Here is a 115,343-nt window from a genome sequence, read left to right as displayed (position 1 = left end):
ACCCTCATTTTCGAAGCGAAGATTTAGGAAATGGAAATTGGGGATGCTGATAGTTCTCTTGCAGCATACTAATCTGCTCGTGATCAAACAGCTTGTTATATTCTACTGTATTTATATAAGCATCGTAGACGGAAAAACCATACACAGAAGGTAAAAATATAAGCCAATGCATTTCAACTACACGAGCCGACTGTGTTAAGTCCCACATGAGTAAATAGTGGATTCCTTGGAGCAAATGAGATAAATAGGAAAGCGAAATCCAGGTTACAAGTATAAAAAAAGCATTGATAATCCGATGGGAGTAAAGCTGGCCTATTCCCGGCATTAACAGGGACCAGATCATCGCTAGCCATGGCGAGCGCTTATCTAGGTAATTAATTTCCATACCGGACATTTTAAAACAATCAATCGGGGCATTCTCCCTTTTAGCTAAAATAAATTGATGATTCAAATCCACGGAAGTTCGATAAGTGTCGTAGATCGCAAATAAATAAACAGGCGCATAGAGTGACATCCACCGAATATTCAGCACCTCATTGGCCTGATCGAATTGACCTGTGAAGGTGTATACGATCGCTTCGTTCAAATGCATCTGAGTATTAATCAACATTTCCCATCCAATGAGGGTAAAGCCGCGAAAGTACTTGGAGAGCAGTAAATGACCAAAGCCCGGAAAGGCTGCGGACCACCATGCAATAATAAGTGGATTGCGCAAATGCAATTGGGTAATCCCTAATAATCCGACAAAAGCAATTTGACGGCGTGGCTTCGTTCTCATGTGCAGCATCCTTAAGAATCAGTTTCCAATAATGCTATTATCTTCTTTCGAATGTAAGATATACATGTCGGATTTGACAACTGATTTTTAGTACTGTATAGTACTATTTATGAAAAAGCAAAAGAAATTAACCAACCGTGATCTAGTGATTCAAGTGGCAACGGACTTGTTCTTGACAAAAGGCTACTTAGCAACCAGCATGGACGAAATCGTTACCGTGAGCAAAGTGTCCAAAACGAATATTTATTATTATTTCAAAAGTAAAGAAGACCTGTTGGCCGCAATTCTCGAACAACTTATACACACCTATAACGATATGATTCAGAAGACTGTTTCACGTTCGGAATTAAGTGTGCAGGAGCGTTTCTCTGCTCTCTTACAAGTGCTGACAGGACTAGAATGGACTTCCTTAGGCGGATGCCCGTTTCTCACCCTGTACACACAGATGCCGCAAGATGCAGACGCTCTTAGAGAGAAAGTGAGCGTTTTTTTCCGGGACCAAATGCATACGGTGGAAGCACTGCTCGTCGAGGGTGTTCATAACAAGGAGTTTTCATCCACCCTGCCGACAAAAGCCACGGCTCAATTGATCGTCTCAACGATTGAAGGCGGGTTGTTCCTGCAGCATGCTAGCCAAGATCCAGCCATGCTCAATCAAACTCTTTCTACTTTAGCCTTGTTGCTAAAGTAATTTTTTTAATCATGATTAGTACTATTTAGTACTAATCAATAACGAGAGGCAGGCCATTTAGATGACACATATTTTCATCACAGGCGGTACAGGGTTCATAGGAACACAAACTTTAGAGCAGCTATCCCGTGAGGATTATACCGTTTCGGTGCTCGTTCGTTCCAAAGCTCGATGGGAGCAAATCCGCAAACAGCTGGACAGGTTCATTGGTAATGGTCAGAGGGAAACTAGCGCGGGAAATGAGCGAATATTCCCGGTGATAGGAGATTTAAGCTTGCCCGGCCTTGGATTAAGCGCTTCTGACATGGCGTCAGTGCTGACGGCAGATGTGATCATTCACGCGGGTGGACCGATGGATATTCGGATCGGGGAGTCCGAGGCCCGTGCGGTTTTCCTGCAAGCCGCTGAGGAAATGCTAAACTTGGCTTCGCAAATTCAAATGAGCAAAGGCTTGCAGCACTTCATCCATATTGTCGGCTTCAAAAGTCCTTTTACCGATGATAATTTCCACAATCCAGCACCTATCATCGCTAGTTTAGAACAGGAATCTCCTTACGAGGCCATGAAATTTCTAGCTGATTTGCGCATTCGCCAAGGAGCGAAACAGCTAAGTATTCCTCTGTCTGTCGTCCATCCAAGCGTTCTGATTGGCAGCTCAGAGCACGGGGATACCCCCCAAACCGGCGGGCTCGGTATTCTCGTACGTGCCACAGCGCGAAAGTTGATGAGTATCACACCCGGTGGTAACTCCCATTGGTTGCCCTTCTTTCATGTCAATCACGCCGCTGAATTCATTAGCGCTCTGGCGAAGGAATCAAATCCTGTTAGTCAAACCTACTACTTGTTGGATGAAAAGAAGCAAAGTCCCTCGATAACGGAGCTCGTGTCGGGCATAACCAAGGAACTTCGTGTCAGTAAACCATGGGGAGCCATCTCACCTAAATTGTTGTCGAAGGTTCTGGGGAGCCCGCTTGGACGGAAAATCGGAATTCCTAAGGAATCCCTCGATTTCATCGTGGATGTCAATCAGGCCTATCCCCTAACAGCCGCACAAGACATGCAGCAAAAGTACGGATTGGACCACGCGGTAAACGCCTCGATAATGCCGCACATCATCTCGGATCTCGACTTCCGTCTCGTTCATTCCAACCCTCAAGCAGAAGGATATATGCGGGGTAAAAGAGGGCCCTTAGCTACGCTGGAACGGGCGGGATCAGACAAAGGGAAGGCTCCGATCTTGTTCGTTCATGGCACTCTAAGCGGAGCTGACTGCTTGCTCCCGCTGGCTGAGCAATTCCCTGAGCATGCCGTCTGCCTGGTCGATCTCCCAGGCTTCGGCCGTTCGCCCTATCACCACGGTGCGGATGTGATAGAAGGGCATATCGAATCGCTTGTCCAGGCGATTCGGTCTTTCAAGGCCCCGGTTACGCTCGTGGGGCACTCGCTGGGCGGACTGCTCGCCGCCCACGCCTACGCTCGCGTACCGGAACAGATCCACAGGCTGCATCTGCTGCAGCCTGCTCTGCACAGCGCTGCGCGGAGATACCGCAGCGCGCGAATCAACGAAGCCGCGCTGCGCATGCTGCGCGCGGCCAGCTTGCGGAAGCAGCTGCTGGCGCAGAGCTGCTTCACGGACATAAGTGACATACCGCCCGCGTATGTCACTTATGTCCTGGCCGAGCTGCAGTCGCCGCGTGTGCGGAAGACGACTGCGGAGACCCTCTCTGCGCTGACGCGCGCAGAGAGCTTCACACTGCAGCCCAATGCGCGGCTGCTTCACCAAACATCGATCCTGTGGGGAACCCAGGATCGGCTGTACCAACTGCCGGAGCGCTTTCGCTCCGAGCGCATGGTGGAGATAGAGGCTGCGCACCACTTCCCTATCTCGCATCCTGCGCTGACCGCTCAGCTCCTTAGGCAGCAAGGTCTATAGCCTCTAGAACTCGATTCTCCCTGCCGCAGTACGGCATGGATGTCAATCGAGTTCTTTCTTTTTTCTTGTAGACATTTTCCAGTAGACATACACCCATCCCCTTCCCTTCGAATAAGGTAAAGAAAAAAGTAGGCTCGGAATTCATGCCTTTGCTTACGAAGAAAAGGAGGAATCCTTATGCAAATCCACGTTGTCCAGAAGGGACAGACGTTATATCGGATTGCCCAAACGTACGGAGTGTCGGTGGATACGATCGCAACAGCCAATGAGATGACCCCCAGCCAAACCCTGGTCATCGGACAGGCATTGGTTATTCCGATTGTTGGCTCGTACTACTGGGTACAGCCCGGTGAAGGGCTTTATTTGATTGCCAGAAAGCTAGGAATCGACCTGCATACCCTTGCCTCCGTCAATGGACTAACCATGTATCAATCCTTACCTGTTGGCTTTCGCCTCTATATTCCGCCAACTCCACGCAAACAGGCAGAAGTGAATGCCTATATAGAGCCACGCGGGACTGACGTATCACCCGTTCTCATTCAATCCGCCAAGGAAGCAGCCCCTCATCTGACGTACTTAGCTCCATTCAGCTTCCGTATTCAACGAGACGGCACCCTCCAAGCGCCGCAGTTGGACGATCTTAGCGGGATTGCCTCGCAAAATGGCGTTACCATGATGATGGTTGTGACCAATCTCGAACATGATCAATTCAGCGCTGAGCTCGGACATATCATCCTCACGGACGAAACCGTTCAGAATCATCTGCTTCAGAACATTAAACGCACAGCCAAACAATATGGATTCCGCGATATCCATTTCGACATCGAGCATCTGTTCCCTGATGACCGCGAAGCCTACAATCGCTTTCTTCGTAAAGCGGCGGCACAAATCCATCAAGAAGGTTATTTGATGTCTACGGCCCTTGCGCCAAAAACGAGCGCCGCTCAAGTCGGCGCCTGGTACTCTGCGCATGATTATAAAGCGCATGGCCAGATCGCCGATTTCGTCGTCATCATGACGTACGAGTGGGGCTACAGCGGCGGCCCCCCCATGGCCGTCTCCCCCATCGGTCCCGTGCGCAAGGTGCTAGAGTATGCCATCAGCGAGATGCCCGCTTCCAAAGTCATGATGGGCCAAAACTTGTACGGCTACGATTGGACGCTGCCCTATGTCCACGGCGGCCCCTTTGCGAAGGCCGTCTCTCCGCAAGCGGCTATTGATCTGGCCCGCAAGTATAATGCCCAGATCTTATACGATTACACGGCTCAAGCCCCGCACTTCAACTACTGGGATGATGCTGGCAAGGAGCATACCGTCTGGTTCGAGGACGCACGCTCCATTCAAGCGAAATTCCGCTTGTTGAAAGAGCTTGGCTTACGCGGGATTAGTTACTGGAAGCTTGGTCTTAAATTTCCGCAAAACTGGCTGCTCATTGAGGAAAATTTTAAAGTCGTGAAACGCACTTAACATTAGATGAGTTTACACGAGGGAACGTCGATCCGCTATTTATCGTTTGTACCTCCAGATTGTTCATTTTGGTCAATTTGTCGTGTGAGACATACCCTTGCAATCGACAGAAACAAAAAATGAGAAGGCAAGAACCTTGCCACCTCATTTTTTTGTTTTCTACCCCCCTTTACTTTTGGGACATCCCTTTCTAGCTTTCGTCTGCCTCCATAAATAATAACAACTTGCTGCAACCTTTGTTTGCTGCCTTCCGTCTAAGCTTAAGTAATTTTTACCAATTACATAGATTGGACTTATACTCATCTTTAATTCTTATGATCATCAATATGGAAAGGATGTGGAGCAAAAAATCACTGGAAAATGTGGAGCTTGAAATTATTATCCGCTAATGAATTCTGGTAAATTTTGTGACTACTATTCAAATACCCGACGTTTATTCCGATAATAAGCACGTTCCATAATTTTCATATACATAATCATTGAGGAACATAATCGGAGGGAATCAGAGCATGAAGTCCAGACAAAGCAAGTGGCTATCTTTGGTATTAATTTTAATTCTAGCTGCGCAATCTTTAGTGACAGGAACCGCCTTTGCAGCCGATGAGATTTCTAAACTCGTCCTGAATAAAAACGAACTTGCCTTGCAAGTCGGAGATACAGCCAATCTGACGGCAACCGCCATTTTTGTAAGCGGCTCTACGGAGAATGCGACCGTCAAAACCGATTGGAACTCAGGCTCGACCGATGTTGCCTCCGTCTATGCGGGTGTGGTAACAGCCAAAAAAGAAGGCAAGGCCGTGATTACTGCCACCTATATGGGTAAAACCGTAATCGTTAACGTCGATGTTAGCAAAAAAGTAAAATCGTTAACCAAAGATAAACAGTCTCTAGCTCTTCGCCTGAATGCGACTGATCAAGTTAAGATTACAGCTTTTTACGATGACGGCACTTCCGATGATGTAACGAGCAAGGCTGATTATACCGTTGATACCAGCTCCACTGTGACGGTAACGAATGGTCTAGTGAAGGGGCAGAATCCCGGCAGTGCGACGATTACAATTAAATACATGAATCAATCCCTCACATTGCCAGTCGATGTAGAAGTTGTAAGACGTATTGATGCTCAGAAATCAAGTGTATCTTTATTGTTAAACGGAACAGAGAAAATAAAACTGATGGCTACCTATCCAGACGGTACCATCGACGATGTATCCGACAAAGCGGTATGGACTACGGATAAAGCGAACGTTGCTGATGCGATTAAAGGTACTGTTACCGGTTACGGTGTCGGTACAGCTAACCTCACTGCGACGTACGGTACCAAGTCAACAACGATTAAAGTCGATGTGGATAGCACGGTTAAACTTTCCTTAGATAAACCCAATATCTTATTGAAGAAAAATGCGACAGAAAACCTAAAACTAGAAGCTACTTATGCCGACGGGACAACGGCTGATTTTACAGATCGCGCCGAATGGGCTTCGAGTGATGCAGATATCGTACAAGTAACCAAAGGTAAGCTGTCCGCCGTATCCATCGGTGAGGCAACGATTTATGCCAAATATGGCGATAAAGTGGTCACAGCTAACGTAGACGTTGAAGTTCCTCGCCGTTTAGTTGTAAGTTCCGACCTTCTCTCTTTACAAGCAGGTCAAGAGCAATCCCTTATTCTGACTGCTACTTATGCCGATGGCACAAACGGACCCGTCACGGATAGCGCTGTCTGGAGCGTGGATACGGATACGATTGCTTTTGTAAGCAAAGGAAAAGTAACCGCGTATAAATCCGGTGAAGCTACAGTAACTGCGGAATACGGCGGTAAAAAAACGACAACCAAAATCGAAGTCGATATCCCTACCATCATCAAACCAACTAAGAAAATCGTTAATTTACAAAAGGGCGGGTCTGATAAGGTTACGTTGACTGCTTATTTTAAAGACGGAAGAGAATTAGATGTCACCTCCAAAGCAGAATGGACGACCAGCTCCAAAGATATCGCCGAAGCTCGCAGCGGTGAAATCACAGGGATCTCTACCGGTACAGCAACGATTACAGGGAAATACGGTACACGCACAACTAGCATTCAAGTTTCGGTTGGCGTACTAAAAAGTTTGACGGTCAGTCAAGAAAAGCTTGTCATGAAAAAAGGCGATTCCGTTACTTTAACAGCAGAAGCTATTTATACCGATGATACAAAAAACAGCAACGCAGCCGCAGATGTCATCTGGACAAGCAGCAATGTCAAAGCAGCCACTGTTGACGGAGGTAAAGTAAAAGCTTTAGCCTCAGGAGAAGCGACCCTAACCGCGCAGCTGGATAGCAAGACAGTGACCATAACTGTCCAAGTCGATATGGCCAGTGATCTATCGGCGAATGTCGCCAATCTCGTTTTTGACATGAATGAAACAAGATCTATCGTTCTGACGGCTACAGATGCTAGCGGCGCAGCCCGTACTGTAACCAATGAGGCTGAGTGGAAATCAAGCAGCACCACCATCGCGACAGTATCCAAAGGTGTTGTAACACCAGTTTCCCGAGGCAAAGCAACCATAACGGCAACTTATGGCGGCAAAAGTGTCTCCATTCCGGTCGAAATCGGTGTGATTCAGACACTAGTCGCTGATAAATCTTTCATCGTCACCAAAAGCGGCGAACAAGTACAAGTGAAATTAACCGCTACTTTAGCGGATGGCACTACCAAAGATGTCACCTCAACGGCAACCTGGAAAGTCATGGCCTATAAGCTAGGAACCGTTACAGATGGGCTTTTCACAGCTACTGGTTCAGGTAAAACAACGATTACCGGGTCCTTCGGCGGCAAAATGGTCGCTATACCCGTGGAAATCGATTCACTGAAATATTTGAAAACTGATGTTGTCAAAATCGAGCTGCAAGAAGGCAAAACGGCTCAGATTGAGGCGTTGGCTACCTACACAGATGGGTCCGAAGAAGATGTAACCAAACCTGCCCTATGGACATCGTCGAACATCATGATTGCTGATGTGAAGGATGGTATCATCCGAGCAACCGGTAAAGGGTCTGCCAGAATTACGGTCACGTATTCCAACATGAGAACGACCGTACAAGTGACAGTCACGAAGTAATACCATTGAAACCGTTGTTTCCCAGATTGGGAACAGCGGTTTTTTCTTATTTTCAAAGAAAAAAGCATAAGTTCTTGTACTTAGGGGAATATATCCATACCTGTACTTACAGAGCACCTACAGAACCAATTCAACAAGTCTTGGAGGTATGGATCATGGTTTCCAGATTTATAAAGCTGGGTATGATTTCTTTTTTGTCAATCTCGGCTCTCCTTGGAGCACATCACTATCGTATGCATTCCCCTAGCCAGCAAATGATTTCGCAAGTCGATAGCAGGGAAGCCGCCAAGCAAGGCGCACCGACTTTTTTTGACACGAATCCTTTCGGCATGCCTGGCGCGGATGGCAATTTGCGAACAATGGGCAGTATGAGTAGTCATTCGGCTGCATATGGACTTACGCCGCCAACGTCGATGAAGGCTTTGAAGGTCCATACCCAGGCAGTAAGTGGAGCAAAAGACAAAGCTTCGCCTTGGTGGAACTACCTAGGACTGCTTGGTTTAATCGGACTGCTCGGACTCGGCAATCGATCCCGGACTTCTTAGTGTGAAATGTGTTAAAGAAGCCTTATTCCCGGTTAAGGGGAAGGCTTTTTTCTGTTTCGCCAAATTATTTACGGACATTTGTTTGCACTGTGGACATTTGTTTTAATTTACGTTAAACTAAAAGCAGTTATTCGTTTGAAAGGAGCTTTTCATGGATCGTGAACAGCAAATTTTAGCACTCATACGTCAAAATCCATTTATTTCACAAATTGAAATAGCCAGTGCCATTGGCATTTCCCGATCTGCTGTTGCCGGCTATATCGCTGCGTTGACCAAGAAAGGTACGATCCGAGGCCGCGCCTATGTCACCTCTGATGAGCAAACCATCATGTGTATCGGTGGTGCGAACCTCGACAGTAAAGCAGCCAGCAAGCAGGCCATTCGACTAGCTTCCTCGAATCCTGTCACGGTCACCGAGTCCTGCGGCGGTGTTGCGCGCAATATCGCGGATACACTTGCTGGTTTATCCTGCAGGACAGCACTCTTAACCGTTGTCGGAGACGATAAAGCTGGTCAATGGGTGCTTGAAGAAACACGAAAGCGCGGTGTCGACGTCAGCCAAACGATTGTCCTTCAGGGCGAGAACACGGGGACCTACACGGCGCTGCTCGATGCCACCGGCGAGATGTTTTTAGCTTTTGCCAACATGGAAATTTACGATAAATGCACACCCCAACTTCTGATGGACAAATGGTCCCATATTGCCGCTTCACAGCTCGTCATTGCCGATACGAATTTGCCTGTGGACACGCTCCAAGAATTAATTAAGCGCTGTAAAGAAGAAGGCATCACGTTATTCATCGACCCTGTCTCTTCCGAAAAAGCGAAAAAGCTCCCGAAGGAGCTTCATGGTGTTACAGCCATTTTCCCTAACCTTGAGGAAGCCTGTCAGCTTGCTGAGGCCTCGATAGAAATAATACATCAAGATTACAACAAGCTGGCTAAAGCTATTCGGGCACGGGGTGTGAAACACGTATTCATTACACTCGGCAGCGCGGGTGTGATGTATGTTGGCGAGGAAGGCGAGCAGCTTTTCCCTCCTATTCCTACCAACGTCGTGGAAGTAACCGGTGCAGGCGATGCTCTCGTCGCTGGTATCGCTTATGGTGTGATGCATCAACAAACCTATATGGACGCCTGCTCCTATGGTCTCGCTGCCGCACATATTACACTTCAAACTGATCAATCCGTAGCCAGTGAGCTAACTAAAGAACGACTGCAACAAACTATACAATCGATAACTAAAGGAGACTGATCCCTATTATGAACACATCCTACCTGACATTTACCGACGAAGTGAAAGATGCTCTCGCGAACAATAAGCCAATCGTAGCCTTGGAGACAACGATTATTTCCCACGGGATGCCTTACCCGCAGAACATTGAAATGGCTAAAAAAGTCGAACAAATCATCCGCGACAACGGCGCTGTCCCAGCAACGATTGGCATTATGGATGGTAAAATCAAGATCGGCTTGAACGAGCAGGAACTTGAGGCTTTCGCGACAACGGCTAACGTAGAAAAAGTTAGCCGCCGGGACTTCCCTTACATCCTGTCATCCGGCAAAATCGGCGCGACGACTGTAGCCGCAACGATGATCGGCGCGGCGCTTGCCGGCATCGAAGTGTTCGCTACCGGCGGTATCGGCGGTGTACACCGCGAAGGTGAAGTGACAATGGACGTCTCCGCCGACTTGACGGAGCTGGCTCAAACGAACGTCGCCGTCGTCTGCGCAGGCGTGAAGTCGATCCTCGATATTGGCCGTACGCTCGAGTATTTGGAAACCTATGGCGTACCCGTGGTTGGTTTCAAAACGAGCGAGTTCCCGTCCTTCTACGCCCGCGAAAGCGGCTACGGCGTTGACTTCCGCCTCGATGAGGCAGCCGAGGTTGCGGCTATGCTGCGCACCAAGTGGGAGCTAGGCCTTGCCGGCGGCGCCATCATCGCCAATCCGGTTCCCGCGGAATCCGCGATGAACCATCACGAGATCGAAGGCGTCATCCAGCAAGCGCTGGCTGAGGCCAAAGATCAAAACGTGACCGGCAAGAAGGTCACACCTTTCCTGCTAGCGCGCATCAAACAGCTGACCGAAGGCCGCAGCTTGGAGACGAACATCGCGCTCGTTTACCACAACGCGCAAACGGCCGCGCAGGTTGCGGTTGCCCTTAAGAACAAGTAGTCGAGTCCATCTGACCTCGACTTCTCAAAAAAACGAGCCCCAGAAGTTCTGGTGGCTCGTTTTTTAACGTTTAATGGCTAGCATTATGCCATATACAAAGGATTACTTACAGATGCAAGGAGCATTTCATGCACCTCAACAAAATACCGCCACACCTCTGCCCGATAAAAGCTTCGGCCTGCCAGTTCACCCAGTAACTCGAGCGAATGCTCCGTATAAATAACACATGAACGCTCGACACCTCGATTCGAGATGAGCTTCACCTCATCCCCTGCAAGCAGACCAGACACCACAAGTTTTGCATTTCCTTCACGTTCAGGCGCGCCCATAGGCACTACATCGCCCATATTATACTTCCCTGCGTTCAACTCCATGACCGGCCCCTCTGGCGAATAGCTTAGGAAAACGCGCCCTGTATCGATACCCTCCAGTATGCCGTCAACGGTTCGAGAAGATGCATACACCCAGGTTGTCGGCGAACTATGACTAACGTAGCCTCCAAACCGGTGCATATCGCTGCCGCCTACGGCGATGAGACGTTTGCCCATGCAAAGCTGCCCATGCCACCAGTCGAGCGTCTTACGGTTAGCTTCCCGCCAAGGCCCATTCCAAATTTCCACCCAATCATAATCAACCTGGAAATCCCATTCCCAGCCGCAATTCGGACAATGGGGATGGTTCAGCACGACACGTGCCCCGTTCGCTCTTGCTTCACGTATACGTTCCTGCACCTGCTCCGAGCTAGTCGCACGGAAATCTCCCACAGGCTTAACAACACCTAAGAAGTTCGCATGGCCGTGATTCGTCGTCAATTCCATTCCGGGGATTAGAACAACGCCCGTTTCATGCGGATAGGCAAGGTTTTGGCTGTACGTGTTATGATCCGTCATGGCTAGAAAATCGCAGCCCAGCTCTTCCATAATCCGCGCATTCTCGGATAAAGTCAGGGCTCCGTCACTGTGGACAGTATGCATATGAAGATCACCCTTCAGCCAACGACCTTCCTTGGGTGTGCAAGCAACCTTCACAGATACGGTGCATCCTGCCGATGGAATTCGGTACGTGCCTAGCAGCACACACCATTCCCCCTCCTCCAAATACCCAGGTACATATCCGGGAGTCGCCTTTTCAAGCTCCACATAAAACTCCGTTCGCGCGCCTCCGCTCCAGCCTCTTACTTGATCCGTATCCTTTACACCAAGATCAATGACGCAATCCCCTGGTCCATGGGCTTCCACTTCTATGCTAACGTGAATACGTTCCATGCCTGAGGCCACTTGAAAAGGAACCTCCAAATAACGATCGGCTTCCTCACTTGCAATGAAACGAGATATCGTCACGATGCTCATAGGCTCTCCCCCTATTCTTTCGTAGCACCGACCATAAGGCCTGTTACGAAATATTTTTGCACAAATGGATAAATAACTACCAATGGAATCAAAGCCAGCATCACACCGGCCATTCGAACATTAGGTGTCATAAACAAGTTGCTGCTGGTAGAGTCAGACTGAATGACGAGCGAGCGCAGCGCTACCTGCAAAGTAAACTTTTTCTGATCGGTGATATAGAGCAGTCCAGGCGTCAGTTGATTCCAACGGGAGACGAATTCGAACAAAGCTACGGTAGCCAATCCCGGTTTAGCGAGCGGCACATACATTGTGGAAAAAATGCGAAACTCACCGGCTCCGTCGATTTTAGCGGATTCCGCCATTTCGTACGAAACAGCTCCAAAGAAATTTCTCATTAACAAAATACTGAACCCTGACACCAAACTATATAAAATCAAAGCATTTACGGAATTCAATAAGCCCAGCTCTTTATTTACAACGTAAAGGGGGATCATCACGGCTTCATTCGGAACCATCATGGTTAGCAAAATAAAGCTAATGATCAGCTTGCGCCCAGGCAGCCCCTTGTGCAGCAGCACATACCCGGCCATTGCACATAGGAGCACGTGGATAAATGTACCCACCAACGTCACCAAAACATTCAAACCAAAAGGTCTCCACAGCTCAATGCGCTGCCACACCGTACGGTATCCTTCTAGGCTCGGTTCTGAAGGCCATAACCGAATACCGCCATGCATGGATGAGATATTAGAGGATATGGAGATGACAAAGGTGTTCCATATGGGCAGGATCATCGTCGCGACAAGCAGCAGCAGGAAGAGGCTGTTCACTAGATGAAAGGGCAAGTCCCTGCTGGTCAACGATTTATTCATAACACGATTTCACTCCTCGTCATAACGAATCAATTTGCGGGTTGCGAATACTAAGATCAGCGTTGCCAATACAACGAGAAAGCCGGCGGCTGAAGCGACGCCCATTTTGAACTCCAGAATTCCTTTTTGATACGTATACGTCATCAGGACATCCACTTTTCGAGCAATAACCGGATTACTTAGAATGATCATTTGGTCGAACATCCGGAGCATCCCGATCATGTTCAGCAAGGTCACAACCTTCATCGTCGGAATGAGCTGAGGCAAGGTTACATAGCGAATCTGCTGCCAGCGTCCAGCTCCGTCCATACGCGCGGCTTCATACAAAGAAGGGGAAATCGTCACGATTGATGCCAAATAAAGAATACAGGTGAAGCCCATTTCCTTCCAAGTGTTCGTTAAGACCATCAAAGCTTGGGCATAGTCGACTTCCGCAAAAAAATGAATCGGTTTCGCAGCACCCAGCAGCTTCAACAAATCATTAACAAATCCTCCATCCGGAGACAGCATGATGATCCAGATGCCTCCTACAACAACCCATGAGAATAAATGCGGCAAGTAAATAACCATTTGCGTCAGCTTCTTAAACCATGTTTTAAGCACTTCATTTAAAGAGAGAGCTGTAATAATCGGGGCAAAAAAACCTATAATTAACATCCCGATTCCAATCATTAAGGTATTCTCCAAAACGCGCCAGAATACCGGATCATTCCAAACCACAATGTAATTCTGAAGACCAACGAAAGGACGAGTTCCAATAATCCGAAAATTTTGCATGGAGATTTGCAAGCCCTTGATGAGCGGGTAATAAGAGAAAATTAAAAAATAAATAACAACGGGAATCATCATGAGATACATTACCCGATAACGTGCCCATGCGGTCACTAGACGTCCCCCCTTATCTATGAAAAGTAAAGCGGCGGCAAGGGAGTTAACCCCCGCCTCCGCTCTCTCGAACTAGTCAATCAGTTTAGCTGCTTTTAGCTCATCATTCATTTTTTTCACAGCGTCTGCTGCTGGCAATTTGCCCATCATCGCTTGGAAAGCGTAATTGGTTACGATTTTTTCAGCGCTCGGCCAGTCTTTCGTGGAGTTTTCAATCGTTGCATTATTGTCGAAAATAACTTGACGGCCTTCAATTGCACCTGGCAGCGTACCAATCGGATTCTTAAAGTTCGTGTTGTTCGGGAACGGAGCACCATGATCCATACCATGCTTAACTCCCTCATCCGTTAGCGTGTATTTCCCGTCTTTAACGGTGTAATCATCGCCTTCAATCCCTAATGTGCTAAGGATGTTACCCTTCTCGGAGTGCCAGAATTCTAAGAATTTCATAGCTGTATCGGCATGCTCGGCATTCACTGGAATTCCCCAAACACTTGGGTCGCCGCGGCGAAGCATGATTTTGCCATCTGGACCTACGGCCCCAGCGATCGCTTTGGCTTTAAAGTTAGGATCATCCGTTTTCTTCATATTATTGAACAAGCCTACCCATGCATCCCAGTACGTGACCATCCCAACGCGATTCGTCAAGAAGAGCTCTCTCATTTTAGCTGAATCGTTGGTCGCGAAGTTCGGGTCTAGAATCCCTTCCTTGTACAGCTTCGCAAACCACTCATAAATCGGAACCGCTGCTTCTGTTGCATAAGGAATCGAGCGCTTGCCACTAGCATCAATCACATATTTATATTTCACGCCTGCTGCGCTCATGAACCCTTGAATGTCGTATAACCCAGCCGTGGACAAGCCATAGGTGTCGTCCTTACCGTTACCGTCTGGATCTTTCTCCTTGAATGCCTTCAACACTTGGTAGAAATCCTCCAAGGTTTTCGGCTGCTGCAGCTTGAGCTTGTCCATCCAATCTTGACGAACGGTAGGCAGCGTGCCGCCTTCAGATTTATTAAATACACTGAAAATCTGACCGCCTTTATAAGTGATCATGTCCCATTCCTTGGTTGGAATTACTTTAGGATCGGATAAAATCTTGGAAGCTTTGATCTTATCGTTTAACGGCATCAGTGCGCCTTGATCAACAAGGACATCCATATTGCCTTTGCCCATATAGACGAGGTCATACTTTTCGCCAGCAGATATCGCTGCGTATAGTTTCTTATCATAATCGGCTGCTGGTTTCTCGATCGTAACCTTGATACCAGTCAATCGTTCTACTTCCTTCTCAAACAGGACATTCTCTTCAGGCGTCTTACCCCCTGCGACTCCACTTAGAATACGTAGAGTTTCTTGTTTAGCCGGCTTGGACGTTTCGCTACTAACGTTTGTTGCGGTTGTTTTATCAGTATTCGTACTGCACGCAGTGGCTAGTATACTTGTCGATAACACGACGGCTGCAATGATTCCTGCTTTTTTATTGAACATGGGTATGGCCTCCTATTTGTCTATCTATTTATGTGGTTTTATGAAGTTACTAATTCTCGCTCGGGCACATGATCCTCTATAAACTAAACTGGCAGGAATCAATATTCGTTTGGCAATGGCATTGGGCTGACGGCACTGTTCGATGAGCAGCTTGGCGGCTTCGCTTCCCAGTACTTCCCCGTTGAGCCTGACCCCGGTCAGAGGTGGCTTGAATTCAGGTGCGAAGATTGAATCATCGCTGAAAGCAAAGACAGAAAGGTCTTGCGGTATTTGCAAATTGAGCTCAGCAGCCGCTTGGTATACCCCTAGAGCGACTTTATCTGTATCCGTAATGATCGCTGTAATATGCGGATAAGCTGTTAATAGCTTCTTGGTCATCTGGTAACCGTAGACAGTGGACGTTAGACTGCTGTCTTTATACACAATGAGCCTTGCATCAACCGGCAGCTCGGCTTTATTGTAGGCTCTGTAGTAACCATGCTCGCGGTCTTGAGCAACCGTTCTTTCCTTCGGTGCATTGAGGAACGCGATATGATTGTGACCTAAATGCAAAAGGTACTCGGTAACGATTTGTCCCATCCCAATATTGTCGTTATCCACATAGGAGACACTGGATTCGAACTCCTCCTGTGGTCTTCCGATCACGACAAGCGGCACGCTGCGCTTTATTCGTTCGGAAATTCTCTCATCATTTGAGGCGGGATCCAGAAGAATATCGCCATCTACCGGATCTGTAGACAAATGCTCAACTTGACTGGAGAATTCGGTAGACAAGGTGTTTACCAGCAATCGATAGCCCTGGTTATAGCACTCTTTCAACACACCATTAATGAGGCCAAGATGGAACTGACTGAATTTCACTTGCTCACCAGCCATATTTAACCCGATGATATTCGTTTTCTTATTGGCTAAACTGCGAGCCCAGTAATTGGGTCTATAATTTAACTGTAAAGCTGCCTCCAGTACACGCTGCGACACTTCCTTGCTGATCGGCCTTTTTTTGCTAAACACGTTGGACACTGTACTCTTGGATACCCCAGCTACTTTTGCAACATCTTCTATGTTGGCCATATGAGCTCGCCTCACTTCTCCTTCATATTAAACCGGTTTTATCAACAGAGTTTTAAATAGAGTTTAATGATTTGTAAAGAAAACACGCATTTTCGATGATCGTTTTAATCAAAAACCAAGGATATTCAAGCATTTCCTTGTAGTTCATGACAACAAATCATGAAACCGGTTCGACGATTTGTTTACACAAAAAGAGAAAACCGCCAGGGAATATCCCCTGACGGTTCTTTTAGGTTCGACAAATCTTTATGTTTTACTCGCTTACCCATGTAGTCTTCTGCGCGAACGGCACCCGCTGCGCCTTAGGAGGAGCCATGTCTGGATAGCCGATGTAGATGAATCCGACCAGCTCCTCTTTTCCCGCAAGACCGAACACCTCACGCATCTTCGAATGATAGGTAGGTGCACCCGTCCGCCATATCGTTCCTAGGCCAAGTGCGTGCGCAGTAAGCAGCATATTTTGCACTGCTGCATGCGCGGCAGCATATTCCTCAATCTCCGGAACGACTTGCTTCTCTGAGGGTGTTACGGCCACAGCAATCACAACAGGAGCGCGGAACGCTTTCTTCTCCTGAGCGCTTTTCAGCTTGGATAACTCCTCCTCAGAAAGTGTTGGATCCGCTTCAGCAGCGGCAACCTCGGCGTAGCCTCGACCCAACAAACTTCTGCCTTCACCGGTCATGACCCAGAACCTCCACGGCTCTGTATGGCAATGGTTAGGCGCCCATGTGCCTGCTTCAAGGATTTCTTCGATTAGCGGTTTGTCGATCGCGTCCTGTTTGACCTTCCCAATACTGCGACGCTGGTGAATCGCTTCTTTTATATCCATGAATCCCACTCCTCTGCCTTTTACTATTTCTATCTCTATTCTTACACGACCCAAGCTCCCTCTGCAAACCTGCAGTGGAAGCATCGTCTTTGTAGCTATATGCTACCTCAGTGAGTCATGCTTTCACCGCAGTTTGTGGCAGTTCAATATCATGCAAATTCAGCTTTTTATCTGTCGGAAGGAAGGCTGCCAACAATCCGATTAACGGCAAAAAGGCACAGAGCTTAATAACAAAGGTAATACTTGTTGCGTCCGCCAGCGTCCCGAGCACAGCGGATCCGATCCCGCCCAAACCAAAGGCCAATCCAAAGAACAATCCCGATACCGTCCCCACTTTGCCAGGCAGCAGCTCTTGTGCATAAACGACAATAACGGAAAAGCCAGATAACAAAATAAACCCGATACACGCACAAAGGACACCTGCCCAGAACAAATTGGCATATGGCAGAAGCAGCGAGAACGGCGCAGTGCCTAGAATAGAGAACCAGATCATATTGCGTCTCCCAAAACGATCTGCCAAGGGTCCACCCATGAACGTACCTACAGCTCCGGCCGCAAGCAAGGTGAAGATGAAGAGCTGCGCTCTTTCGACCGAAAGATGATCATGTTCAATTAAATAAAAGGCGTAGAACCCAGTCATACTGGCCACATAAACAAACTTGGAAAACAATAGCATGATTAGAATAAATATCGCGTACGCCACCGTTTTACGAGGGAGTTTCTTTCGGACAACCCCGGTTTTATTGGATGTGGACGGGCGGCTTCCCGCCTTTCGATACCATTTGGCAACGAAAAATTGAACAACAATCCCCGCAGCAGCGACAAATGAAAACCAGATGATGCCGAATTGGCCAAACGGTACAAAGATAAGGGCTGTAAAGACAGGAGCCAAAGCCTGCCCGATGTTACCGCCTGTTTGGAAAATCGACTGCGCCAGTCCTCTGCGAGGCCCAGCAGCCAAATAAGCCACACGCGATGCTTCCGGATGAAGAACCGAGGAACCCAGACCAACTAGGATAACGGCTAAAATAACTTGCGCGAATGAAGACGCCACAGCCAAGACAATCACGCCTATAAGTGAGAAAAACACACCTGCGGGCAGCAGAAATGGCTTCGGTTTCGCGTCTGTGTACAGACCAATCAAGGGTTGAAACATTGAGGCCGTCACATTCAAAGTGAAGGCAATCCACCCGATTTGTGTAAAACTGAGCTGCAGTGAATTATGTAGAATCGGAAACACAGCAGGGATAACGGATTGAATTGCATCATTCAACAAATGAACTAAGCTTATTGAAAATAAAATAGCATAAACGGTACGATTATGAGCATTGTTTGAAACGGACATGTGATCTCAAACCCCTTTCATCATATCATCAGATGTTTAGAATTAGAGGAGAATAAAGCTACTCCTGGTTAAGATACTTTTTAAGCTGACTGACCGTATCGTCTAGATTTTGCTTAGTCCAGTACTCGGCAGCCGATACATCCTTGTCTTTAATCGCTTGATACATATTTTCGTGTTGGAGATTGTGGGGATCATGTGGACTCTCGACGCTCACTAATTTATAAGATGTTTCAAGGAGGACGGTTGAGAAAGTCCGGTATAGGTCGATAACCACGCTGTTCTTGCTCGCGATGGCAATGGACAGATGGAACCTCACATCAGAGTTCAGATAGGTGCTCGTATCACCTTTCTCCAGCGCTTCCGACCGTTGATCCAGTGCGCTTCGCATCTGCTCGAGATCATTTTCATCACGGCGCTCAGCGGCTAAACGGGCGATTTCGAGCTCGAGCATCCGCCTTACCTCATAAACCTCCAGAATCTCAGCTCTGCGAAGCCTATGGTCAAGCGGCTCCTGCATACCCCTGTTAGCTGTCAAAAAAGTGCCGAAGCCCTGCTTCTTTTCGAGCAGCCCCGCATGCACAAGCACCCTGACCGCTTCGCGGACCGTCGAACGTCCGACACCGAATTGCTGCATCAGCTCGGGTTCCGTCGGAATCTTGTCGCCTGGCTTCATTTCGCCTTCCGATATTTTCTTTTGCAATTGATTAACAACATCGTCAACCAATTTTGGCCGGTTTAGCGGCTGGAATGACATTTTGGAATTCATCAGATCATCTCCTGTTTGTTGAGTATAGCATAGGTGAGCTTGGACTTTCATCCTATTTTTTTACAATGTGTAAGTGCGATTAACATCTTGGCAGTGCCTACCTCCAAATTGACAGAAAAACCGGCTTAAGCTGTCCTTGAGCGAGCCTTTTGTAACATATTTGATGCGCAGAAGTTGCGCTTAAGCTTACGCATTTTTTGCTGCTTATCCTTGTAAACCGCGCGCTTTTGCTACGTCCAAGGTGAAAGTGTTACTTGTTTTCTCCATTCGCTTTGCTTTATCCATGCTAATGTTGTCCCTTCACTCTAACTCTCAACAACCGAACTCCCTTAGCACTCTCCTGTCGAGACTGCCAAGAATTTGACAATGACGTACTCTATCATGCAAGGTATAGTTATAGCAACAAAATATGAACGAAAGTTTGCTAGATTCAAAATAAAATAATTAACCCTTGGGAGGTACTATGAAATCCACGAAACTCACGATGATCGCGACGGCCGCTATGGCTTTCTCCTTATTTGCTTCAACTGCACTTTCTCTTCCAGCTTCCGCTGCAGCCAAAACAAGTGCTGATTTTACTGATTTGGCCGGTAGTGATGCCGCGCTAAAAGCTAAGATTGATGCGATGATTACAGCTGGTGTTTTTGAAGGCGTCTCGGACAGCACGTTTGGCATTACGCAAAATATGACTCGCGCTCAATTTGCCAAAGTAGCCACATTAATTTACAACATCACTGTTGATCCTACGGTTAAGGTGTCCAGTTTCTCGGATGTTCAGGCCAATGATGCAGCGAATGGATGGGCCATCCCTTATATTGAAGCAGCCAAAAAAGCAGGCCTCATAAACGGTGTTACGGACACCACTTTCCTTCCCGGTGATTCGGTAACGACAGCTCAGCTGGATACTGTCCTTCTTAAAGGTTTGGGCAAAAAGATTTCCATGACAGGCTCACCTTGGTACGCAGATGCTGTGAAACAAGCAACTGAACTTGGTATTCACCCTACTAGCAAATCCGGCGACCAACCTGCCAATCGCGCTGACCTTGTTCTAAGCTCTTATACAGCTCAGCAAGTTTTTGGGAACCAAACACTTATTTCGATTACAAAAACGCAAGCCTCATCTTCCGACAATAAAAAGGTTCAAGTTACCTTCAATAAAAAGGTAGATGCCAGCAAAGCAACAATCACTTTGAAAAATGGTTCAACCGTAGTCCCTACGACAGCAGAGTGGGCTAGCGATGGCCAATCAGTAACACTATCGACTACCCTTGCGCTCGCTGCAGGTGATTACACGGTTACGCTTGGCGGACTCGACGCTTCCACTGTCCAAACAACAACGGGCAGCTTTAGCGTTACAGCCTCTAGCACAGGGAACGTTTCGATCAACGGCACCTACACATTAGCTAGTGTGCTCGATAGCGGTCTAACAGATGCAGCTACTGGATTAAACGGTCTCGTTAACAAAGCAATAGCGGAAGATCCAACACAAAGTAAATTAGCTAAAGAAATTGAAATTAAAGTGACATCGGCTAGTGGAGATCCAATTGCTATTCCTGGGGTTGTTCAATCTGTGCATTCCTCTGATACTAGCATTGCTAAAGTAGGTCTAACCTCAGATCATCATGCCTACGTTCTAGGCAACAAGCCGGGAACAGCGGATATCAGTGTCATTGTCCAAATTGGAAATGGCGACGCAAAGCAATTACACGTTACTGTCACGGTTAAAAGCGACGCGATCACTGCCAAGGAAATAAAAGCAGGACAAACTTCCATTGATAAGACGGTAATGACGGTAACAGGGGGCGTTTATAGCTTCAATGCTTATTCGGCAATGGACCTTTCTATCACTGATAACTACGGTAATACGTATAAAAGTGCGGACGTTAAAGGCTATAATTTCGCACTAGGGACCCTTTTCATCACAAATGATATTAAGGGAAATGCCGGAACTGTAGGAACCGTAGCGGTTGACGCGGCTGGAAACGTTACTGTGACTGGTAATGTGACTTCCTTCGAATTAACTGCTGTAACTTCAACAGGTAAAAAAGCAACAAGCTTCGTGACGCTTAACCACTAGAACCCAAAAAGACCGTCAGGACTATAACAAGTCCTTGACGGTCTTTTACATTATAACTGGAACGCCAGCAATGCCTCTCGAACCTCGGCCGCCGTGTCCATCTCCAAAATCCTCTCAGCTAAAGCCACGCAATCGCTGTGGTTTAAATCCGTAATCACTTTCTTCACCTTGGAAAGCGATGAAGCTGCCATGCTCCATTCATGCAGACCTAAGCCGAGCAAAAGCGGCGCAGCAAGCGGATCTCCGGCCATGCTGCCGCACATGCCGGTCCATTTGCCTGCATCGTCAGAAGCATCGATGACCGTTTTGATCAGTCGAATGACGGCGGGATGGAAATAATCGTACAAATAAGCTACCTTCTCATTCATACGGTCGACGGCAACTGTGTACTGCACAAGGTCGTTCGTCCCGATGCTGAAGAAGTCTACTTCCTTGGCAAATCTGGAAGCGAGCAAAGCCGCCGATGGAATTTCAATCATAATCCCCAATTCGACAGAATCGGCATAAGGGATTCCTTCCTGGATTAGCTGTTCGCGAGCTTGTTCATAGATTTCTTTCGCCTGACGCCATTCTTCCATACCCGAAATCATCGGAAACATGATTTTCACATCGCCGTGAACGCCTGCTCGCAAAATCGCACGCAGCTGGGTAATAAGCAGCTCCTTGCGGTCCAGACAAAGCCGAATGGCTCTGTATCCAAGAAAAGGATTCATCTCCTTTGGCAAATCCAGATAAGGAAGCTCCTTGTCGCCGCCAATATCGAGCGTACGAATAACAACAGGACGTCCTTTCATTGCTTCTGCTACTTGCCGGTAAGCCTTGTACTGGGTTTCCTCGTCAGGCATCTGAGATTGCCCCATAAATAAAAACTCAGTACGGTACAGTCCGACCGCTTCAGCTCCTTGGCTGAGCAGGCTTACCGATTCTTCTACCGTACCGATATTAGCAGCCAGTTCCACACGGAAGCCGTCCTTCGTGACAGCATCCCGTTCTACATACGCCAGCAGTTCGGCCTTTTCGGCTTCATCACGCTGCATGAGAGCGTGGTAGGATTCTTTGGTTGGGGCCGACGGGTTTAAGATACAGTCTCCAGTCGAGCCATCAATAAGAAGCTCATCTCCGTGCTGAATCTGATCCATCCCATCCCCCAGCCCCAAGATCGCTGCGATCCCTAAAGAGTTAGCCAAAATAGCGGTGTGGGAAGTCTTACCGCCTATACGAGTAACAAACCCGAGCACTAAATTTTTGTCCAACTGAACGGTATCTGAAGGTGTCAGATCATCCGCTACGAGTATGACAGGCTCTCCGATATCGGAAAGCTGTGTTCCTTTGCGTTCACATAGCTGAGCGAACATCCTGTTGCCTACATCGCGGACATCTGCCGCGCGCTCGCGCATATATTCATTCTTCATGCTTTCAAACAGTGCAGCAACCTGCGTGACCACTTGATGAATCGCGCTTTCAGCAGTCCACTGCTCGCCCACGATTAATTTCTCCATGGGTGGGTAAAAGGTTGGATCTTGCAGAAAGCTGATCTGCCCTTTCAGAATCACAGCCTTTTCTTCCCCAAGCGTCTGCTGCGCCTTCTCAATCAGAACTTGCAGTTCAGCCTGGCAAGCAGATTTGGCTTCCCGAAGCCGTTCAACCTCGGTATCGACATCTTGCGTTTTCTTTTTCTCTACGTCCGTTAGTCGCACTGGTTCGTACACGAATGCTTTACCTGTGCGAATGCCGGCGGATACCCCAAGCCCTTGCAGTACTCTCTCCGTCATCATAATTCCTCCTATCCCTCAAGCTGCAATAGGCAGCTCTTATGCTTCTCCAAAGCCACTTTCCACCAATTCAGCCAAAGCATCCAGCGCCGCTTGTTCATCCGGTCCTTCTGTTGTCAGGGTAATGACCGAGCCCTTCTCCAACCCGAGCGTCATAAGACCGAGAATACTTTTCCCGTCTATGATCGAGACATTAGGTTCACTCTTATATTCTAGACTTACAGTTGATTGAAAAGATGCCGCTTTTTCCGTAAATAGTTGGGCAGGGCGAATATGAAAGCCGGAATCGTTCCGGATCGTAAGTTCTTTCGAAATCATGTTTTTGTTCTCCTCTTAAATGGTTTGTAAAATCGTTATCAATTGCTGCGCTTCGGTCACGTTCAACAAGCTTTCACGGAACTCCTCATTAATCAGCTTACGGGAGAGCGCGATCAGAATTTGCAGATGCTCATTGCCTGCGGCGGCCTCCGGTACAGCGATCATGAAGACGATACGCACTGGCTGGTCATCTAGCGATTTCCAATCCAAAGGCTGAGTCAACTTAGCAAAAGCAACGCCCGGCTTGCTGACTCCATTCGACTTTCCATGAGGAATAGCGACTCCAAAGCCTATTCCTGTCGAGCCGGTCTCTTCCCGCTTCAAAACCGCCTCCAGATAGGCTGCTTTATCCGAAATACAGCCAGCGGCTGCAAGTCCGTCGATCATGGATTGCATACATTCTTCTTTGCTTGCTGCTTCCAATGGGATCAAAATGCTTTGCTCATTCAGCAGTTCTTGAATATTCATATTGGTATCCTCCCTAAATATAAAGGGGGAAGAATTTCCCCCTGCATGATTAGCTTTAATTTGTGTAAAGATTTAGTCTTTTACAGGCTTCTTCAATATATTCAGCATGATAGCTGTAACAACCGTTCCTGCTACGATAGCTAAAGCATACAAGCCCAGATGGCCGACGGCATTCGGGATCGGCAGAACGAAAATCCCTCCATGCGGTGCGCGCAAAGTAGCGCCAAAAACCATGGATAAAGCGCCTGTTAAAGCGGAGCCGACCATGATCGATGGGATCACGCGGAAAGGATCGCCTGCAGCAAAAGGAATGGCACCTTCCGTAATAAATGAAATTCCCAGAACAGAAGCCGCTTTACCAGCATCCCGCTCTTCCTTCGTAAATTTCTTCGGAGCAAGGACCGTTGCCAGCCACAAACCCAGCGGAGGTGTCATACCCGCAGCCATAACCGCTGCCATCGGACCGTATACACTGCTGGCCAACAAACCTACCGCGAACGTGTACGCCGCTTTATTCACAGGGCCACCCATATCGAAGGCCATCATCGCTCCCAGCAGAAGACCGAGCAATACGGCATTCGTGGATCCGAGCGATTTGAGCCATACCGTCAAACCATCCATTACTGCTTTTACGGGTTCGCCAATCACATAAATCATTAAAAGTCCTGTAATTCCAGTAGCCAATAAAGGAATAATTAGAATAGGTTTCAAGCCTTCAAAATTCTTAGGCATCTTGATGTAATCTTTCAACAGCTTCGCGACATAACCCGCAAGAAATCCGGCAATGATTCCGCCAAGGAAGCCTGCGCCCATTTTAGAAGCGAGCATCCCGCCAACTAGCCCCGGCGCCAAGCCCGGCTTTTCCGCAATGGAGAAAGCGATGAATCCCGCCAAGATGGGTACCATCAAAGCAAAAGCGGCTCCGCCTCCGATGTCCATTAAAGCTGCGGCAAAAGTACCTTGTTCTTTAAAAGCCTCAATTCCGAAAATGAAAGAAAGTGCAATGAGTAATCCGCCAGCGACAACCAATGGAAGCATATTTGAAACGCCTGTCATCAAATGCTTGTAGGCTCCGGTACGTGAAGCACTGCGCTGAGATTTCGACTGCTCTACTTGCTTCAGATAATCATCGGCAGTGGCCGCTTCTTTGTTCAATGCTTCATCGAGAAGGCCAAACGGATTTTTGATCGCTTGCGCCACAGGGACCTTAACTACCGGCTTACCAGCAAACCGGGATTCTAACACATCCGTATCCGCAGCTACAATAATGGCATGAGCCTCGGCAATTTCTTGCTCGGTAAACTCATTTTCTACGCCGACAGCTCCTCTGGTTTCTACTTTAATTGGAATATCTCTTTCTCTAGCTGCTTTTGCTAAGGATTCAGCAGCCATGTACGTATGAGCAACACCGGTTGGACAAGCTGTAACTGCAAGAATCTTTTTCATAGACGCCCCCGCCTTTAATTCAAATTTGTTGTCTTTGGAATAGACCATATGTTCACACTGCCTAGTTTTTCTTCCACTTCAGCAAGCGTACAAACCTGTGTTCCCGACTTCAAAGCTGTCACAGTTCCTGCAGCTGAGCTCCACCTCGCAGCTTCCTCCAGCGACATGCCATGCAGCATGCAATAAATGAGCGCGGCTACCATAGAGTCTCCGGCCCCCACTGTACTTAAGGGAGTAATTGGAGCAGGTTTGGCGCGAATGGCCTCCGTCTCCGTTACGAGAATCGATCCCTCTCCACCTAAAGAAACCGCCACGTAAGCAATTCCTTTAGCGATTAATCTTCTCGCCGCATCGATAATCTCATGATCCGTCCGGAAGGACTCACCGAAGAACGACTCCAGCTCATGAATGTTCGGCTTGATGGCATAGGGAACAGCCTCAATACCATGGACAAAAGGCTCACCATCGGCATCCAATACGGTCCGAACACCTGCCTCATTCGCAATCTGAATCAGTGTCTTATAGAAATCACTCGATATTCCCTTTGGTAAACTGCCTCCCAGAACAACCAACGAAACATGATGTACATCGGTTCTGAAACGATCAAGGAATTGACTTAACACGTCATCGTCTACCGTGAATCCTGGCTCATTCAACTCCGTTGTTTCCCGGGTGTGTTCTACATACAGCTTCAGGTTCGTTCTCGTTTCACCCTTGGCTTGAACAAACCAATTCGGAATGCCTAGACTCGTAAGTGTATCCGTCAGCACATTCCCCTGGCGCCCTGCACACAAGCCCCAAGCCGTCGCATCAACGGAAAAATTTTTCAATACTTTGGCGACATTGATGCCCTTGCCTCCAGCATCCATTCGCCATTCTTTAATTCGGTTCAATCCGCCAAGAACAAAATCTTCTACCGTTACCGTTTTGTCCAAGGCCGGATTCAATGTAATCGTCAAGACAGGCTTCATGACTTCCTCCCACCCGTCTGTACGACGCTGACGGTAACCCCAGCCGTATCTAGCTCTTTCAGCGCATTGTCCGATATACCGTCATCCGTCAACAGCTGGTCAATCTCGGATAATGCCGCAACCTTAGCAAAAGATACTCTTCCGTATTTGCTGTGGTCCATGAGTAAAATCACTTGCTTGGTTGAACGGAAGAAAGCCCTTTTGGTCGAAGCCTCCAACATATTCGGCGTTGTCAATCCAATGACAGGATCCAGACCATTGATCGCCACGAAGGCTTTATCAACATGCACGGTTTCCAGCGCTTTCTCGGCTAACGGACCTACCATTGCCAGCGTTTCATGACGCAAGGTACCGCCTGTAAGAATCAAATCGATTCCTGTGTTGGCAGACAACTCTTGAGCTACCGCAACGGAATTGCTTACTACCGTAAGATTTTTGAATGTTTTTAATTCCTTAGCCAAATAATAAGTTGTCGTTCCCGAATCGAGCAGGATAGAATCGCCTTCCCGAACCATAGAAGCGGCTTCTTTGGCTATCAGTTCCTTTTGTAAACGATAGCGATCTTCTTTTTCCACAAAAGTAGGCTCTGAATTGTCACTGACAAAAGCTACAGCTCCTCCATGTGTACGGCGAAGCTTACCTTCTTCCTCAAGAATCTTCAGATCTCTTCGAACGGTTGATTCAGACACCTGAAAATGTTGCGCCAGTTCTTGAACGGACGCACGCTCTTTTACTTGAACATAATCGGCGATCTTCTGCTGACGTTCTTCCTCAAACAGCATCACGATCCCCCCTATTCCATTTCATAGATTTGCGCATATACGGTCATACATTTGATTGTTTAATCTCATTTATGATTATATGTGATCGATATTTATTTGTAAAGCGCTTTCCAGAGGTAATTTCTTTCATAATAGTCATATTTGATCACAACACAATAAGCTGCCGCGCATGAAAAACCCACCCTTAAAGCTTTAAGGGGTGGGTTTCTAGAAGCTTCTATGATGAGGTCACTTTCGCTTTTCTCCAAGTTCGGGCTGAAAACGTCCAATTCACGAAAAAAATGCCGATAAGGATGAGTGATCCCCCTACATACACGAACCATTCTATGACTTCACCAAGCAGCAGCCACCCTGATACAACCCCGAAGAACGGGGCGAGGAATAAGAAGGCGCTCGTTTTACCAGGATCCCCTTGTTTCAATAAGAAGAACCATGAAGCGAATTGCACGATGGAGGCCATGATTGCAAGCCATAAAAGAATCAACATGGCGGATACTCCTAGGATTAGCTTCGGAGTTTCCAAGGTCAGACTCATAATAAGGAGAAGGAGACCCCCGAACAGCATTTGGTAAGCGGTTAGGACCCACACATCGAAACTGGCACCCCATTTCTTAACGAGCAGTGTTGAGATAGCCCACGAAATAGCAGATCCCATCCCAAGCAGCGTACCTGTTTGCAACTGCAAGTGAACACCCAGCGTGATAAATACGCCAGCAAAGCCAATTATGACTCCAATCCATTGGGATATTCGGTATTTTGCGCCTAGAAACAGCGTTCCCAGCAAGATGACGAGTAGTGGATTGGTGAAAGTCAAAATCGACGATTCACCAGCAGTAATCGTGCGTAAGCTTAGAAAAATGCAGCCCATGACGCCAGCCGTTTGGAACAGTCCTACGCTCATGATTTTGCTCCAGTCTCGAAGATCACCTGGACGCAGCCTTTTTCTCACAAACAGAGCCATAACTAGTCCCGCCAGTGTAAAGCGACAACCTGCCAACAGAAGAGGTGAGAAATAGGCCAAACCCATTTTACCGACAGCGAAGGAAGATCCCATCAGTGTTGTTGTGACAACAACCATTAATCCAAATAAATAACGATTCATAATATCCTCCCATAGGCTGCATACACTTTCAGGATGCCTGTTGTATTCACACTCAAATTTCGTTTATTATCGAAGTATGACTGTAATACTAACCTTAGTATATATCGATTATAAACTGAATTAATTTCGTTCTGTATCGAAGTATGATTGTATGAAGCGGAGGCTAATAGGCATGTGTACTAATTCAAATATTGTGGAAGTGGCTTCACTGATAGGCGAACCATCACGCATCACGATTCTGCTGAATCTTCTCGGTGGCAAGTCGCTGCCGGCAAGCGAACTCGCTCGATTCGCGCGCATTACACCTCAGACAGCAAGCTCTCACCTATCGAAGATGGTGGAAGGCGGTCTGCTCGTCCATGAGTCGTATGGACGGCACAAGTACTACCGGCTGGCGAGCGCCGAGGTGGCCTATGCGCTGGAGGCGCTGCAAACCATCGCCTCCCCGAAGCCGATTCGCTCGCTGCGCGAATCAGATCAACTAAGGGCGCTGCGCTATGCGCGCACCTGCTATGATCATATAGCCGGCCAGATTGGCGTAGCCCTGACGGACCGGCTTCTTGAGTTAGGCCTGCTGCAGGAGGCAGGCAAGGATTTCATCCTCACCCCTGCGGGTAAGCAGCGACTGGAACGATTCGGCGTCGAGGTCGAGGAAGACCGCAAACGCAGGCGCCATTACGCGCGGCAATGCCTCGACTGGAGTGAGCGTCGCCATCATATCTCGGGTACGCTTGGCGCTGCGCTCACAAGCCGGCTGTTCGAACTTCGCTGGATTGAACGGCTGCACGAAAGTCGGGCTGTACGCGTCACCCCTGAGGGTTTGAAAGGACTTGCCGATGAATTCGGCGTTGTGCTGTGACTCCTGACGAATACATAAATTACTGGAACCACACCAGCCCCCATTCACATATAGTGGTGTAGCGGATTTCTGGCAAAAAACTCAAAGGAGATCATCCATGAATTATCCTCCTTCCTATGACACATTCCCCTATCCACCCTATGATCGTTACCCTATTCCTGCTGTTTACTACCCTGCTTACTGGGTGTGGGATCGTGATTTCCCACCAGTCGATACAAAGGTACTCTCACATTCGGTTGCTACCTCTCAGAACCTACTTAGAGACGCCTCTCTCTTAATCCAAAAGCTGGCGGACCCAGCTATAGCCAGCCAATTGATGAGCAATGCCCAGAAAGGCAATCAGAAAGAAGTGGAGCGGATTATTCAAACTTTCGGTATTGAGTCCATCATACTGACTAGATTTACACCAAGCGTTGTTCATTTCACTATCGATCCTCGCGTCCCGGAGAAACAGTGCTGTGAAATGGTTTTGTCCCTTAAATGGGGTAAATGACAAAAACAAAGAGCAATCGAAACCAACTTGTTCGTTGGTTTCGATTGCTCTTCAAAGTTTCTTATCGGACGTCCGCTGCGTTCAACAATGGCCATACATTCCCCAACCAATTAGCTAGAATGACGAGCACAAGCCAATAAAAGATATAGTAAACATCTAACATCGAATAGGAAGATACATAATAATAAGTCCGATTTTTTTGTGAGGAAAAACGCTTCGCTTCCATCGCCACTGCCGTCCGGTGGGCACGGCGTATGCTCTGGGCCAGCAGCGGAATGGCATACATTCGCAGCGTCGTATACCATCCTGTGATAGGATTACGCTTCTTCTTGCCCCGCACCTTCAGCGCATAACGAAGAGTTTGGAACTCTTCGAGCATGAGCGGCAGCATGCGCAGCGCGGCGAGGAAGCTGTAGGCGTATTTCGGCGCGACTTTCCACTGCTGCATCATGGCATAGAACAGCGCGACTGGCCGTGTAGTCAAGCTAAACAGCAGTCCAACCGCGGCAACTTGAAGGCCCCGAAAGCCAAGATGGATGCCGCGGTAGAAGCTTTCTTCGGTGATTCGGATGAAGCCCAGCTGGTACCAAAGCGTATCTCCGCTGCCGAACATCATCATCCCCGTTGAAGAGGATAGGAAGATAAGCAGGAACGGTGAAGCATAGAGCAGCAGCCGCTTCATGGGATGGCCTGAGAACAAGAATAGCGGCACCAGTGCGCCCAAAGTCAAATACATCATGGCATTCAGATTATGCGTGAACACGACAACAACAAATAGAAGGATGGACAGAATAAGCTTCACAGCCGGATTCACCCGGTGCACCCAGGTTTCACGATACGCGAATGTTAGTTGCATAGCATCGCAGCCCCTTCCGGGGCAGGTGCAGCGGAGGCCGGCAGCTTCTCAGCCGGCCATTCCTTCACATGCCCATCTTCAACCCGCCAAACGCGCGTGGCGCAGCGTTTCACAATCTCCAGATCGTGTGTGACCATCACGATCACAGTTCCGCTCGCCCGCAGCCGCTCCAGCTGCTGCAAGATGCGCAGCGTGCCGCGCGCATCAAGCCCGAAGGTGGGCTCATCCAGCAGCAGAATGCGAGGCCCGCGCACCATCGCGGACGCCACGCTTAAGCGCCGCTTCTGGCCCATCGACAGCTGGAACGGATGCCTCTTGCGCAGCGCCAGCAGGTCGTATTCCCTAAGCAGCTGCTCTATAGCCGCCTGCTGCTGCTGCACACCCCGCCCCTCATCCGCCTCCGGCAAGGAGTAGGCCAGCTCTTCCTCCACCGAATTCGTGACGAATTGGAATTCGGGGTTCTGGAACACAAAGCCGACTTGCTCCGCAAGCTGCTCGACTTTGCTGCCCTTAACCCCCTCGATCCAGCAGCTGCCGCGGGTCGGGATGAGCCGCATGATCGCCAGCAGCAGCGAGCTTTTGCCCGCGCCGTTAGCGCCGACAACGGTAATCCAGTCGCCAGGATAAAAGCACAAGTTATCCACAGAGGTCTTGATCTGCCCTCCGCGCAGCCCTACATAATCGCGAAGGGTCATGACCGGCGCCGTAGTCTGAGGGGGGGAGGTTGTTTTTAACGCCATCTCATGATCGTCCCAAACCCCAGGGTACCAAATCCCGTACTCGATCATTTGCTGTTTGTAAGCCTCGAACACCTCTTGAGGTGGACCATCCGCTAAAAGTCCGCCATCTGGTGACATGACGATCAAACGGTCAATGAATCCCATGATGCCGCTTATTTTATGCTCCACGATAACCAAAGTCTTCTCAGCACTAATCCTTCGAATCGTTTCCCACACCTGCGCTGTGCCTTCTTCATCCAGAAGCGCCGTAGGCTCGTCAAGGAACAGTACTTCCGGCTCTAGGGCGAGCACACTCGCAATAGCCAGCCGCTGTTTCATTCCTTGCGACAGATTCCCGATCAAGATATGGGTGTCTTCTAATTGAAGTCCCACCAACTCCAAATAATAGGCGATACGAGCAGGCATCTCCTCACGAGGAACTTGTAAATTTTCCAAGACAAAAGCAATTTCCTCATCCACGTACGGCATGCAGAACTGTGTCTCCGGATCTTGAAAGACATAGCCTGAGCGGCTTGGGGTGTGAATGTTATCGGCCTTGAGCGGAATCTCTACAATATGAGGGACAATACCGCTTAGCACTTGAAGCAGGGTTGATTTGCCGCAGCCGCTCGGCCCCAGAAGCAGCACCTTCTCCCCCGGCTCAATCGAAAAGGAAACCCCCTGAAATAACAGGGGGGCGTCTTCTCCGGGATATTTTAACCTTAGATTCGCAACGCTCATTCCTTCGCTCATCACGTTACCCCAATGCGTCGTAATCTTTCTTAGAAACAGGGCGAACTAGACTGAGCACACCGGTACGAGCTAATGCATCCGCTAAGTAGTAAGCGAATACGCCGGCGATCAATGCGCTGCCCAACAAACGGAGTCCAATAAACAAACAATAGTTCCAGAACGTCAGTTGATCAATATAGCCATAGTAATTATCCACAAGCAATGATAAAACGGCGGATGCAAAGGATGCTAGGATTGTAACACCCACATTTGCACGACGGTAAAGGAAGAGTGCAAAAACGAGTTCAGCACCAAGCCCCTGCAGCAGCCCATAAACAAGCGTCGAGACACCCCATGAGCCGCCAAAAAGCGCCTCAATCGTCGCAGCCGCTACCTCAGCCAATAAGGCAACGCCGGGTTTGCGAATAACCAGAAATGCAAAGGTTGCTGCCATAAACCACATGCCATAGCTCAGCTGCTCCGCGTGAAGACCGAATGGTTTCAATACATCGTACATCGGCCCCCATACGCGATAAATCACCCCAAACACCGCTGCGATCACAATGGTGATCAAAATATCCGTCAATTTCAAACCCTTAGCCGTTGTTTCTTTTTGTGCCATCTGTTTGTTCGACTCCTTTTCATTTATAGATGTGTAAAATGAGATAGGCGAACACGAAAAAAAGCCCACCGGGTAGCGGCAGGCATAAAATTAGTGCTAAACAAGGCACTTCATTCTCTACGCTGGCATTACCCAGATCAGATTAACGGTCAGCGGCATAGGGCCACTATCTCAGCCTGACTTCATCAAGCACCCGTGTTGCTATTCATTTGGCTTAACTGTAGCGGATTGCCAACTTTTTGGCAATCCTTTTTTTGGGGCATTCGCTCTATTTTTCAATCAAATGCTGCAAATCATGTGTCAATCCGTTCAGCTGTCGAATGCTGTCTACGATATCTTCAACACGCCTTTGCTGCACTTCGGCGCTAGCAAGCACCTCTTGTACGGATGCTGCGGATTGCTCGGTAATCGCTGCAACGGACGTCATTTCCTCTGCAACTCTTTGCGACGATGTTAGCAATTGAGCATTCATACGCTGCAAGTTCTCCGCTTGTTCCATGACTTCAGACGTGTTATTGTTGATGACTTCAAACAACTGATCGACGCTTTCCGCTGATTTCTTACCTGATTCTACGGCGGTAATGCCGACGGCAACCTTCTCTACAGCGGTCTCTACTTTGTCTTGAATAGAGCCTAGAATTTCCGAGATGTCTGTGGATGCCACATGCGCATTCTGCGCCAGCTTACGAATTTCGTTCGCAACAACGGAGAAGCCTTTACCATGCTCACCTGCGCGGGCAGCCTCGATGGAAGCATTTAACGACAAGAGATTCGTTTGATTCGCTATGTCGGCAATCGTTGTCACGATATTTCCGATTTTCACATTTTCTTCATTGACTGCATTCATAATTTCGGACGTTTCGGTCACGATAACGGTAATATCGTTGATTTTGAGCGACAAATCCTCCATCTGAGTTTTGCCTTCATTCGTCATCCGCGCCGTATCACGGGATCTGCTGCTCATCGTGCTTGATGCGGAAGAAGTCATCTCAACGGTCTCATTCACTTCTTGAATAGCGGTTGTAATATCCGTAATGCTGGTGGCCTGCGACTCAATACCAATCGAAATTTCTTGAAAAGCAGCCACGACTTCTTCGGTAATTCTGCCTGTAACCGACGCATTTTCTTGAAGCGTATTGCTGGATGTTCCAAGCACTTCTGTTGTTGTACGGACGCCCGTCAGAATTTCTTCTGACTTCACACGCGACATCTCAGACTCTTTCCCACTCTTCACCACATTAGCAAGCATCCTAGTTCCAATTTGACCTTGCCCTACCAATGTTAAAATCGTCAGCAAGTAGAAAACATTAATGCTAATAAGGTCGAAATCTCCGGACAATGTGGAGCAAAAATAGTTCAAATTAATAAGTCCAATCACGCCATTAAGCAGCAGCGGTCGAAAGTTCATATACAAAGAAACGAGAGTCAAACCGAGATACAAAATTAGAATACTGGACAAGGTCGGGTCCTTGGCCATAAAGAAATAAGAAATGATGTTAAATCCTACGGCAATGACATACATCGTGTAAGGCACCCAGATTTTTTTCCAGTTTAACAAGGTACATAGAAGAGCAATCGGTGCTCCGCTAGCTAGTAAAGTCAGGATTATTTTCGGTGAGTTATAGGATACGGCGATCATAAGCACCAAGCATCCCCATAAAAGTTTAACCATTAATCCATTTCTTCTGTGTAACTCTAATTGTTGTTCTGACACTGAAACTTCTCTCCTTTTGTTTCTACATGAAATGACATTTTATTACATCATTCAACAAAGGATTTGAATAATCCTCTATTTCAAATGATAAAGAACGAGATCTTTAAGCAGAAATTGACTTCTAGCTAATAGTGAAACTACAATATGTAGTGTTGATAGTTAAAAATTTATTCTAAAAGGAGATCATTTATCATGGATCATTCAACCATGCAGCACGGACCTGATTTTATGGCTATTTTACTTTACATAGGCTTGGCTATTTTTGTTTTGTCAATTATTGGCTATGTGTTGGCTGCGAAAGCGCACAAACACAACACAAGTCGATTGAAAAAGGTGGAGAAACAGGCCCTGAAAAAAAAGCAAAAGACCTGGCTGCTTCTCTCTCACACGCTCGTTATTATCGCGATATGTTGTGTGGGAACATCGCTTATTCAGCAAAATTCCAGCAAATACAGTGTAGAAAAATTGAATTTTAATGCTCCTATTCAGGTTGTGACAGATAAAGATTATGGACGAGGGCATGCTGAGGGTACACTTTCCTATGAAATGAAAATCCCGACTTCCGGTACACATAGTCCACATGACTTAAAGTTCGGCTTTTATAAGGAAAGGCCCTCCTATGAAATGCTTGTTCATAATTTAGAGCACGGCGATATCATCATTCATTACCATCCGGATGCTCCTAAAGAACTGCAGGATCGCCTCGACTATTTGACGCATTTCAAGAAAGCCGGCGCTGGTGTACTTGCTGTACCGAATCCAGATGTACCCAGCGATCAGGAGGTCGTCGTGACAGCATGGACGAAAACGATGCAGCTTACAAAGTTTGACGAAGCAAGTGTCGGGACGTTCATCTACCAGAACATTGATAAAGGACCTGAACAAATTCCTTCTGAAGTACGCCGCGGCGGCGGTACGATGTAACTAGATACTACTTCCGAATCGTCTCCCGGTCGGATACTAAATCCGTTGGCACTAAGCCGGTTAATCGCCTGAATACACGGTAAAAATAAGACGGGTCATTGTACCCGATGAACTCGGAGATCTCGGTCACTGACAGGGCGGAATGTCTGAGCATGTAGATGGCCGTTTTCATTCTTGTGGCATGGACGAACTCACTGATTGTTTGACCTGTCACTTTGCGAAAAAGCGCTGCCGTGTAGTTCGGAGATCGGCTTATGCACGCGGCAAGCTCGTCCTTGGTCACATGCTCGCGGTAATGGTTCTGAATGTAGCCTTTCATCTGCTCCACTAGCTGCGCAGTGGCCGTCGATGTCGTATCTTGATCCCATTCTCTATGGAGATAAACAAACAGCTCTTTGAGCAGCGCTTCACACAGCGTTTGGTAATAAGATTGCTTGTCTTGCCACTGCTGATGGATAAGGCGCAAACGATCGACAATCAACTCGTATTTACCTGTTAATCGGCTGGTATAGTGCGGCAGTTGGAGGAGTGGGAACAGCTCCTGTACAGCATTAGCGGTGAACCCAACAACGTACTTTTCATGGATCTGGGTCGGTACACTTCTTCCATAAAAGGGGACTTTGCTCGGAATCAGCAGCCATTGCCCCTTCTCCACTACCTGCTTCTTCTCATTGATCCAATATACACATCGGCCATACGTAACAAGAACGAGAGTCCAGTGGAGGCATCCCTCCAGTTCTTCCTTGTACCAATTGCTGCTCTTGTCATACGTAAAGGTTATCACCTGCATAACTTCACCTTCCTGCATACTATAGTACATATATCATACTATAGTTCATAGAACTTCGGCTCATTTAGGCATATAATGAAGCCAAAATTCATTCGTCACAATCGAAAGGAAGTCCTAACTACCATGCGTAAAACAAAAATCATTTGTACCATGGGACCTGCTTGTGATTCCGTCCCTACTCTTAAAGAATTAATTCGCGCGGGCATGAGCGTCGCCAGATTAAATATGGCTCATGGCGATTTAGATGAGCATCGGGGACGCATTCAGCGTGTACGTCAAGCAGCTGCCGAGCTTGGTGTTATCATCCCTATTCTGATGGATATTAAGGGACCGGAAATCCGCATCGGTCAATTGAAGGATGCTTCCTACGATTTGCAAAGCGGCGATCACATTGTGCTTACAACTGAACAAATTATCGGCGATTCCAGCCGTGTTTCTGTGAATTACCCTGGCCTTCCGCAGGATGTTAAGCCGGGAAATCTCATTCTTATCGATGACGGCTCTATCGAGCTTAGAGTAGAAATGATCGACGGTACTGAAGTGACTTGCAGCGTCTTGAATCAAAGTGTCTTGAAGCAGCGTAAAGGCGTTAATTTGCCCGGCGTGCGCACCTCCTTGCCCGGTGTCACTGAGCGCGATGTGATGCATATTAAGTTTGGAGTTGAAGAGAATATTTCCATCATCGCGATGTCTTTCGTGCGTAACGGGAATGATGTTAGAGAAGTTCGCGCGATTTTGGAACAGCACGGCGCAGCGTTTACGCCAATTATTTCGAAGATTGAGAACGAAGAAGGCATGACGAATTTCGCTTCGATCCTTGAAGCTTCCGACGGCATCATGGTTGCGCGGGGCGATCTAGGCGTCGAGATTCCAACGGAGGAAGTTCCGATTGCGCAGAAGGACATGATTCGCGCATGTAATTTAGCAGGCAAGCCTGTTATTACGGCGACGCAAATGTTGGATTCCATGCAGCGCAACCCTCGTCCAACACGCGCAGAAGTGAGTGACGTGGCGAATGCCGTGCTCGACGGCAGCGACGTTGTCATGCTTTCCGGCGAGACAGCCGCAGGCAAGTATCCCATCGAGTCCGTGACGATGATGGCGACGATCGCCGAACGTGTCGAGCAAACCATGGAGCGCAGCTCCTTGATCGACGCGCAGCTTCAGTCGAACAACGAAGTGACTGAGGTGTTGTGCCAAGCGGTCGTGTCATCCGCTAACAAGCTGCACGCTGCAGCGATCTTGACGCCAACGGAGAGCGGCTTCACCGCTCGGATGATCGCGAAGTACCGCCCGGAAGCGCCGATTATCGCGGTGACGTCCAATGAATATGCGATCAACTACTTGAGCATGGTGCAAGGCGTTATCCCGGTCCTTGGCGAATTCTGCGACTCTACCGATGCGATGATCCGCTCTGCCATCGGGCAAGCTGAGACGCTCGGCTACGTGAAGAAGGGTGATCTAACCGTTGTCTCGGCCGGTATCCCAGTGGGGAAATCGGGCACGACTAACTTGTTGAAGGTTGAGCGGGTTTAAAATTGAAGTATTAGATAACCGTCTGCAGTATCCTTCACCAAACTAATACGAAATGTACTGCGAAAGACACCTCTGGGTGTCTTTTTTTGTTGGGTAGCTCGAGAATCTCCCCTGCACTTCGCCTAAAGTCACGCTAACTGCATTTCGTACATCAAAATTATGGGTTTAACCCCATTGGAAAGGAAATAACTGCAAATGTGCAGCTAATTTTGTTCAAAAGGCTGAAAACCCTCGTTTTCGGGAAAATTTGATGTAGGAAATGCAGGTAATCTAACGGTACTTGCAGCTAACGAGTAATTTGATGTAGGTTTTACAGTAAATTTGTTTTGAACAAGTTCCACCACATGGTATACATTGAGCCCGATCAGCTCTCCCCCTTTAGATTGGTCTTATTTCAGTGGCCATTATTTTACCTCCTGTCGCATTTTTACGATACATAGCTTTTCATCTTATTATAATATTTTTATATTCTCCGAATAATTGAAATATCAAGAAAGGTGTGAGATTATGAGCAGCATGTTATCTATTGACAAGCAAAGAGAAATTGTTGCAACAAAAGAGACTGTTTGGCATGTACTTACAAACCCTGATTTTATTAAACAATGGCTGGGAGTCACCATGAAGACCAATTGGATAGTAGGCCAGCCGATTTCCTTTTCCTTCACTTGGGAAGGCAAAGCGTTCGAAGATAAAGGACACCTCTTAGAGTTGGAAGCTCCCAAAGTTTTCTCCTATAACTACTGGAGCGGTTTCTCCGGGACCGACGATAACCCAGAAAACTATTCAGTCATCAGATTTACGTTGTTGAACCAAGATAACAATACGATATTGAAATTAAAACACAGTAATTTTTCTACTGGGACTATGTACGAACATTCAGATAAGAACTGGGAAGAAACATTAGACAGTATAAAGAAAATAGCTGAAAGAGAATTTTTCGTCGATTGAGACGAGAAAAGAGATAAATCAGATGATAGGGAGAACAACGGCTATCCCTATCATTTCGTTATCCAAATTAAGCTCTTCAATTCACTCACGCCCACGACTATTTCTATTTTCTGCTTTACCACTATTTGTGATACGGTTCAGCTTAACGGGTCTATCGGCGAAAACAAAGAAGAAACCTGCTGCAGCAGGCTCCTCCCTTCTTATAGACCCTTTAGATAACCTATTTTTCGGATTGAAGGCGACTTAAGTGCCGCTTTCCTCCCCCCCCCCCCCCCCCGAAGCGTGCCTATAATACCCACTGCTACAAGGAACGGAGAAAGTTCAATACTTCAACAGGCTCCATCCGTGTTCTGTAATCGGGGTTCACGCTTGCCATACGGATAATCCCCTGCTTATCAATGACATAAGTTGCAGGTACAGGAAGTTCCCAGGAATCATTACCGTTAAATTCTTCCAAGGCGAAACCGAGCGATCGGTAGATTTCATGCAGATTGTCCGGGAGCTTAAATATGAGCTGATACTTCTCTGCTATCTGATTGCGCAAATCACTCAAAACGTGAAAGCTTAACTCATTCTTCTCCTGAAAGTTCAATGAGTGGTCTGGAGTTTGGGGACTAATAGCCAACAGTTGTGCATCGGCTTCGTGAATGCTGTCCATAATTCGCTGATACGCTCTTAACTCCAAATTGCAAAACGGGCACCATTCTCCGCGATAGAAGGTGAGGATGACGGGTCCCTTCGCATTTTCCTCAGATAAGGTAATGGATTTCCCCGTCTGATTATCCAAGGTGAAATCAGGAGCCTTTGCCCCTACTACCAAACCCTTGGCGATGCCTGAGTCCCGGAGCCCTTGGATCGATTGCTCGAAGGCCTCTATGACCTCCTTAGGGAGAACTTCTATTCCATGTTTCGTCATAGCTTCCAGTTCGTCTTTCAATTTCGGATTTTGTGAATTTGCCATCTCTCATCTCTCCCATCCCTGATATGCAACAAACGTACCATGCTCTTCACCCAGCCTCTACCTGTAGACGGAGCCTATTGCTGGTTAGCGGGAGCATCGCATTATCACATACAAAAAAACACTCCGAAGAGTGATTGAGAAGAGAGCTTCACGAACGCCGAACGAATGCGCCGGGGTTGACGCCGTATTTTTCCCGAAAAGCTTCCGCGAAATAGCTGGGATTCGAATAACCCACCGCATAAGACACCTCAAGCACGCTGGTGTTGCCCTTCTCCAACAGACGATACGCTTTCTCCAGACGCTGATCCCTCAGGTAACCGAACACCGTTGTGCCGTTTATTTCTTTAAAGCCCATTTTTAATTTGTAGTCATTCAAGCCAATCAAACGGGATAGTTCTATCAGTGAAGGGGGTGCTGCCATCCTTGCCAAAACAATTTCTTTTGCTTGTTCGATTTTTGCCCTATCGGTCTTGGACAGCTTGGTCGATACCGGCTTATCGTTTAATAAGAAGGTACGGAAGGCACGGGACATCAGTTCTAGTATTCCGCACTCTATCTCAAGATTTCGCGTACCCTGCCCTCTGGCAGAATCCAACATCTTCTTGAGAAGGACGACCGCCACTGGATCCATGGTTTCCTGGAACATACGATAGGACTGCCCCCCGATGATTCGGTGGAAGTCGACCGATCGCGCGCCGCCAACATCCTCCATAAAATGATGAAATGTTGAGATGGGAATACCGATGCTTAGCACGTGAAAAGCTTGATCACTGCCAAAATGCATACTAGACCTTGCAGGATTGGCAAATTGAAGAGCATAGCTTCCAGGGGTCACCTGATATTGAACACCGGAGACATGGACTTCTCTTGTACCTTGTAAGCAGCAGCTCAGTTCAACCATAGCCGTTTCTGTGTGAAGATCCACCGTTTGATTGTTGTGCAGCTTAAACTCAGCGATCGCCATCCCTAGATCTGCACGGGGCACTAAGCGATGAATGGAGCCCTCCCCCATCTGTGAATGAAGCTTCATCCGTTCTGTTCGGTTACCCGTCTGTCTGTATAATTGGAGCCCATCGAAGACAAGATTAAAGTTCTGATGAAAGTCGGTAATCCCCATCGTTTTCACACCCCCGTTAATGACCTTGAACATATAGAACTTCAGCTTGAATGTCCATTAGTTCTATATTGTTGTATAAAACCATTACCTCCTCTATTGTGAGTCGCTCACCCTTTCCCTTTTTTTAATAATCATCAACCATCACTCGCTCTCTCCGTATTCTGTCACAAGAATACCATTTCATCAGAACAGTTTGTAGCGTCTTCTTTTCGGTCCACTCTTTGTGGTGTAGTTCACACCCCAAAGTTTTTCGCCGTCACTTGTGGTACGGTTCAGCGTATCATCCATAAAGCGAAATTTAAAGGTACCCATTTGGGTACCCTCTTCGAATGGCCGAAACAGTTCACCATTTACAATCGCTGAGCAATTAGCTGGGCATGGCTTTCATAGATTCCAGTTGTTCTTTTTATGCCGCATGCTTATCTCTTTTCCTGGTTGAATGATGGCTAGTAAAAGCAGAATATTAATTCCGGTTTCACCAATCGTTCGGAACCAGCTGCGGATGGTCCATCGTTCAGCACGAGCTTCAAGTTCCTGAGAATAAAGCCCTTGTGCAGGTGTGTTCTCAAAAGCGATAATCTCAGGAGCAAAATAAGCAAAAGTGGCTACCCGTATAACCAGATAAATTGCCAGTACAACCAAAACTTAATTTCTCCGTATTCGATTCTGCCAATTGAGTACTAATGCAATAACGAGAAAAATATTAGCAGCGATATGAAAAGGAATTCAAAAGCTAGTTAGGGAGAGGCCGTTTGGTTCTTGAATTAAAGCAAAAGATGTGGGTGGTGATGCACACCAAACAGCAAGACGGTGATAAACAATGTCGAAAATGCCAATTTACTTTTCATAGCGCAGCCTTTTTTAGGCTATTTTATGCGGAGATTGCAGCGACCGAAACAAGCCTATGTTATTCTGCAGTCAGTCTAATCCGTCGCAGTCGATGGATTTGCAATACACCTTAGCATATCCGCCGCATTTACTGGCGGCACTTCAGACAATGAACGAGCGGATGTGCGCGAGCATGGCGTCCAATCCCGCTTCGAGTGGACTCGTCTCCCTGCGGACCTTCGTAAGAAGAAGGCCGCCCTGAAGGGCGGTCAGCAGCGCAAGCGCGAGGCCGTCCGGATCACCATCGGCTCTCAGCTCGCCGCGCTCATGCATTGCGCGAAGTCCTCGTCTAATGGAGTGCTCCCACTGTACAAATCCGGACGCGAGTTCGGTACGAGCCTCCGGTTCCGTATCTGCCAGCTCGCTGGCAAGCGAGCCGATGGAACACCCCCCCTGACATTGCCGTTCAATCTGAACTTGTACGATCGCATCCCGCCAAGTTCGCAGCGCCTCCATACTGTCCAGATGGCTCAGTAAAGGCTCCTGGGCATCCAGTACACACTCGGTCTGATACACAATGACCGCCAGAACGAGCTCTCGCTTTTCCTTGAAATAATGATATAGCTGAGAGGCGCTTACCTTCGCCTCCCCCTGAACGTCTTCCACGCTTGTACCGGCAACACCTCGCTCAAACATCAGTTTGGCGGCGGCGGCGACGATACGCGCTCGTGTCTCTTTTCCCTTTTTCGTCAGCCGTTGCTCTTGCTTTTTGATATCAATTAAGTTTTCCATACTTGTAGTATACCAAAAGTGGAGTTGACAATCCAGAATCGTAACGTTATGATGAGTTCACAAATAGTGGAGTGAACACTCCAAAATTTAAGTAACAAGAGAATTTCTAGCGATCCGTTTGGTGACAACAGCGGAGGGGTCACACGCGTACCCATCCCGAACACGACCGTTAAGCCCTCCATCGCCAATGGTACTTGAACCGCAAGGTTCTGGGAGATTAGGACGTTGCCACGCGGGTCCTCTAGAACTCATCTTTGTTCCTTGAAAACCGAATAGCGAAACAGTTCCGATAACAGAATCCAAAGGAGATGTACGTGCATGCCTCTTACTCTTACTCTTACAGAAGGTGTTTTACCCCAAGGAACCGAGAAACTAGCGTTCTCGCGTCTAAGTGACACCATGCTAAAATGGCATGGGCTTAGCGGTAACAAGGTCATGACACCAAACATTGTCGGCTCCATTCATATCATTTCGCAAGAGCATACATTCTCTGGTTCGAAAGAAGCGCCTGTCGCTTTTATTGAATGGAAAACGCCGTCGATAGCATTTAATACCCGAGAAATTCAACAGGGGTTTTTCGCAGAAGCGACCGACATCATTCATGAAATGTCAGGTGGAAATTTACCGAAAGAGCACATCTGGATCAACGTTATTCATGCAGTCGATGGAGCATGGGGCATTGGTGGTCAAGCGTTGACCAACGAACAATTAGGCGAAGCGATTTCGAAAAGCTAAGGAATCATTTTCATTGAGGACCTTCCCCATTCAGTAGTCTAGGAACGTTTCGCATTCGGTTTTTAGGGGCCTTAACTAAAAAGAATACGTTTAGATGTCCTATTAAAAAGCGGAGTTTATTAACATAGTTATGCAGAGATGCTTATTAGCTGAATTTATCGGAATATTCATGTTGGTATTTACGGGGACAGGTGCGGTTATGGTCAATAGCTTGACAGATCTTATTCCACACATCAGCATCGCAATAACATTTGGCCTCATTGTGGTAGTTCTAATTTATGCAGTTGGTCATATTTCAGGGGCTCACTTTAATCCGGCGGTTATGGTTGTTTTCTTGATATGCGGTGATATCGACGCTATAACGACAATTGGGTATCTTAGTACGCAAATAGCTGGCGCGATATTGGCAAGTTCCGTATTGCTTGGGTTGTTCGGGAACATCGCTCATCTAGGAGCTACGCTTCCAAGCGGTCATGGGAGCAATCATTTATGTTGGAATTCTTTCTTTCTCTCGCTCTTATGCTGGTCATTCCGCTATCAATAGTTCATGGAGAAACTGTAAAAGGGTTGCTGGTATAGCAATCGGAGGGATGGTCGGCTTAGAGGCTTTGTTCGCCGGACCGATCAGCGGTGCTTCAATGAATCCAGCTCGATCACTGCGCCGGCTATTGTCTCGGGAACATACGACTATATGTGGGTTTATATTGTCGCTACGGTTATGGGCGCAATTCTAGCAGGTTCTTTCGCTTCTTACACGAATAAATAAGGCTATATCTCACTTTCCCTATCGAGCTCCCCGCTTAGAGCTCTCCTAAAAATTTGCGTCACTTGTGATACGGTTCCCCGCGATTTATCCGCATCGCGTGATAAATCTGCTCCACCAGCACCAGCCGCATCAGCACCTAGGCATACGGCCCAAGGCGCTTCACATACTCCGCTATCCCGTTCACGAGATAGCGCTCCTTCATTTCCCTACGGTTAATATCTGTATATGCATAAACCGAGAATCGCCGATGTCATGAGACATCATTGAATGTAATCCAATCAATTTCATCCAGTCGAGGTTTTTTCTTCCGCGCCCAAAGAACAAACTCACCCTGCGGGTGACAAATCACTTATCCACAATTTTATCCACAATTTATCCACAGATAACGAAAATCTTAATTCCCTATACAAGAACAAAAAACCGTCTCTGACCATCAATCAGATTCGGTTTTTATTCGTTGTCGTATCCTTTTTATCTAATGGCACCCTATGAATCTGATTCTTCACATGCCTAATCGCATTAATTTCACCGCCGATGATAATGATGAGCGCCGAAATATAGAACCACGTCATGAGCACGATGATTCCCCCGACACTGCCATAAGTGGCGCTGTAGTTGGTGAAATTGTTGACATAGAAGGAGAAGCCGAAGGATGTTAATTGCCACCCAACTGCCGCGAAAATCGCTCCAGGAAGGACGCTTTTGCAGGTCAGACATGTATTAGGCGCTATATAGTAGATGCCGATGAAAACCACAAATATGATGATAAAGTTCACAATCCAGCGCAGGTTATTCCACAAAGCCACATGTTTCGTTGATATCGGAATGTGGGCAAGCGTCCAATCCCCAATCCAATGGCCAAACACGCTGAGCAGCAGTGCTGAAGCGATGACAATGAGCATGCCCAGCGTTAGCATCACAGCGAGAAAACGCGAGTGTATGAAGCTTTTGCGCTCCGGCAGCCCGTAAGCTTTGTTAACAGCAATGACGATCGCATTCATCGCTGCGCTGGCACTCACCAAAGCCAATATTAACCCGAAGGAAAGTGCGCCTCCTCTTTTTACATCAAGCAGATTGCTAAGCATTTCCTCGAGCCAACCGGCGACGGCCCCCGGAATATATTCTTTAATGAGTCCTATGACATCATCCGACGTAAATGGCAAATACCCTAATAAACTCAAAATGAAGAGTAGAAAGGGAAACAGCGATAGCAGAAAATAGTAAGCGCATTGGGCAGCAAGCCCCGTGGCATCGTGCTTCTCGAATTGAGTCCAAAGCAATTTTAAGTAAGATATCCCCATATGTATATAGGTCCTTTCATCAGTCAATAAATGTGATAGAATAGGTAGTCCAGTATTGCTATGAAACAGGTGATCAATTTGACTTCTCTTTCTATTTACCCTACACCATTAGGCACGAAACAAACCATAGAGCGGCCAATTCCGCATGCGCGTATGGCGCTTTTAACGACTAGTTCCGATTTTGTGTCAGATAGCGATCGTGACGCTTACTTTTTCCGCGACTTGGAAAATAATCAGATTCTACTGAATGAAGCGCAGGTTCAAGCTGTGCGCCATTTCAAAGGCCCCTTACTTACCCTGGCTGGAGCCGGTTCCGGGAAAACAACTGTTTTGGTGTGCCGAGTCGCTTATTTACTGCGTGTGCACCGGGTTCATCCGTCGAATTTATTGTTGATTACTTTTTCGAAAAAAGCAGCCGAAGAGATGAGGGAACGCCTCACATCCATGCCAGGCCTTGATCATAGTATGACCAATACGATGCAGGTTCGGACATTTCACGCTTTTTGCCTAAGATTATTGCGAATGAACGGCTTACAACAAGAAATTCTGAGCGATAGCCGCTATCAGCAAATTGTCTTCAAGCGCATCATGCTAGGCATGGGGCTGCAGGATACCTACCAACCCGAAGTGCTCATTTCCTTGCTTTCTTCTTATAAAATGCAGCTGATCGATATCGAAGACCTCCCTGAAGGAACAGAAGAAGATAAAGAAGTGAAGCGGATTTTCATGCAGTATGAGCAGTGGAAAATGGAGCAGCAGAAGATTGATTTTGATGATATTTTGATCAAAGCCTACCACTTATTGCAGCAAAATGCCGATGTCCTGCGCTCGCTGCAGCGAAAATTCACTTATATCAGCGTCGATGAGTTTCAGGATACGAATACCGTGCAATACGAAATCATTCAAATGATTGCAAAGAATCACGAGAATTTGATGGTCGTTGGTGACGATGACCAGACGATTTATTCGTTTAATGGGGCGCGAAATGAATTTATTCTACAGTTCCATGAAAAGTATCCTGCTGCCAAGACGGTCACTCTTGATATTAATTACCGTTCTACTTCAAGCATCGTCGGTCTGGGGAATGCCATTATCAAACACAACGTGCAGCGGAAGTCGAAGACCCTCCTTGCCACGAAGGAAAGTGATCGGAAGCCGCAGTACGTGAAACCCATGAATAGCGATGACGAGGCCGATTGGTTAATTAACGACATTCGGATTAAAGTAGCCGAGGGTGGCAGCCAATATGGCGATTTCGCTATTTTGTATCGGACAGCCAGCAACAGTCGGGCGATTATTGAGCAGTTGATTCTTCATAATCTGCCCTTTGTGGACTACGGAAGCAATGACTCCTTCTACGATCAGTGGATGGTGAAGCCGATTATTGATCACTTAAGGCTTGCCCATGAGCGGCGCAATTTCGAAGCGATAGAAGGTGTCCTCCCTTCATTATATATAGGACGAGACCAAGGCATGCGGATTATTCAAGATCAGGAAGCGATTCAGGCGAAAAAGTGGCCGCTCATCCACCTGCTCGGTCTGCCGCAGCTGAAAGATTTTCAGAAAGAAAAGCTGAAAAGTCGCATTCGACTCCTTAAATCGCTTGCTGATATGAAGCCACTCGAAGCGGTTCAGGCGATTCGCAAGGATTTCTATGATGCTTTCCTAGAGACGAACAAGCGCAGCAAGCTGACGCATCACAGAGAGATGCTGAAGGAAACGCTGGACGAGCTGGAATCTTCCGCCAAGCGGTTCGATAGTGTGGAGCAATTTCTTTATTTTATCCATGAGGTCGCGGAAAAACGCACCGAAATGAGTCGGCTCCAAAAAGATCAATTCGCGAATAAAATTTCGCTCATGACGATTCATAAATCGAAGGGACTGGAGTTCCCGATCGTGTACTTGCTCTGTGCGATTGAGGGCAATATGCCGCATAGCACGGCACTCGATGCCAGCCATCTGGACGATGTGAAGATGGCTGGGGTTGTTGGGCGCGACAAGGGAACCGCCGCGCTGGAGGAAGAACGGCGACTCGCCTACGTCGCGGTCACGCGCGCCAAGGCGGAGCTGCTGATCAGCTCGCCGGCGTTCTATCGCGGGAAGAAGGCGGAGCCTTCCCGCTTCCTGCTGTCCGCGTTCCCTGGAGCGGACTTGTTAGAGAGCCGCAAGCCTGCTGCGGCTGTGGGTTCAGCAGCGGCGCGGCGCCCGGCCGCTGCTGGGAAGCCCGCCGCCGCGACTGAGCGGGTCGCGGCGTGGATCTGCGAGCAGGCCGGCTGCAAGGCCTGGTCGCGCATCTCTTCGCCGCAGGAAGCGAAGCTTGCGGCGAAGGCGTGCCCCTTGTGCAGCGCAGCCATGGTCAAGGGCAGCCGCATGGTTACGCTCACTCGTTGACCCCACAAATAATAAGAGCAGCAATCCCCATAGGGAATGCTGCTCTCTTTTCTTTACACAAGTTCCTTCAAAGCCTCTAAAGCCGCATCATAATTTGGATGCTCCTTCATCTCCGTTAAATACTCCACATAACGAACCGTATTGTTCTCATCCAAGATGAATATCGCACGCTGATCGAGCTGAATCTCTTTAATCAAGACACCATACGCTTGACCGAAAGCGCGGCTTTTATAATCAGACAAGGTTTGGACTTTATCAATGCCTGCAGCCCCGCAGAAACGACTCAGCGCAAAAGGAAGATCCACCGAAATTGTCAAAATGACGACATTATCCCCAAGCTTATCTGCTTCCACATTGAAGCGCCGCGTCTGTGCATCGCATGTACCTGTATCCACGGAAGGGACGACCGAAATCAACTTCACTTTGCCTGCATAATCCGATAGGCTTACCTCTGTCATCAAATCCTTATTTACCTTAAAATCTGGCGCTTGATCGCCAACCTTAATCTCTGGTCCCAGCAAGGTAACTGGATTTCCTCCAACTGTTGCTACCCCTGTGCGTTCTTGTACCTGTGTCATATGCGTATTCCTCCTGTGATTTTAAATGTTTTCATTCATTAGATTCGTTCTGGTTCGATGTTATTTATTGTTTGTTAGGCTTTATCAATAACAGCTTTAAGTTTCTCTTTGGGTTGCACCCCAACCAATTGATCAACCAATTGACCATCTTTGAAAACGAGCAGTGTAGGGATACTCATGACGTTATATTTGGAAGCAGATTCTGGGTTATCATCCACGTTGATTTTCACGATTTTGGCTGCATCGCCGATCTCAGCAGATAGTTCATCTAGGATCGGAGCGATTATTTTACAAGGTCCGCACCAAGGTGCCCAAAAATCTACAAGTACAATACCCGCTTCAATTTCGTTGTTAAAAGTGGCATCGGAAATTTGTTTTACTGACATGGCTACTTCCTCCTTTTTATAGTAAAAAGCATTAAGCATGCTGTTCTGAAATAAATCTTTCACAATCTAGTGCCGCCATACAACCGCTTCCTGCTGAAGTAATCGCTTGGCGATAGATGCGATCCTGAACATCCCCACAGGCGAATACGCCGGGAACAGTCGTTTGGGAAGTTCCGGGAATAACCTGCAAATATCCGAGCTCATCTGTTGGCAGCTGTCCGCCTAGAAAGCCAGTATTCGGAGTATGCCCAATCGCTAGAAAAATCCCATCGGCCTCCAGCAGCTCTTCCTCACCCGTTGCGTTATTGAGCACTTTAAGTCCAGTTACTCCGAGAGGTCCAGCTACAACTTCAAGTGGTGTCCGATTGAGGCTCCAGGCCACTTTTTGATTGCCGCGGGCGTGATCTTGCATGATTTTCGATGCTTTCAGATCGTTACGACGATGCACAACGCGCACCTCGGAAGCGAATCGAGTCAAGAACTGCGCTTCCTCCATCGCTGTATCCCCACCGCCAATCACGATAATCTTCTTGTTCCTGAAGAAAAATCCATCGCAAGTTGCACAGGTGCTAACGCCTTTCCCGATATTATCGGATTCACCGGGGATACCCAGTTTCTTAGCCGTTGCCCCTGTGGAAATGATCAGCGAATCCGCCGTCAATTGCCCGCCATCCTCTAAGAACAAAGTGAATGGACGTTTGGACATATCGACTTCAGTGACCCGACCTGACTGAATCGTAGCGCCGAAACGCAATGCCTGTTTGCGCATATTATCCATCAACTCCGGCCCCGTGATGCCATCCGGGAATCCTGGGAAGTTGTCTACTTCTGTGGTGGTAGTTAGCTGCCCTCCAGGCTGGATACCTTCTATGACTAGAGGCGACATGTTCGCCCTTGCCAAGTAAATCGCTGCAGTTAACCCCGCAGGTCCAGTTCCGATAATGATCGCTTTGTGATGCATAGGAATGCCTCCTTTGATACTTCTACTATATGTTTTTTATTTGTTAGCAATTTAATTTCAAACAACCTTATGAATGAATCATACCAATTCCATTTAAAATTGTCAACAATTAATTTGTGTGCAATATAATTGAGATGTCTGACCTCAAAACAAAAAAAGAACTACCCTGCCATTTAAGCGGCAATTGGATAGTTCCCTTCTTCTTACGTTCGTTGCTTTATATTGCTACGACTCTTACTTTAAAAAATACCTTACGGCGTCCGACTTTGCATCTCATCGAGACTCTTGAACTGGTAGCCCTTACTCTTCGCATCGTCAATGATTCTCGCCAGTGCTTCCGTGTTATCCTTGGACACCGAATGGAGCAAAATGACGGCACCTGGATGCAGCTGCGCCATCACATTTTTGTAGGCGTATTCCCAGCCCTTCTGATGCTTCGGCTCCCAATCGCGGTAAGCGACGGACCAAAATACGTTCGTATAGCCAAGCGCCTGACTAACGGCTAACGATTGACTATTAAATATTCCCCGCGGTGCGCGCAGATAGCGCATCTCCTTTTGCCCAGTGAGAGCGCTGACCTCATCTCTCACTTGATTTAGTTCTTTCTGGATGCGTTCTGCCGATATTTGACTCATATCCGGATGGCTCCAAGAATGGTTGCCGATCAAGTGACCTTCCTGTGCCATTCGCTTTAACAGCTCAGGTTCCGTCTTGATATAATGCCCCGTCACGAAAAAGATCGCAGGTACCTGCTTTTCCTTCAGCACGTCCAGAATCTTACCGGTATAGCCCTGCTCATAACCATTATCGAAGGTTAAGTACAATTCCTTGATGGCTGGATCGCCTGTGAAAATTGCCCCTCGCTGCTTCAAAAGGCTTTTGAAGCCTTCTTCATCAATCGACGGAGGCTGTCCGTTTACGCTTTTCTTAAACCCAAAATGATATGACCCATCGGCAGATACCATCGTCGCTTGCCCGAGCAGCATAGCGAGCACGATCGTCAGAATTCGCATGTATTTCACGGTTAAACACTCACTCCTTGCCTTCAGTGGATTGGTACAGTCTGCTTAGACTGTTACTAATATGCCACAGGTTAGACGGAGATTATGTGTTCTTTTTTCAATCTATCACTTTCCCAAAGGCATCCACAATGTCAGCTCGAAAAGCATATGCATATACACCTTTTGTAGTCGCCATAATAATGGGAGAGAACCCGTCGTCATTCCCATATATGGAACCAAAAATTTGAAAGAGTAAGTTGCATAAAAATGTAAGGACGTGCTTAACTTCTCCTAAACTTTATGAATTCTTAATGGTCTTTTGGCATATTTTGTTATACAATGAAGCCACTCGGTTAACATAGGTAAATAGTAATAGGTAATTAGTACTATATATAAACATAGTTAAGATCACTTTGGAGGGGAACCAGCTTGATTAATATGATTATCCTTGATGATCACCCGCTTGTTCGCAAAGGAATTCGCACGGTTGTATCATCCGGCCAATCGATGAATGTTGTTGGGGAAGCTGCGAATGTGAAGGAGGCTCTACGGCTGCTTGAGCAGACAAACCCTGATCTGGTACTCGTTGATTTAAATTTGGGGAACGAAAATGGACTGGACTTGATTCGAGAGGCCAGGCGGTCAGGCCATACTTGCAAATACATCATTTTAACCTCATCGGTAACTCGAAGTGAGCTTCAATTAGCCCAATCTATGCAGGTTGAAGGCATCTGTCTGAAAGAAGCATTTCCCGAAGACTTGTTATATGCCGTTGAAAGCGTTGCCCGTGGTCGCAAATACTATGATCCTGTCTTAATGGGATCTATGATGGGCGATAAACCCCGCAGCGAAGAACAGGAACTATCTGAATTAACACCCAAAGAGCTAGAAGTCCTTATGTCTCTTGGCAAAGGACTTTCCAATAAGGAAATCGCCAGCGCCCTCTATATAACAGAATTTACAGTGAAAAAGCATGTGAGTCAGGTGTTAGCCAAATTAGTTTTAGCTGATCGCACGCAAGCCGCCTTATACGCTTATCCAAAGGACTTGTGCAATTCGAAATGCAGCGATAAATACAAGGAAAGATCCGCCGGAATTAACCCGCCGAATCTTTTTTGCCTTATAGGTCAAGCAGTTCCGCGATCTCACTTACAAACCTATTGTATCTCGCCATACGATTCGTGACTTCGTCCTTTTGAGTAATTTAACCCTACTACCTTCACAGCATCTGATGGTATACTTTCGTACCAGATGCATTTTAGTAAATAAGCTTTTACAACCAAGAAACTCCACGATACAATGCTCCTGTACACCTAATTCATTATTTAATGGGGGCTAAAATTGTGAATCTATTAGAAGTAAACTACCTGGCCGTACTTGTGGCGACATTAAGCACCATGATACTTGGATTCCTGTGGTATTCACCGGTCTTATTCGGAAACGCATGGGTCAAGCTGCGCAATATGAAAATGGAAGAGATGAAAGGTGGAAGCCCACTCACTTACATCCTCACGGCACTAACAGCGCTAGGTGGTGCTTTTATCTTGGCACTTCTCTTAACACTTGGAAGTGAGACAACTTGGTTGACAGGGCTTATGATTGGCCTTATTATCGGACTGAGCATTTCGCTGAAAATCGGAATGAATTATTTGTTTGAGAACAGCAAGCTGCAGCTTTATTTCATCACCATCGGCTACCACTTGGTATCCTATTTGATTGCTGGCATTATCATTGGAGCCTGGCAGTCGTAATGTAGCTGGGATAGAATCACAAGAGCGCCTCCATAGGAGACGCTCTTTTTTTTTAAAAGATAAAGATTTATATGTTTTGGGTTGAAGCGAACTTTAACGAGAAGAAGTGACTACGGTTGTGGTAAACCTGCAATTGTACATGCTTTTTTTCTTTGAATAGCTCCTATTCGTACATTCCTGCAATTGTGCAGGCTTTTGCGGTCTTTTTTTTATTTCAGGATGGAAAAGCTATAATTCCTGAGTAATCGGCTAGGCCCCCTAAAACCGGAGTCTTGCCCACCAAAAATGATTCATGCGTAGAATATCGCGTTTTTTCAAGCTATTACATCGCTTTATGAAAGGCAGAAGTGTCATCCAGCGTCTTGACCCATGCTGAAAACATCTTCGGAGGTTTTCGGTTTAAACTACCATGCATCCTGCGGTTATTGTAGAAGTCCATGTAACGATCGAGTGCATCATAAGCCTCTTCAAAGGTCATGAAGTCTCTTATGCCGAACAAGTGACGTTCAAGTAGACTGTGAAACGACTCAATGTAAGCATTCATATTCGGCGTCCTTGGCGGAATGCGTTCATGGACGACGTCTAGGCACTCGCACATATCTCCAAACAGTTTGCTTACGAATTGCGGGCCGTTATCTGTACGGATTACAGGCATCTCTTCTCCAGGGTTTAGCCGGCTCTGTATCGCATAACAAAGCGTCTGGACCGCATGCTTGGCCTCACATACCGGACCTCTGTACTGTTTAACGACGACACGGTCAAACACATCAATGATGCTGAGCATATAAAAGAATCGCTCCTGTCCAATGACGTATCCGTACTTGATATCCATTTGCCATAATTGGTTGGAGCCTGTTACTACTCGGTTCTTCGGCAGCCTGCGCGGATGTGTCTGTATGCGCTGGCGTGGCTTTTGAAGAATGCCTAACTCTTTGCATAAGCGATACGATTTCTTTTTGTCCAGCCTCACGTTATATTGGTCACGAATACATTGTGCAAGAAGCTTGTAGCCATAGACATGTTCTTCGCCCTCTATGAGCTCAAGCAGCCACGCGTTGATTTGTTCGTCACACACTTGTTCACCCGTAAACGTATGTGAGTATCCAGGCACAGGGCGCCCTCTCCGGCTTTCTTTGGAACATTCAGATAGCGGGGTGGTAGCTCTCTTCTTACGATCGTAATAGGTGGACTCTGAAAGGCCAAGGATACGCAGAACCAACGCTACTGGTTCACCCCGCTTAATAAATGGTTCTGCTACTTCGAATTTCTCGGATAAGCGGGGTCTTTCTTTTTTAGCAATTCGCGCAGGATCTCAAGCTCTAGCTCTTTCTCGCCAAGTACTTTAACGGCTTTTTCATAGCGTTGTTCTACATCTTGTAGACGCTGCAATTCTTGCAGATGCTCGTCAGCCACTGGGATTTCTTCCGGAGGAATAGAGTCACGGTGATCTCTGATCCACAAACGGATGGTTTCAGGATGGATGTCATACATGCGGGCTAATACCCCCACCTTAATACCAGCCAATGCTTCCTTAACAATTTTAAGCCGTGCTTCTTCTTTCAGCCTTTTCCCCATACTGAATCATCTCCTTGTCCCTAGTTTAAATTATTGGGTGGGAGGACTCCAGTTTAATTAGGGGGCCTAGGAGTAATAGCAGGCTTTTCCTCTTTTCAAACGATTTTAGCAAAAATACCTGCACTTTCGCAGTTATCTCACAGCCATCCCTGACCAAGCACACAAAAAAGTGGGTTGCACCAAGAACCAGAGGCCAGAGCCTAAGTTTTTTTCTTATTGCCTCTAATATGTTTCAAAATCATCTAAATCGTTTATTCAGGTATATCCCCCCATTCCACTTGGCATTCACTCGAATATACTGGAACACAAGATCTTTGGGGGTGGAGATAGTGTTTCAACTTAATGGCATCGTAGGAGGCAACTCACCAATCTCGGTTGGCGCTGGGAAAACGATACTGCTGCAGCAGATAGTTATTCGTGTGAAAAGTAAACAAAAGTTAATTCTGAGGGATATCAACTTCTTATTTAACAACGAGGCTTTTGCTATCAAAATAGAGGCCGAACCTTCGCCTGGCGTCTTTATAGCCAAAGGGGGAGCTGGTGATTTAACGCCTCGCAAAGTATTAGTCAATAATACAACTGGCGAAGACTTGCTTATTTTCCTACTCGTAAGTGCCGTAAATAAAGCCAAAAATGCGAGATCCTTAAGTCGTTCAGATAGTTGGCACATGACTTTTGTGCGGCGTTAAGCATGATGACCAAATGTTTGATAAGTAGAAAAGAGGAACCAATGAACAGGAAACAAATGCTCATGATCAGTACCATGGCCCTTACGCTAAGCATGGGTGGAACCACATGGATGGATCCTTTAAGAGCTAATCCTATTGCAAATAAACAGAATACTGTTCCTATAAAAGAAGATCTGGTGCATGTACTGGGACTATCCTCAGAGGAAGACATTTACATTGCCCAGCATAATGGGCTATCACTTGCAGATATGGCCATGGCCAACAAGGTTGATGTTCAGAAAGTCATTGAGCTTCAATTAGCAGAGTTAACCGAACAATTAAACTTAAGACTGTCCAGCGGCAGCATTACACCTGAGCAATATGAAGCACAACGCGCAGAATTACCTGAAATTATTATCAAAAGTGTTTATGCCTTGTAAAAAAGCGCCCGCTTGGGCGTTTTTTTATGTTACTAACTTGTTGTAAACACACATCTATGTCACTATCAAATAAAGAGAAGCTCATAGGAAAGGACGACGACTTGATCATGAATTTTCATCAACTTATTCCGCTTATCCCTCTCATTGAGCAGATCGAGACGAATAGTTCCTCTCTTACGGCACTATGCCCGGCGAATAAGTATCAGCTTATTATTGTACGTCGCGGACACATCACGATACTTGGCCATGACCAAGAATCTACGGTTTGTTCACAAGCCTATGCCTGCCATCCGGATCAAGGTGCCTATTCCATTCAAGTTCCCAAAACCAAAACTGTGGAGTATGTGATCATCACTTACCGGATGCTGCCTGACGAACGTACATGGACCTTACAAGGCCAACTCACCACACTTAGCGAGATCAAAATTCACTATATGCTGGACGAGCTTATCCGTACAACGCATGATCTTCATCCACTCACGCCTGAAGAGGAGGCTGCCCATATATTTCGTAAGCGAATCATGTTGGAGCGCATTCTCTTCATTTATTTATATGAATCGCAGTTGACCCAAGAGAAAAAATCTTCAACCGAATCGATTGAAGAAACTCTCTCTTATATGAATGAGCATTATATGGTTGAGCTTTCACTTCCTATGTTGGCCAGACGAGCAGGCATGAGTGTAGGTTATTTTACGGTTCTCTTCAAAAAGCATACCGGTTCTACAATGATGAATTATTTGTACACACTGCGTATTGAGAAAGCTAAACAAATGTTTCTCCAAACCGATCTACTGGCCAAAGAAGTTGCGGGACGTGTCGGATTTGTTGATTATTTTCATTTTAGCAAGGTTTTTAAGAAAAAAACAGGCTATTCACCTTCCGTATTCCTAGCAAGCCAAAACAAAATCTAATAATAAGACATGTTCATTATACATAATAGACATGTCCTATTATGAGATTATTCGGTATGATTCCAAATGAGAATAATAATCATTGTCATGGGGGAACCGAAAATGAAAAACCATATCGCTCGTCTTTGTTTTATCGCACTGATCAGCGTCTTTGCCATAAGCCTTGCAGCTTGCGGCAAAACGACGAATATCGAATCAACTGCAACAACACCAGCTGCGGCTAGCCAGAAGCCCGCTGCTCAATCTGAGGGTAAAATTACGATTCAGGATGCGGTAGGAACCGTCGAATTACCTAAGAAACCTGAACGCATTATTGCGATGGAATTCGGTTTTACCGATATCCTCGTCACTTTAGGCGTACAGCCTGTTGGTGTTGCCGATGACAACAGCCCTGATCTATTCATGGACTCGGTAAAAAGTCAGTTGAAAACATACAAATCTGTTGGATCCCGCTATGAGCCAAACATTGAGCTGATTAGTTCGCTTAAACCCGATTTGATCATTGTCGACGTGAACAAACACAAGAATGCCATTCCTCAGCTCAAAGGAATTGCTCCCGTTCTGGTGTTAGATGATTTCCAAGCCGATTACAATCAAATGCTCAAGAACGTTGGTATTATCGCTAAAGCCGTCGGCAAAGAAGAAGAAGGCAAGAAACGTCTTGCGGAGCATCAAACAAAGGTTGAGACTTTGAAAAAGAAACTAGGTTCAACGAATCTTCGTGTTCTTCCCGCTGTTGTGAATCCTAAAGGATTCTATGCTCATTCTGATCACGCTTATAGCGGTTCCTTCTTAGCGATGCTAGGGTACACGGACCCTATTAAAAACACTGCCGCCTATCCGCAGATCACACTTGAACAGTTGGTAGAAGCCAATCCTCAAGTCCTGTTCTTGCTGCCTACGGAAAAAGAAACCATCATCAAACAATGGGAAACGAACCCGTTATGGCAGAAAATTGATGCTGTAGCGAACAAAAAAGTGTTCACTGTTGAACGGCGTGATTGGTCACTATCCCGTGGATTCCTCGGATCTGAGAAAATCCTAGAGGATATCGTGAAGAATTTGGGGCAATAGTCCAATGAAGCCTAAGTATGAGAAGCAGAGCCGTAGATGGCCTCTGCTCTTCCTTTTTTCAATCACTATTCTGATTATGATGATAGGTGTGATCTGTAGTTTGAAATGGGGCCAAGCTCAAGTCCCTTGGCGTACCTTGTTCGAGGCCTTGACCTACCAAGGCAGTGACAAAGCTCACCTCTACATCCAAACACTACGTTTACCACGTGCCATCATGGCATGCATGGTAGGTATGCAGTTGGCCTTAGCAGGGCTGCTTACACAGCTTACAACCAAGAATCCGCTAGCATCCCCCCACATCTTCGGGATTAATGCCGGAGCGGCATTGGCCGTGGTGGTGGGACTTGTCGCTTTACCCCATTTTGGCAATATAGGCCTAATTGGCTTCGCTTTCGTAGGGGCAGCCCTAAGCGCGCTGTTGATTTGGTCACTAGCGGGGACTGGACGTCAGCAATACGTGCGTTTAGCCCTAGCCGGGATAACCATCCACTTCCTCATGTCTTCGCTGACCGAAGGCTTCATCATCATGAATCAGCATGCCACTGACAGCATGATCTTCTGGCTTGTTGGCTCCTTGAACCAAGCGGCTTGGACGGAAGTTCGCATCATTTTACCTTTTTTTGTAGGCGGCATTGTGCTATTCAGCTTCATGCTCCCCTCATTTAAGCTGCTGCTAATGGATGACGACATTGCAGCAGGTTTAGGAGGGCGTATTAACCTCGTGCGTGGAATCAGTATGATGCTCGTCATCTTACTCGCCGGATCCGCAGTAGCCTTATGTGGTCCCATTGGTTTCGTTTGTCTCCTTGTTCCGCACATAGCTCGCGCCATGGTTGGCACGAATTTAACGATTCTTGGCCCGTTAACAGCACTACTTGGGGGGAATTTGCTTCTATATGCTGACTTCCTCAGCCGTTTTATCGCGTTTCCATTCGAATCACCGGTTGGCATCGTGACATCCGCGATTGGCGCGCCATACTTCATCTACTTGGCTCGCAAGCAAGGAGGTGCGCGGTGAAAAGGATAGCACGAGCAATGCGAAAACCTGCTTTTTCTCTGCTGGCAGCATGCGCAATTATGATTGTACTTGCTATCATTTATGCACATGTTGGCGCGGTACGTATCCCATTAGGAGATGTATGGGCTGGATTCATGGATGAGAAAAGCCCGTCTTATTTCATCATTCATCAGGTTCGATTACCACGTATCTTAGTTGCAATTTTAGCAGGATTTGGTTTGGCGGTTGGCGGCGTTATTCTACAGAGCTTGGTAAGAAATCCGCTTGCCAGTCCTGATGTTATAGGGATTACCAAAGGGGCCGGGTTCATGGCTGCGGCTGTTATCTTTCTCTTTCCCAAATCGCCAAGTTACTTCTTGCCCATTGCTGCGTTCATTGGCGCCTTCTCAGCATTCCTTCTTCTACTCCTGTTAAGTCGCCGATTAGCACTCCCTCCTGCCTCTCTTGCCTTGGTAGGCGTTGCCATTGGGACTGTGTTTCAAGCCGGCACACAGTATTTGATTGTCAGACACCCAAGCGACATCAACATGGCGCTGCTCTGGCTGTCCGGAAGCTTATGGAACCGAAGCTGGCTCGATGTGTACGCGCTGCTGCCGTGGATCGCCGGGCTCCTGCCTATCGTGTGGGCGAGCTCTGCGAAGCTGAATATTTTTCAGCTTGGAGACGATATCTCCACCTCGCTCGGGCTGAACATTGCGAAGCAGCGCTTCTGGCTGCTGCTGCTTGCCGTCGCTCTCGCCGGCATCTCCGTCTCGGCCGTTGGCGCGATTGGCTTCATTGGCCTGATCGCGCCCCATATCGCGCGGAGCATCGTCGGCGCTCGGCATCAATGGCTGATCCCGCTGGCGGCTTTGATCGGCGCCGATTTGATGCTGCTCGGCGACCTGCTCGGCCGCATCATTATCCTCCCGCGGGAAGTGCCCGTGGGCATCATGACCGCCGTCATCGGCGCGCCGTATTTCATCTACTTGCTGCGTAAGGAGCGTCTGCGTAGAGGGTAACAACCAAAAAAAAGGATGCAAAGCCGGTTTACGGTTTGCATCCTTTTTTGCTGGTGAGTAAAGTCAGCTGATTGAGCTTGTCTATGAGCTAATGTTGTACAAAACACAACATCACATTAACCAGCTGGCATCCCTTAGCGTAAGGCATCTCAGCCAGCCAGGAAGGTTCAGTGATCCCTAATTTGCTCAGAATATCGTTCACGAGTCCGCGCTCGGGGTTAAACAGCCACCGTCCTCCCCCAAAACAACGCGCCCCAAGTCAATTATTCGTCCCTGCTCCTTATGGTTACTTTCCCCTAGCTCATACCCCGCAGTCGATCCGCGATAACTCTCATCATGCTGCGCAGCACATCAATATTCTGGAAACAAAAGGTCAGCACCAAATCCCGATGAAGCTGCAGCAGGACGGCAGCTTCCTTCGCTGTGCAGTCGGCCGAGCGAGGACCGCTGTCGATGATCGCCATCTCACCGAAGAACGCACCTTCCTCTAGTACCGCGTACTCTTCACTGCCTTTATGCACACGAATGCTTCCTTCAACAATGCCATACATGGTATCTCCGAAATCACCTGCGCGACAGATGACTTCTCCAGGTTCGTAGGCGACTTCTTCTACCCTTTGAGCGAGCCACATGAAATCCTCCGGAGTTAAATGCACGAATAAATCTATTTTTTGCAGCACGAGGATCCGCCGTAAAATCACTTCGTCCTTCGTTAAGCCTTCTGTTGTCTTGGTTTCAGAAACTTGCAGAGTGGCAGCGGCTACTGCGTTGCTTTGTTCCGCTTCGAACTTATCTGCCGCGTGCGTTTGTTCCAGCTCGGACTTATCCGCTGACTGTCCCCGCGTAAGTTCAGACCGCAGCCTGCGGGATAGCAGCTTCATGATTTCAACCGCAATGCTGGTCTGGTCGAACATCATATCGTAGAAAACAGATGAATCCAGTCGCCACAGATGCACATCTTCCTCGGCTCGAATGGTCGCTGTTCGGACTCCCTGAGTCAGAATAGCCATTTCACCGAAGCAATCTCCCCGCTTCACCTCGCCTAGCGGCTGCCCATTTCGGTATACGCCGGCTCGGCCTCCATCCATAATCATCAGGGAATCTCCCATATCCCCCTCATGAATGATGGCAGCCCCCTTCTGAACACTCAGCTTATGTAATCTGCGTGCAATGACAGATAGATCTCTGCTTGTCATCCCTTGGAACAGTGAAACATGACGGAGTAAATGAACCCGATGCATCAGCTCCGAGAGTTCCTCATTTGGTGAAGTTCCCGGCTGGTTCACGGTGAGATGTTGTATCGCTTGCTTGAGCCAGTCATCCCCCTGCGCGGATAACCAGTTCAAATGTTCGCTGAGCGGCATGTCTGTTACTGAATTCCTCACCATTTTGCTTGAGCCTGACATGAATGTGGTCATTTCCGTACGTAAGCTTCCTCGCAGCGTTTGATCGATCACTTCTTCCGCATTGGCCTGCTGCCTGGAATCCCCTTCGGACCAGTCGAGATAGACAGCCTGCATCGTCTTCTCTTCATAGATGAGCGATAACAACTGGAAGATGCGTCGACTGATCGCTGTTCGAATTTCTCTAACGATATTCTCGATATCAGCGAAGCCTTCTACCCCAACAATGCTCGCCCCGTGCTCGGCAAACTGTCCATGCAGCTTTAATTCGTGGAAAATATAAGACTCTACTTGCTGGCTGTCCACAAAAGGCAGTCGCTTATGCATGCGAAGCAGCGATTCCAGAATCCGATCCCGCATGTCATAGCGGGCAGCCTCGTAACCGTCGAAGAGCATATCGAAGGCACTTTGAGTTGCAATGCGTTCGAATACAGCAGGTAAATACAAGCCAATCTCTATCTGGTTCAAATAAGGCGCTAACTGTGGCAAAATATCCTGCTCATCATAAGCAGCAAGGGCCTGGGTGGCGTAGCGCCGGGTTTGGCTGTCTTTTAACATGGCAATAATCGGTTCAATTAACGGAGGTACATGAAGAATAGCCGCAGACTCCAAGGCACGAATACGCACCTGGGGACTGCTGTCTTGTAAGAGAGAAATCAGTGGTTTATAGAAGTTTTTCACCCGAATTTGCCCGAATAAAGCAGCCATCGCGATCCGTTCTTCTTCCTGCCCGCTTTCCATCATCTGCTTCAGTTTACCGACGGCTCGAAACATGCCCTCAATGCTATAATATTTGACTAATCCAGCGATGGCAGCAGCTTGTACTTCCACCGACTGATCTTCCAGATGAACGGTTATTTCATCCACATATTCCTCTTTGGCGTACGCCGCTAGCGCAAGTATGGCTTTCGCTTTCACCTGGTTGTTTTCGGTTGCCGCCAAGGATTGCAGGATAGGTTCAAAACCGCCCGGAGCCTTTTGCTCCACATAGTCCAAGGCTTCTATACACATTTCTGGAATTGGATGATGAAGCAGCCCGTCCATATGAGGCGTTATGTCGAAGGAGTCTATCTCTCGCAAAAGACCGAAGGCATACAAAGCTTGCTGCTTATCCGAGCTAAATAGCGCATCAATCAGGATTTGCCGACTGGCCGGATCCATCAGATTGAGCTCAACTTTCTGAAGATCGTCTCCCCCTGTTTTGAGATTGGACAAGAGGGTATGCAGATAGGCTTTCTTGACCTTTATCCCTGCAATGATACCAATGACAAGCAAAGCCAGCACGATATAACTCAGTTGTTCAGGAGCTAGCAGCCGAGTAACGACAAGTAAACAAATAGCCGCCAACCCTTTGGCCCCATTGCGCACAATGCCATCTAGGAAGCTCTTCGCTTTGCCCCGCCATTCCGGTGGAACAGGAAACATCACTAATTGGCTCACTGACGAGTAGAGCGTATCTCCAACAACTTTATCGCTCCCCTTCACGATGACAGCCATCGCTAGTACAGGCAGAACTAGAATGCCGAAACTGCCGGCTATTAAGGTAATCGGGAAGACAAGCAAGGCGGTCATCACACCGAATCGCGTCAAAATGCGACTGGAAATAAACAATTGAACAAACAAAGCAATCAGCCCGGAGAAGCCATAGAAGCTGCCCATAAATCCAGCCAAGGCCTCATTTTGCAAAGTCCCTCTCAAGATCACCTTGAATTGATAATCGATTAATGTCAGAGATAATACGAGTGCTGCGGATAGAATGGCCACATATTTCAGATGAGGAACGCTCGCGAATAAACCTGATTTCCGCTGTACGGCTTGCTTCGACGTTGTTGTCCTAGGCTGTGCCGGTTTGGCTTCTATCGTTTCCTTAGCGAAATTTAATATCAAATAAACGACCACCAAACCAAGCAATTGCAGACCCGCATAAAAATAAATTAGATTCGCCGTGCCTACGAGCGGAACGAGTGCTTTTAGCCCAAAACCGCTTAAAATCCCCCCCGTAATCCCACCGCTTCCTACGATTCCAATCATCTGCTTCGCTTTCCTCTGATTCATCACCGATGTGGCGAACTGCCAGAAACAAACAATCATCAGGAAATTAAACACATCATAGCCGATATAGATAACGGGAAATACCCAGCGAAGTTCAAGTCCCACACCGAATCTAGAAACTAGAACCAGTGCGGAGATAAGCGGAATTAAGATCTTCATGAGGCTTTCCAATCGAACCTTCGGTGAGTATCTTTGAAAAAGGATGCCCGCCATAATCATGACGAGAGCCTGCGGCAAGTACATCAGAGACAAATAGGAATTATCAAATCGGCTTAAAAAAAGCGTATCTGCCGCTGTTCTCCCGATGGTGGAGGCTGAAACGACACAAAATAAATAAGCGAATAGGAGTAAAACTTTCCCATACTCTTGCTTATCTTCAGCGAATTTATGTAGAAAGGTCTGATAGGTTTTGCTAAACATCATACGGCTCATGATACACCTCATTTTAGAATCGACGCTTAAAGCGCCTAATGAAATTGTACCAGAAGTCCTAGGATAAAATAACTAATTTGTCGAAAAAAAAGACACAATCCGTCACGGATGTGTCTCAATCTTTTAAAAAAACAGCACTATATGCGATAATTGTCGCTTCTCCAGCTCTTGATCGACTTCTTAATCGCGTCTGGTGACAACTGCTCTGCAGCAGCCTTCTTACTAAGTGTAGGAAACTCCTGATCGGAAGCAAAGCGCAAAGCCGTAATTTGCCCCATCGTGAGCTTGGTATCCAACAGCTTCTGAGTCAACACATAGTGTCTGAGATTCTCTTCGGCCCGTATCGCGCGATCCTGCGCTTTTAAAGGGTAGGACCGTACAAGTAGGAATACAACAACTAAAATGATTGAAATGAGCATTAAAATAGCGGCGGGCAGCACGCCTGTCCCGGATTGCACTGACCTAACGAGCTGGATAAGTGATAGAATCACTAAACCCAGCGCCAGTAAACTGTAAACAAAGTGAAACAGCGGATGCAGTCTACGATGATTTGCATAGTTTTGGTGTCCGTTACTCATAATCTCCCCACGATCTCATCAATTTCGCTTTTTAATAAAAGGTAGCGATGAACGCTTCTCATAATTGGCACTTTGGTTAACTTGTGTTTGTCCACATAAAGTTTCATTTGATCCTTGGAGAGACCCAATGATTCCCCTGCCTCCATAACCGTTAATACGACTTCATTACTAGTAGCGTTGAACGTTGACTTTACTTTTTGATTCCAGTCTTCAAAAGAATTCATTTCCTCGCACCCTTCTAATTCCGTTCCTTTGATTATACCACAGAAATGAAAAGGGGCGTCATCCAATTAGCGGGTATTAGCGGATACTACTTCACCTCCTCATCATTTAAAAGCTCCAGCAATGCTTGTGGCAGAGCAAATTGCTGATTGTTAATGATAATTCGATTCAACTTATCGTCCATAGATTCCGATTGCTCTTCTTTAATAACTTCAATTTCGGCATGCAAGCGTTCCATTTGCAGATCCAAAGCTGACGCGGCCGCAGCCGCTTGCTTTAATTCATCCAGAAGCCGTGCGGGTACAGCTTGATTGCCTTGATTGAACTTATAATAGATTTTATGCTCCAAACTTGCCCAAAAGTCCATTGCAATCGTTCGAATCTGAACTTCGATGCACACACTCTCTAATCGATCCGACATATGTACAGGCACTTCGATGATCAAATGGAGACTCTGGTAGCCATTAGGCTTCGGGTTCTTAATATAATCCTTTTCATCCAGTACTTTAAGGTCGCTTTGACTCTTCAGCATCTGGCTTATGACATAAATATCAGAGACGAATGAACACGTAATGCGCATCCCTGCGATGTCCTTAATACTCTCCTTAATCCCTGAGAACGAGAGATCGCCTCCCTTTCTATTGAGCTTGTGAAAGATACTTTCCGGTGATTTCAAGCGAGATTTGGTATGTTCAATTGGATTATATTCATGCAGCATTTCGAATTCCTGCACGAGAATTTCAATTCTGGTCTCTATTTCATCCAGTGCGAACTTATACGTCATCATAAATCGTGTCAGTTCGTTTTTGAACCGTTTTAAATCGTTGATCGAAAGTTGATTCATCATGGGTGGTTCCATCCTTTAGTCGTGGTTATTTTACCAGTCTTAGCTAGTTTAATTCACAGGTATCACTCGGTGCAAATTTGGTGTTCTTATTGACACCTTCGCTCGCGGCTTGGTATAGTACTCGTATCATATTCGAGTGAATACTTACGACGGAAGCACCCGTAAGATAAGGCCGATGGCCTTTCTTGCAGGTGCTTTTTTTGTTGTATTCACATCCCATTTTGTAACTTGAAGGAGGTTGTCTATTGAAAAATTTCACTGCTTTGCTCACCGCTTTAGCCCTTGCCTCAGCTATTCCAGCTGAATTGGCATCAGCCGCTTCGTTCGAAATCACAACCACGATTCAAGCCTCTCTGGATAAAACGATTGCCGGCGCAACACAAACACAAGCGAATAAAATCAGTTCGCTTTACACCGAATTCCTTTCCCTTCAGAAACAAGAACAGGAATGGGACGCCAAGATCAATACACTGCATAGCAGAAATAAGGACACTTCGGCAGAGCTGGGCAATCAGGCCAAAGAAATCGATTCCGCCAAATTGGCGAAATTGGAGGAGGAGATCACGCGAACGAGAGCTCGGCATCAGCCATTATTATCTCAATACACCGCGCTAAACAAACAAATTGAAGCCGCCCGATTGCTGAACAGTAAAAGTTTGACCACCCTGCTAAGAATCCAAGCTGCTGCTATGAAAATCCCCGTACAACTAGCTCGTATCGACATCAGCGCCAAAGTAAAAGCGTTGCAATCTGCTAAGGACAAAGCATCCAAGGCAACGAAAAAAATCCGCACGAGTCTGAATGACATAGACCCCATAAACGCACAGATCAAAGCCAAACAAGGTGCATATAAAACAATCCAAAACAGCCTCTCCCCGATATGGACTGCCTTTAAACAAGGAGCAAAAAAAGAAGATACAAATGCCGTTCAGAGCTCACTTACCTCCATGATTTCCCTATCCCGTCAAATGAATGCAGAAAAAGAAAGCATCTTTAAGCTTGAAACGAAGATCAGTGATGCACTTGCAGGGATTAAAGCTCAGATGCCATAGGTTTTGCTCAGATGCCATTCCAATATAATCCGTATAATTCTATAATTGTTATAACAACCGAATAAGATAGTAACGAGTTGATTATATATGAGTAAGGTGATGGGCATGGAACGTAAGGTTTCAAAATTTGGCAACAGTCTTGGCATAACGATGACGGATTCCCTTAAGAAAATTGCTCTTGAAGTTGGTGATACCGTGAACATTGATGTGCGAGAAAATGATGGAGAAATCGTCATCAAAAAAGTAAAAAAAGTTGCTCTTCCCACAGGGAGAAGTCCCGATTTTCTTGACACACTCTCTCAAGTCATGGAAGAGTACGACGAAACATTGAAAGGTCTAAAAGATAGATAATGAACACAATTCGCTATTTGACCACCCAAGAAGCCATAGAAATTAATGTTGCTGTTATTCAAAAATATAGCCCTGGCGAGCATATAGGTGTAAAAGATAGCTATTTGCTGGAGTCTGCTTTATTACGCCCACAATCTTCAGCATTTGGAGACGATGCTTATCCAAGCATCTATCAAAAAGCAGCAGCATTATTCGAATCCTTGGGACAAAATCCCCCTTTTCAAAATGCGAATAAACGTACAGCCTTTACTGCTCTAGTTATCTATCTCCGTTACAACGGTTATCGTTTCTCGATGGACAATAAGGCTGCGGAAGATTGGACTGTAGACATGGTTAACCACAAATATTCATTCGATGATGTAGCTGAGATCATCAGGATATATTCAGTGCCCATTGAATAATGAGGCTGTCCCAAAAGTAAATAAACTCACATACTGGCATAGAAAACAAAAAATGAGAGGACAAGGTTATTCTTGCCTCTCATTTTTTTGTTTTGATTGCAAGGCAAAAAACAGCAAATAGCGCATCGACGTTCCCTCAGCAAATTCTGGTTAACATAGCATAGTAAAATATCGCACTTTTGAACGATCTTGCTACAAAGGAATACGTACCTTGAACGTACTACCCTCTCCGACGTTGCTTTCCACATCAATAGTTCCCCGACCGGCGTCGACAATATTCTTGGCGATCGCAAGCCCAAGACCATGGCCGCCGATTTGACGCGTTCGCGACTTATCCTGGCGGTAGAAACGGTCGAAGATGCGAGGAAGCGCCTCGGCCGCAATGCCGATCCCATTATCCCTCACTTCAATGGTGAAATAGCGAGCCCCTTTTTCCTTGCCCTCTGCAATCGCTACATGTACCGTCCCCTTGTCCGGCGTATATTTTATCGCATTATCGATTAGCAGGATGAGCAGCTGCGTCACTTTCTCGGCGTCCCAATTCACCGTCAGCTCATGAGGAGCATGCAGCTGAATGTTGATATCCTTGGCTTGTGCTAACGGCTGAAGCTTACTAATCGCTTTTGCGGCTGCTTCACTCAGATTAGAGGCGGAGCGATCCAGCTCGAATTCGCCAGAATCAGAGCGGGCTAGGTGCAGCAATTCGCCCGCCAGCTTCGTGATAGAGTTAACCTCCTCTTTCATGCCGTTAAGCACGTTCTTCGAGAAGGGGTCGCTATCGATAGTTTCTTCAAGCTGAAGCGCTTCGATCGATGTCAGCATGACGCTAAGCGGTGTACGCAGCTCATGGGAAGCATCCGCTACGAACTCACGTTGTTTCGCATACGCCTTCTCAATCGGTATAATCGCTTTGCGTGCCATTAGATGGCTAAACCATAAGGCTAGAACAAAGAAGAGCAGCGCCATCCCGATCAGCACAATGAGCAGCAGGCGGAACAAATCGTTCTGGAACGTTACTTCCTTCCCTACATATAAAGTACCAATCCGCGCCCCATGCCATAGCAGCTGGCGATCCGAAACAAGAAACTTGGCATTCTTTCCTTGTTTCGGCCGTCCTAAGTCGTCTGTAGACGGCTTATCGAATGTTTGCAAAGTAACTTTCTCGATCTCTTTCCCTCTGAAATGTCCCTTCGCGATGGCCTCTATCACTTGATTACGCAGTTCCCGCTGAATCTCATCCCCTAACTGTATGTTCCCATTTTCAGCAATTAAGTAGTAGAACGACTGATCCGTACTGATCGAGAAAGCATCTTCTATTGAGCGCGGAGGGCGCCTATTCGGATCGCTGTCTTGGTCGGCCCACTTTTGCAAGGTGCGAATTTCACTGTCAGCCAGCTCATTCAGACCCGTTCGTTGATCGTTCCAGATGAATACATAGAGTAGGACATAAACAATGATAACGAACAAACTCAGAAAAGCAATAAGTACACCGCTGTATTGCAACGTCAACTTACTGCGCGTTCGGTCGAACAAATCGCCAGCAGATAGCCGATTTTTTAATGAGCCCCAGTTAATCTCCAATTTTATAACCTACGCCTCTCACGCTCTGAATAAGCTCCCGTGAGTAGGAGGGCTCGAGCTTCTTTCGGATTAATTTTACGGTAGCGTCGATCGTTTTTAGATTCACTTCGGCATCAAGGCCCCATACTTTGTCCAGGATGACCTCGCGGGTCAATGTACGTCCTTTGTTCTGCAGCAGCAGGTCTAGAATTTGAAATTCACGCGGGGATAATTGGATTTCTTGATCGCCTTGAATGACGATTTGACTCATCCGCTGCAGCTCCAGATCTCGGATCCGGATAATGTCCTCCTGAAAGGGAACGAAGTTTCTGCGCATCAATGCTCGCAAACGCGCCAACAGTTCGTCCATCTCGAACGGCTTGACCAAATAATCGTCGGCTCCCGCATCGAGACCTTCCACACGATCCTGCACAGCATCCTTCGCAGTCAGCATCAGAATCGCACCGAGATAGCCCCTTTTACGAAGTTTGGCACACGTTTCGCGGCCATCCCCTTCCGGCATCATCCAATCGAGCACAACAACATCGTAGCTGGAAGCCGTCGCATAGTCGAACGCATCGCTGCCCGTTTTCACCCAATCAACGGTGCATCCAGACTTCTTTCTCAACATATGCGCGGTCAGTTCTCCCAGACGAATATCATCTTCCGCCAATAGAATCTTCATTTTCCAGCCCCATTTCCCGACTTTACCATCTTCATAAAAGTATAACCGAAAGCTTCCGTGCTTTCACCAAACTTTCACCAAGTCCAAGTAACATAGGTTTCAGGAAATACACAATCTTATAAAAAAGAAGGGAAGAATGACGATGAACTTAAAAATGAAAATGATCACCACTGGTACGCTAGTAGCAGTAATTGCGGTAAGTGGAGGTATAGCATTTAGCAGTAATAACTCTGTCTTAGCTGCACCTCTTTCGACTACCGAGACAACCAATATTAAACCTGTTAAAGAGGCACCGCCAAAAGTGGGAGGCCATAAAGGAGGACAAGACTGTAAAAATGCTTCAGCTCCCCCAACAAGCTCCTCTCCATCTGCGGGTACTACGAATGGCAACAATCCGGGTCAAGCTACTGATTCCGTCGTGATATCGGGTGGCTTTAACACAGATCCGCAAGACCATGGCAGGCCAGTCGTCCTTATCGCCGCGGCCCTTGGGGTACCCACTGAGGTATTTAGAGAAGCATTTCGCGGCGTAACTCCTGCAGGACTGGATAGCGGTCCGAGCACTGAACAAGCTCAGAAAAACAAAGCGGCTCTCCTTAAAGTTTTGGCCCCCTATGGGATCACAAATGAACGCTTAGATGAGGTGTCCAACTATTACCGTTATAACGGAAGAAAAAGTGAAACATGGCAAAAGACGCAAGCTACTGCCACCGCAATAGTTACGAATGGTGTCGTGACCGGTGTAACGATTACGAATCCAGGAGCAGGGTATTCTTCCAATCCAACGATAACCGTAACGGGACCAAACGGTACATTCACTGCGACAGCTACGTTAGCCTATACGAAAGACTTTAAAACCAATGGAAGCATTTCTGCTATCACTATCAACTAACTGTTCATATACTCTCCCCGCGATAACACCCATAAATGAAAAAGCACCCACGAGGGTGCTTTTTATGCTTACTAGTAAAATGCTGCTTAATGCGTCCTTCATTCTTATCTTACAAAGACTTATGCTTTGAAATACGGTGGTGCTTTTAACCACCCTTTTCTCATTAATAAATCTTTTAACGTTATTGCGTATGTAAACTTCTTCATCTGAAATTTGGCGAACATTGCCGCAACATCCGGTCGTACTGACTCTGTCATGCCCCGGCAAGCATAATTTATTCCCAGTACTATATTGAAGCTGAGAAGACTCGCTATTTCCTCATCAGACAGTTTGGACCCCTCTGGAATATTTCGAAAGTCGCCAATCGGTTTATTCGGCGATGGCTCTTGCAGCGGGACGCCTTCTGCTTTTAAAAACTCAGTTAACTCTGCAAATATGGGACCATGCACATCGTTAATGACTTCTTTCAACTTCTCCTTAAGTTCAAGATCCTCTACAATATTATAAGACACCTGTTCTCCGCGCATGGTTTGTTCTGTTGCGGTCAAATAAAACCACAGATTCATAACTTCTCCGACGTTTAAAGGCGGCTTTTCACCATCCAGAAACGGCTTAATCGCATCAGTGAGTACTTCCATGATATTCATGTTCGCAGCTCCTTTTTCTAGTTAGAATTCCCATCTGATTGATTATTATTTCGTCCTTGTCTGGATAGTGTCTTATTGGTTTTGTATGATGGTACGGGTCTAGACTTCAACAGATTCTCCAGCTACTGAGGAAAGCCTGTTATCTTTTCTCTTTAAAGTCCCTATCACAATACCAACCGTGGTAAGCATAAAGGCCACAACGTGAATCCAACCAATTTTTTCATCCAAAAAAATAATTCCCCCAACCATACTGGCAAAAGGCAGCCCGTTTAGAAACATCGCTGTTTTGTTGGCACCTAGAAATTTTATACCATGATTCCAACCTAACGTACCCAGTGAAGAGGCTGCCCAAGCTGACATCAACATAACAGCCCAAGCCGTTCCTGGCATATGAATCTGTGCGTACGACGAAGGCCCAAGGAAAGTCACTGTACCCAGATTTAGCATGACTCCCCCAATTAGTGTGGAATAGGTAGTGACAACTAAAGTTGGCATGGAAGTTGTCGACAACTTCTTGATGAACAATGCACCAACAACATACGCCAACATGGATAGAAGCATAATGATATCTCCCCATCCAGATAAACCAACCGAGCTATCTACCGACTTGGAAGTTACGACCAAAACGACCCCTGAGAATCCAAACAGAATGCCAAGGCCTAATCTCAAATTGAATTTTTCCCCAACGAAAATGGATGCAAGCAGAGCGGTAGATAACGGATTTAAACCTAGGATCAGCGATGCATTTGTAGCTGTAGTCGTTACAACCCCATATGCTAAAAACAACTGATGAAAGAAGATCGATGTTAGCCCTATAATTAAAAGAAGCCCCCACTGTTTTGCATTGGGTTTATAGAAGCCATACTTTTTAAATACAAACGGAAGCAGCACAATGCCAGCGAGCGGAATCCTAATTGCGGCTACAAGCATGGGCGAGATAAATTGTGTAAGGTATTTCACCATTACAATATTTAAACCCCATGAGATGACCACCATAGCTAGGATGAAATAAATGATTTTCTCTGACTTTACCAAGTTGATGCATGCCTACTCTCTATCGATTATTGACTTATGTAGTCTTATTACACCACAAAAAGACACCTAAGACGGTGTCTTCTACTACCTATCATCTTACTACACTCTTTTGCTTCCATTTTAATAGAACATATAGTAACTATAGTTTCCTACTAGCGTTTAATTCATAGTTACTTCTATGAAACTTTTTAACCATATCTTTATAACAATTATTTTCTTGTTCACTCAAACCAAACTGATTATCTTTAATAATCAGATTTCCAATGATACGTTTCAAAATTTCGCTCCTGCGTCCTAACATCTCTGTATAGTTCAATCCAGCCAACTCCTTGCTTATTTTTATTTCGTATCCGTCCTATTAAGTATAACAAATAGCTTTTTCGGTGAAAAACCGCCTATGGATACCTAAAGCTAAGTATTCCGCCCTATGAATGGATTAGACCTAACCAAATCTATGTATTCGAAAACATCCTCCCCTATCCTCCCAATTAAGTACCACATAATGCAAAAGACACCCTCTAGGGTGTCTTCGTTAGATCCGTAATTCGCTGCTGTGTGAAGATTGTCTCGCGGGATACAGGCATAGACGAGCTAATTGAATCATATTTATCAAAGAGAATTTCCAGGAAGGATGCGATTTACTAGGTATGGAGCACCTTTTACCACCACAAATAGAACTAATTCTACAGTTTGGCATCGTCTTTTTCTGGACAATCGCTTATATATGGGTCATTTATAAAGGGTTCCGGGATCGAACCTGCGGAATGCCACTAGTCGCCCTATGCGCCAATATCACTTGGGAATTTCTGTTCTCCCTCGTCATGCCTTTCCACCCACTACAGCAAATCGTAACCCTATTATGGTTCTTATTAGACTGCATCATCCTGTTTCAATTCCTCTATTATTCAAAAAACTTATCTCCAAAATGGCCTATAAAACCTATCGTCCTCTCCCTATTAGTCATTGCACTGCTGCTTCACTACGGAATGGCTGTCGAATTTCATGATCCAGAGGGTAAATATTCTGCATTTGGAATCAATCTCATGATGTCCATACTATTTATAAAAATGCTGCTGAAACAAGATTTACACGGCCAATCCATCGTCATCGCCTACTCTAAAATGGCCGGCACCCTGTGCGCATCTATTTGGTGCTATTCCCTAAACCCGAATTCAATCTTGTTAAACATGCTGTACATTCTTATATTTATTCTAGACGTCGTTTACATCCTCTTCGTTTATAGCAAGTCAGTTAAGACCATTCATAGATCCACTATAACTCACCATGCCTCCCTTTAAGGGGCTATAATCTTCATTGATTTTTCGTTGTTGTCAAATTGATTGGCCGCATTGCGAGCCCTAATGAGTAAATAGTAGGTTTTCCCAGATGTTAAACCTTCCACCTTATCCTCATAGGGGTAACGTTTGCTCCGATCTCCTCGTCCAGCATAGTCTAAAGGAATGCCTAAATGCAGTGGGATGGCCTGTACCTCTTGCGTTTTCATGTCCTGTTTTAAATCAAAATCTTGACCCTCTTTCACATAAAGCATGTACGAAATAGGACGAGCCTGCGAATGTGCCACATCCCACTGGACGAAGACATCTTTCCCTCGGATATCTATATTCTGAATCCCCACTCTCGGTTCCGTGTAAGGTTTACCGAACGGAGGTGTCAATGTATTTCCCCAAATTGGCGGTTTAGCCGCAGCTTCCCCATGATCCATGACATAAGTATCTATAGCTGCAACCTGAGCATTGGAGATGTAGTGAACCATACCGAGATCAGTAGCTTCTTGTACATCAGCAAGCAGCATGTTTGATGCTTCATTCTGCTCACCATTTAGCGCTTTCTTCATTAAATCACCGTTCGGCCCTTCCGCATAACCAAGGCTGAGAACACGAAATCCGTCAGCACGATCCGATTCGGCCAAGAGCTTTTGTGCATAATTATACTTATTATCATTGAATGTAGCTTCGTTAAACCACTGAGCCTGGCTGCTATCCAGCCGATAACTTTCAAATAAAACAAAATCCACTAATCCTCGCAAAGTGAACGTATAAGCTGTCAAATCAGGATTGTAGAAAAAAAGCCCACGGTTTGCAAGCAAAAATCGATTTGGATACGCTTGTCGAATGTTCGCAATTAATTGCTTCATCCCAGGCTGAGTCCACTCAAATTGACCTTGATTGGAACTGGATGCATTGGTAAAAGAGTTTGGTGCCGCAGTATCCAAAGTATCCAAAAACAACCCGTCACAACCATAACCTTGACCGGAGTCGTGGGATAAAAGCTCTTTGATTCCCGATACCCTATCCGTTTGAAGTTTCATGTCGAGTAAAGCTTTAAACCATTCCGGATGACCGGGATTTACAAAAGCAGCCTTGAAATTCGTATTAAAATCAGGCGTTCCCGCCTTCCCGATTGTACCGAAAGTCACGAAATTATCATTCAGATAAAAGGGAGCAAATCCTCCATTACTCGCTTTCCCCTTCAGATCAAGATCCGTCGGAACGTCGCTGCCTTTGGGAAAAGGGGCTCCTGCTCGCGGATCCGTAGATGGACCAGATCCATCCAGTACGAATCTCGCATCCTTTTTCATATCATCCGGGCTCATTCCCGCTGTCCGAAGATCTTCGCCTATTGAAACATAAGCTAAGACGAGCACATCATCCGAAGCATCATGTGGGTCCTTTCCAGCACGAATCTTAGCTATTTGCTTAGGTGAAATCCCGCTGCGTGTATCCAAAATAACCAATCTGTATTTCTGCCTTGCTTGATCAATTAACGAATCCGTCCATTTGCCATAATAGATCAAATAATTCTGAACGTGATTACGAATGGTCTCCCGCGATTCAAAGCGCAATCGATTAAGATCAGAACTCGTTGTATGTCCATCTTTATCCGTAGTTGTTAATCGGAGGTCCACTGTAAGATTTGCTTGTATAGCATCTTTTTCCTTATTCCATGAAACGGTAAAATCACTTTCTCCTTCTTTGCTTTCAAAAGAAGAATTTCCATCCAATGTGGCCTTACGATACTCCGTTGAACCTTCCGGTTTAATCAGTAAATCGACGACATAACTTGCTGCCTTATTAGAAGTATAAGTAAAAGTTAGGGGAATTTGTGAGGCATCCACCTGAGTTGGAGTCCATAAATCTAATTTTGTTTCTGTTGACTTCTCGTGAGTTACACCGCTGGACTGCGTTTGTTCACAAGCACTAAGTGTAATCGCGCAACAAACTAGTGCAGTTAAAAAATATAAAATTGGTAATGACTTCATTCTCATATCAACCACCACTCCGTTATTCTCTATGATATTTCCATAATCATCCTAATTATGTAACTATATCATATAAGATAGGATTCTACGACACTACTAATTGCTTTATCGGTAGATATATGGAGGATTGCCACGATAGTTCAAATCCATGAAACTCTCCCTTTTTGTAAACAAGGTATTTACTTAGTGATAATACTCCACTTACAAATGTGTCCTACAATGGAGTTATCTTATTGTGGTGGAGGCATCGAAATATGACAGCCAAAATAATCCTTGCATTTGCCTGTATGTTAACCTTTTCTGCTTTAGGTGTCAGTGCATCAGAGAGTCATATTGTTCGTCCGTACTCACCAGAATTTTATAGCTCTACCGAACAATTTGAATATGAGTTTGAGTGGCAAAACGGTAAAATCATAGCCAATCCTTAATGACCAATTATAATTTCTCAACCTAGAGTAGAATTAAACATAAGCTTGCCACGAGTTTATAAAAGCACCCTCTTGGGTGCTTTTTCATTTATGAAACTGAAACTAGTCTTTTTTGTGACTATGTCACTGAAGATCGATTCGACTCCCTATAAAATTAATTATAGATCCATTAAAATTTTGTGGGAGGTTAACCATGAATCATTATTACGACCGCTCGAATCTCGAACGAATTCCTGAGCTCATAAAGCTCGCCCCTCAAGCTGCAGCTTCTTTTTTGTCCTTTGAACGGGACGTCTTTCATTCTACAGAGGCCATACCTTTAAAGATGAAAGAACTAATTGCTGTGGCTGTTGCTCACGTGACGGGTTGTCCCTACTGTATTGATGTGCATGTAAAAAAGTGCAAAGAGCTAGGTGGTACGAAAGAAGAAATCTTAGAAGCAATTTTAATTGCTACTTCGACGCGAGCAGGGGCTATTCTCAGCCATGCGACACATGCCTTAATAGCATTCGATGATCATCCAGAACAGTTAACTGGACAAACAACAGACCAGCAGTCCTCAATTCCTGATTGCTTCTGTTAATGAAATGATACCTGTATTAGATAACAGGCAGAGGTACCTTCGACAAAAAGAGTGAATATTTTTGTGCTTTTCGCTCAATTCAATGTAATTCAGTTCATAACAATTCATCCACGTTTGGATATCTTCTTCTGCAAGCTCTCTTTCGAACCTATATGAGGAACAAATCAAAAATAAAGAAGCCTGCGCGTTGACATCAAATCGAATTTCCCAAATGAAAAAAGCACCCTCTCGGGTGCCTCTTCATTGTATGGAGGTGGGCCATGGTATGGGAAATCCATATTTCGCCGTCATATCAGGCTAAGATCATTCAACCTTTTCCCCATCACTGCTGGGCAAGCCAACATTCAAGAAAGCTTTCGTCCGGTCGAACTTCGGATTTGTAAAAAGCTGCTGCGGATGGCCGGATTCGACGATTTCTCCTTTATCGATAAACATGACCCGATTCGCTACTTCTCTGGCGAAGCCCATTTCATGAGTCACGACAATCATCGTCATGTGTTCCTCTGCGAGGTTCTTCATCACCTGCATCACCTCTCCCGTCAATTCAGGGTCGAGGGCGGAGGTAGGTTCATCGAACAATAGGATTTCAGGATTCATCATTAATGCTCGGGCAATCGCGACCCTCTGCTTCTGGCCCCCGGAAAGCTTAGCCGGATAATCCGATGCCTTCGCGGAGAGTCCAACCTTTTCCAATAATTCCAAGCTCCGCTTTCGAAATTCCGCAATCGGCTCACCTTTAACGATTCGCGGAGCGAGCTCCAAATTCTCTCTCACAGTAAGATGAGGATACAAGTTAAAATGTTGGAACACCATGCCCATCTTGGAGGTGATCCGTTTGATTTCAGAGGGTTTGGCGTAAATTCCATCTTTGACCAAGCCCTCTCCTGCTATGTGAATCGTGCCGCCATTAATCTGCTCAAGATGAATAAGACTTCGGAGCATTGTACTTTTGCCGGAACCCGAAGGACCAATGACTGCAACAACATCTTTCTTTTCCACTTGAAACGTCATTTGCTTCAGCACGTTCAACTCGCCAAATGACTTACTTAGGTTAGCTACTTCAATGATTGCCACACGCGCCATCCCTTTTATTCAAATTTAAATCTTCGCTCCAGCCATTTAAAAAACACAGTTAGCAGAAGTGTCATGACCAAATAAATAATGCCCGCGATAAAGAAAGGCATGATGGTGAAGTCACGATTGACCGCTGTCTGGGCAAAATGAAGCAATTCCGGAACTGCAACAGCATATAGCAGCGCGGTATCTTTAATCAGCGTAATCGACTCATTGGATACTGCAGGCAAGACGACTCGAAACATTTGAGGCATGATAATTCGCAGCATAGTCTGCCACTTGCTAAAACCTAGAACCTGTGAAGCCTCATATTGGCCTTTATCAATCGCAAGCAAGCCGCCTCTAAAAATTTCGGCAAAATAAGCCGCATAGTTCAGAATAAAACCTAAACAGGCAGCGGTAAATCGGTCCAGCACCAAATATTGTCCGATCCCCGGCAGCATGGGAAGTCCGAAGCAAATCACGAGCAATTGCAGCAACAGCGGCGTTCCGCGCATGATATATATATACGTATTAGCGAGCGACGAAATCGGTCGGTTACTGCTTTTTACCGCCAATGTAAGGACAAAACCCAAAGGGATAGACACCACAATGGCAATTAAAAATAAAAGGACCGTCATTTGGGCCCCTTCCAGCATAGGGATGACCATCGAAGTGAAATAATCAGATGACATCAAACAATACCTCCAAAAACAAAAACGGGATTTCCCAAAAAGAAATCCGATTTTGCCATATCTTCTTCGATTACGTTTACTTCAATACTTTATCTTCACCAAACCACTTTTGCGAAATTTTAGCAGCGGTGCCGTCTTGATTTATCTCATCAAGCGCTTTTTGCAGCTTTTGAAGCAGTGCCTCGTTGCCTTTCTTCACGCCAATCCCGTATTCTTCAGGAGCTAACGATTCACCAAGCAGCTTGAAGCTTCCCTTTTCTTTGGACATGTAGTACTTAATAACAACTTCATCAATGATCACCGCATCGATGCGGCCAATCTTCAAATCGTTTAGCGCTAGAACATTATCGGCATACTCCGTTACGGTCTTGACTTTGGATTTTAACGGACTTTCGTTCAATGCGTCAGCAGCCGAAGAGAGGGATTGAAGCCCTACAACTTTACCAGTCAGATCATCCAGCTTGGTGAAATTGGATTTAGCCAGCGTGACAGCCACCTGCGCATTTTTCAAATAAGGTTTGGTAAAAAGTACTTTGCCTTTACGCTCGTCCGTAATCGTATATCCGTTCCAAATGAGATCAATCCTGCCGCTGTTCAGCTCGGATTCTTTGGTTGTCCAGTCAATCGGTTGAAAAACTGCTGTTGTCCCCATTTTTTCAGCAGCTGCTTTCGCATAGTCGATATCAAAACCGACAATCTCATTCTTCTCATCTCGGAATCCCATCGGCGCAAATTTATCATCAATACCGATCACTATCTTTTTCGCGTCACCTGCGTTACCTTTTGGACTCGAGCATCCTGTAATTAGAGAAATTGCCGTCGTGATTACTAATACCATCGTTGCCAATCGTTTCATAAACTCCAACTCCACCTTTACCTTTTGTATCAATGACTTTAGCACGTTACCACTTTATCAAGAATTACATAATATCATATGTTCTCGAAAAATGTCGATATAGATATTGGTAAATGTTCTTCTGCGGCTCGAAAGTGCCAATGTTTCATACTATAATGTCCATTTCACTTGCTGTCGAAGCCTTTCAATTCGTCGGACTACATGGAACTTTTAGTGTTTTAGCAGCTGAATACCTTAAGGCTTCACCAGTGTTTGGTGAGAACTATTATTCAACCGCCTAAAATAACTGCGAAAGTGCAGCTATTTTACTAAAATCGTTTCAGAAGTGGAAAAGCCTGCTACTATGCAGGAATTTTTAGCTTTTCCAACCTGAATTTAAAAAAGACCGAAAAAGCCTGCACGATTGCAGGAATTTACGAATATGAGTTATTTAAAGAAAAAAAGCATGTACAATTGCAGGTTTACCAAACAAACAGTGACGTCTTCTCGTTAAAGTTCGCTCAAGCCCAGAACATATAAATTCTGTTTAAAGAAAAAAGCACCCTGATCGAGGTGCTTCTTTCATTTGTATGGAGGTGAGGGGAGTTGAACCCCGATACATAAATTTGCATGTACTTGCATCCAGCTTAACGGTGTCTGCAAAAAAACCAACGCATCAAAATCCCTCCCCTCCAATGGGGACACAACTATTCCGTTTGGACCCCTATAAAGATAAAAACCACCTTCAGGCGGTGAATGAGTACTTACATCGGTTCGTTTGACGATGATTATGTTTAGCTTTAATGATGCGGTAAGAAAGCTTTATAAGATTCGGCACGGAAAATACTTTTTCTATAAAATATGAAAACGCTGAACGGTTTCCTCGTTTCGTGTTGCATTCCATGCAAGCAGCGAGTAAGTTTTGGGGAAGATCTGAGCCGCCTTTGCTTGAGGGGACAATATGATCTACCGTCGTTGCGGGACGTCCGCACCACAAACATGTGTATTTATCCCGTTTTAATGCAGTTTTTCGATAGTCTCGAAATGAAAATGGGTTGTAAAGTAATTGGATTGTCTGCTCGTCGATCCAGACGGCACGAGCTCGGTTAACTTCCCGCCAAGCCCGGTCAAGCACACATGGGGTTAGTTTCTGACCATCCACATTGAGCACTGTTATCATATTCAATCGCCTCCCAAGGCTTTATTTAGACAATAACCACAGACAAATTAATGTTTATATACGTGGTTATGTAAGTTGGAGACGAGCTACTGTAAATGAGTTTGGGTCGCCATATGATGTCTACATTTAGTCTGCAATTTCACTCTTAAGAAGGCGAAAACCCGCTCTGGGAGCGGGTTTTTAGTATGGAGGTGAGGGGAGTCGAACCCCTGTCCGAAAATATCGCAACACAGGCATCTACGGGTGTAGTCACAGTTTTGATGTCACCCGAGCAGCGCCCCGTAACCGGCTATGCGTTGGGTCAGCCTGATTATCTTCTTACGTCGACCCCAGGCGGAGACCGAACGTCGTATCCCACTATAGTTGAGCCCCTATCCCAGTCACATGGGCGATGCTGAGGAGGAGCACGCTAACAGGTTATTAAGCTGCTAAAGCGTAAGGTTGTGTTTGTTTGCCATTTAATAGGCTTTAGCGTTTTATAGTGGACGCGGCCCCACTACCCGCAACCCGTGCCCAAACTATCCCCGTCGAATCCAAGAACACCCCCGGATTGCCTTCGTTGCCGTCATCATAGACGGTGAAGGTAAAAGACGTGCAGTTGAGCCAAATTGCTTTCAAATCTTTGCTGCTAAATTAGTATAACACATACGGATGAAAAATGAACGACTAGGTTCATGGAAGTCGAGGAGCTGCCTTCCAGTATGGGCTGAACACCTATCTGGCAATCTTCTGCTTCTCACGCAGAGCACGTTGAATGTCTCGCTGTGCATCCTTTTTCGCTGCGGATTCACGCTTGTCGAACTGCTTCTTCCCTTTGCCTATGCCGACCAAAAGCTTGGCGTAACCATTTCGGATATACACCTTCAGTGGAACGAGGGTGTAACCTTCTTGCTTTGCCTGCCCTAGCATCTTGGCGATCTGCGCCTTTTTTAAGAGCAGCTTCCGCGTCCGTGTTGGATCTTCCGGATTACTTCGGTTGCCTTGATCAAAAGGACTAATATGCATGTTGTGTACAAATGCTTCGCCATTGCGAATAGTCGAAAAGCTATCGCCTATGTTTGCTTTACCTGCCCGTAAGGATTTGATCTCCGTGCCGGTCAGGACAAGACCGCATTCATACGTTTCTTCAATAAAGTAGTCGTGTGAAGCCTTTTTGTTCTGGGCGAGCAATTTGCCATCGGCCTTTTTCGTTGCCACGTGAGATCCTCCTCCCGCACGTTCAATGCAGGTAAATACTGCTACAATGTGCATCCTATTGTAGCAAGTTCATGGCCGAAAAGCAAGAAGCGGCATTATCTCCGCCGCTTCTTGCTGCCATCGCCGTCGTCGCTCCGACGACGACCACCCTTGGCGAGCGCGTTCACGCCGCTCGCCCAATCACTACCGCCTGCGCTGCGCTCAGCAGACGAACCGCCACCCGCTTGGGCTTCGCCCCCAAGCGCAATCCCACCGCGGCCGCGCTTACTTTCGCCGCGGGCAACACCGCTCTCTGTCCGCCCCGCGCCGACAGATTCAAGCCTTGCGCTCAAGCTGCCGCCTTCGCTCAGCTTAGGACCGCCCGCTTTGCCGCGGCCAGCTCCACCTCGGCCGCGCTTCTCGCTCCACGGCGTGCTCCCAGCCTTCCCGCGCCGCGATTTGCCCTGGCCTGAGCCGCCCTCTGCACGCCATACTCCACCTTCTGCGCGTCCAGAATCTTCACCGCGCCCTTGCCCTGCTCCGCCATCAGCACGCGCTGCGGCTTCAATCCTACGAGCTGCGCCTCCTGCAGCACGTCCCGCTCCACGCTCTTGACCTATTCCTTCAGTCGCTCCTCGAGCTCCGCCACGTCCTTGACCTACTCCTTCAGCCGCCCCTCGAGCTCCACGCCCTTGACCTACTCCCTCAGCAGCTCCTCGAGCTCCACGCCCTTGACCTACTCCTTCAGCCCCGCCACGTCCAACTCTCTCAGCTCTTCCCTTACCTTCACCCGTACCACCAGCTCCGGCTCTATCTTTGCCACGCTCTCCACCACCAGCACCCTGATTTTTCGCATAGCCACCTTTGCCTTTATCGGCAAATCCGCCCTTACCTTTTTCGGGTTTGCCTTTGTTGGATCCACCTCTGAAGCCCTTAAATCCAGCCGCCCCCTTGAAGGGAGGCTTTCCTCCACCGCCGCCGCGACTAAACCCGCCCTCTTTGCGAGGCTTCATATCGAGCAGTTCAAAATCAATCGTATGCTCATCCATATTGACACGAGCTACGCGAATCTTGATTTCATCCCCGATTCGATAGATCTTGGACGTACGTTCACCGATGAGAGCAAACTGTCTCTCATGGAAATTATAATAATCGTCAGTCAAATCGCTAAGGCGAATCAAGCCTTCAACCGTATTGTCGAGCTCCACGAACATACCGAAACCGGTAACGCTGGAGATAATACCTTCGAATTCCTCGCCGACTTTATCCAGCATGTACTGAGCTTTCTTCAACGCTTCCGTCTCACGTTCCGCATCGACCGCAACTCGCTCACGCTCCGAGGATTGCTGCGCAATATCACTCATCCGTGATGACAAATATTCATGACGCTTATCAGATAGCGTACCGCCGCTTTCCAGCACCTCACGAATCACTCGATGAATAATTAAATCCGGGTAACGACGAATTGGCGATGTAAAGTGCGAATAAAATTCCGCCGCCAAGCCGAAATGCCCCAAACTCTGCGCATCATAGCGAGCCTGTTTCATGGAGCGAAGCATAATTTTACTAAGAACCGTCTCTTCGGGAGTCCCTTTAATCTCTTCCAAAAGCGCCTGCAAAGCCCGTGGATGTACGGAATTCCCTTTGCCTTTAACGGAATACCCGAAGTTCGTTACAAACTCCATGAAATTCATCAGCTTCTCAGAATCAGGGTCTTCATGAACACGGTATAAGAAAGGTACTTTCATCCATGAAAAATGCTCAGCAACCGTTTCATTCGCAGCCAGCATGAATTCTTCGATCATCATTTCAGCGACGGAACGTTCTCTTTTTACAATATCCGTAGGTTTGCCTTCGGAATCAACGATAATTTTAGACTCCTCGAAGTCAAAATCAATCGCTCCGCGCTTCATCCGTCTGGAACGCAGCCTTGCAGCCAGCTCTTCCATTCGTTTGAAATCTTCCATCAAATAGGCATATTTTTCAACAATGTCCGGCTCTGCTTCACCTGTCAGAAGCTTACGTACATTCGTATACGTCATGCGTTCACTAGTTTTAATAACACTCGTGAAAATTTCGTGGTTTACCACTTTTAGATTCTCATCGAACTCCATCTCGCAAGACATGGTTAAACGATCTACACGTGGATTGAGCGAGCATATCCCGTTAGATAATCTATGAGGCAGCATTGGAATAACACGATCAGTCAAATACACGGAGCAGCCGCGATTATAGGCTTCAATATCCAATGCAGTGCCTTCCCGCACATAATAGCTCACATCGGCAATATGCACACCCAAACGGAAGTTGCCATTTTCCAAAAGCTCCACGTTTACCGCGTCATCCAAGTCTTTCGCATCTTCACCGTCAATCGTTACAATACGCTTAGAACGAAGATCCCGCCGTCCTTGACCAATAATTTCTTCTTCCGTAATGGAATCCGGTGCGGCATCTGCCTCCGCCAGAACGTCCTCTTGGAAAGCCTCTGGCAGTTGGTGTTTACGTACGATAGCCAAAATATCAACACCTGGATCATCTTTGTGGCCAAGGATCTCGATAATTTCTCCTTCAGCAGCAGAACGTCCCTCTGGATAGTTTACAATCTTGACGACAACTTTTTGCCCCGTAACAGCGCCCATGAAGGCATGCTGAGGGATGAAAATGTCCCGAGACACACGCTTATCATCCGCGATAACGAAACCAAACGTCTCCTGACTCTGAAAAACACCAACAATTTGCGTATTCGCACGCGTAATAACTCGCACGACTTCGCCTTCCAGCCGGCCTCCGCCTTGACTCCTCGCGGTTATCTTGACGAAGACAATGTCGCCATTCATCGCGGTATTTAGATCATGGGCATTAATGTATACATCCGGGTGGTCCCGATCATCTGGAATTAAAAATCCGAAGCCTTTGGCATGTGCCTGCAGCTTACCTCTCACCAAATTCATTCGTTCAGGAACGCCGTAGCGGTCATTTCCGCCTCTGACAATGTGACCACTTTCCTCTAATTGATTCAACAATTTAATAAAATCCTTAAACTCATTTGCACTCTCAATCCCAAAATATTTCTCAAGTTCTTTATAGGACATAGGCTTATAAGCCTCTTCTTGCATCAAACTTATGATTTCTTTATCTGTCGTCATACTCTCTTCACCTTCTTGTTGTTGTTGAGCCTAGCTTCTAATGCGCCGTACTTGTTTCCTTTACTCCATAGTATGCCACTTTCAGGGAAAGGATAAACGCAGTTATATCGGCGTAGATAAGCTCTCTCTCTTGATCCAGCAGCAATCCATGGGATGACTCTGGGTAATATCGAAGTTCTTTCACTTGTGAACTAGTGCGCTTATGTAAAAAAGCTGCGCTTTCCTGATGGACTACACCATCCTTGCTCCCTTGACCGATCCATATCGGTGCTTCAACCTCAGGCAGCATTCTTTTCACTTGTTTTAACAGCTTTAGTAGGCTTACTACGCACCGAATCGGCGTTTTGGTATATGCACATGACTCATCTAATAACGTGGAGACTTGTTTGGGCTTCTTGGCTACAAATTTGATAAAATATTGCAGCAGTACGGCCAGCGCCAACTTCCTTGATGTCAGAAAAATAGGCGTAGCCAGCGAAACAACCCCAGCCGCACGACGTTCCACAGCCAGCTTCAAGGCGAGTAATCCGCCCATGGAATGTCCCATAACAACAACGCTTTTGCATTTCGCTGCAAGTTCGTCATAACTCTCCAGCACATGCCCATACCAATCCGTCCATCCGGTTCGTATCATCTCTTCAGGTGAGGTACCGTGTCCTGGAAGTTTGACTGCATGGATGGTGTATCCCTCATCTCTGAGTACATATCCAATCCGTCTAAACTCCGAAGGTGACCCGGTGAACCCATGGATCATCAGTATGCCTGTCTCTTGATTATCTCCACTTCCTGACCAAAAGAATGGTTCTGTCGACTTGTAAATTCTGCTCTCGATGGTAACCAGCTCCTACTCCTAACATCCATTTAAAATGAAAAAACAGCAGGAGTAGATTTCCCCTGCTGTTATCGTTTTATGTGTGTTAGGCCTTTACAACGTATGCTACGACAATGGAAAGAATGAAAAATGCAGCAGCAAGCCCCATCGTGAAACGGGACAAAAATAGTTCCAGACCGCGTGCTTTTTGCTTACCAAATAAGTGTTCTGCACCACCAGAAATGGCACCGGACAAACCTGCGCTTTTACCTTTTTGTAAAAGTACAATCGCAATTAATCCAACCGAAGCTATGATTAACAAAATTTTCATAAAGATTACCATGTGATTAGCACCCCAATTGCCTGTTCTTTGCCTTATACAACTAGCATGAGTATTTTACCACAGTTCGTCCTAGAATACAACAAAGCGCCACTCTGACGGTTTCTCTTCTAGTCACGGTAGGATGGTGTTGGTGATTGTCGGCTGGAGCTTCTTGCACGCTTGTTTCGTCCAAGAAAAGCTTGCACGGCCTGTTTCGCACACAACAAAGCAAAGAGTGTAAACCCAATGGCCCACACAATAGCCGGAATACCGGTATGCAGTGCCAGATTCGTGGCATCACCCGCTTGCCGTGCATTGCCCCATGCATAGATGATCAAAGAGAACGGGCCAAACACAGATTCCTCCAAGCATAAGAAAGCGAGCAATAAATAATAGAAATCACTTAACCACTTTGGCGTAAGCGCCAGAATAATGATTGTCAGGGCTATGAAGCCAACTAAGAACGTGACTCCGAAACCATTTCGCACGAACAATACTAACGAAAGACCAGATAGGAGAATCATGACCTGCAAACCTAATCGCTGCTTGCCTCTCGAATAAGCTGAGAACAGGAACCAAGCAAAGAGTGAAGCCGTTAAATAACCAGCTAAGGCCACGGGAATGATCGCCCATTGCTTCGTAATTGACGAATAAGTAACCCCGCTATGATCCTGATAGAGCTCAATGTACATCACCTTTCCCGATAGGGCCAAAGTGACTACAGCATGAGCGAGTTATGAAAAGTAGTTTTTTTGTACAAGCACTTCAAACCCTTGTTAGTACTACCTATTTCGACATTTTTAGACATATTCATAAGTTGGACAATTTACTTCCATAAAATGATGATTATTTTTAATATTTACATGCCCTTATAACTTATCCATTAATAAAAAACATGGACAATACTTTTGAAAAGGTACACTTCCCTTATCACTTTAACCATAAATTAAATAAATTGTGAGCTCACATGGATTATCTTATTTCTTTGTACTTACGCACGTCATTTAAAATTATATAAGTCATCTTTAACTCTTCCGTGGTCTGACTTTCGAGAATAACATTAATTTTCTCTAACACCTCTTTTTTATCTTTTCTATAAGACTTTAGTGGCCTTTCAAATAATTCAATCGGTTCAATTTTTAAGGCATCGGCAATTCTGCTTATAGTTTCTAATGATATATTGATTTCTCCACGTTCAATTTTACCAAGATACGATCTGTCAATCTCTACGAGTTCGCTTAACTGCTCCTGAGTTAGATTTGCAACTTTACGGTAGAACCGAATACGATCAGCTACTTCTTTAAACATCTTCAAATGCCGCTCACCTCTCTTCCTAAAGAGTAGGTGAGTAAATAAATAAGTTAAAGTGAACTATACTACCATTTACCATTTGTAAATGGGTATTATAATACCCTATTATAATATTATAAATACCATTTCAAGGAGACTTATAGATATGAATCAATTACCTAATCAATTAGTTATTGAAAACGTCGTTCAATATAAGCAACGCGGAAAAGTATGTTATTCTGGTAGTATTTTAGCTACAACTGCATTAACAGTAATATACGTGAAACCTTTTGATGACCCCTCTGGTAAGGGATATCAAAGACCAGTGATTCAAAAAAAATGTAGTGAATTCGCTACATACTTATCAAAAGGAGACAGTGCGCTATTTCCTCCAATATTATTAAATTCAGAATCAAGTTGGGAATTCGTACCTTATGATAAACAAAGGCCAAGCTTCGGACGACTCATATGCAACAGAAAGGCCTCTCTACTTGATGGGCAGCACCGTCTTGGAGGTATTAAAATCTATATACAAGAAACAAATTCTGAACTTAACATTCCATTCGTCGCTTTCCATTTTCTTGATTACGAAGAAGAGATTGAACTTTTTGATACAATAAACACTAAAGGTAAACAAATTGGCAGTTCCCTAAGTAAATATTTACTACGACATTCAGACGATTTAAGCTGGATTGCCACTGAGTTGGCATTACGCAACGATAGTCCTTTTCATAATATTTCTACGATTACTGGAAAAAGAACGCCAGAACGCCATGTAACTCTTCAGAATCTATATCGTTTCCTAGAAATACTGACTAAATCCCCACATGTCTCCAGGTTATCAAAAGACGATAGACTAATGCTTGCTTTAATCTATTTTAATTCGCTAAAAGATCATTTCAGTAATGAATGGTCTAATTACAAAGAATTTAGAATTACCCATATCGTATGTTTAAATGCCTTGAGTATAGTCGGAGCAGCAGTTTTATCTGCCTGTGTATCCCAGGACAAGAAACAAATTGACTACAATCGTATTGATAAGTTTGTAAAGAAGATCAAAGGAATCGACTGGGCTACATCAAGTTCTCTACGATATATTCGTGGCGCAACAGGTTCAAAAACACTAGCCTCTGAAATACTAAACCAAATCCTAATCGAACATTAGGTTGCCTAAAAGTAACTTAAACAGCGTTAGTTAAATAAACCTTTTTAAGTGTATTCAAAAAAATGCAGACTAGGAAAAACTCCTAATCTGCTTCTTTTAATTTCTATAAGTTTAATTAAATTGTTTCGGTTAATTCAATTCATTGATTTTAGGACAGGCTTATTTTCATATCTACAATCTCTTGAATTTTCTTAGGATGTTTGCAAGCCGTAATCACGAGCTAGCCCAGCAAGTCCATCTTTATATCCACTGCCGATTGCGCTGAATTTCCACTCACCGTTATTACGATACAATTCCCCGACTACAACACCTGTTTCAATAGAGAAATCCTCGCCAAGATCGAACCGAATTAATTCTGCGCCAGTGCTTTCATTAATTATCCGTACAAAGGCGTTGGAAACTTGTCCGAAGTTCTGAGATCTTGCTTGTGCATCATGGATGGTAATGCAGAAGGCGATTTTATCCGTATCAGCCGGAACTGCGCTCAAATCAACATTGATTTGCTCATCGTCTCCATCACCATCACCTGTACGATTATCGCCTGTATGTACGATAGAACTGTTTGCATTCTTTGTATTGTTATAAAAAATAAAATCAGATTCAGATCCTACTTTGCCACTTGCATTTACACAAAATGCGGAAGCGTCCAAGTCGAAGTCTTTCCCGCCGCTATACTTATTCGTATCCCATCCCAAACCAATAACAACTTTCGTTAATCCTGGGTTTGTTTTTGTTAAATCTACTTTTTGACCTTTTGTTAGTGAAATTGACATGGATAATGACCTCGTTCTATTAAGATTTAGTTTAATTTAGGCGGAACTTCAAATGTTGTCTTTTTCACTCAAGGAAGCCTTTTTCTCAACAATTGTGATATCCCAACCTAACTCCATTATGATTACAGACTAAATTCATTAGCATTAAGGTTAAGCGTTGTGCAAATATCTCTAACAACTTTCTTCTCATTGTCGTCAAAATCTCCGTCTGCAGCTCCAATAGCGCAGCATACCGCAATGATGATGCGGCCAACTTCTGGCTTATTGTTAAATTTGGATATTACCTTAAGCGCTTCTTGCTTACCAATAATGCCCGAAAACTCAAAGTTACCGGCAAAATGATTAAAGCGAGCAATTACATCGCTGACTTCAAATACTTTAAGTTCTTCGCTTCTGCTGATATAACCAATCATTTTTTCCTTTTCTGCATTGCCAATGCTGCCATCAGCCGCCGATACAATCGCACAACCTGCAACCACTGCATCCAAAAAATCTTTATTTTTAAATTTTTTCACTTGATCCGACAAGCCTGTTTTGGCATTTGAAAACCATGATTTGAATGTACTCATTTCAGCACCACCTCTATAATTTGATAACACAGTATGACTTTAGGCAGCATTTTTCACCATAATAGTCCATTTGCTGATTTTAATCGATTAAATCTTGGATTTCAATTTTCGGGATTTCAACTTGACTGATTACCTTTAAAGTTAATCCCATGATTTTTCGCAAGAACGTAGTATCCATATGCAGTAATTGCAGCTATTAAATAAGAAACAAAGGTCCAGCCAATATTCCAACCATGACCATATTGAACTTTATGAAGTATGAATCCAATGTACTCAATCCCAGTTAATAAGATACTTAGCGTAATTAGGGTCAATATGTGATTAGTTTTCTTAACTTCAATCCAATATATTGCTAAGCATGCTGCTAATGGATACAGTCCAATATCAAAGGGAAGTGCAGATATCGTTTCATCATCTTCAATCAAAGGTGTGAAGTCCCAAAACTCTATATGAAATCCGATTGCGTTAATAAATGAAGAGACAATAGAGGCGACTGGAAATATGATTATTACAATGTTCGGGGCCTTTTTATATAAAAAAACACCAAATATCCAAGGGATAATAAAACCTAAGCATATGTTTAATAGAATATTTCTCACTCCTCTCGAGCCAAGTAACATCAAATATGACCAGCACTAGGCCCGCTTTTTTGAGCACATTGATAAGTTTTTCCAAAAAAGATAAAATTAATTGACATGATTTAAAGTTACAGAACTATAGGTTCTAGCAAAGGAATTAAACTAAATGCTGAAAGAAGGTTAATATGCTTATTAATTTATTACTAATTGTAATTCTTATCTTACTCACTGCTCTATTTGTCGCTACAGAATTCGCTGTTATTCGGATTCGTCCTAGCCGCGTAGACCAAATGGTTTTAGAAGGTAAGAAGAATGCGTTCGCTGTTCAAACGGTTACCTCTAACTTGGATGGGTACTTATCAGCGTGTCAGTTGGGTATCACGATTACGGCTTTAGGGCTTGGTTGGCTAGGTGAGCCAACTGTCGAACAGCTCCTCGGTCCCTTGTTTGAATCAATTGGAATAGGTGAAACCTTAACTCATATTTTATCTTTTAGTATCGCATTTATATCCATTACATATATCCATGTTGTGCTTGGTGAACTAGCTCCCAAAACGTTAGCCATCCAGAAAGCAGAAGCCATATCTATTTTAACAGCTCCATTAATCATCTATTTTTATAAAATAATGTATCCTTTTATTTGGATCTTAAATGGTTCGGCCACCCAGCTTGTGAAAATTTTTGGAGTCAAACCTGCAAGTGAACACGAGGAAGCTCATTCCGAAGAGGAAATTCGTATTATTTTATCTGACAGTTATTTAAGCGGGAAAATTAATAAATCAGAATACGGTTATGTAAACCGCATATTTTCATTTGACGATTTGTTAGCGCGAGAAATCATGGTCCCACGTACGGATATGATTTGCCTTTACGCGGATAAATCACTTGAAGAGAACATGAGCATTATTACAAAGGAACAATACACTCGTTTTCCTGTAGCTAAAGAAAGCAAAGATCATATCATAGGATTCGTAAACACAAAGCAATTTTTCTTGAGTTACCTCAATAACCCAGATTTCAACTTCAAAGGATTGCTACAACCGATAATGACTATACCGGAAGGTATGCCGGTAAAATCCCTGCTCAAAAAGATGCAGCGTGAAAACGTTCATATGGCCTTGCTTTTAGATGAATACGGTGGGACGTCAGGTTTGATTACGATTGAAGATATTCTTGAGGAAATTGTCGGTGAAATTCGTGATGAATTCGATAAAGATGAACTAAAAGAAATAGAGACCATAGCTGAAGGTCACTACCTAGTTGATGGTATCACCTCTTTAAACGAAATGAATTACGTATTAGGAACTGACATTCAAGACGAGAATGTGGATTCTATTGGTGGATGGTTATACAGTAAGCAGCCAGAATTGAGAATAGATGAAGAATGGCAGTATAACTCTTTGACATTCATTGTGCGTGAAAGAGATAAGAATCGAATACGTAAAATTGAGATTATTAAAAGATAACAACAATAAAAGACCAAAGCCAAGTATATTAGGGCTTTGGTCTTTATTGTAAGATTGACGAGAACCCCACGGTGTTTCATGTTCCATAATCCCCCCTACTTATTAGCCTTTGAGCTGTTTTCTGTGCATGGAGGATCTGTACCATTTCCAGAATCGGAACACGTACTTTGACCACTTTGATTATCTGAATTATTACAAGCGGACATTAGAAACATGAACAACATGAAAATAATAAATTTCAAAAATAGCACCTAACTTCCCTTAACCATGTCGGTTTTTAGTTATATTATGCTTAACGATATTAGTATTTATAAGGCAACAGAGATACCTAAAAGTATGGATACGTAAGATTGAGATTATTTAAAAATGAAAACAGTAAAAGACCAAAGCCATTAAGGCTTTGGTCTTTTACTGTGGACCTTACTTCTTTATACTAAACCCATTTGTAGAATCATAATTTATCGTCAATCCAAGTTCATCAACGGCAAACTTCCAAGTCATCGGAAAATAAGTAATATCCTTATAAACAATTAATGGATAGTCTTCTTTGTAGTTATCAAGCCAAGAGTCGTTTACGAATACATTAAATGTTGGAAGATCAATGATATATTCGGAGAAAGGACTGTTATACAGACCTTTCTTTTGCGTCAAGAGTGAAGCCTTGTTTTCGGTTTTTCTTAATGAAAAACCTGTATCATCACTCCAATTTACTTCCACAGCTAAGGCTTGAGTGTAGCTCCAAGTCATCGGGAAATACGTGATATCTTTATAAGTTAATACCGGATATTCTGCAAAAGCGTTATCAATTTGAGTTCCGTTTATCGAGATCTTGTAAGTGGGAATTGTTGCTTTTAATCTAGTATCAATAACTTCTGCTTTTTTAGGTGCTGGGGCTGTTGGAGCTTTTGTTGAAGGAGCTGTAGAACTACCACCTGAGCTGCTGCTGCCAGATCCTGAACTTCCAGAACTACTAGAACTTCCGCCGTTATGATAATGATAACCAGAGCACAATCCTTTAGCCTTAGATGAGGCTGAACAATTATGACCACCGCTAGAATCGGTTCTCCCTGAGTGAGCAACTGCAGATGTAGTGACAGTTACAAGTAATACTAATGAACTAATTAACACTTTGTATTTCAAATAAAAACCTCCTAAACATAGTAAAATATTCCTAAATGAGTATATCATAAAAATATAATAACAAATGATTTTATTTTAGGTATTGAATCTTCATCAACATAGGGTCACAGTTCTAACCGACATAAGTTGTCCATACATTTGGGTAAAGATAGCCCAGTCGAGCTATTATGATTTTCTTTTTTTTGGTTTAAGATGAATACATACGAGCAATTGAAAATGAAAAAGGGAGCAATCAAATGAAAAAATTGTATTCGATTTTAATTAGTACGATGTTAAGCATGATCTTATTATCTGGTATTGCAAGCGCACATGTTAGCGTATTGCCGAGTGAAGCAAAGCAAGGCTCTTATGAGAAATTCACGGTTCGAGTTCCAAACGAAAAAGACATCCCAACAGTGAAAGTTGAAGTTAAATTTCCTATAGATGATGTTGCCATCTCTCGCTTTGCACAAACACCTGGATGGAAGTACGAAGCTGTGAAAGATGCTTCTGGCAAAATTACAAGCGCGATCTGGACTGCTACAGGTGATGGCGTACTCGCAGGCGAATTCATTGAATTCGAGACGCAAGGAAAAGTTGGTGACAAAGCTACCTCCATTTCATGGAAAGCATATCAAACTTACAAAGATGGATCGGTTGTAGAATGGACAGGCGCTGCTGGTTCCGATAAACCGGCCTCCGTAACGAAGGTTGTGGCAGGTGCTGGTACGGATAGCCACGGACAACCCCTTGCAGGTGCCGCGAGCGAAAAAAGCAGTAACAATAGCTCATTAACTTGGGCATTATATATCGCTGGTTGCGCCCTTGTCGTCGCTTTACTTGCTTTGTTTATTAACTTCCGAAAATCAAGCAAGTAAGTCATAGTTCAGCTATTAGAAAGAGGCTGACAATGGAGGGTATGCCATGAAAAAATATATGTTGGCTTTCTCGTTGCCAATGCTGGTGAGTCTTCTATCTGCAGTTCAAGTCTATGCTCACGGTGTGGACAACGAAGATGCTGAACTTATTGCCCGCGAGGGCAGTTTTTATGAAAAAATGTTTGATTTTTTATGGCTTGGTACCAAGCATATGCTTACGGGATATGACCACTTGCTCTTTATTCTTGGCATTGTGTTTCTACTAGCAAATTTTCGTGACGTTGTGAAATACATTTCTTACTTTACGATTGGGCATAGCATCACTCTCATCATTGCTACCCTTGCTGGGATTACTTTTAACTATTATATTGTTGATGCCATTATTGGTTTAAGTGTTCTGTATAAGGGTTATGACAATCTGTTTGATGCCAAGACAAAGTTTAAAATACCTTTTGATATGAAGTGGATTATATTTGCTTTTGGATTAGTGCATGGCTTTGGTTTATCTACACGATTACAAGCTTTGCATCTTCCTGAGAATAACTTGTTCGCCTATATTATGAGCTTTAACGTAGGCGTTGAGATAGGGCAAATTATCGTCCTAGCCGTCTTTGTCTGGGCTCTCAACTACTATCGTAAGCATCAGAGCTTTAACCATTTTAAGATATATGCCAATCAAGGACTAATTGGTGCCGGGGTGTTCTTATTTCTTGTTGGTATTATAAACGCGATATTAAATTAGTAACTTAGGAGTGTGGAACGTGAACAATAATAAAGTTTTATTAGTCATTATTGTTTTTGCGATATTAGCTGCAGGTGGTGTAGCCATTTCTAAGATACAGAAAAAAGATACACAAACGCCTACCAACCAAAATGAGATGCATAGCCACGATGGCGGCCCTATGCATTTTGACTAGGAAATCAAATATACAAAACAAAAGTAATGTCTAACAGCGCACACCGTTCAATTGGTGTGCGCTGTTTAAGTTTGGATTTAAACGTCTTTAGACTGGGAGCTCTAATTAAGATGAAATGCACCTTTCTAATGTCTCTTTTTCTAGTCCACAATTAAAAAATCATTTTGACGCATCCCCCCTAGGGGGATATAATTAGGGGTATAGTTCTCTTATATTACTCGTAGTTAGAGGGTCGGATTGAGGAGGTGTGGCTAATGTCAAAAGCAATTCCTATCGGAGACACAAATCGGAGAAATAAAATTAATGTCATCCTAGCTTTGGCCGTACCGGCTATGATTGAAAACTTTTTACAAACCGTAGTGGGTTTTGTGGATACGTTATTTGTATCCAAGATCGGCTTAAATGAAGTCGCTGCAGTCGGTGTGACAAATGCCATTATTGCAGTGTATATTGCGGTATTCATGGCAATGGGGGTAGGTACATCCTCCATGATTGCCCGCAGCGTGGGTGCTGGTGAAATAGAAAAAGCTAAAGCGATTGCACGGCAAGCAACGTTGATCTCGGCGATTTTAGGATTGGTCTTCGGTGTCGTAACCCTATTTTTTGCAGAACCTTTATTACGTCTTATGGGTGCCGAGCCACGTGTGTTAGCGGACGGGGTTATCTATTTCCGTATTGTAGCAGTCCCTTCCCTCTTCCTATCCCTCATGACCGTTTTCGGTAGTATCCTGCGCGCCGCGGGTGACACGAAAACTCCAATGAAAATAGGCGTTTGGGTAAACCTGATTCACATAGGTTTGGACTATATATTGATTTTTGGCCTGGGTGGATGGGCTGGATGGGGGATCGCTGGAGCTGCATGGGCGACGGCGATTGTCCGAGTAATTGGATCCGTTGCTCTGTTTCTCTATATCCGTAAATCGAAGCTCTCCTTTTCTCTTCGCAGAGGGTCTTCAAACGAATTTACCTTGCCGCTATTAAAGCTTTCGGGGCCAGCAGCTGCCGAACGATTAATTATGAGATTTGGTCAAGTATTGTATTTTGGCTTGATTGTACGGCTTGGTACAGACGTGTATGCGGCACATGTTCTTGCAGGGAATATTGAAATTTTTTCTTATATGCCAGGATATGGATTAGCTATAGCAGCTACTACGCTAGTCGGCCAGCATTTAGGGGCAAATCGAAAGAAAGATGCTTACCAATACGGTCTGCTAACAACATGGATTGCAGTTGTTTTCATGGCTTTCGTCGGTGTGCTCTTGTTCTTCTTTTCACCGTTGGCAGCTAATTGGTTTACAGATGATAAAGACGTAATAGGAATGGTAACAACCGCGCTTCGCATTGATGCATTTGCTCAACCGTTTTTGGCGGTTGGTCTGGTCATCGCTGGTGCCCTACAAGGGGCAGGAGATACTAAAAGCCCAATGTATAGTACAGCGATTGGCATGTGGCTTATTCGGGTTCTTGGGGTTTATGTGTTGTGTATCTATTTAGGAATGGGAATCGCTGGGGTTTGGTTGTCAATTGCCATTGATCTACTAATTCGAGCTATCTTCTTACTTTTCCGCTTTAAAAGGTATATGGGATCGGATCGTGTGAATCAAACCCATGTTTCATAAAGTTAATCATGTTTTAAAAAGATCCAGCCCTCGCACAATATAGGAGGACACGAATGAATGGGTTTTATGAGCAATTGAATAAAGAACGTGAAAACAACAGATGGGCTGAGTGGGAAAACCATCGATCAGAAATCACCAACATGGTCCATCTTGCGACTAGTCAGTTGCCTCACCAGTCCAGTGCTATAATCTTGGGTGCTGGTAACTGCGATGATTTGGATCTCATTTCGCTGATTGGAAATTATGATAATGTAGCGTTAGCAGATGTTGATTTCTCAGCCATGATGGATGCTGTCGGTCCCTTGGAAACGATCATGAGAAATAAGATCGATTTAATAAGCATAGACTTCACTAAACTTGATGAAATAAATTTTTACCGGAATCTGAAAGACTTGTTCAACAAAAAAGTCTCAGCTGAACATATTGTCGAATTTTTAAAAAGCTGCATCACCCAGTTAGACGAGTTACAGATATTAACTCATCTTAAAGGAAAATTCCAAGTTGTTATTTCTTCGGCTCTGTATACCCAATTGTTTTACATGAATGCCCTACAAATATTTGCGCCTTATGTTGAAGGGTACAAGCAAGAGGAAATCACTACAATCATGGATGGATTATTGGAAATGCGAAATGTAGTCATCCAAAATTATAACGATCTTCTAGTTGATCTTGCCGCCCCCCATGCCGTTATTGTTGTTTGGTCGGATGTACTGAAGATTAGTCCTGACAATAGATTTCTGGAAACTGTAAATTCATTCCCTTCTGAATCTGAAAGAATCCAATTTATCATGAATGAAGTTAAGAGAAACGGAAGAATGGAAGGGATGTTCGGTCTACAAGATATCCAAAATCGACTTGCAAACAAGGGGAGAAACTTTCACTACTGGATATGGCCATATAGTTCAAAGAACCATTGTCTTACGTTTGGGATTTCAGGAAGATTAAGTAGTTTAGAATAAATATGTAGATGATGGTTCTGCATAGGTAAATAAGAGGCCCTAGCATGTAACGCTAGAGCCTCTTTTATGTTTATCGAATGTAGTTGTCTAGGGCTTTTTGTAAATCACTTAACACTTGATTCCGGTGCTCATCCTGGACTGAAGATACTACGCAATGTTCCAGATGATCCTTTAATATTACTTTGGCAACTCCGTCCAGCGCCTTTTTTACTGCAGCGATTTGAAGGAGGATATCCGGGCAATCTCTGCCGTTATCAGACATTTCTTTTATCGAACGAACATGGCCCTCAATTCGAGCTAGTCGATTAGTCACTTGTTTTCTTTGCTTATGAGGGTGTGTGTGACCGTGACTATGTTCGTATTCCTCATCGTGATTATGTTCGTGATCATTCATGAATGCCCCTCCTTCTCCTATCGCTTATTTTATCCGTACTGTATTCAGGTGTCAAAGATAACAACGTTGAAAACAGTTCATCATTTTAATTACGAGGCACTTCGGCGGTCATAAAAACGATATATCAAATATACGGCACCCAGAAATAATAAATAGATTACTGCGATGCTTAGCCATTGGCGAGATCCCGAGAAAATATTGTCACCTACATAAGCAAAAACTAGCATAGGGGGAATCTTTCCGATGACGGTTGCAAGCAAAAATGACTTTATTGGCAAATTAAAAACACCAGCATAACAATTAATAAAGGCTGAGGGCATAATTGGAATGATCCTTGCTATTAAAATAGACCAGAACATGTGCTTTCGAATGACTTTATCCCATTGCTGTATATGATTGGATTTTTGTAAATATCTCATGCCTTGCGTTTTAAACAGATAGTTAAATAAATAGCACATGATCACAGAAGCGAACGACGAAGCAACAAGACTAAGTAGCCCTCCTCCAAGAAAACCGTATTTGGCTCCTAAAATCCCCCCAACTACCCCGAATGGAAGGATTGGAACTATGGCTATCAAAACGGCTCCAAGAAAAATGACAATAATCGGTGTACTATCCGTTGTTTGAATCCATCCTATGAGATCCTCTTTATTAAAATAAGCCCATCCAATAATTGATATATAAAGAGCTAGTATGTATACATGTTTAGATCGCATAAATTAATTAAATTCCTTCCTTTGACCTAATTAGTGACAGATGTAATCTTGAACAATGCTCTTTTGCATTGACCCAAATATATCGTGCTGATAAATCAAATACAATGTAGTTATAGTTTACTGACTATAAATTAATATTGAAGTTACTCCGAATGTCCGTTAAAATGTAACCATTGTTACATTTTAAGTTCTGGGGTGATTAATACGATGTCAGATGAAATATTAGCAAAAACAAAAGTAGAAGAAAAAGTGTATTCACTTTGGCAGCTCGTTCTGTATTTTTTAAAACTCGGCTCAGTTGGCTTCGGAGGACCTGTCGCCTTAGCAGGTTACATGTTTCGTGATTTGGTTGAGAAACGCAAATGGATATCAGAATCTGATTACAAAGATGGCCTAGCTTTAGCCCAACTTGCACCAGGTCCCTTAGCTGCACAACTCGGATTTTATTTAGGCTATGTTCATTACGGAATTATTGGATCAACTTTAGCTGGCTTGGCTTTTGTGTTACCATCTTTTCTGATGGTTGTTGTACTAGGCTGGGCCTATACGTTATACGGCGGTTTAACATGGATGCAAGCAGTTTTCTATGCTGTAGGCTCCAGCGTCATTGGTATCATCGCGTTTAGTGCCTATAAGTTAACCAGGAAAACGAATGGCAAAGATCTATGGCTATGGGGTATATTTGTATTCGTTGCTGCTTATACCGTTTGGACTGAATCAGAGGAAGTTTACATGTTCTTAGGTGCAGGCATCGTGTATTGGATAATTAAGTCACCTCCGAAATGGTTGGACAAAGCACGTTCAGCTTCATCTGGATTTGCGCTTGGCCCGATCCGGCAAGTGGCCGAAGCTGCAGCTGTCTCCAATGAACCAGGAACGCTTTGGACGATAGCTTTATTCTTTGCGAAGGCCGGAGCATTTGTTTTTGGGAGTGGCTTGGCTATTGTTCCCTTTTTATTCACAGGAGTGGTGAAAGAACATCACTGGCTAACAGATCAACAATTCCTCGATGCTGTTGCGGTAGCTATGATTACTCCAGGCCCTGTAGTTATTACAACAGGATTCATTGGTTATTTGATTTCAGGGTTTTCAGGTGCTTCAGTAGCAGCATTGGCCACGTTTTTACCAGCCTTTCTTTTAACTATTATTCCTGCACCATTTTTCAAAAAATATGGTAAGCGCCCGGGCATTGCTACTTTTGTTACAGGTGTAACAGCGGCAGCAACCGGTGCAATTAGCGGAGCTGTAATTGTGCTCGGAAAACGATCGATTATAGATATTCCTACTCTATTATTTGCACTTGTGACACTCTTATTGCTTTGGAAAGTAAAGAAAGTGTCTGAACCCATCATTGTGATTGGGATGGCTATTCTGGGGCTTATCGTATATCCACTCGTTCATACATAACTCGAGGTGACAACATGAAATCCTGGATTCTCCTCATGTACAAGATTCCACCAAAACCAACGGCAAACCGCGTATATATTTGGCGGAAATTAAAGAAAATTGGTGCATTACTTTGGCATGATACAGTTTGGATACTCCCTGCTGGTTATAAGGCTAAGGAACAATTTCAATGGCTCGCAACAGAGATCACAGAAATGAAGGGTGAAGTCGCCGTCTGGGAAGCCGAATCTGTACTCATTGGGCAGGAACACTCTCTCATTGAGCAGTTTCAAAAGCAAGTGTATGAGGAGTATCTTGGCATTCTAGAATCTTTAAATAATGAGGCCGTGGATCTAAATGCAGCATCACGTAAGTACCAACAGGCTCTTCAGAAGGATTATTTTCAATCGGAATTAGGCCTGCAGGTTCGAGAAAGACTTTTGAATTTGAGGGGGAGACCTGAGTAATGAAATGGACCACATGGGAAAACATAGGCGTTGATAGAATGGCATGTGCTTGGTTAATCAAGCGCTATATAGATGCAGATGCAGAATTTTCCTTTATTCCTAACGGATCAACTCTGATTCAAGATGGTGCTGAACCCTTTGACATTCCTGGGGTTAGATACAGCCATCATCGTGGACACTGTAGTTTTCACACCATGGTTAAGGAACACACTCTGAAAGACCCTGTATTGCTCCATATAGCCCGTATTGTTGACGAAGCAGATACACTTCAGGAAATTACATTAGAGCCCGTAGCAGCAGGATTAGACGCTATATGCACGGGGATAAGATTAACAAGTAAGGATGACTTTGAAGCCTTAGAGCGAGGGTATGAAATTTACAATGCGCTTTATATGTATTTGCAAAAGACAACCACTTAATAACATAAAAATAAGAGGAGCCCACTAGAAATAGCGGCCTCCTCTTTACTAGGTGCTGAATATCATGAATGGACTCCACTTAAATTTTGAACATTAAACAATCGGTAGTAAGCCCCGCCTTCCTTCATTAGTTGCTCATGTGTTCCTTTTTCTCTAATCTGACCATTCTCAATGAGAACAATCTGGTCAGCATGCGTAATCGTAGATAGTCGATGAGCAACAATTAAAGTGGTTCTGTATTTCGCTAATTTTGCTAAGGATTCTTGAATCAAATGTTCCGATTCTAAATCAAGGGCTGATGTTGCTTCATCCAGAACTAAAATGCTTGGGTCTTTAAGAAAAACTCTAGCTATCGCAACGCGTTGTTTCTGTCCTCCAGATAACTTTACTCCACGCTCGCCAATCTCTGTGTCATACCCACCAGGCAGATTTAAAATAAAATCATGTGCGTTAGCTGCTTCTGCTGCATGTATAACCTCTTCTTCTGTAGCATCTGGCTTACCAAACAATATATTTTCTCGAACCGTACCGCTAAACAAAATGTTATCCTGTAACACCATTCCAATTTGATCGCGTAGGCTCTTTATTGTAATGTCCATAATGTTTGTATGATCAATCAGAATACTCCCTTCCTGGATATCGTAAAAGCGAGGGAGCAGGCTAATTAGCGATGATTTTCCACCGCCGCTCATTCCTACAAAGGCAATTGTTTCACCAGCTTTAATACTAAGTTGAATGTTTGTTAATACCCAATCAGTGGCTTGATCATATCTAAAGCTTACATTTTGAAAATCTATTTTCCCTTTTATTGGTTGAAGAGGTTTTGCATTAGGCGAGTCAACAATGTCATAAGGCTCATTCATTAATTCCACTACCCGGTCTAAAGATGCACTTGCCTGAGTTAATTCAGTCGAGGAATTAATCAAACGGCGAAGCGGATTATATAAACGGTCCAGAAAAGCATAGAAAGCGATAAATGCTCCTACAGTTAAATGGCCTTGGATAACCTGATAGCCACCATATGCTAATACAAGCAACGGGGCAATATCAGTTAGCGTATTAATAATGGCGTTTGTTACTGCGTTCCACTTCGTTAGAGCAAGTGCACGCTCTAGGAACTTGTTGTTTTTTTGTCCAAATCGATCTTTTTCAACAGCTTCTAAAGTGAAGCTTTTGATAACCGGCATTCCATTTACACGTTCATGTAAATATCCTTGCATTTCCGCAAGGGACTGTGAGCGAGCTTTTGTTAACATTCTAAGCTTTTTATATAACTGTTTCACCGAGAAGGCATAAAACGGGAAAACGGCAATAGCCACAATCGTCAGCCAAAAATCCATGTGAATCATAAATCCAATAGCGATCGTTAACGTAAACAAATCAATCCACACATTCATTAATCCCGTTTCGACGATACTTTTCGTCTGCTCTGCGTCATTAATCATGCGAGATATGATTTCGCCCGTTTTGTGATTTTGATAATAGCGTAAGGATAGTTTCTGAATATGTGAATAAAGATGACTACGTAAATCATAAAGAATGCGGCTGGTTGTTAATTGTGCAAAGTACTGTCGCAGATATTCAATTGGAGCCCTTATAACAATAAACAGGACGAAAGTACCTAAGAGCACCTCAACCAGTTTGCGCGTTTTTTCAGCAGATGAAATTGAACTTAGCAACAAATCATCAATGATATATTTCATAATTAAAGGTAAGGTTAATGGAATTCCGAACTTAACCATACCAATGAGTATAGTTACGATAACAAGCTTCCAATACGGTTTGATAAATTTGAAATAGGTCTTAAAATTGGACATTTTGATACTCCTTATGTAAGACATGCAATATGATGAGATAGAATGTAAACAAAACAATCTCATTTAATAATATCCCCCCATGGGGGTTGTGTAAATAGGGTTGAATGCCAATTAATTTGCCTATCAGGGTAAGCTAAAACGTATAAGTAACAACAATAGGCTACCGAGATTATCGGTAGCCTAAAAAGGTGCATTATAAATCTACTTATAAATTGTCTTCTTCCAGAACTCTACTTGCATTAATTGTTAAAAACAAAATACATACGCAAATAGCATATGTTGCTTTTAAAAAATATAAAAGCACTTAAGCACTAAGAATATGCTTTGTTTCTTTCTACAGTAAACGTCTGGATCGGCCTTTCAAAGTAAACCGTATTTTATAGTGCTTAATATTCCAATTGTAGTTACTCTCCGAGCAGGTATAAGTTTGGATGTTAGTACCCGCACTTTAAGATCTGTCTTTCTGAGAATATAGAAGAAAGATCCAAATAAAATAAATTAGCCGACACCGTTAGCGCACCGGTGACAGCTTGTAGTTTAACTTATATTACTCACAAAAGAGCATCAAAGATAATAATGACCCAGACCTAATCTAGCGTTATCAACCTTACTACTCAAACAAACTCTTGCCAATCGGTACAACATTGTTCATCCTAATTTTTCTCAACTCATGTTGTAAACTGTCGTTTTCTTTCTGTAACCTCGATATTTCTAATACCATTCCCTCTTGAGTGCGATACAAGTTCCGAATTTCATTCTCTAATTCTTCTATTTTTAGCTCATAAATTTCATTCATTACCAAATGATTTTGAGTCTTATTTAAATACTCCTTTAAAAAATCATTCTCCTCATTTTGATTTTTCGCTTTATTTATAGATAGGATATCATCAGAAACTTGGATCTCATTGATTCTCTTTTCAATATACACCCTTAAAGTTTCCGGATTTACATTTATTGTACTTCTTGGAACCCCAGAGCCTTCAGAAACCTTTAATACGCTTAATTTCAACTCTTTTATTCTTGTAGAAATTTCTTTTTGCTCATTTATATTATTTTGAATAAACTCCTCCAATATAGCTAATTGTTTTTTAATTTGAGGCCTTAATCCATCATAATTTCCTGAATTAATGTCATATTTAAAAATGTAACTTGCCACTATAGTATCTATTTCTACTTCATCAACCAATGTATAACCCCATTTCCTATCTCTTCAATATAAAAATGACACTGTTCTAAGTTTGGATACTTCCGGTGGACATATTCTTCCCCGTCTATTTCAATATCCTGTAGATACAAGTCAAGCTCAGGCTTATATTTATTCTCATAGAATGCTTTTAGAGACTGAAGTTCCAATTCATACTGACGCTTAAATTTATCGTTCTCTTGGCATATTCTATAGTTATGCTCTACCAATTTAACCTTTTCCAGCATACGTTTACAGGTAAATTCAAAATGCTGAATATCAGCTATTTGAATTTTTGCATAATACCACTTTTCCATAGTGGTCAGTCGCTCTTGGTGTTCACATAACCTCCCAAGGGCATTTACACAATAACCCATCTCATTCTCTCTAATGGTTGTTTCTGAGAGTAATGAAACAATTTTATCTAAGTCCTCATGTACATTTAGTTTGTTTTTATCTAAAAACCTATTGATAGCATCATACGCCTCTTTTAATTCTGGAACTGATAGTTCTTCCTTTATTTTTTCATTTGATATGTTCTCAATATTTGTTTCAAGCAATGAACCATCCTTCATTGCTCTATTTGTTAACGTATCCCTCATTTGTTTATCATCACGAAAATAATGTTTTGTCATTTCTTCTTCCAAATGATTCATATGTCTTCTAATCCATTGAAGAGAAACACCTGATTTTAAAAATCCATTTGCAACAGCCACGCGAAATTGATGAGGATTTACTTTGTAAAATGTCTTTCCTAAGTCTTTCGTTCCTAAGTCTTTACAAACCCTGATATCCTCGTTGCTTATCTCCCACTTTTCAACCATATCTAATTGTTCATTATTTAAAGTATCGAACCCTAACAATTGCTGATGACGCACAAAAAAATTATTTATTTGATTTCCAAACCCCTTTGGGGTGTAAGAATTTCCATTAGAAGTGCAGAATAAATACTGCATCCCATTCCTTCTAGCAATACCGAGTTCCTCTATTTTTTGATACGCTTTTACTGCGAGATCATTCATATTACTTTCAGTCCATCTTCCATCCTTTTCAGATGATGTTTTATAAGTAAAGAAACTAAGATAATACGCTCTCTGCTGGTTATTGAATATAGCTATTTCCTCTAACTTATTAATTTCGAGCAACATTGCTTCTCCTCGTCGCATTCCAACCTGAGATAATATTATGATTATACAAGCTGTCATTCTTTCAATTAGACTTGGGGGACGAATATTATTTAGTTCATCAAGTAATTTCTTCTCATCAATATCACTTGCATGACTAATATACACCTTAGGAATTCTCCATCCTTCAGTACTAAAACCTTTATATGCTCCAGGAAAGCCGTTGTTTTTCACCTTATTCCGTAAATACTCACTATTCCTTCCTGTAATCTTTGCAAATTCAGTAAGAGAAATATAATCATCATATCGATCATCATTTATATCCGTAAGTGCACATTGAATAATTCTATTTAAAGTATCGCGGGGAATATTGGGAGTCTTATTATTCTCATTTTGCGAACTCTTCTCCGCCGCAGTAGGTCTAATCTCGGATAAATTAAATTCATTAATTTTGAACTCAGGATATGCAGATTCAATTTCATTAAGGAAGAAATTAATATTGCCAATAGTTCTCGATTTAGTCTTCGATGAATGGTGCATGCATTTTTCCTCGATATATTCATTAATGTTTAAAGAAGTAATGAATTGAGGACTAAAAACATGGCACTTTTCGATAAGATACCTAATAAGATTTATAATATCTTGAAAAGTTACTTTGACAGTTGTAAACTCATTCCTGAAGGTAAAGCGCTTTCTAATTACTAGTCTTTTTAGAATAACTCTAAAGGATCGATTTTTAATATCAGTAAAATCATAGATATAACAATATCTTTTGTTATGCTTTTTATCTAAACCGGAAAAGTCCCAGTTGGAATGCGCAAAATTCACTCTATCATTAAGCATCACCGAAGGCTCGTCAAGTTCAAGTTGACCTTTAGTTAATTCTAGAACTTTTGAAGTTAGCGCAGTACTTACTCCACTAACAGACCATCCTCCTATAGAAACTGAGTTTTTATTCAATTATCCACCCCGGATTTGGTATATATTTTAGCGATATACGCAGCATATAACTCTCGCAATTTATCATACCAGTTTCTCTCCTCTATGTTTCTTGCTTCATTCTTTTTCTGTGTATATTGCTCTAATCTATTCTCGAAGATAGTTAATCGACTTAAAGAAGTAACAAATTTATTACAGGTTAAACATTTAAAAGCGGAATCTTCTAGTTCATCTTTCTTTATGCAATCTCCACTGTTACATGCACCTGCACCTTGTTCAACTTGCTGTAGTATATCAATTTCGCTTTCATCTTGAACTATCTCACCATTAATCTTAACATCCCCAATATGTACCATGTACGTTGCTTCAATAAACCTAACTGTATCGTATTTTCTATAATGTTTCACCGCAACTCCAGCTGAATTACCTGTGATGGTACTGACTTCCAAGGTGCTAATTTTATTGTCCTCTACTGCTTGCCAAGCAGAATCAATAAATGTATGCCTTCCATTATAGGGTATATATTTTTGTGAAATCTTACCTTCTTCGAATAATTTCTTTATTAGCTTTCCGAAATAACGAGAATATTGACCACCAACTCTAAGTGCAATATAATTTCTAAATGTTACAAGGAAAATGTACTTACTATCATCAACTATAGCTAAGTTTATATACCTAGAGGTTATTTCCTTGGCTCTGTTAATAAGTGAAATTTCTTCAATCAAAAAAATATCTTTGACCGTTTCATTGGTTGTTTTCGATATATATTTTATTTCACCGTATCTATCATTACTACTTAATATACAATCTCTTTGAAGATTAATTATCTCTCCAAGTCGTAATTTCGTAGTACAACTGAGCCTAAAAATAATATAAAATAATTCGCCATCTTTATGTTCAATTATTTGATTCTTGAATTCTTGATGGATAAATGGGAAGTCTTCTTTGGTTATAGGATTTCCCCCTGTTTCCTTATTACCTAATCCTTCAAAATTTAATAGTGTAATCTCATCAATGCCATATATATGTTTATAATGCTTTAGATAGTTTTTTATCCAACCTAATTTATTATCTACAACTCTATCAGTAAATTCATCTTCCAATTTTGCTCGATAGGTTAAAATAAATTCCAAGGGTAGCTCTTTTCTTTTACTTCCATCCAAATAAATAATTTTCCCGTCTAGTTTTAAGTGGAAAACTTCTAATTCATTTAGAAAATAAGTCATTGTTGAACACACGCTAAAGGCGTTTGAATTAGTTGAATTCATACCCCAAATATAATGTTTTAACAACTCCCTATCTTCTTTATTATTTACAAGCATAAAATTTAAACCGTAGCTTGTTAGTGAGCTCATATCAGCACTATTAGTTTGCTTAGGACATAGCACCCATTTATCCGAATATGGAAGAGTTTCATGTGCTGAGCGAATAATGAATTCATAGCCTTCCTCAATAAATCTAACAAAATGGCTGTTCCCTAATTGTTTGACATGGAATTTAAATGAATTAAATAAATGCTTTCCTTCGTCTTTTAATAGCTTATTATCTAGGAATCGGTAGAATTCATTTAATATAGGGGAAGTCCTCTGACTTAATGAAAGAGCAAATTGAATATCAATATCTTTGAAGTACCAATATTGCTTTTTATACGTTTCAAAATTAAATGAATATATTGATTCGATCGAATTTAAATCTTCCAAACTATCTTCAAAGAAATATAATAGTATTCGATAATTACTTTTATTAGGACTAATTATTGTGTGAATGAACTCTATTAGTAGATCCTTAATAACTGAGTTATTTGTTTTTAGATATAAATTTGACTCTGCAGCCTTGTAGATATGACCCACATACGAACCTATGGGATAATTAGTCATAATTTGATATTTATAAAGTGCTACTACTTCCTCACTCTTGTTATAGACATTTGCAGAAAATGATTTTTGTTCTGTTGTGTTCATAACCGGCTCACAAACCTCAACATTATTTCTTACCATTTCGTTATCAGTTATATCTTTGATATACAAGTAGAACTTAGACAGTAATTCCAATAAATTTCCTTTGGAAATATTTTTAGATTGTTCAATGTCATGAGCTTGCATACAAAAAGTGCCCCAATTGAGATCTTCAAACTTTTTTACGTGTTTTGCTATACTATTTCCGAATTCTAAACATTCGTTAATAAAAAAATAACCTTGCTTAGTACTATTTTTGATTAAATTGTACTTGAAATTTCTTTCTTCTAGTTCTATCCTTAGAAACTTCAATATTTCTTTAGAGACATCCATATTAATATCTAATCTAGATATCCCAAGGAGAATTTTTTTCTTTGTTGCCTCACTTAAGGGCTTATACTCATTGCTCATTAAAGCCTATTCCTCCAACATTCATATGCTCTTTATGTTTAAGTTTCAGCTCAATCTGATCTTCTTCATCAGGATTGTAATAATTCATTACACTAGAGATGCCACTGTGGCGTAATTCTTTAGCAAGCTTTTCATGAGAATAACCTTCTCTAACTTTGTTCATAGCAAATCCATGTCTAAAACGGTGGCTTAGATTTGACTCTTTGCTGACCTTGTCAATGGCTATTTTGACCTCTTCGAATATTTTATGCAAAACAGAATTCCACCCTGGCTGGGTTAAAGGAGTAAAGTGCTGTTTGTTAATAAAAATATACTGATTTTCTATGATTTCAATACTACTTGTAACCTTATCAGCAACACATTTCGTTTCTAGGTTTTTACGTTTGATTTTGGAAGAATTTAAAAGAAACTCATCTCTAGTCTCATCTATATATTCATTGATTAGCCTCATCATTTCAGAGTCAATAATTACTTTTTGAAATCCTAATCCATTACCCTCTTCTTGGTATTCACTTTTTTGATAAAAGGATCTTGTAATTATTTTCATTGTGCTTTTAGCACTTTGCCAAGGCTTATCCGATAATCTGTTCCTAATAAATAATCGATACATTCCCTGCTGATTGGATTCTTCGAAGTCCTCCATGGTTAATCCAAGAACTTCACCAATTCTCAATCCATATTCATACATTAATTTAATGATTGCTTTTTCTCGTAAAGTGTATTTCTTATCGATAAGACAAATAATATCTTTGTATTGTTCAGGTTTGATATATTTAGGTGGTGTAGTTTTTTTCAAAGTTTTTCTATTCGATGTGAATGTTGTTTCTGCCTTTTTATTTACATGTCCAAGCATCCCTCTACCACTGTGATAAGCAATGACCCTGCTATCATGTAAGGCCGTATTAGTAATGTTCCATACCTTTTTGTAGAAATCCCTATATACCGTCAGATAATTGTTAATTGTGTTATTACTGCGCATACTCTTAAACTCGATATCCCATGTATTTCCCAGTTGGCTTCCTCCCTCAAGAAAACCAATTAGCAAATTTGATACTTGTTGATCTAACCCCTTTGAATATGTATATATATTATTTAAACTCATACATGAATAGAAGAGTTTTAACGCAGTGTAAGCATTCTCTCGCTTCTTATACGCACTATTTTTTAAGATACTATTTAAATATTTATTTGCTTCACTAATACGTTTACCATTAAGATCCGTAATAATAAAATATATAAATCCATTCCTTTCTCTCTGAAAACCAATAACCCCTGCTGTCTGAATATACTCCCCTTTATTATCATATCTGCTATATATAGTTCCTAAGAATGTATCCTCTTCTCTAATGACTCCCAATTGATTCAACTCTTTTCCTTTAACTTCGCTAATGAGATCAGTTACATCTTTCCCTACTTCTAGACGCTCCCGCTTGGGCTGCTACCTCCCACAACAGGAAAAGCATATCATAATGTTGTACAACTTGTCTAGTTTTCATATAGTGACATTCATATAAAAAAATATTATAACTCATTCTAGCAATCTATTAGACTTATACAACTCCCTCACTTTTCATAGCCCAAACTCATGAACCATCGTGTCTAAGTTGCGAAAAAAAGAAGAAGGGATCCAATGCGTGAGCAACGCGGAACCTATCAGAAATAAAATAGTTTTCACCCAATTGCTCATGCAGCAGACCCCTTCGGATGCATAGGCGAGCAGGTGACGAAGTCACCGACCAGCCCAGCGGATTTATTTAATTATTTCATACGAAACGAACTTATTTAAAGTTTCTCAAGTTATAAAATGCTTTTTTACCAGCGTATTGAGCTACAGTGAACAACTCGTCTTCGATACGAAGAAGTTGGTTGTATTTCGCTACACGGTCCGTACGGGACGGAGCACCTGTTTTGATTTGACCAGCGTTCGTAGCAACAGCGATGTCAGCGATTGTGCTGTCTTCGCTCTCACCGGAACGGTGGGAGATAACCGCTGTGTAACCAGCGCGTTTTGCCATTTCGATCGCATCAAAAGTCTCAGTAAGTGTACCGATTTGGTTAACTTTAACCAAGATGGAGTTACCGATGTTTTGCTCGATACCTGTGGAAAGGCGCTCCGTGTTCGTAACGAACAGATCGTCACCAACCAGTTGTACTTTGCTGCCCAATTTCTCAGTAAGCAATTTCCAACCTTCCCAATCGTCTTCGGAACAGCCGTCTTCCACTGTGATGATTGGATATTTATCAACCCACGCAGCAAGGAAGTCAACCCACTCAGCGGATGTGAAGGATTTGCCTTCGCCTTCAAGGTGGTATTTACCATCTTTGAAGAACTCCGTGGAAGCAACGTCCATACCCAAGAATACATCAACACCTGGTTTGTAGCCAGCTTTTTCAATTGCTGTAAGGATCGTAGTGATAGCTTCTTCGTTGGAAGTGAAGTTAGGAGCGAATCCACCTTCGTCGCCAACAGCTGTGTTAAGGCCTTTTTCTTTTAATACGGACTTCAAGCTATGGAAAATCTCAGCGCCAATACGAAGAGCTTCTTTGAATGTAGGCGCGCCTACTGGCAGAACCATGAACTCTTGAACGTCAACGTTGTTGTCGGCATGTGCCCCACCGTTGATGATGTTCATCATTGGAACTGGAAGCGTCTTAGCGTTGAATCCGCCAAGGTATACGTAAAGTGGAACATCCAAAGCATCAGCAGCTGCACGAGCTACTGCCATGGAAACAGCTAGGATCGCGTTAGCGCCTAATTTTGCTTTGTTAGGAGTACCGTCAAGCTCGATCATTTTGTTGTCGATGCCAACTTGATCAAGTGCGTCTAGACCGATGATTTCAGGAGCGATGATTTCGTTCACGTTCTCAACGGCTTTCAGAACGCCTTTACCAAGGTAACGACCTTTGTCTCCATCACGAAGCTCAACAGCCTCATATGCGCCTGTGGAAGCGCCTGAAGGAACGATAGCACGGCCGAAAGCGCCGGACTCCAGATATACTTCTACCTCTACTGTTGGGTTACCGCGGGAATCCAATACTTCGCGTGCATAAACATCAGAAATAATCGTCATTGTTAGAAAACACTCCTTTAATAGTATGTTTGAATTAACGCTTTATGATGGTTGTCCCGGTCATCTGTTCCGGTTGTTTAACCTCTAAGAAGTCTAGCATCGTTGGGGCAATATCTGCCAAAATTCCGCCGTCTCTTAGTGTAACAGATTTGTCCGTAACAATAAAAGGCACGGGATTCGTTGTATGTGCAGTATTACGTGATCCGTCTGCATTCGTAACCACATCGGCATTTCCGTGATCTGCTGTGATGCACACGACGCCGCCTTTGGCGAGGATAGCTTCTACAACTTGACCTAGACAAGCATCTGTTGCTTCGATGGCTTTCACCGTAGGCTCCAGCAAACCGGAGTGACCTACCATGTCAGGGTTAGCGAAGTTAAGAATGATCACATCATGACGCTCAGCCTCGACTTCCTTAACCACAGCAGCTGCCAACTCATATGCACTCATCTCTGGTTTCAAATCGTACGTAGCCACTTTCGGTGAAGGAATGAGAAGACGGGTTTCACCTGGCAGTTCCGCATCACGACCGCCGCTGAAGAAGAACGTCACATGCGGATATTTCTCAGTTTCTGCTGCACGAAGCTGCTTCAGACCATTCTGAGCCAGTACCTCGCCAAGAGTGTTGTCCAGATCCTTAGGCTTATAAGCAACGAAGCCTTCTACGGTTTCGCTGAACAATGTCAGGCATACGTAGTACAGGTTCTTAGCTGCTTTAGGACCACGGTCAAAACCACGGAAATCTTCATTCGTGAAAACTTGCGAAAGCTGAATCGCACGGTCAGGGCGGAAGTTGAAGAAGATCACCGCATCACCTGATTCTACAAGGCCTACTGGCTTGCCGTCATCGCCAACGATAACTGTTGGCATAACGAACTCGTCGAAGATCGATTTCTCATAGGATTCAATAATAGCTTTCATTGGATCTGTATACGTAGGACCTTCTCCATAAACCATGGCACGGTAGGATTTCTCCGTCCGCTCCCAACGTTTATCGCGATCCATCGCATAGTAGCGGCCTTGAACAGTCGCAATATGCCCCACGCCAACTTCCATGATTTTGTGCTGCAAGCTCGCCATATAACTCTTTGCAGAATCAGGAGCTACGTCGCGGCCATCGAGGAAGGCATGGATATATACGTCTTTGAACTGTTCTTTTTTAGCCAAGTCCAGCAATGCGAACAAATGCTGAATGTGACTATGTACGCCACCATCGGAAAGCAGCCCGTAGAGGTGCAGCTTCTTTCCGTTTTCTTTTGCATGTCGAACAGCGCCTAGAATCGTTTCATTCTCGTAAAATTCACCATCACGAATCGATTTGGAAATCCGCGTAAGATCCTGATAAACGATACGGCCTGCGCCGATGTTCAGGTGACCTACTTCAGAATTCCCCATCTGGCCTTCTGGCAAACCTACGGCCTCGCCGCAAGCGGTAAGGGTTGTATGTGGATAACTCGACCAGTAACGGTCGTAGTTAGGCTTTTTGGCATGAGCAACCGCATTCCCCTGCTCTTCCGAGCGGAGTCCGAAGCCATCGAGAATGATGAGTGCTACCGGTTTCGGTCTGGACATGTTACTTCGCCCCCTGGACGAGCTGGATGTAGGAAGCTGGCTCTAAGCTCGCTCCGCCAACAAGTGCGCCATCAATGTCAGGCTGTGCCATGTACTCGGCAATGTTGTTCGGCTTAACGCTGCCGCCGTATTGAATGCGAACCACTTCTGACACTGCGGAGCCGTATAGACCGCTCACAAGCTGACGGATGTAGCCGATAACGTCTTGCGCGTCTTCAGCAGTGGAAGATTTACCTGTACCAATAGCCCAAATTGGCTCATAAGCGATAACAACTTGCGCTGCTTGCTCTGCACTAAGACCAGCAAAAGCTGCTTCTGTTTGCACTTTGCAGACATCTTTTGTTTGACCCGCTTCGCGCTCTTCCAGCTTCTCGCCTACGCAAAGGATTGGAGTTAAACCGTGTTTGAAAGCCGCAACGACTTTCTTGTTCACGATTTCATCTGTCTCAGCGAAGTAAGCTCTACGCTCGGAGTGCCCGATGATCACATACTCCACACCAAGATCTTTCAGCATAACGCCGCTGATTTCACCAGTGAATGCGCCATTGTCTTCAAAATGCAGGTTTTGTGCACCCACATGAACATCCGTGCCTTTCGCAGCTTCAACCAGAGCAGGAAGATTCGTGAATGGGGAGCAAATTACACTCTCCACGCCTTCTACCGTGCTTCCTTTCACTTCGTTCACGAAGCTAATGGCTTCGGAAACGGTTTTGAACATTTTCCAGTTACCCGCGATAATCGGTTTTCTACTCATTGGATAGGCTCTCCTTAACGTTTATTGCCAGAAAAACTGGCTTCGTAAGCATTTGCTTTACAATCAATTATTTATCGTTCAATGCTACTACGCCTGGCAATGCTTTACCTTCCATGAATTCCAAGGAAGCTCCGCCACCTGTGGACATATGGTTCATTTGATCAGCCAAGTGGAATTTCTCTGTTGCTGCAGCGGAATCACCACCACCGATAACGGTGTAACCGGAAGTTGCTGCACAAGCCTCAGCTACTGCACGCGTACCGTGAGAGAAAGGCTCGATTTCGAAAACGCCCATCGGTCCATTCCAAACAACCAATTTGGACTTCGCGATAACGTCTGCATAAAGCTCACGTGTTTTCGGTCCGATGTCAATGCCTTCCCAATCTGCAGGAATGCCGTCAACGCCAACGATTTGCGTGTTCGCATCTGCGCCGAATTTATCAGCAACAACGATATCAACGGGAATCAAGAAGTTAACGCCTTTTTCTTTCGCTTTAGCAAGAAAGCTAAGCGCTAGGTCAAGTTTCTCGTTATCCACGAGGGATTTACCGATTTCGTGACCTTGTGCTTTCAAGAATGTATAGGACAGACCGCCGCCAATCAGGACGTTGTCTGCAATGTTCAGGAGGTTCTCAATGACAGCGATTTTGTCTTTTACTTTGGATCCGCCAACGATGGCTGTGAAAGGACGCTCTGGGTTGTTCAGCGCTTTGCCTAGAACTTCAAGCTCTTTCTCCATCAAAAGACCGGAAACAGCTGGAATATAAGCTGCAATGCCTGCAGTCGAAGCATGTGCACGGTGAGCAGCACCGAAAGCATCATTCACGAACAGATCAGCCAGATCAGCGAAAGCTTTTGCCAAATCAGCATCATTCTTCTCTTCGCCTTCGTTGAAACGAACGTTTTCAAGCAAGAGAACATCGCCATTTTCAAGCGCATCCACTTGTGCTTTCACGATTTCACCAACGGATTGATCCGCCTTGATCACGTTTTGACCAAGAAGCTCAGCCAATTTAGCAGCAACTGGCGTTAAACGCATTTCTTCCACAACTTGACCTTTTGGACGACCAAAATGACTTGCAAGAATGACTTTAGCGCCTTGCTCTACTAAGAATTTAATCGTAGGCAGTGTTTCTCTGATTCGTGTATCATCGGTGATTTGACCATTCTCTACAGGTACGTTGAAATCAACGCGAACAAATACTCTTTTACCAGCTACTTCAACATCGCGAACACTTTTCTTACTCATAGGTCAAAGCCTCCTGAACGTGTAGGGTATACTTGCGGTCAACCTTTTATAGGGGAAAATCGCACATAAAGAGGAGAATCTCTTCTCCCCTTCATGTGTTTTTAAGTCTGTGTAATTAATTATAGACCTTTTTTAGCGATGAAAGCTACCAAGTCAACAACACGGTTGGAGTAGCCCCACTCGTTATCGTACCAGGAAACCACTTTCAGCATGTTGTCGCCAACTACCATTGTGGATAGAGCATCGATTGTGGAGGAAGCTGGGTCACCATTGAAGTCGCTGGATACAAGCGGCTCTTCAGTGTAGTTCAGAATGCCTTTAAGAGGGCCTTCGGAAGCTTGTTTTAGAGCTGCATTTACTTCGTCAACAGTTACGTTAACTTTCAATTCAACTACCAAATCAGTAACGGATACGTTAGGTGTAGGAACACGCATAGCCATACCGTTCAATTTACCTTTAAGTTCAGGAAGAACAAGACCGATTGCTTTTGCTGCACCAGTGCTGGAAGGAATGATGTTCTCAGCTGCTGCGCGAGCACGACGAAGATCTTTATGAGGAACGTCAAGCACGGATTGGTCATTTGTGTAAGAGTGAACAGTTGTCATCATACCTTTTACGATACCGAAGCTATCGTTGATAACTTTCGCGAAAGGAGCCAGACAGTTTGTTGTACAAGAAGCGTTGGAGATAATTGTGTGAGCTGCCGGATCGTATTTATCCTCGTTCACACCAAGTACGATTGTGATATCTTCGTCGGAAGCTGGAGCGGAAATGATAACTTTCTTAGCTCCGCCTTTCAAGTGAAGGGCTGCTTTTTCTTTAGCTGTGAAAATACCAGTAGATTCGATAACGATTTCTGCGCCTACAGATGCCCAAGGCAGGTTCCCAGGGTCACGCTCAGCAAAAACTTTGATGGAGCGACCGTTAACGAACAATTCGCCTTCGCCAGCTTCAACTGTAGCGTCTAGTTTACCGTGAGTTGTGTCATATTTGAGCAAATGAGCCAATGTTTTTACGTCTGTCAAATCGTTAACTGCTACGATCTGTACTTCTGGATTGTTCAAAGCTGCGCGAAACACGTTACGACCAATACGTCCGAAACCGTTAATACCTACTTTTGTTGTCATAGCCAATTCCTCCTAAGATTAAATAAATAATTATATTTCAAAACGCAGCTGATGAAGGCATACGTTATGATGTCTTTCGTCTTAGTTAAACATGTTTCATAATTTCCAAAGCTGCTGCCTCATCGGTCACAAGAACATCTTCCTGTCCATGACGAAGCACGGAAGCGATCGCTTCCCCTTTGCTCTTCCCGCCGGCTACACCAATGACGACTTCAATGCGCTGCAGATCCTCCAGACGAAGTCCTACGGTTGGCATCTTGTGAACCACATTTCCTTGGCGGTCAAAATAGTATCCTAACGCTTCTGCAAGAGCACCCTCGGCTTCCAGGCTTCGTGTCGTCTCGGCGTCGACCTTACGTCTGCGCGCCATGACCATAGCATCCCCGATACCGTGTACAACAATGCGACAACTGCGAACAGCGTCCACAACTTCTTGAATTTGCGGATCTTGGATAAGCGATTGGTACGCTTCTTCCCCGAGATGATCCGGTACATGCAGCAATCGGTATTTACCGCCTGTTTTCTTGGCCATAATAGAAGCGATGGTGTTCGCTTGCATATCCACACTTTCACCAAGTCCACCGCGAGCAGGCACGAACCAACTGCCTTTCATCGATGAGGATATTGCCAGGTTGTTGGCAATCTGCGCCATCGTAGACCCGCCGGTTACAGCGATGATATCATCCTTGGACACGTACTTGCGGAGTGCTGCTGCACCTGCACGTCCTAGCTCCTTCTTCGTAAAGACTGAAGTGTCGGAGTCGCCTGGAACAACAATTACTTGCGAGATGCCGTATGACTTAGCAATGCTTTCCTCCAAGTCCGTCAATCCAAAAGCCATCTTAATGATGGGCTGCATATCCTCAAGCAATTGACGACCCGATTCACTTATCTTCATCCCTGTTGCATCCGATTCGAGAAGTCCAAGCTCCTTAAGGAATTCAACTTCCCCGCGCAGCACGCGTTCGGTCATATCGAGCGAAGAAGCTAACGTTCTGCGTCCGACAACACCGGAGACTAAGATATGATGTAGAATCGAGTACCGCTTCTTCATGATGTCCATGAGGTCCG

Annotated in this window: 110 protein-coding genes, 1 rRNA gene, 1 other RNA gene and 3 pseudogenes (1 of these 115 only partly in view); 43 read left to right on the top strand and 72 right to left on the bottom strand. The window is 44.6% G+C overall.

The features are described from left to right. Positions 1-4: 4 nt before the first annotated feature. Positions 5-778: a hypothetical protein gene (locus tag NYR53_RS02030; protein ID WP_261303706.1), complete on the bottom strand. Its 774-nt coding sequence runs from the start codon at positions 776-778 to the stop codon at positions 5-7. Between the two features lie 109 nt (positions 779-887). Here NYR53_RS02030 and NYR53_RS02025 point away from each other — a divergent pair, with 109 nt between their 5' ends. The 7 genes from NYR53_RS02025 to NYR53_RS01995 all read left to right on the top strand — a co-directional run bounded on the left by NYR53_RS02025 (position 888) and on the right by NYR53_RS01995 (position 10,696). Continuing rightward, a complete protein-coding gene (locus tag NYR53_RS02025; protein WP_261303705.1) occupies positions 888-1,469 on the top strand; it encodes a TetR/AcrR family transcriptional regulator in 582 nt (193 codons plus the stop codon). A gap of 61 nt (positions 1,470-1,530) precedes the next feature. Further along, on the top strand, positions 1,531-3,402 hold the full coding sequence (locus NYR53_RS02020; RefSeq protein WP_261303704.1) for an alpha/beta fold hydrolase: 1,872 nt from the start codon (positions 1,531-1,533) through the stop codon (positions 3,400-3,402). A 177-nt stretch (positions 3,403-3,579) separates the two neighbouring features. Then, positions 3,580-4,869, top strand: a complete 1,290-nt coding sequence (locus tag NYR53_RS02015) for a glycoside hydrolase family 18 protein (RefSeq protein WP_261303703.1) — start codon at positions 3,580-3,582, stop codon at positions 4,867-4,869. Between the two features lie 509 nt (positions 4,870-5,378). After that, positions 5,379-7,973 (top strand): Ig-like domain-containing protein, encoded by a 2,595-nt coding sequence (locus NYR53_RS02010; protein WP_261303702.1) that lies wholly within the window; start codon positions 5,379-5,381, stop codon positions 7,971-7,973. A gap of 155 nt (positions 7,974-8,128) precedes the next feature. Beyond that, positions 8,129-8,518, top strand: coding sequence for a hypothetical protein (locus NYR53_RS02005; protein WP_261303701.1), 390 nt, complete (start codon positions 8,129-8,131; stop codon positions 8,516-8,518). 151 nt (positions 8,519-8,669) lie between these two features. Then, positions 8,670-9,773, top strand: a complete 1,104-nt coding sequence (locus NYR53_RS02000) for a carbohydrate kinase (RefSeq protein WP_261303700.1) — start codon at positions 8,670-8,672, stop codon at positions 9,771-9,773. Positions 9,774-9,781: 8 nt separating this feature from the next. Beyond that, positions 9,782-10,696, top strand: a complete 915-nt coding sequence (locus NYR53_RS01995) for a pseudouridine-5'-phosphate glycosidase (protein ID WP_261303699.1) — start codon at positions 9,782-9,784, stop codon at positions 10,694-10,696. A gap of 83 nt (positions 10,697-10,779) precedes the next feature. Here NYR53_RS01995 and NYR53_RS01990 read toward each other — a convergent pair whose 3' ends face one another. The 8 genes from NYR53_RS01990 to NYR53_RS01955 form a co-directional block, all read right to left on the bottom strand. Further along, entirely contained in the window at positions 10,780-12,045 is a 1,266-nt protein-coding gene (locus tag NYR53_RS01990; RefSeq protein WP_261303698.1) for a CehA/McbA family metallohydrolase, read from the bottom strand. Between the two features lie 11 nt (positions 12,046-12,056). Next, positions 12,057-12,917, bottom strand: a complete 861-nt coding sequence (locus NYR53_RS01985) for a carbohydrate ABC transporter permease (protein ID WP_261303697.1) — start codon at positions 12,915-12,917, stop codon at positions 12,057-12,059. A gap of 9 nt (positions 12,918-12,926) precedes the next feature. Continuing rightward, positions 12,927-13,802: an ABC transporter permease subunit gene (locus NYR53_RS01980; protein WP_261303696.1), complete on the bottom strand. Its 876-nt coding sequence runs from the start codon at positions 13,800-13,802 to the stop codon at positions 12,927-12,929. A 72-nt stretch (positions 13,803-13,874) separates the two neighbouring features. Next, positions 13,875-15,293 (bottom strand): extracellular solute-binding protein, encoded by a 1,419-nt coding sequence (locus NYR53_RS01975; protein ID WP_261303695.1) that lies wholly within the window; start codon positions 15,291-15,293, stop codon positions 13,875-13,877. Positions 15,294-15,317: 24 nt separating this feature from the next. Then, the gene (locus tag NYR53_RS01970; protein WP_261303694.1) at positions 15,318-16,364 is read right to left on the bottom strand and encodes a LacI family DNA-binding transcriptional regulator; all 1,047 of its coding nucleotides are present in this window, start codon (positions 16,362-16,364) and stop codon (positions 15,318-15,320) included. 253 nt (positions 16,365-16,617) lie between these two features. Next, positions 16,618-17,193: a nitroreductase family protein gene (locus NYR53_RS01965; protein ID WP_261303693.1), complete on the bottom strand. Its 576-nt coding sequence runs from the start codon at positions 17,191-17,193 to the stop codon at positions 16,618-16,620. Between the two features lie 115 nt (positions 17,194-17,308). After that, positions 17,309-18,538 (bottom strand): MFS transporter, encoded by a 1,230-nt coding sequence (locus tag NYR53_RS01960; protein WP_261303692.1) that lies wholly within the window; start codon positions 18,536-18,538, stop codon positions 17,309-17,311. A gap of 58 nt (positions 18,539-18,596) precedes the next feature. Next, positions 18,597-19,304: a FadR/GntR family transcriptional regulator gene (locus NYR53_RS01955; RefSeq protein ID WP_261303691.1), complete on the bottom strand. Its 708-nt coding sequence runs from the start codon at positions 19,302-19,304 to the stop codon at positions 18,597-18,599. A 463-nt stretch (positions 19,305-19,767) separates the two neighbouring features. Between NYR53_RS01955 and NYR53_RS01950 the strand changes: the two genes are divergently transcribed. Continuing rightward, entirely contained in the window at positions 19,768-21,381 is a 1,614-nt protein-coding gene (locus NYR53_RS01950) for an S-layer homology domain-containing protein (protein WP_261303690.1), read from the top strand. Between the two features lie 50 nt (positions 21,382-21,431). Here NYR53_RS01950 and ptsP read toward each other — a convergent pair whose 3' ends face one another. The 7 genes from ptsP to NYR53_RS01915 all read right to left on the bottom strand — a co-directional run bounded on the left by ptsP (position 21,432) and on the right by NYR53_RS01915 (position 28,240). Further along, the gene (ptsP, locus tag NYR53_RS01945) at positions 21,432-23,153 is read right to left on the bottom strand and encodes a phosphoenolpyruvate--protein phosphotransferase (protein ID WP_261303689.1); all 1,722 of its coding nucleotides are present in this window, start codon (positions 23,151-23,153) and stop codon (positions 21,432-21,434) included. Between the two features lie 39 nt (positions 23,154-23,192). Continuing rightward, positions 23,193-23,471, bottom strand: coding sequence for an HPr family phosphocarrier protein (locus NYR53_RS01940; RefSeq protein WP_261303688.1), 279 nt, complete (start codon positions 23,469-23,471; stop codon positions 23,193-23,195). 15 nt (positions 23,472-23,486) lie between these two features. Further along, positions 23,487-23,939 carry a PTS sugar transporter subunit IIA gene (locus NYR53_RS01935; protein ID WP_261303687.1) on the bottom strand — a complete coding sequence of 151 codons (453 nt, stop codon included), beginning with the start codon at positions 23,937-23,939 and terminating at the stop codon, positions 23,487-23,489. 72 nt (positions 23,940-24,011) lie between these two features. Further along, entirely contained in the window at positions 24,012-25,385 is a 1,374-nt protein-coding gene (locus NYR53_RS01930) for a PTS fructose transporter subunit IIC (protein WP_261303686.1), read from the bottom strand. Between the two features lie 14 nt (positions 25,386-25,399). Beyond that, complete coding sequence (pfkB, locus tag NYR53_RS01925; RefSeq protein ID WP_261303685.1) at positions 25,400-26,356, bottom strand: 1-phosphofructokinase; 957 nt, start codon at positions 26,354-26,356, stop codon at positions 25,400-25,402. Continuing rightward, on the bottom strand, positions 26,353-27,138 hold the full coding sequence (locus tag NYR53_RS01920) for a DeoR/GlpR family DNA-binding transcription regulator (RefSeq protein WP_261303684.1): 786 nt from the start codon (positions 27,136-27,138) through the stop codon (positions 26,353-26,355). The genes pfkB and NYR53_RS01920 overlap by 4 nt, the downstream gene beginning before the upstream one ends. A gap of 217 nt (positions 27,139-27,355) precedes the next feature. Then, entirely contained in the window at positions 27,356-28,240 is an 885-nt protein-coding gene (locus NYR53_RS01915) for a DMT family transporter (RefSeq protein WP_261303683.1), read from the bottom strand. A 172-nt stretch (positions 28,241-28,412) separates the two neighbouring features. On the opposite strand from NYR53_RS01915, the gene NYR53_RS01910 reads away from it, so the two are divergent. Both NYR53_RS01910 and NYR53_RS01905 read left to right on the top strand, forming a co-directional pair. Next, the gene (locus tag NYR53_RS01910) at positions 28,413-29,099 is read left to right on the top strand and encodes an ArsR/SmtB family transcription factor (protein WP_261303682.1); all 687 of its coding nucleotides are present in this window, start codon (positions 28,413-28,415) and stop codon (positions 29,097-29,099) included. Positions 29,100-29,196: 97 nt separating this feature from the next. After that, positions 29,197-29,592 (top strand): YuzC family spore coat inner layer protein, encoded by a 396-nt coding sequence (locus tag NYR53_RS01905; protein ID WP_261303681.1) that lies wholly within the window; start codon positions 29,197-29,199, stop codon positions 29,590-29,592. 61 nt (positions 29,593-29,653) lie between these two features. Here the strand turns inward: NYR53_RS01905 and NYR53_RS01900 are convergent, their stop codons facing one another. From NYR53_RS01900 to NYR53_RS01885, 4 genes are all read right to left on the bottom strand, one after another. Beyond that, positions 29,654-30,448 (bottom strand): energy-coupling factor transporter transmembrane component T family protein, encoded by a 795-nt coding sequence (locus NYR53_RS01900; RefSeq protein ID WP_261303680.1) that lies wholly within the window; start codon positions 30,446-30,448, stop codon positions 29,654-29,656. After that, a complete protein-coding gene (locus NYR53_RS01895) occupies positions 30,439-31,920 on the bottom strand; it encodes an ABC transporter ATP-binding protein (RefSeq protein ID WP_261303679.1) in 1,482 nt (493 codons plus the stop codon). The genes NYR53_RS01900 and NYR53_RS01895 overlap by 10 nt, the downstream gene beginning before the upstream one ends. Before the next feature lie 4 nt (positions 31,921-31,924). Further along, positions 31,925-32,521: an ECF transporter S component gene (locus NYR53_RS01890; protein ID WP_261303678.1), complete on the bottom strand. Its 597-nt coding sequence runs from the start codon at positions 32,519-32,521 to the stop codon at positions 31,925-31,927. Positions 32,522-32,789: 268 nt separating this feature from the next. After that, entirely contained in the window at positions 32,790-34,193 is a 1,404-nt protein-coding gene (locus NYR53_RS01885) for a methyl-accepting chemotaxis protein (RefSeq protein WP_261303677.1), read from the bottom strand. Positions 34,194-34,427: 234 nt separating this feature from the next. Here NYR53_RS01885 and NYR53_RS01880 point away from each other — a divergent pair, with 234 nt between their 5' ends. Beyond that, entirely contained in the window at positions 34,428-35,159 is a 732-nt protein-coding gene (locus tag NYR53_RS01880; protein WP_261303676.1) for a DUF3105 domain-containing protein, read from the top strand. Positions 35,160-35,166: 7 nt separating this feature from the next. Here the strand turns inward: NYR53_RS01880 and NYR53_RS01875 are convergent, their stop codons facing one another. Further along, a complete protein-coding gene (locus NYR53_RS01875) occupies positions 35,167-35,949 on the bottom strand; it encodes an AraC family transcriptional regulator (RefSeq protein WP_261303675.1) in 783 nt (260 codons plus the stop codon). Positions 35,950-36,072: 123 nt separating this feature from the next. Here NYR53_RS01875 and pyk point away from each other — a divergent pair, with 123 nt between their 5' ends. Together pyk and NYR53_RS01865 are read left to right on the top strand one after the other, a co-directional pair. Beyond that, the gene (gene pyk, locus NYR53_RS01870; protein WP_056833568.1) at positions 36,073-37,485 is read left to right on the top strand and encodes a pyruvate kinase; all 1,413 of its coding nucleotides are present in this window, start codon (positions 36,073-36,075) and stop codon (positions 37,483-37,485) included. A gap of 507 nt (positions 37,486-37,992) precedes the next feature. Further along, positions 37,993-38,433: an SRPBCC family protein gene (locus NYR53_RS01865; protein ID WP_261303674.1), complete on the top strand. Its 441-nt coding sequence runs from the start codon at positions 37,993-37,995 to the stop codon at positions 38,431-38,433. A gap of 301 nt (positions 38,434-38,734) precedes the next feature. On the opposite strand, the gene NYR53_RS01860 is transcribed toward NYR53_RS01865, so the two are convergent. The 4 genes from NYR53_RS01860 to NYR53_RS01845 form a co-directional block, all read right to left on the bottom strand. Further along, positions 38,735-39,394, bottom strand: coding sequence for a peroxiredoxin-like family protein (locus NYR53_RS01860; RefSeq protein ID WP_261303673.1), 660 nt, complete (start codon positions 39,392-39,394; stop codon positions 38,735-38,737). 148 nt (positions 39,395-39,542) lie between these two features. Beyond that, positions 39,543-40,544 (bottom strand): helix-turn-helix domain-containing protein, encoded by a 1,002-nt coding sequence (locus NYR53_RS01855; RefSeq protein ID WP_261303672.1) that lies wholly within the window; start codon positions 40,542-40,544, stop codon positions 39,543-39,545. 351 nt (positions 40,545-40,895) lie between these two features. Continuing rightward, a complete protein-coding gene (locus NYR53_RS01850) occupies positions 40,896-41,153 on the bottom strand; it encodes a hypothetical protein (RefSeq protein ID WP_261303671.1) in 258 nt (85 codons plus the stop codon). Positions 41,154-41,501: 348 nt separating this feature from the next. Beyond that, positions 41,502-42,131: a TetR/AcrR family transcriptional regulator gene (locus tag NYR53_RS01845; protein ID WP_261303670.1), complete on the bottom strand. Its 630-nt coding sequence runs from the start codon at positions 42,129-42,131 to the stop codon at positions 41,502-41,504. 117 nt (positions 42,132-42,248) lie between these two features. Between NYR53_RS01845 and rrf the strand changes: the two genes are divergently transcribed. From rrf to NYR53_RS34375, 4 genes are all read left to right on the top strand, one after another. Continuing rightward, positions 42,249-42,365: ribosomal RNA gene (gene rrf, locus NYR53_RS01840) — 5S ribosomal RNA — on the top strand. Positions 42,366-42,449: 84 nt separating this feature from the next. Further along, positions 42,450-42,866, top strand: coding sequence for a hypothetical protein (locus tag NYR53_RS01835; protein WP_261303669.1), 417 nt, complete (start codon positions 42,450-42,452; stop codon positions 42,864-42,866). 130 nt (positions 42,867-42,996) lie between these two features. Continuing rightward, positions 42,997-43,410 (top strand): aquaporin, encoded by a 414-nt coding sequence (locus NYR53_RS01830; protein ID WP_261303668.1) that lies wholly within the window; start codon positions 42,997-42,999, stop codon positions 43,408-43,410. Continuing rightward, a complete protein-coding gene (locus tag NYR53_RS34375) occupies positions 43,340-43,600 on the top strand; it encodes an aquaporin (protein WP_367618610.1) in 261 nt (86 codons plus the stop codon). The genes NYR53_RS01830 and NYR53_RS34375 overlap by 71 nt, the downstream gene beginning before the upstream one ends. Positions 43,601-43,690: 90 nt before the next feature. On the opposite strand, the pseudogene NYR53_RS01820 reads toward NYR53_RS34375, so the two are convergent. The 3 genes and pseudogenes from NYR53_RS01820 to NYR53_RS01815 form a co-directional block, all read right to left on the bottom strand. Beyond that, a pseudogene (locus NYR53_RS01820) lies at positions 43,691-43,765 on the bottom strand (23S rRNA (pseudouridine(1915)-N(3))-methyltransferase RlmH); the annotation flags it as partial. A gap of 6 nt (positions 43,766-43,771) precedes the next feature. Then, positions 43,772-43,863, bottom strand: a pseudogene (locus NYR53_RS34590) (23S rRNA (pseudouridine(1915)-N(3))-methyltransferase RlmH); the annotation flags it as partial. Between the two features lie 206 nt (positions 43,864-44,069). Next, positions 44,070-44,933 carry a YihY/virulence factor BrkB family protein gene (locus tag NYR53_RS01815; protein WP_261303666.1) on the bottom strand — a complete coding sequence of 288 codons (864 nt, stop codon included), beginning with the start codon at positions 44,931-44,933 and terminating at the stop codon, positions 44,070-44,072. 60 nt (positions 44,934-44,993) lie between these two features. Here NYR53_RS01815 and NYR53_RS01810 point away from each other — a divergent pair, with 60 nt between their 5' ends. After that, positions 44,994-47,324, top strand: a complete 2,331-nt coding sequence (locus tag NYR53_RS01810) for a UvrD-helicase domain-containing protein (RefSeq protein ID WP_261303665.1) — start codon at positions 44,994-44,996, stop codon at positions 47,322-47,324. Between the two features lie 53 nt (positions 47,325-47,377). On the opposite strand, the gene tpx is transcribed toward NYR53_RS01810, so the two are convergent. The 4 genes from tpx to pdaA form a co-directional block, all read right to left on the bottom strand. Beyond that, entirely contained in the window at positions 47,378-47,902 is a 525-nt protein-coding gene (tpx, locus tag NYR53_RS01805; protein WP_261303664.1) for a thiol peroxidase, read from the bottom strand. A 74-nt stretch (positions 47,903-47,976) separates the two neighbouring features. Further along, the gene (gene trxA, locus NYR53_RS01800) at positions 47,977-48,288 is read right to left on the bottom strand and encodes a thioredoxin (RefSeq protein WP_261303663.1); all 312 of its coding nucleotides are present in this window, start codon (positions 48,286-48,288) and stop codon (positions 47,977-47,979) included. A 31-nt stretch (positions 48,289-48,319) separates the two neighbouring features. Further along, the gene (gene trxB / locus NYR53_RS01795; RefSeq protein ID WP_261303662.1) at positions 48,320-49,249 is read right to left on the bottom strand and encodes a thioredoxin-disulfide reductase; all 930 of its coding nucleotides are present in this window, start codon (positions 49,247-49,249) and stop codon (positions 48,320-48,322) included. Between the two features lie 251 nt (positions 49,250-49,500). Then, positions 49,501-50,235, bottom strand: coding sequence for a delta-lactam-biosynthetic de-N-acetylase (gene pdaA, locus NYR53_RS01790; RefSeq protein WP_261306241.1), 735 nt, complete (start codon positions 50,233-50,235; stop codon positions 49,501-49,503). Between the two features lie 453 nt (positions 50,236-50,688). Between pdaA and NYR53_RS01785 the strand changes: the two genes are divergently transcribed. Together NYR53_RS01785 and NYR53_RS01780 are read left to right on the top strand one after the other, a co-directional pair. Continuing rightward, positions 50,689-51,435: a response regulator gene (locus tag NYR53_RS01785; RefSeq protein WP_367618656.1), complete on the top strand. Its 747-nt coding sequence runs from the start codon at positions 50,689-50,691 to the stop codon at positions 51,433-51,435. Positions 51,436-51,593: 158 nt separating this feature from the next. Then, positions 51,594-52,001 carry a DUF1761 domain-containing protein gene (locus tag NYR53_RS01780; RefSeq protein ID WP_261303661.1) on the top strand — a complete coding sequence of 136 codons (408 nt, stop codon included), beginning with the start codon at positions 51,594-51,596 and terminating at the stop codon, positions 51,999-52,001. A gap of 322 nt (positions 52,002-52,323) precedes the next feature. Here the strand turns inward: NYR53_RS01780 and NYR53_RS01775 are convergent, their stop codons facing one another. Together NYR53_RS01775 and NYR53_RS01770 are read right to left on the bottom strand one after the other, a co-directional pair. Further along, a complete protein-coding gene (locus NYR53_RS01775) occupies positions 52,324-53,244 on the bottom strand; it encodes an IS3 family transposase (protein WP_261306233.1) in 921 nt (306 codons plus the stop codon). An 11-nt stretch (positions 53,245-53,255) separates the two neighbouring features. Beyond that, entirely contained in the window at positions 53,256-53,576 is a 321-nt protein-coding gene (locus tag NYR53_RS01770) for a helix-turn-helix domain-containing protein (RefSeq protein WP_261300830.1), read from the bottom strand. A 329-nt stretch (positions 53,577-53,905) separates the two neighbouring features. Here NYR53_RS01770 and NYR53_RS01765 point away from each other — a divergent pair, with 329 nt between their 5' ends. From NYR53_RS01765 to NYR53_RS01740, 6 genes are all read left to right on the top strand, one after another. Continuing rightward, positions 53,906-54,265, top strand: coding sequence for a hypothetical protein (locus tag NYR53_RS01765; protein WP_261303660.1), 360 nt, complete (start codon positions 53,906-53,908; stop codon positions 54,263-54,265). Between the two features lie 92 nt (positions 54,266-54,357). After that, positions 54,358-54,684 (top strand): hypothetical protein, encoded by a 327-nt coding sequence (locus tag NYR53_RS01760; RefSeq protein ID WP_261303659.1) that lies wholly within the window; start codon positions 54,358-54,360, stop codon positions 54,682-54,684. 107 nt (positions 54,685-54,791) lie between these two features. Further along, positions 54,792-55,595: an AraC family transcriptional regulator gene (locus NYR53_RS01755; RefSeq protein WP_261303658.1), complete on the top strand. Its 804-nt coding sequence runs from the start codon at positions 54,792-54,794 to the stop codon at positions 55,593-55,595. 102 nt (positions 55,596-55,697) lie between these two features. After that, a complete protein-coding gene (locus NYR53_RS01750) occupies positions 55,698-56,669 on the top strand; it encodes an ABC transporter substrate-binding protein (protein WP_261303657.1) in 972 nt (323 codons plus the stop codon). 4 nt (positions 56,670-56,673) lie between these two features. Beyond that, positions 56,674-57,687: a FecCD family ABC transporter permease gene (locus NYR53_RS01745; protein WP_261303656.1), complete on the top strand. Its 1,014-nt coding sequence runs from the start codon at positions 56,674-56,676 to the stop codon at positions 57,685-57,687. 59 nt (positions 57,688-57,746) lie between these two features. After that, complete coding sequence (locus NYR53_RS01740; protein ID WP_437180156.1) at positions 57,747-58,688, top strand: FecCD family ABC transporter permease; 942 nt, start codon at positions 57,747-57,749, stop codon at positions 58,686-58,688. Positions 58,689-58,984: 296 nt separating this feature from the next. On the opposite strand, the gene NYR53_RS01735 is transcribed toward NYR53_RS01740, so the two are convergent. The 4 genes from NYR53_RS01735 to NYR53_RS01720 all read right to left on the bottom strand — a co-directional run bounded on the left by NYR53_RS01735 (position 58,985) and on the right by NYR53_RS01720 (position 64,219). Further along, complete coding sequence (locus tag NYR53_RS01735) at positions 58,985-62,575, bottom strand: Npt1/Npt2 family nucleotide transporter (RefSeq protein ID WP_261303654.1); 3,591 nt, start codon at positions 62,573-62,575, stop codon at positions 58,985-58,987. A gap of 137 nt (positions 62,576-62,712) precedes the next feature. Then, a complete protein-coding gene (locus tag NYR53_RS01730; RefSeq protein ID WP_261303653.1) occupies positions 62,713-63,153 on the bottom strand; it encodes a DUF6526 family protein in 441 nt (146 codons plus the stop codon). After that, positions 63,150-63,377, bottom strand: coding sequence for a DNA-binding protein (locus NYR53_RS01725; protein WP_261303652.1), 228 nt, complete (start codon positions 63,375-63,377; stop codon positions 63,150-63,152). Before NYR53_RS01725 ends, NYR53_RS01730 begins: the two co-directional genes overlap by 4 nt. Positions 63,378-63,463: 86 nt before the next feature. Then, complete coding sequence (locus tag NYR53_RS01720; protein WP_261306240.1) at positions 63,464-64,219, bottom strand: GTP pyrophosphokinase; 756 nt, start codon at positions 64,217-64,219, stop codon at positions 63,464-63,466. A gap of 248 nt (positions 64,220-64,467) precedes the next feature. Here NYR53_RS01720 and NYR53_RS01715 point away from each other — a divergent pair, with 248 nt between their 5' ends. From NYR53_RS01715 to NYR53_RS01705, 3 genes are all read left to right on the top strand, one after another. Beyond that, positions 64,468-65,274 carry a hypothetical protein gene (locus tag NYR53_RS01715; RefSeq protein WP_261303651.1) on the top strand — a complete coding sequence of 269 codons (807 nt, stop codon included), beginning with the start codon at positions 64,468-64,470 and terminating at the stop codon, positions 65,272-65,274. 87 nt (positions 65,275-65,361) lie between these two features. Further along, the gene (locus tag NYR53_RS01710; RefSeq protein WP_261303650.1) at positions 65,362-65,625 is read left to right on the top strand and encodes an AbrB/MazE/SpoVT family DNA-binding domain-containing protein; all 264 of its coding nucleotides are present in this window, start codon (positions 65,362-65,364) and stop codon (positions 65,623-65,625) included. Beyond that, entirely contained in the window at positions 65,625-66,026 is a 402-nt protein-coding gene (locus tag NYR53_RS01705) for a type II toxin-antitoxin system death-on-curing family toxin (RefSeq protein WP_261303649.1), read from the top strand. The genes NYR53_RS01710 and NYR53_RS01705 overlap by 1 nt, the downstream gene beginning before the upstream one ends. A 192-nt stretch (positions 66,027-66,218) precedes the next feature. Here NYR53_RS01705 and NYR53_RS01700 read toward each other — a convergent pair whose 3' ends face one another. Together NYR53_RS01700 and NYR53_RS01695 are read right to left on the bottom strand one after the other, a co-directional pair. Beyond that, the gene (locus tag NYR53_RS01700; RefSeq protein ID WP_261303648.1) at positions 66,219-67,607 is read right to left on the bottom strand and encodes a sensor histidine kinase; all 1,389 of its coding nucleotides are present in this window, start codon (positions 67,605-67,607) and stop codon (positions 66,219-66,221) included. Beyond that, entirely contained in the window at positions 67,597-68,271 is a 675-nt protein-coding gene (locus NYR53_RS01695) for a response regulator transcription factor (protein WP_261303647.1), read from the bottom strand. The genes NYR53_RS01700 and NYR53_RS01695 overlap by 11 nt, the downstream gene beginning before the upstream one ends. A 142-nt stretch (positions 68,272-68,413) precedes the next feature. On the opposite strand from NYR53_RS01695, the gene NYR53_RS01690 reads away from it, so the two are divergent. After that, the gene (locus NYR53_RS01690) at positions 68,414-69,163 is read left to right on the top strand and encodes a hypothetical protein (RefSeq protein WP_261303646.1); all 750 of its coding nucleotides are present in this window, start codon (positions 68,414-68,416) and stop codon (positions 69,161-69,163) included. A 119-nt stretch (positions 69,164-69,282) separates the two neighbouring features. Here the strand turns inward: NYR53_RS01690 and NYR53_RS01685 are convergent, their stop codons facing one another. The 3 genes from NYR53_RS01685 to NYR53_RS01675 form a co-directional block, all read right to left on the bottom strand. Further along, complete coding sequence (locus tag NYR53_RS01685) at positions 69,283-69,810, bottom strand: DUF3231 family protein (RefSeq protein WP_261303645.1); 528 nt, start codon at positions 69,808-69,810, stop codon at positions 69,283-69,285. Between the two features lie 99 nt (positions 69,811-69,909). Next, positions 69,910-70,845, bottom strand: a complete 936-nt coding sequence (locus tag NYR53_RS01680; protein ID WP_261303644.1) for a DMT family transporter — start codon at positions 70,843-70,845, stop codon at positions 69,910-69,912. 139 nt (positions 70,846-70,984) lie between these two features. After that, on the bottom strand, positions 70,985-71,161 hold the full coding sequence (locus tag NYR53_RS01675; RefSeq protein ID WP_261303643.1) for a hypothetical protein: 177 nt from the start codon (positions 71,159-71,161) through the stop codon (positions 70,985-70,987). 331 nt (positions 71,162-71,492) lie between these two features. Here NYR53_RS01675 and NYR53_RS01670 point away from each other — a divergent pair, with 331 nt between their 5' ends. Beyond that, positions 71,493-72,143, top strand: a complete 651-nt coding sequence (locus tag NYR53_RS01670; protein ID WP_261303642.1) for a transmembrane-type terpene cyclase — start codon at positions 71,493-71,495, stop codon at positions 72,141-72,143. Here NYR53_RS01670 and NYR53_RS01665 read toward each other — a convergent pair. Then, positions 72,140-74,125 carry a hypothetical protein gene (locus tag NYR53_RS01665; RefSeq protein ID WP_261303641.1) on the bottom strand — a complete coding sequence of 662 codons (1,986 nt, stop codon included), beginning with the start codon at positions 74,123-74,125 and terminating at the stop codon, positions 72,140-72,142. The genes NYR53_RS01670 and NYR53_RS01665 overlap by 4 nt on opposite strands. Before the next feature lie 254 nt (positions 74,126-74,379). Between NYR53_RS01665 and NYR53_RS01660 the strand changes: the two genes are divergently transcribed. After that, positions 74,380-74,553 carry a hypothetical protein gene (locus NYR53_RS01660; protein ID WP_261303640.1) on the top strand — a complete coding sequence of 58 codons (174 nt, stop codon included), beginning with the start codon at positions 74,380-74,382 and terminating at the stop codon, positions 74,551-74,553. A 193-nt stretch (positions 74,554-74,746) separates the two neighbouring features. Continuing rightward, positions 74,747-75,136, top strand: a complete 390-nt coding sequence (locus NYR53_RS01655; RefSeq protein WP_261303639.1) for a carboxymuconolactone decarboxylase family protein — start codon at positions 74,747-74,749, stop codon at positions 75,134-75,136. A gap of 303 nt (positions 75,137-75,439) precedes the next feature. Here the strand turns inward: NYR53_RS01655 and NYR53_RS01650 are convergent, their stop codons facing one another. The 11 genes and pseudogenes from NYR53_RS01650 to NYR53_RS01600 all read right to left on the bottom strand — a co-directional run bounded on the left by NYR53_RS01650 (position 75,440) and on the right by NYR53_RS01600 (position 85,662). Continuing rightward, a complete protein-coding gene (locus NYR53_RS01650) occupies positions 75,440-76,210 on the bottom strand; it encodes an amino acid ABC transporter ATP-binding protein (protein WP_290428984.1) in 771 nt (256 codons plus the stop codon). A gap of 14 nt (positions 76,211-76,224) precedes the next feature. Continuing rightward, positions 76,225-76,884: an amino acid ABC transporter permease gene (locus NYR53_RS01645; protein WP_261303638.1), complete on the bottom strand. Its 660-nt coding sequence runs from the start codon at positions 76,882-76,884 to the stop codon at positions 76,225-76,227. A 76-nt stretch (positions 76,885-76,960) separates the two neighbouring features. After that, complete coding sequence (locus NYR53_RS01640) at positions 76,961-77,740, bottom strand: amino acid ABC transporter substrate-binding protein (RefSeq protein WP_261303637.1); 780 nt, start codon at positions 77,738-77,740, stop codon at positions 76,961-76,963. 724 nt (positions 77,741-78,464) lie between these two features. Next, positions 78,465-78,899: an HNH endonuclease gene (locus NYR53_RS01635; RefSeq protein ID WP_261303636.1), complete on the bottom strand. Its 435-nt coding sequence runs from the start codon at positions 78,897-78,899 to the stop codon at positions 78,465-78,467. Between the two features lie 183 nt (positions 78,900-79,082). Then, positions 79,083-79,446, bottom strand: a transfer-messenger RNA (tmRNA) gene (gene ssrA, locus NYR53_RS01630). A 167-nt stretch (positions 79,447-79,613) separates the two neighbouring features. After that, a complete protein-coding gene (smpB, locus tag NYR53_RS01625; RefSeq protein ID WP_047679001.1) occupies positions 79,614-80,096 on the bottom strand; it encodes an SsrA-binding protein SmpB in 483 nt (160 codons plus the stop codon). A 95-nt stretch (positions 80,097-80,191) separates the two neighbouring features. Next, the gene (gene rnr / locus NYR53_RS01620; RefSeq protein WP_261303635.1) at positions 80,192-83,221 is read right to left on the bottom strand and encodes a ribonuclease R; all 3,030 of its coding nucleotides are present in this window, start codon (positions 83,219-83,221) and stop codon (positions 80,192-80,194) included. Between the two features lie 37 nt (positions 83,222-83,258). Continuing rightward, the gene (locus tag NYR53_RS01615) at positions 83,259-83,975 is read right to left on the bottom strand and encodes an alpha/beta hydrolase (RefSeq protein WP_261303634.1); all 717 of its coding nucleotides are present in this window, start codon (positions 83,973-83,975) and stop codon (positions 83,259-83,261) included. 163 nt (positions 83,976-84,138) lie between these two features. Continuing rightward, positions 84,139-84,375: a preprotein translocase subunit SecG gene (secG, locus tag NYR53_RS01610; RefSeq protein WP_029196004.1), complete on the bottom strand. Its 237-nt coding sequence runs from the start codon at positions 84,373-84,375 to the stop codon at positions 84,139-84,141. Between the two features lie 107 nt (positions 84,376-84,482). Next, positions 84,483-85,073, bottom strand: a pseudogene (locus tag NYR53_RS01605) (M50 family metallopeptidase); the annotation flags it as partial. A 253-nt stretch (positions 85,074-85,326) separates the two neighbouring features. Then, the gene (locus NYR53_RS01600; RefSeq protein WP_261303633.1) at positions 85,327-85,662 is read right to left on the bottom strand and encodes a helix-turn-helix domain-containing protein; all 336 of its coding nucleotides are present in this window, start codon (positions 85,660-85,662) and stop codon (positions 85,327-85,329) included. A 148-nt stretch (positions 85,663-85,810) separates the two neighbouring features. Between NYR53_RS01600 and NYR53_RS01595 the strand changes: the two genes are divergently transcribed. Continuing rightward, positions 85,811-86,809, top strand: coding sequence for a DGQHR domain-containing protein (locus NYR53_RS01595; RefSeq protein ID WP_261303632.1), 999 nt, complete (start codon positions 85,811-85,813; stop codon positions 86,807-86,809). Positions 86,810-87,000: 191 nt separating this feature from the next. On the opposite strand, the gene NYR53_RS01590 is transcribed toward NYR53_RS01595, so the two are convergent. The 3 genes from NYR53_RS01590 to NYR53_RS01580 all read right to left on the bottom strand — a co-directional run bounded on the left by NYR53_RS01590 (position 87,001) and on the right by NYR53_RS01580 (position 88,771). After that, positions 87,001-87,582, bottom strand: a complete 582-nt coding sequence (locus NYR53_RS01590; RefSeq protein ID WP_261303631.1) for a TerD family protein — start codon at positions 87,580-87,582, stop codon at positions 87,001-87,003. 122 nt (positions 87,583-87,704) lie between these two features. Continuing rightward, positions 87,705-88,151 (bottom strand): tellurite resistance TerB family protein, encoded by a 447-nt coding sequence (locus tag NYR53_RS01585; protein WP_261303630.1) that lies wholly within the window; start codon positions 88,149-88,151, stop codon positions 87,705-87,707. 116 nt (positions 88,152-88,267) lie between these two features. Beyond that, positions 88,268-88,771 carry a CBO0543 family protein gene (locus NYR53_RS01580; protein WP_261303629.1) on the bottom strand — a complete coding sequence of 168 codons (504 nt, stop codon included), beginning with the start codon at positions 88,769-88,771 and terminating at the stop codon, positions 88,268-88,270. A gap of 143 nt (positions 88,772-88,914) precedes the next feature. On the opposite strand from NYR53_RS01580, the gene NYR53_RS01575 reads away from it, so the two are divergent. Then, on the top strand, positions 88,915-90,195 hold the full coding sequence (locus tag NYR53_RS01575; RefSeq protein WP_261303628.1) for a hemolysin family protein: 1,281 nt from the start codon (positions 88,915-88,917) through the stop codon (positions 90,193-90,195). 420 nt (positions 90,196-90,615) lie between these two features. Here NYR53_RS01575 and NYR53_RS01570 read toward each other — a convergent pair whose 3' ends face one another. After that, complete coding sequence (locus NYR53_RS01570; RefSeq protein WP_261303627.1) at positions 90,616-91,335, bottom strand: YHYH domain-containing protein; 720 nt, start codon at positions 91,333-91,335, stop codon at positions 90,616-90,618. Between the two features lie 236 nt (positions 91,336-91,571). Between NYR53_RS01570 and NYR53_RS01565 the strand changes: the two genes are divergently transcribed. The 5 genes from NYR53_RS01565 (at position 91,572) to NYR53_RS01545 (ending at position 95,687) form a co-directional block, all read left to right on the top strand. After that, complete coding sequence (locus tag NYR53_RS01565) at positions 91,572-92,192, top strand: YcnI family copper-binding membrane protein (protein ID WP_261303626.1); 621 nt, start codon at positions 91,572-91,574, stop codon at positions 92,190-92,192. Between the two features lie 46 nt (positions 92,193-92,238). Continuing rightward, positions 92,239-92,934: a HupE/UreJ family protein gene (locus NYR53_RS01560; RefSeq protein WP_261303625.1), complete on the top strand. Its 696-nt coding sequence runs from the start codon at positions 92,239-92,241 to the stop codon at positions 92,932-92,934. 19 nt (positions 92,935-92,953) lie between these two features. After that, positions 92,954-93,109, top strand: coding sequence for a hypothetical protein (locus tag NYR53_RS01555; RefSeq protein ID WP_261303624.1), 156 nt, complete (start codon positions 92,954-92,956; stop codon positions 93,107-93,109). 254 nt (positions 93,110-93,363) lie between these two features. Next, positions 93,364-94,728 (top strand): MATE family efflux transporter, encoded by a 1,365-nt coding sequence (locus tag NYR53_RS01550; RefSeq protein ID WP_261303623.1) that lies wholly within the window; start codon positions 93,364-93,366, stop codon positions 94,726-94,728. Between the two features lie 53 nt (positions 94,729-94,781). Further along, on the top strand, positions 94,782-95,687 hold the full coding sequence (locus tag NYR53_RS01545) for a hypothetical protein (protein ID WP_261303622.1): 906 nt from the start codon (positions 94,782-94,784) through the stop codon (positions 95,685-95,687). A gap of 70 nt (positions 95,688-95,757) precedes the next feature. On the opposite strand, the gene NYR53_RS01540 is transcribed toward NYR53_RS01545, so the two are convergent. Beyond that, a complete protein-coding gene (locus NYR53_RS01540; protein WP_261303621.1) occupies positions 95,758-96,081 on the bottom strand; it encodes a metal-sensing transcriptional repressor in 324 nt (107 codons plus the stop codon). A gap of 89 nt (positions 96,082-96,170) precedes the next feature. Further along, a complete protein-coding gene (locus NYR53_RS01535) occupies positions 96,171-96,797 on the bottom strand; it encodes a TVP38/TMEM64 family protein (protein WP_261303620.1) in 627 nt (208 codons plus the stop codon). 207 nt (positions 96,798-97,004) lie between these two features. Between NYR53_RS01535 and NYR53_RS01530 the strand changes: the two genes are divergently transcribed. Genes NYR53_RS01530 through NYR53_RS01520 form a run of 3 tightly spaced genes read left to right on the top strand, consistent with a single transcriptional unit; the run spans position 97,005 to position 99,069 of the window. Beyond that, the gene (locus NYR53_RS01530) at positions 97,005-98,204 is read left to right on the top strand and encodes a chromate transporter (protein WP_261303619.1); all 1,200 of its coding nucleotides are present in this window, start codon (positions 97,005-97,007) and stop codon (positions 98,202-98,204) included. 14 nt (positions 98,205-98,218) lie between these two features. Beyond that, complete coding sequence (locus tag NYR53_RS01525; RefSeq protein WP_261303618.1) at positions 98,219-98,650, top strand: Chromate resistance protein ChrB; 432 nt, start codon at positions 98,219-98,221, stop codon at positions 98,648-98,650. Beyond that, complete coding sequence (locus tag NYR53_RS01520) at positions 98,650-99,069, top strand: chromate resistance protein ChrB domain-containing protein (RefSeq protein WP_261303617.1); 420 nt, start codon at positions 98,650-98,652, stop codon at positions 99,067-99,069. Before NYR53_RS01525 ends, NYR53_RS01520 begins: the two co-directional genes overlap by 1 nt. Positions 99,070-99,131: 62 nt before the next feature. Here NYR53_RS01520 and NYR53_RS01515 read toward each other — a convergent pair whose 3' ends face one another. From NYR53_RS01515 to NYR53_RS01460, 11 genes are all read right to left on the bottom strand, one after another. Then, positions 99,132-100,886 (bottom strand): ABC transporter ATP-binding protein, encoded by a 1,755-nt coding sequence (locus NYR53_RS01515; protein WP_261303616.1) that lies wholly within the window; start codon positions 100,884-100,886, stop codon positions 99,132-99,134. 610 nt (positions 100,887-101,496) lie between these two features. After that, a complete protein-coding gene (locus NYR53_RS01510; RefSeq protein WP_261303615.1) occupies positions 101,497-102,072 on the bottom strand; it encodes a hypothetical protein in 576 nt (191 codons plus the stop codon). Next, entirely contained in the window at positions 102,057-104,153 is a 2,097-nt protein-coding gene (locus NYR53_RS01505) for a tyrosine-type recombinase/integrase (protein ID WP_261303614.1), read from the bottom strand. The genes NYR53_RS01510 and NYR53_RS01505 overlap by 16 nt, the downstream gene beginning before the upstream one ends. Next, on the bottom strand, positions 104,150-106,498 hold the full coding sequence (locus tag NYR53_RS01500; RefSeq protein ID WP_261303613.1) for a site-specific integrase: 2,349 nt from the start codon (positions 106,496-106,498) through the stop codon (positions 104,150-104,152). The genes NYR53_RS01505 and NYR53_RS01500 overlap by 4 nt, the downstream gene beginning before the upstream one ends. Next, positions 106,488-107,864 (bottom strand): tyrosine-type recombinase/integrase, encoded by a 1,377-nt coding sequence (locus NYR53_RS01495; protein WP_261303612.1) that lies wholly within the window; start codon positions 107,862-107,864, stop codon positions 106,488-106,490. Before NYR53_RS01495 ends, NYR53_RS01500 begins: the two co-directional genes overlap by 11 nt. Before the next feature lie 412 nt (positions 107,865-108,276). Further along, complete coding sequence (eno, locus tag NYR53_RS01485) at positions 108,277-109,569, bottom strand: phosphopyruvate hydratase (protein ID WP_056833536.1); 1,293 nt, start codon at positions 109,567-109,569, stop codon at positions 108,277-108,279. A 34-nt stretch (positions 109,570-109,603) separates the two neighbouring features. Beyond that, positions 109,604-111,142: a 2,3-bisphosphoglycerate-independent phosphoglycerate mutase gene (gene gpmI / locus NYR53_RS01480; protein WP_261303611.1), complete on the bottom strand. Its 1,539-nt coding sequence runs from the start codon at positions 111,140-111,142 to the stop codon at positions 109,604-109,606. Position 111,143: 1 nt separating this feature from the next. Further along, positions 111,144-111,896 carry a triose-phosphate isomerase gene (gene tpiA, locus NYR53_RS01475; protein WP_261303610.1) on the bottom strand — a complete coding sequence of 251 codons (753 nt, stop codon included), beginning with the start codon at positions 111,894-111,896 and terminating at the stop codon, positions 111,144-111,146. 67 nt (positions 111,897-111,963) lie between these two features. Next, the gene (locus NYR53_RS01470) at positions 111,964-113,145 is read right to left on the bottom strand and encodes a phosphoglycerate kinase (protein ID WP_261303609.1); all 1,182 of its coding nucleotides are present in this window, start codon (positions 113,143-113,145) and stop codon (positions 111,964-111,966) included. A gap of 119 nt (positions 113,146-113,264) precedes the next feature. Beyond that, positions 113,265-114,272, bottom strand: coding sequence for a type I glyceraldehyde-3-phosphate dehydrogenase (gene gap, locus NYR53_RS01465; RefSeq protein WP_261303608.1), 1,008 nt, complete (start codon positions 114,270-114,272; stop codon positions 113,265-113,267). An 85-nt stretch (positions 114,273-114,357) separates the two neighbouring features. After that, on the bottom strand, positions 114,358-115,343 hold the 3' portion of the coding sequence (locus NYR53_RS01460; RefSeq protein WP_261303607.1) for a sugar-binding transcriptional regulator. Its footprint extends 37 nt past the window's final position; only the last 986 of its 1,023 coding nucleotides appear in the window; its start codon lies beyond the right edge, outside the window — the gene reads right to left on this strand; its stop codon occupies positions 114,358-114,360.

The sequence above is a fragment of the Paenibacillus andongensis genome, assembly GCF_025369935.1.
GTDB lineage: Bacteria > Bacillota > Bacilli > Paenibacillales > NBRC-103111 > Paenibacillus_E > Paenibacillus_E andongensis.
Note: the sequence above shows the minus strand (reverse complement) of the source record. Positions and strands in the feature narration are given on the sequence as shown.

Excerpts from the sequence above, each read along its gene's own strand:
- NYR53_RS02030 (WP_261303706.1), bottom strand. The coding sequence starts at position 778 with ATGAGAACGAAGCCACGCCGTCAAATTGCTTTTGTCGGATTATTAGGG.
- NYR53_RS02025 (WP_261303705.1), top strand. The coding sequence starts at position 888 with ATGAAAAAGCAAAAGAAATTAACCAACCGTGATCTAGTGATTCAAGTG.
- NYR53_RS02020 (WP_261303704.1), top strand. The coding sequence starts at position 1,531 with ATGACACATATTTTCATCACAGGCGGTACAGGGTTCATAGGAACACAA.
- NYR53_RS02015 (WP_261303703.1), top strand. The coding sequence starts at position 3,580 with ATGCAAATCCACGTTGTCCAGAAGGGACAGACGTTATATCGGATTGCC.
- NYR53_RS02010 (WP_261303702.1), top strand. The coding sequence starts at position 5,379 with ATGAAGTCCAGACAAAGCAAGTGGCTATCTTTGGTATTAATTTTAATT.
- NYR53_RS02005 (WP_261303701.1), top strand. The coding sequence starts at position 8,129 with ATGGTTTCCAGATTTATAAAGCTGGGTATGATTTCTTTTTTGTCAATC.
- NYR53_RS02000 (WP_261303700.1), top strand. The coding sequence starts at position 8,670 with ATGGATCGTGAACAGCAAATTTTAGCACTCATACGTCAAAATCCATTT.
- NYR53_RS01995 (WP_261303699.1), top strand. The coding sequence starts at position 9,782 with ATGAACACATCCTACCTGACATTTACCGACGAAGTGAAAGATGCTCTC.
- NYR53_RS01990 (WP_261303698.1), bottom strand. The coding sequence starts at position 12,045 with ATGAGCATCGTGACGATATCTCGTTTCATTGCAAGTGAGGAAGCCGAT.
- NYR53_RS01985 (WP_261303697.1), bottom strand. The coding sequence starts at position 12,917 with ATGAATAAATCGTTGACCAGCAGGGACTTGCCCTTTCATCTAGTGAAC.
- NYR53_RS01975 (WP_261303695.1), bottom strand. The coding sequence starts at position 15,293 with ATGTTCAATAAAAAAGCAGGAATCATTGCAGCCGTCGTGTTATCGACA.
- NYR53_RS01970 (WP_261303694.1), bottom strand. The coding sequence starts at position 16,364 with ATGGCCAACATAGAAGATGTTGCAAAAGTAGCTGGGGTATCCAAGAGT.
- NYR53_RS01965 (WP_261303693.1), bottom strand. The coding sequence starts at position 17,193 with ATGGATATAAAAGAAGCGATTCACCAGCGTCGCAGTATTGGGAAGGTC.
- NYR53_RS01960 (WP_261303692.1), bottom strand. The coding sequence starts at position 18,538 with ATGTCCGTTTCAAACAATGCTCATAATCGTACCGTTTATGCTATTTTA.
- NYR53_RS01955 (WP_261303691.1), bottom strand. The coding sequence starts at position 19,304 with ATGAATTCCAAAATGTCATTCCAGCCGCTAAACCGGCCAAAATTGGTT.
- NYR53_RS01950 (WP_261303690.1), top strand. The coding sequence starts at position 19,768 with ATGAAATCCACGAAACTCACGATGATCGCGACGGCCGCTATGGCTTTC.
- ptsP (WP_261303689.1), bottom strand. The coding sequence starts at position 23,153 with ATGACGGAGAGAGTACTGCAAGGGCTTGGGGTATCCGCCGGCATTCGC.
- NYR53_RS01940 (WP_261303688.1), bottom strand. The coding sequence starts at position 23,471 with ATGATTTCGAAAGAACTTACGATCCGGAACGATTCCGGCTTTCATATT.
- NYR53_RS01935 (WP_261303687.1), bottom strand. The coding sequence starts at position 23,939 with ATGAATATTCAAGAACTGCTGAATGAGCAAAGCATTTTGATCCCATTG.
- NYR53_RS01930 (WP_261303686.1), bottom strand. The coding sequence starts at position 25,385 with ATGAAAAAGATTCTTGCAGTTACAGCTTGTCCAACCGGTGTTGCTCAT.
- pfkB (WP_261303685.1), bottom strand. The coding sequence starts at position 26,356 with ATGAAGCCTGTCTTGACGATTACATTGAATCCGGCCTTGGACAAAACG.
- NYR53_RS01920 (WP_261303684.1), bottom strand. The coding sequence starts at position 27,138 with ATGCTGTTTGAGGAAGAACGTCAGCAGAAGATCGCCGATTATGTTCAA.
- NYR53_RS01915 (WP_261303683.1), bottom strand. The coding sequence starts at position 28,240 with ATGAATCGTTATTTATTTGGATTAATGGTTGTTGTCACAACAACACTG.
- NYR53_RS01910 (WP_261303682.1), top strand. The coding sequence starts at position 28,413 with ATGTGTACTAATTCAAATATTGTGGAAGTGGCTTCACTGATAGGCGAA.
- NYR53_RS01905 (WP_261303681.1), top strand. The coding sequence starts at position 29,197 with ATGAATTATCCTCCTTCCTATGACACATTCCCCTATCCACCCTATGAT.
- NYR53_RS01900 (WP_261303680.1), bottom strand. The coding sequence starts at position 30,448 with ATGCAACTAACATTCGCGTATCGTGAAACCTGGGTGCACCGGGTGAAT.
- NYR53_RS01895 (WP_261303679.1), bottom strand. The coding sequence starts at position 31,920 with ATGAGCGAAGGAATGAGCGTTGCGAATCTAAGGTTAAAATATCCCGGA.
- NYR53_RS01890 (WP_261303678.1), bottom strand. The coding sequence starts at position 32,521 with ATGGCACAAAAAGAAACAACGGCTAAGGGTTTGAAATTGACGGATATT.
- NYR53_RS01885 (WP_261303677.1), bottom strand. The coding sequence starts at position 34,193 with ATGGTTAAACTTTTATGGGGATGCTTGGTGCTTATGATCGCCGTATCC.
- NYR53_RS01880 (WP_261303676.1), top strand. The coding sequence starts at position 34,428 with ATGGATCATTCAACCATGCAGCACGGACCTGATTTTATGGCTATTTTA.
- NYR53_RS01875 (WP_261303675.1), bottom strand. The coding sequence starts at position 35,949 with ATGCAGGTGATAACCTTTACGTATGACAAGAGCAGCAATTGGTACAAG.
- pyk (WP_056833568.1), top strand. The coding sequence starts at position 36,073 with ATGCGTAAAACAAAAATCATTTGTACCATGGGACCTGCTTGTGATTCC.
- NYR53_RS01865 (WP_261303674.1), top strand. The coding sequence starts at position 37,993 with ATGAGCAGCATGTTATCTATTGACAAGCAAAGAGAAATTGTTGCAACA.
- NYR53_RS01860 (WP_261303673.1), bottom strand. The coding sequence starts at position 39,394 with ATGGCAAATTCACAAAATCCGAAATTGAAAGACGAACTGGAAGCTATG.
- NYR53_RS01855 (WP_261303672.1), bottom strand. The coding sequence starts at position 40,544 with ATGTTCAAGGTCATTAACGGGGGTGTGAAAACGATGGGGATTACCGAC.
- NYR53_RS01845 (WP_261303670.1), bottom strand. The coding sequence starts at position 42,131 with ATGGAAAACTTAATTGATATCAAAAAGCAAGAGCAACGGCTGACGAAA.
- NYR53_RS01835 (WP_261303669.1), top strand. The coding sequence starts at position 42,450 with ATGCCTCTTACTCTTACTCTTACAGAAGGTGTTTTACCCCAAGGAACC.
- NYR53_RS01830 (WP_261303668.1), top strand. The coding sequence starts at position 42,997 with ATGCAGAGATGCTTATTAGCTGAATTTATCGGAATATTCATGTTGGTA.
- NYR53_RS34375 (WP_367618610.1), top strand. The coding sequence starts at position 43,340 with ATGGGAGCAATCATTTATGTTGGAATTCTTTCTTTCTCTCGCTCTTAT.
- NYR53_RS01815 (WP_261303666.1), bottom strand. The coding sequence starts at position 44,933 with ATGGGGATATCTTACTTAAAATTGCTTTGGACTCAATTCGAGAAGCAC.
- NYR53_RS01810 (WP_261303665.1), top strand. The coding sequence starts at position 44,994 with ATGAAACAGGTGATCAATTTGACTTCTCTTTCTATTTACCCTACACCA.
- tpx (WP_261303664.1), bottom strand. The coding sequence starts at position 47,902 with ATGACACAGGTACAAGAACGCACAGGGGTAGCAACAGTTGGAGGAAAT.
- trxA (WP_261303663.1), bottom strand. The coding sequence starts at position 48,288 with ATGTCAGTAAAACAAATTTCCGATGCCACTTTTAACAACGAAATTGAA.
- trxB (WP_261303662.1), bottom strand. The coding sequence starts at position 49,249 with ATGCATCACAAAGCGATCATTATCGGAACTGGACCTGCGGGGTTAACT.
- pdaA (WP_261306241.1), bottom strand. The coding sequence starts at position 50,235 with ATGCTGCTCGGGCAAGCGACGATGGTATCTGCCGATGGGTCATATCAT.
- NYR53_RS01785 (WP_367618656.1), top strand. The coding sequence starts at position 50,689 with ATGATTATCCTTGATGATCACCCGCTTGTTCGCAAAGGAATTCGCACG.
- NYR53_RS01770 (WP_261300830.1), bottom strand. The coding sequence starts at position 53,576 with ATGGGGAAAAGGCTGAAAGAAGAAGCACGGCTTAAAATTGTTAAGGAA.
- NYR53_RS01760 (WP_261303659.1), top strand. The coding sequence starts at position 54,358 with ATGGGTGGAACCACATGGATGGATCCTTTAAGAGCTAATCCTATTGCA.
- NYR53_RS01755 (WP_261303658.1), top strand. The coding sequence starts at position 54,792 with ATGAATTTTCATCAACTTATTCCGCTTATCCCTCTCATTGAGCAGATC.
- NYR53_RS01750 (WP_261303657.1), top strand. The coding sequence starts at position 55,698 with ATGAAAAACCATATCGCTCGTCTTTGTTTTATCGCACTGATCAGCGTC.
- NYR53_RS01745 (WP_261303656.1), top strand. The coding sequence starts at position 56,674 with ATGAAGCCTAAGTATGAGAAGCAGAGCCGTAGATGGCCTCTGCTCTTC.
- NYR53_RS01740 (WP_437180156.1), top strand. The coding sequence starts at position 57,747 with ATGATTGTACTTGCTATCATTTATGCACATGTTGGCGCGGTACGTATC.
- NYR53_RS01735 (WP_261303654.1), bottom strand. The coding sequence starts at position 62,575 with ATGAGCCGTATGATGTTTAGCAAAACCTATCAGACCTTTCTACATAAA.
- NYR53_RS01730 (WP_261303653.1), bottom strand. The coding sequence starts at position 63,153 with ATGAGTAACGGACACCAAAACTATGCAAATCATCGTAGACTGCATCCG.
- NYR53_RS01725 (WP_261303652.1), bottom strand. The coding sequence starts at position 63,377 with ATGAATTCTTTTGAAGACTGGAATCAAAAAGTAAAGTCAACGTTCAAC.
- NYR53_RS01720 (WP_261306240.1), bottom strand. The coding sequence starts at position 64,219 with ATGAATCAACTTTCGATCAACGATTTAAAACGGTTCAAAAACGAACTG.
- NYR53_RS01710 (WP_261303650.1), top strand. The coding sequence starts at position 65,362 with ATGAGTAAGGTGATGGGCATGGAACGTAAGGTTTCAAAATTTGGCAAC.
- NYR53_RS01705 (WP_261303649.1), top strand. The coding sequence starts at position 65,625 with ATGAACACAATTCGCTATTTGACCACCCAAGAAGCCATAGAAATTAAT.
- NYR53_RS01695 (WP_261303647.1), bottom strand. The coding sequence starts at position 68,271 with ATGAAGATTCTATTGGCGGAAGATGATATTCGTCTGGGAGAACTGACC.
- NYR53_RS01690 (WP_261303646.1), top strand. The coding sequence starts at position 68,414 with ATGAACTTAAAAATGAAAATGATCACCACTGGTACGCTAGTAGCAGTA.
- NYR53_RS01685 (WP_261303645.1), bottom strand. The coding sequence starts at position 69,810 with ATGAATATCATGGAAGTACTCACTGATGCGATTAAGCCGTTTCTGGAT.
- NYR53_RS01670 (WP_261303642.1), top strand. The coding sequence starts at position 71,493 with ATGGAGCACCTTTTACCACCACAAATAGAACTAATTCTACAGTTTGGC.
- NYR53_RS01665 (WP_261303641.1), bottom strand. The coding sequence starts at position 74,125 with ATGAAGTCATTACCAATTTTATATTTTTTAACTGCACTAGTTTGTTGC.
- NYR53_RS01660 (WP_261303640.1), top strand. The coding sequence starts at position 74,380 with ATGACAGCCAAAATAATCCTTGCATTTGCCTGTATGTTAACCTTTTCT.
- NYR53_RS01655 (WP_261303639.1), top strand. The coding sequence starts at position 74,747 with ATGAATCATTATTACGACCGCTCGAATCTCGAACGAATTCCTGAGCTC.
- NYR53_RS01645 (WP_261303638.1), bottom strand. The coding sequence starts at position 76,884 with ATGTCATCTGATTATTTCACTTCGATGGTCATCCCTATGCTGGAAGGG.
- NYR53_RS01640 (WP_261303637.1), bottom strand. The coding sequence starts at position 77,740 with ATGAAACGATTGGCAACGATGGTATTAGTAATCACGACGGCAATTTCT.
- NYR53_RS01635 (WP_261303636.1), bottom strand. The coding sequence starts at position 78,899 with ATGATAACAGTGCTCAATGTGGATGGTCAGAAACTAACCCCATGTGTG.
- rnr (WP_261303635.1), bottom strand. The coding sequence starts at position 83,221 with ATGACGACAGATAAAGAAATCATAAGTTTGATGCAAGAAGAGGCTTAT.
- NYR53_RS01615 (WP_261303634.1), bottom strand. The coding sequence starts at position 83,975 with ATGATCCATGGGTTCACCGGGTCACCTTCGGAGTTTAGACGGATTGGA.
- secG (WP_029196004.1), bottom strand. The coding sequence starts at position 84,375 with ATGGTAATCTTTATGAAAATTTTGTTAATCATAGCTTCGGTTGGATTA.
- NYR53_RS01600 (WP_261303633.1), bottom strand. The coding sequence starts at position 85,662 with ATGTTTAAAGAAGTAGCTGATCGTATTCGGTTCTACCGTAAAGTTGCA.
- NYR53_RS01595 (WP_261303632.1), top strand. The coding sequence starts at position 85,811 with ATGAATCAATTACCTAATCAATTAGTTATTGAAAACGTCGTTCAATAT.
- NYR53_RS01590 (WP_261303631.1), bottom strand. The coding sequence starts at position 87,582 with ATGTCAATTTCACTAACAAAAGGTCAAAAAGTAGATTTAACAAAAACA.
- NYR53_RS01585 (WP_261303630.1), bottom strand. The coding sequence starts at position 88,151 with ATGAGTACATTCAAATCATGGTTTTCAAATGCCAAAACAGGCTTGTCG.
- NYR53_RS01580 (WP_261303629.1), bottom strand. The coding sequence starts at position 88,771 with ATGTTACTTGGCTCGAGAGGAGTGAGAAATATTCTATTAAACATATGC.
- NYR53_RS01575 (WP_261303628.1), top strand. The coding sequence starts at position 88,915 with ATGCTTATTAATTTATTACTAATTGTAATTCTTATCTTACTCACTGCT.
- NYR53_RS01565 (WP_261303626.1), top strand. The coding sequence starts at position 91,572 with ATGAAAAAATTGTATTCGATTTTAATTAGTACGATGTTAAGCATGATC.
- NYR53_RS01560 (WP_261303625.1), top strand. The coding sequence starts at position 92,239 with ATGAAAAAATATATGTTGGCTTTCTCGTTGCCAATGCTGGTGAGTCTT.
- NYR53_RS01550 (WP_261303623.1), top strand. The coding sequence starts at position 93,364 with ATGTCAAAAGCAATTCCTATCGGAGACACAAATCGGAGAAATAAAATT.
- NYR53_RS01545 (WP_261303622.1), top strand. The coding sequence starts at position 94,782 with ATGAATGGGTTTTATGAGCAATTGAATAAAGAACGTGAAAACAACAGA.
- NYR53_RS01540 (WP_261303621.1), bottom strand. The coding sequence starts at position 96,081 with ATGAATGATCACGAACATAATCACGATGAGGAATACGAACATAGTCAC.
- NYR53_RS01535 (WP_261303620.1), bottom strand. The coding sequence starts at position 96,797 with ATGCGATCTAAACATGTATACATACTAGCTCTTTATATATCAATTATT.
- NYR53_RS01530 (WP_261303619.1), top strand. The coding sequence starts at position 97,005 with ATGTCAGATGAAATATTAGCAAAAACAAAAGTAGAAGAAAAAGTGTAT.
- NYR53_RS01525 (WP_261303618.1), top strand. The coding sequence starts at position 98,219 with ATGAAATCCTGGATTCTCCTCATGTACAAGATTCCACCAAAACCAACG.
- NYR53_RS01520 (WP_261303617.1), top strand. The coding sequence starts at position 98,650 with ATGAAATGGACCACATGGGAAAACATAGGCGTTGATAGAATGGCATGT.
- NYR53_RS01515 (WP_261303616.1), bottom strand. The coding sequence starts at position 100,886 with ATGTCCAATTTTAAGACCTATTTCAAATTTATCAAACCGTATTGGAAG.
- NYR53_RS01500 (WP_261303613.1), bottom strand. The coding sequence starts at position 106,498 with ATGAGCAATGAGTATAAGCCCTTAAGTGAGGCAACAAAGAAAAAAATT.
- eno (WP_056833536.1), bottom strand. The coding sequence starts at position 109,569 with ATGACGATTATTTCTGATGTTTATGCACGCGAAGTATTGGATTCCCGC.
- gpmI (WP_261303611.1), bottom strand. The coding sequence starts at position 111,142 with ATGTCCAGACCGAAACCGGTAGCACTCATCATTCTCGATGGCTTCGGA.
- tpiA (WP_261303610.1), bottom strand. The coding sequence starts at position 111,896 with ATGAGTAGAAAACCGATTATCGCGGGTAACTGGAAAATGTTCAAAACC.
- NYR53_RS01470 (WP_261303609.1), bottom strand. The coding sequence starts at position 113,145 with ATGAGTAAGAAAAGTGTTCGCGATGTTGAAGTAGCTGGTAAAAGAGTA.
- gap (WP_261303608.1), bottom strand. The coding sequence starts at position 114,272 with ATGACAACAAAAGTAGGTATTAACGGTTTCGGACGTATTGGTCGTAAC.